Source organism: Agromyces sp. NPDC029043 (assembly GCF_055564615.1).
In genome coordinates, this window is sequence record NZ_JBVHVX010000011.1 from 32,343 (window position 1) to 142,505 (window position 110,163).

Consider the following 110,163-nt stretch of genomic DNA (forward strand, 5'->3'; position numbering starts at 1 on the left):
AGAGAGAGACAACAAAAGGGGGGGGGCTCCCCCCCCTCCCCCCCCCCCCCCCCCCCCCCCCCCACCCGCCCCCCCCCCCCCCCCCCCCCCCGGGCGCGGGTAGGCTGGACGTCCGTGAACGACGCCAGCCCCGCTTCCGCGCCCAAGGTCGGCTGGAACGACCTGCTGCGCTTCCTGCTCGAGATCTTCGCGATCGTGACGCTCGGCATCTTCGGCTTCACCGCGTTCGAGCTGCCGTGGCCGGGCGTCCTGCTCGGCATCGGGCTGCCGGTGCTCGCGATCCTGCTGTGGGCGCTCTTCCGATCGCCGAAGGCCGTGTTCCACGTCGACCCGTTCGTCAAGGCGCTGGTCGAGATCGCCGTGTTCTCGACGGCCGCGATCGCGTGGTGGATCATGGAGCAGCCCGTGGTCGCCGTCGTCTTCGCCGTGGTCGCGGCCGTGAGCGGCGTCATCAACGGGCGCCGCGAGTTCAGCGCCTGAGCGGCCGGGGCCGCGTCAGCGGAAGATGACCGTCCGCTGCCCGTCGAGCAGCACGCGGCGCTCGGCGAACCACTTGACGGCCTGCGAGAGCGTCCGGCTCTCCTCGTCCTGGCCGATCGCGACGAGCTCGGCGACCGATCGCGAGTGCTCGACGCGCACGACGTTCTGCTCGATGATCGGACCCTCGTCCAGGTCGCTCGTCACGAAGTGCGCGGTCGCGCCGATGAGCTTGACGCCGCGCGCGTGCGCCTGCCGGTAGGGGTTCGCGCCCTTGAAGCCGGGCAGGAACGAGTGGTGGATGTTGATGCAGCGACCCGCGAGGGCGTCGCACAGCTCGGGTGAGAGGATCTGCATGTAGCGGGCGAGCACCACCAGCTCGATGTCGTGCGCGTCGACCGCCTCGAGGACGCGGCGTTCGAACTCGGCCTTCGTCTCGGGCGAGGTCACGGGCTCGGATTCGAACGGAACCCCGTAGAAGTCGACGAGGTCGCGGAGGGTGCCGTGGTTCGAGAGCACGAGCGGGATCTCGACGGGCAGCTGGCCCGCGCGCTGCCGGAACAGCAGGTCGTTGACGCAGTGCCCCGCCGTGGAGGCGAGCACGAGCGTGCGGAGCGGCCGGCCGACCTCGTCGAGCTGCAGGTCCATGCCCCAGCGCTCGATGACCGGCGCGAGCGCCGCCTCGAACTCGTCGCGGCCGGCGGGCGACTCGACCTGCACGCGCATGAAGAAGCGGCCGGTGTCGTGGCTCGCGAACTGCTGGCTCTCGGTGATGTTGCCGCGCGCCGCGACGATCGCGCCGCTCACGGCGTGCACGATGCCGGGTCCGTCGGTGCAGCTCAGCGTGACGACCCAGTGGTACAGGTGCGGGCTGTGCGGCTCGGCGTCCGTGATCATCCGGCCAGCGTACCGGGCGCCCGGCGGGCGCTCAGCCGACACCGGCTACACTGGTCGCGGTCGTGCGGTCACCGCCGGCCCCGGGCGCGCACGCGAGCGCGTAGTCGACCCGCCGCAGGCCAGGCCGCGAGCGGGGAACGCCGTCGGGATGACTGCACCATGTCGATCACCGATCTTCCGCGCGCCGGCGCGTCCACCACGACCACTCCCTCCGTCACGGCCCTGCCCTGGCGGGTGCTCGTCGTGCTCGCCTCGGCCGTGTTCCTCTCCATCACCATCGAGATGCTGCCCACGGGACTGCTCCCCGAGATGAGCGCCGACCTCGGCGTCGGCGAGCCGCTCATCGGCCTGCTCGTCTCCGTCTTCGCGTTCACCGTGGTCGTCACCTCGACGCCGCTGACCGCGCTCACCCGACGGATGCCGCGGCGCACGCTCCTCACGGCCGTGCTCGTGGTGCTCGCGGCATCCACCGCGCTCAGCGCCGTCGTGCCCGAGTACTGGATGCTCGTCGGCGTCCGCGTCGTCGGCGGCGTCGCGCACGGCGTGTTCTGGGCGCTCGTCGGCGCGTACCCGGCGCGGATCGTGCCCGACGCGCAGCTCGGCCGGGCCGTGTCGGTCGTGCTCGGCGGCGGGACGATCGCGCTGATCGCCGGCGTGCCGCTCGCGACGGCGCTGGGGCAGGCGGTCGGATGGCGCGCGGCCTTCGCCGTCGTCGCGGTGCTGACGCTGCTCGGCGCACTCGTCGTGCGTGCGGTGCTGCCGTCCGACGGCGCCACCGCCGCACCGGCGCGCACGCCCGAGCCGGCTGCGGCGTCCGCTCCGGCCGACGCCGCACGCACGCGCACCGCCGATGGCGGCACGACCGCCGTGCTCGCGGTCTGCCTCGTCACCGCGGCCGTGATGATCGGCCAGTACGCCGCGCTCACCTACATCGCCCCCATCCTGACCGAGGTCGTCGGGGCGCCGTCCTCAGCCGTCGCGCCGTTGCTGTTCGCGTCGGGGATCGCGGGCGCCGCGGGACTGGCGGTCGTCGGCACGCGCTTCGCCCGCAACGGTGTGCGTGCCCTCGTGATCGCGCTCGCGGTGATCGCGTCGGCGCTCGTCGTGATGACCTCGGTGCCCGCGCTCTGGCCGGCGATCATCGCGTACCTCGTGTGGGGCTTCGCGTTCGGCGCCGTGCCGCCGCTCCTGCAGACCCGCCTGCTCCAGGCGGCTCCGCCCGAGCGGCGCGACGCGGCCAGCGCGCTGTACACGACCGCGTTCAACATCGGCATCGGCGGCGGGGCGCTCGTCGGCGGCCTGCTGTTCGACGCGTTCGGCGTCGCCTCGATCCCGCTCGCCTACGTCGTGATGGCGGTGCTCGCGGGAGCCATCGTGACGGCGTCGGCGGTGCGGGCTCAGGCGAGGCGTGCGCCGGCGCCCCACACGCCGGCGACGGCGAGCTCGTCGTCGAGCAGCACCGCGTCGGCCGCGTAGCCGGGCTCGAGTCGACCGAGGTCGTGCGCACGGCCGATCGCCGCAGCGGGCGTGACGGTCAGCGCGGTCACGGCGTCCTCGAGCGAGAGGCGCGAGTCGATCACCGCGCGGCGGAGCGCGACGTCCTGCGTGAGGGTCGAGCCCGCGATGGATCCGCCGTCGACGAGTCGGGCCACCCCGTCGGCGACGTCGACCTCGAGCGATCCGAGCACGTAGCGGCCGTCGGCCGAGCCGGTGGCGGCCATGGCGTCCGTCACCAGCGCCACCCGGCCCGGTGCCCCGGCGAAGGCGAGCCGTACCACGTCGGGATGCACGTGCACGCCGTCGGCGATCACTTCGAGCGTCACGTGGTCGGCGTGCATGGCCGCGACGACCGGACCGGGGGCGCGGTGGTGGATGCCGCGCATGCCGTTGAACGCGTGCGTGAGGATCGACGCGCCCGCGTCGAACGCCGCGAGGGCGGTGTCGAAGTCGGCGCCCGTGTGGCCCACCGCCACCGCGACGCCCGCGTCGGTGAACCGGGCGACGGCCTCGGTCGCGCCGTCGAGCTCGGGCGCGAGCGTGACCTGCCGCAGCGTGCCGGCGGATGCCGCGAGCAGCCGCTCGACGGCGTCGGCGTCGGCCCGGCGCAGGCGCGCCGGATCGTGCGCCCCGCGGAACTCCGGGTCGAGGAACGGGCCCTCGAGGTGCGAGCCCAGCACGAGCGGGTCGGATGCCGCGGCGCGCTCGATGGCGGCGAGGCGCCCCTCGAGCTCGTCGATCGTCGCGGTCACGAGCGAGAGGACCGTGCGCGTGGTGCCGTGCGCGCGGTGCGTGGCGAGCACCGTCGGGAGGGCGTCGTCGCCCTCCTCGGCCGACGCGCCGCCGCCGCCGTGGCAGTGCAGGTCGATGAAGCCTGGCGCGAGCCAGCGGCCGGCGGCATCCGTCACCTCGACGGCCCGGTCGGTGCTCGCGCGGTGCTCGCGCCATCCGTCGCCGAGGCCGCGCGCCGCGACGCGGTCGCCCTCGAACCGCACCCACGCGTCGGGCACGGTGTCGCCGCCGGAGACCAGGCGGGCGGAGTGGATCACGGTCACGGGCGCGGCGCTCACCCGCCCACGTTATCCCGCCGCCGGGCGCGTGCGACGCTCGCCCGATCGGTCACCGGGTGGGAGTGGGCCGCGACGGCGCCGCGTCACCCGGTCGTCATGCGGGGCAGCCGCACGCGGCATCCGTTGCTATGCTTGCCGGGTCGCGACTGGCGTTGAGATGGGTGACCATCGGGGAGCGACTGGCAACGGACCGACCGCACGCCTGGGCCGGTACGCGAGGCCTCGTGGCGCGAGTCGCACGAGGCGCTGAACCGCAGGTCCGCATGTCATCTTCGAAGGAGCCAGTCTTGGCCGAGTCCCTCACCACCGACGCCCCCGCCGACGCCGTCGCGGGCGCCGCATCCGTCTTCAACCAGCCCCTCGCCGAGGTCGACCCCGAGATCGCCGAGGTCCTCGAGCAGGAGCTGAACCGCCAGCGCACCACGCTCGAGATGATCGCGAGCGAGAACTTCGTGCCCGTCTCGGTGCTGCAGTCGCAGGGCTCGGTGCTCACGAACAAGTACGCCGAGGGCTATCCCGGTCGCCGCTACTACGGCGGCTGCGAGTTCGTCGACGTCGCCGAGAACCTCGCCATCCAGCGCGCGAAGAGCCTGTTCGGCGCCGAGTACGCCAACGTGCAGCCGCACTCGGGCGCGACCGCCAACGCGGCCGTGCTGAGCGCGATCGCGACTCCGGGCGACACCATCCTCGGCCTCGAGCTCGCGCACGGCGGCCACCTCACGCACGGCATGAAGCTGAACTTCTCGGGCAAGCTCTACAACGCCGTCGCGTACGGCGTCGACCCCGAGTCGTTCGTCGTCGACATGGACGTGGTGCGCGACAAGGCCCGCGAGCACAAGCCGCAGGTGATCATCGCGGGCTGGTCGGCGTACCCCCGCCAGCTCGACTTCGCCGCGTTCCGCGAGATCGCCGACGAGGTCGGCGCGAAGCTCTGGGTCGACATGGCGCACTTCGCCGGCCTCGTCGCGGCGGGCCTGCACCCGAACCCGGTGCCCCACGCCGATGTCGTGAGCTCGACGGTGCACAAGACGATCGGCGGCCCGCGCTCGGGCTTCATCCTCTCGCGCGACATGGAGCTCGCGAAGAAGCTGAACTCGAACGTGTTCCCCGGCCAGCAGGGCGGGCCGCTCATGCACGTGATCGCCGCGAAGGCGACGGCGTTCAAGATCGCGGCCTCGGCCGAGTTCAAGGACCGCCAGGAGCGCACGGTGCGCGGTGCCCGCATCCTCGCCGAGCGCCTCGTCGCCGACGACTCGCGCGCCGCGGGCGTCGACGTGCTCACCGGCGGCACCGACGTGCACCTCGTGCTCGCCGACCTCCGCACCTCCGAGCTCGACGGCCAGCAGGCCGAGGACCGACTGCACGAGGTCGGCATCACCGTGAACCGCAACGCGGTGCCGTTCGACCCGCGCCCGCCGATGGTCACGTCGGGCCTGCGCATCGGCACGCCCGCGCTCGCGACCCGCGGCTTCGGCGACGCCGAGTTCACCGAGGTGGCCGACGTCATCGCCCACGCGCTGCAGGCGAACCCCGATGTCGCGGCGCTCCGCTCGCGCGTGACGGCGCTCACCGAGGCGTTCCCGCTCTACCCCGGCCTGCAGCAGTAGACACACGGATGGCCCGGGCCGGGCCGGCCCGGCGTGGCCCGGGCCGGCCCGCCCGGACCATCGGGCATCCTGACGCAGCGGAGGAGTCGCCGCGCGACACGCCGCCCGTGGCATCCGCTCACCGGCGTGTCGGCTCGAATCTCCTTCGTCCGTTCCCGAAGACATCTCGGAAGAGGTAGCTCCATGACCGCGATCACCCTCGACGGCGTCGCGACCGCGTCGGCCGTCAAGTCCGAGCTCTCGACGCGCATCACCGAGTTGCGCGCCCACGGCGTCGTGCCGGGGCTCGGCACGCTGCTGGTCGGTGACGACCCCGCGTCGCGATCGTACGTCGCCGGCAAGCACCGCGACTGCGCCGAGGTCGGCATCGAGTCGATCCGGGTCGACCTGCCCCGGTCGGCGTCCACGGCCGACGTGCGCGCCGCGATCCGCGACCTCAACTCGGCGCGCGAGGTCACGGGCTACATCGTGCAGCTGCCGCTGCCCGCCGGGCACGATGAGAACGCGATGCTCGAGCTCATCGACCCCGACAAGGACGCCGACGGCCTGCATCCCACGAACCTCGGTCGGCTCGTGCTCGGCATCGAAGGCGAGCTGCACTCGCCGCTGCCCTGCACGCCCGCCGGCATCGTCGAGATGCTGCGCCGGTACGACGTGCCGATCCGCGGCCGGCACGTGACCGTGATCGGGCGCGGCCTCACCGTCGGTCGCCCGCTCGGCCTGCTCTTCACCCGCAAGGGCCTGGATGCCACGGTGACACTCACGCACTCGCGCACGCAGGACCTCGCGGCCGAGGTGCAGCGGGCCGACATCGTGGTGGCGGCGGTCGGCGTTCCGCACATGGTGCAGCCCGATTGGATCAAGCCGGGCGCCGCCGTGCTCGACGTGGGCATCACGCGCGTCGCCGATGAGGAGACCGGCAAGGGCAAGCTGACGGGCGACGTCGACCCCGCCGTCGCGGAGGTCGCCGGGCACCTGTCGCCGAATCCCGGCGGCGTCGGCCCCATGACCCGCGCGATGCTGCTCGCGAACGTCGTGAAGTCGGCGGAGTACAAGCTGCGCGATCGCTGACTCGGCGCCCTGCGGGTCGAGAAGCGGCGCTGCCGCGTCTCGAGGCCCGTGGGGTCAGGCGTCGCAAGCGCCCGGTACACAGGCCCACGCCACCCGCTCGGGGTCAGACCGTTCGGCAGGACCGTTTCCGGATTCTTCCTGTGAACATCCCCTCACTTGAGGCGCTGCTGTGATGAGCGGATCGGACGCCGTCTCCGAGCGGGCGATCTGCATCCGGGCGGCCGTGTCCGGCATCGGTGAGCCGCGGCATCCGCTGTCAGCCTGACGGTCGCCGGGCGTTCACTCGGCGTGCACCGCGCGGACGGATGGCGCGCATAGCTTCGCGGCATGAGCCGCAGCCAGCATGCTGACGCCACCGACTCCGTGGCGCGCGCAGCATCCGCCGGAGCGCACCGCACGGGGGAACGCGGCGCCACGGCGGGTGCCGCCCGCGTCACGAAGGGCCCCGGCGAGCCGGTCGCGCTCGCGACCGTGATCATCCCCGCGCGCGGCGGATCGCAGGGACTGCCCGGCAAGAACGTCGCGCGCGTCGGCGGGGTGCCGCTGATCGCGCGCGCCGTGCACGCGTCGCTCGGCGCCGAGCGCGTGGCGCGGGTCGTGGTCACCACCGACGACGAGGAGATCGCCGACGCCGCGCTCGCGGCCGGAGCCGAGGTCGTGGCACGGCCGACCGAGCTCGCGGGGCCGGAGGCGTCGAGCGAATCGGCACTGCTGCACGCGCTCGAGGTACTGGGTCCTGATGCGCCGCCTGCGACCGGTGCGCGGGCAGGGGCCGGCGCGGTGACCGTGTTCGTGCAGGCGACCTCGCCGTTCATCGACCCCGCAGACCTCGACGCCGCGATCGAGCGCGTCGCGACGGGCGAGCGCGATGTCGTGTTCGCGGCGACGCCGACGCACGGGTTCCTGTGGCGCGAGCGAGCGGATGACGCGGACGGCGCGAGCGCGGTCGGCGTCAACCACGACCCGACCGACCGGCCCCGCCGACAGGACCGCGAGCCCGAGTTCCTCGAGACCGGCGCGTTCTACGTGTTCCGCACCGACGGGTTCGTGCAGGCGCGGCACCGCTTCTTCGGGCGCGTGGGCATCCAGCCCGTGCACCCCGACACCGCGATCGAGATCGACGACGCCGCCGACCTCGCGCGTGCCCGCGCGCTCGCGCCGCGCATCGACCGTCGACTGGCCGCGGGCGTCGCCTCCGCGCTCGCGAGGCGGGCGGGCACCGGCACCGCTTGGGTGGCCGACCCGCGCCATCCGTTCGTGACGTCGACGCGGTCGTGACCGACTTCGACGGCGTGCACACCGACGACACCGCGGGGCTCGACGAGCTCGGCCGCGAGTCGGTGCGCGTGTCGCGCGCCGACGGCGCGGGCGTGGCGCGGCTCCGCGACGCGGGCATCCCCGTGCTCATCCTCAGCGCGGAGGCCAACCCGGTCGTCCGCCGGCGCGCCGAGAAGCTCGGCGTCGACTGCGTCCAGGGCCTCGCCGACAAGGGCGCGGCGCTCCGCGAGTGGGCCGCGGCCCGCGGCATCCGCCTCGACCGGATCGCGTACCTCGGCAACGACCGCGGCGACATCCCGGCGCTCGACATCGTGGGCTGGCCGCTGGCCGTCCCGGATGCCGCGCCCGACGCGCTCGAACGCGCGCGCCACGTGCTCGAGCGGCACGGCGGGCACGGAGCGGTGCGCGAGCTCGCCGAACTCGTGCTCGCGGCGCGCGAGGCCAAGCGCCGCGCCGCGGACGGCGGCGACGCGGCCGACGGCTCCCGTGAACCGCGCGAGCTCGACCCCGCCCATCCGACCCGGTTGCAGCGCGAGGCGATCGCCGCAGCATCCGCCAAGGCACACTGAACGAAAGCGAGACCCACATGTCCGTGCGCATCGGCCACGCCGCCATCGGCGAGTACGAACCCGTCTACGTCATCGCCGAGATCGGCCTCAACCACAACGGCGACGTGAACATCGCCAAGCGCCTGATCGAGGTCGCCGCCGACGCCGGCGCGCAGGCCGTGAAGTTCCAGAAGCGCACGCCCGACATCTCGACGCCCGAGCACATGAAGCTCATGCCGCGTGAGACGCCGTGGGGCGAGATGACCTACCTCGACTACCGCCACCGCGTCGAGTTCGGCCACGACGAGTACGCCGAGGTCGCCGATCACGCCGCGCTGCACGGGCTCGACTGGTTCGCGTCGCCGTGGGACGTCCCGGCCGTCGCCGACCTCGAGTCGTTCGGGGTCGTGGCGCACAAGATCGCCTCGGCGTCGGTCACCGACCTCGAGCTGCTCGAGGCGGTGCGAGACACCGGCAAGCCAGTGATCCTGTCGACCGGCATGTCGACTATGGAGGAGATCGATCGCGCCGTGACCGTGCTCGGCACCGAGCGGCTCGTCATCCTGCACGCCACCTCGAGCTACCCGATGCCGCCCGACGAGGCGAACCTCCTCATGATCCCCGCGCTCAAGCAGCGCTTCCCGGGCGTGCCCGTCGGGTACTCCGGCCATGAGCGCGGCCTGCAGATCTCGCTCGCCGCGGTCGCGCTCGGGGCGACCTGCGTCGAGCGGCACATCACCCTCGACCGCACGATGTGGGGCTCCGACCACTCGGCCTCGCTCGAGCCGCAGGGGCTCGACCACCTCGTGCGCGACATCCGCATCATCGGCGACGCCCTCGGCGACGGCATCAAGCGCGTGTACCCGGGCGAGGAGGCGCCGAAGGCCAAGCTCCGCCGGGTGCTGGCGTGACGGTCGGGGCGGATGGCGGCACCCGCCGCCTGCTCGTCGTCGCCGACGCCGACTCGTACGTGAAGTGGGGCGCCGCGCTCGCCTCGACCCTTCCGCCCGAGTGGGAGGCGCGGCTCGTCGTCATCGCGTCGCCCGTGCAGCCGAGCGCGAGGCAGCTCGAGCACGCGCTCGCCGGCACGCGATTCACGACGGGCGAGGCGCGGATCGTGCCGCTCGACGGTGCTGGCGGCCTCGACGACGAACTCGACGCGTTCGACCCGCACGCCGTGCTGCTGGCGCTGCGCGGCCCGTTCGTGCGCGTGGTCGCCCCGCGCCTGAACCGCCGGCCGAACCGGCCCGCGCTCCTCAGCGGCTTCCCGGGCCTGACGATCCCCGCGGTGCCGAAGGCCGTGATCTACCGCGAGCAGACCGACCTCGTCGTGCTGCACAGCCGGCGCGAGGTGCGCGAGTTCCGCGCGAACGCCGCCGACCTCGGCATCGATCGCATGTTCGGGCTCGCGACGCTGCCGTTCCTCCGGCCCGCGCGTCCCGCAGGCGCCCAGCGACCGGCAGGAGGCACCGACGTCATCTTCGCCGCCCAGGCGAAGGTCCCCGCTGAGCGCGAGGATCGGATGGCGCTGCTCGCGGCCCTCGCCGAGCTCGCGCGGGGCCGCGCGCCCCATCGCGTCGTGGTGAAGGTGCGCGCGCGTTCGGGCGAGGCGCAGACCCACGCCGAGGAGCACGACTACGCCGACCTGCTCGCCGGAATGGTCGACGTCCCGGCCAACCTCGTGGTCGAGGACGGCCCGATGACCGAGAAACTCGCTCGTGCCGGCGCGCTCGTCACGGTGAGCTCGACCGCCGCGCTCGAGGCGATCGCGCTCGACCTCCCCGCTCTCCTGGTCGACGACTACGGCGTCTCACCGGCCATGATCAACACGGTCTTCGAGGGCGCCGGGCTCTTCGGCTCCACCGAGGACCTCGTCGCCGGGCGCTTCCGCCACGCCGACTCAGGCTGGCTCGCCGACAACTACTTCCACGACGCCGCTGCCGACGACTGGGCGTCGCGGCTCGACGCGCTCGTGGAAGCTCGCGAGATCGTGCCGCTGCCGCCGCTCGAACGTCGGCACAACCTGTCGGGTGGGGCGCTCCGCACCCTGTTCGAGCGGCGCCGCATGCTCGGCCAGTACGACCGCAGCCTTGCCGGCGCGATCGCCTGGGGCATCGGCGTGCCCGCGCGCGGCGTGGTGCGCCGGGTGCGGCGCCTGCAGCGGCGATGGACGAGGGAAGCGGATGTCACGGGCTCCGTCGACGCCCGCACCGTCGTGCCGCGTGAGGACGCGGCATCCGGCAGCCCGACCCGTACCGCCGACGAATCAGTCGACCGGGGCGGTGTGCCGTTCGACGTGCGCGAGATACGCCTCGGCGTTGCGTCGGATGCCGGCCTGCTCGTCGGCGGTGAGCTCGCGGCGGACCTTGCCGGGCACACCGGCGACGAGGGACCCGGGCGGCACGACGGTGCCCTCGAGCACCACGGCGCCCGCCGCGACCAGTGACCCGCGGCCGATCACCGCGCCGTTGAGGATCGTCGCCCCCATGCCGATCAGGCAGTCGTCCTCGACGGTGCAGCCGTGCAGCACCGCGCGGTGCCCGACCGAGACGCCCGAGCCGATCGTGACGGGGTAGCCCGCGTCGACGTGGCAGACGACGCCGTCCTGCAGGTTCGAGCGCTCGCCCAGCGTGACCGTCTCGGCCTCGGCGCGCAGGACCGCGGTGTACCAGACGCTCGACTGCGCGGCGAGGCGGACCTGGCCGACGACGACGGCGCCGGGCGCGACGAATGCGCTCGGGTCGAGTTCGGGCGCCGGGGTACCGGCGATCGTGATGATGCGGGCGGAGGGGTCGGCGCTCATGGCGCCCAGCCTATTCGCCGTCGGCGGACCCCGCCTGACGGCGCCGTGCGATGGCGAGGCGGATGGCGCGCACCGCCGCGCCGACCGCGAAGACCGCGACGCCCGCCACGATCGAGACGACCGGCAGCGTGACGACCAGCACGACGCATCCGGCCGCACCGGCCCACGACAGCCAACGCGGAATCAGCCGTTCGGCCGCCGGCTGCGTGAGCGCCGACGCGTTCGCGACCAGGTAGTACAGCAGCACGCCGAACGACGAGAACCCGATCGCGCCGCGGAGGTCGGCGACGAGCACGAGCACGACGACCGCGACGCCGACCGTGAGCTCGGCGACGTGCGGCACGCCGAATCGCGGATGCACCCTGGCGAGGGGTCGCGGCAGTTCGCCGTCGCGCGCCATCGCGAGGCTGGTCCGGCCCACCCCCGCGATGAGCGCGAGCAGCGACCCCAGCGCCGCGACGCCCGCGGCGACGCGGACGATCGGCTCGGCCCAGAGCCATCCGGCGACGCCCATCACGTCGACGAGTGGCGCGGCCGAGGTCGCCAGCCGGTCGGGGCCGAGCGCGCCGAGTGCGGCGGTGCCGACCGCCGCGTACACGATGAGCACGATGCCGAAGGCGATGCCGATGGCCCGCGGGATGGTCCGCGTGGGCTCGCGCACCTCTTCGCCGAGCGTCGCGATGCGCGCGTACCCCGCGAACGCGAAGAAGATGAGTGCGGCGGCCTGCAGCACGCCGTATGCGGTCGCGATCGACCCGGCGGCGCCATCCGGCACCCCGACGGGAGCGTCCATCGACGCCGCCGGGCTCGCGTCGCCCACGCCCCAGCCCACGCCGACCACCGCCGCGAACCCGGCTGCCACCACGACGACGAGTACCGCGAGCACCGCCGACACGATGACCGACGCCACGCGCGCGGTACGCGTCACGCCCAGCACGTTCACGCCGACGAGCACGACCACCGCCACGACCGCGACCGGCTTCTGCCACGCCGGCGGCACGAGGTACGCCGCGGCCGTGATCGCCATCGCCGCGCAGCTCGCGGTCTTGCCGATCACGAACCCCCAGCCGGCGAGGAATCCCGGCCAGGCGCCCAGACGCTCGCGGCCGTAGCGGTACGCGCCGCCGGCCTCGGGGTAGCGCACTGCGAGCTGCGCCGTCGATCCCGCGTTCGCGAACGCGACGGCCGCGGCGATCGCGAGACCCGCGAGCAGCCACGATCCCGCGGCCTGCGCGGCCGGCGCCCACACCGCGAAGACCCCGGCGCCGACCATCGCCGCCAGGCCGATCGCGACCGCGTCGCGGAGTCCGAGCCGTCGGGCGAGGCGGTCGTGTGCGGGCGAGTGGGAGGAGGCGCTCACGCGTGAACCCTACGACACACCGGGGCACCGCGCGCGAACCCCAGGGCGAGCGGATGCCGCATCCGCTCGTAGGATCGAGGCATGCCTGCCGAGCAGACCTCCGCACCCTCGCACGCCGCCGTCGACCGCGTGGTCGCCGCGCTCGCCGCCGACGGGCTGGAGCCGCGCATCGTCTGGTTCGACGACGCGGTCACGACCGCGCAGCTGGCCGCCGATGCGCTCGGCGTCGAGGTGGGCCAGATCGCCAATTCGCTCGTGTTCACGCTCGACGGCGAGCCGATCCTCGTGCTGACGTCGGGCGCGCACCGGGTCGACACCGAGTGGCTGGGCGAGCGGCTCGGCGGTCGGATCGGGCGCGCCTCGAAGGAAGTCGTGAAGGCGGCGACCGGGCAGGTCATCGGCGGAGTCGCCCCGGTCGGGCATCCGGCTCCGGTCAGGACGTTCATCGACACCGACCTCGCCGCGTTCGACGAGGTGTGGGCAGCGGCAGGGCACGCCAGGACGGTGTTCCCGACGACCTACGACGACCTCGTGCGCATCACCGGCGGCACGCCGACCGCGGTCGAGCCGAGGTAGGCGCTCTCGCCCTACGCGTCGCGTCGCGCGCCCTGTGCGGCGTGCACCGTGAAGATCGCGGGTTCCCGGAACCCTCGCTGTGCGAATGCCTCGGCGACCCGGCCGGTGACGACCGGCAGCACCTCGTCGGCCACGAGCGCGATCGCCGCCCCGCCGAAGCCGCCGCCGGTCATGCGCGCGCCGATCACGCCGTTCGCCTGGGCCGTCTCGACCGCGAGGTCGAGCTCGGGAACGGAGATCTCGAAGTCGTCGCGCATCGACACATGGGATGCGTCGAGCAGCGGCCCGATCGCGCCGGGCCCCCGCTCGCGCAGGGTTCGCACGGTGTCGAGCACGCGCTGGTTCTCGGTGACGACGTGGCGCACCCGGCGGAACGTCTCGTCGTCGAGCAGCTCCTCGGCGCGTCCGAGGTCGTCGACGCGGACCTCGCGGAGGGATTCGGCGCCCAGGATGCGGGCGCCCGTCTCGCATGACGCGCGTCGGGCGGCGTAGCCGCCGGTCGCGTGCGCGTGACTGACGCGCGTGTCGATCACGAGCAGCGAGAGCCCGGCCTCGGCGAACCCGAGGGGGATCACGTCGGCGTCGAGGCTGCGGCAGTCGAGGAACACGCCCGAGTCGGCCTCGCCGAGCAGCGACGCCGACTGGTCCATGATGCCGGTGGGCGCGCCCACGACGCGGTTCTCGGCGAGCCGGCCGATCTTGGCGAGCGTGGGCCGGTCGAAGCCGAGGCCCCAGTGCTCGTCGAGCGCGAGGGCGACGGCGCACTCGATCGCCGCCGACGACGAGAGCCCTGCCCCGACCGGCACGTCGGAGTCGATGTGCAGGTCGACCCCGCGGACGTGCCCGAGGTCGGCTCCGAACTCGCCCAGCGCCCACACGACGCCGAGCGGGTAGGCCGCCCAGCCGGCGACCGCGTCGGGGGTGAGCTCGTCGAGGTGCACCTCGACCACCTCGGGCGAGAAGGTGGAGGCCACTCGCACGAGGCGGTCGTCGCGGTCGCCGAGCGCCACCGTGGTGCGCTTGTCGATCGCGAACGGGAACACGAAGCCGTCGTTGTAGTCGGTGTGCTCGCCGATGAGGTTCACCCGGCCGGGGGCCGACCAGACCCCGGCGGGCCGGCGGCCGTACTGCTCGGCGAACCCGTGCTGGGCGGATGCCACGTGGTCGGTCACAGCTCGACTCCTTCGATCGCGTGACGCAGGGCGGCGGCCTGCGTCTCGGGCGGGACGTCGCCGATCCACGCGCCCATCGCCGCCTCGGAGCCCGCGAGGTACTTCAGGCGTTCGGCGGCCCGGCGCGGACTGGTCAGCTGCATGCTCAGGCGCACGTCGTCGCGCCGCTCGTGCACCGGCGCCTGGTGCCACGCCGCGATGTACGGCGTCGGGGTGTCGTACACGCGGTCGAGGCCGCGCAGCAGGCGGAGGTAGACGGACGCGAGCTCGGACCGCTCGGCCTCGTCGGTCGCGGCGAGGTCTGGCACGTGGCGGTGCGGCACGAGGTGGATCTCGATTGGCCAGCGGGCGGCGAACGGCACGTAGGCCGTCCAGTGCTCGCCCGAGATGAGGACCCGCTCGCCCGCGCGCTCGCGCTCGAGCACGTCGGCCTGCAGCGTCGGTCCGTAGGCGTCGATGGCGGCGAGCAGCCGCTCGGTGCGCGGCGTCACGTAGGGATAGGCGTAGATCTGGCCGTGCGGGTGGGGGAGCGTGACGCCGATGTCGCGCCCGCGGTTCTCGAACGGGAACACCTGCTGCACGCCGGGCAGGGCGGAGAGCTCGGCGGTGCGGTGCGCCCACGCCTCGATCACGGTGCGCGCCCGCGAGGGGCTCTGGGTGCCGAACGACCCCTCGTGCTCGGGGCTGAAGCAGACGACCTCGCACCGCCCGTGCGAGGGCAGCCGGCGCTCGATCCCGACGCGGCGCACCGCGTCGAGCGCCGCCGAGGCGGATGCCGCGGCACCGGCCCCGCCGGCCCACTCGGGCAGCTCGGGGCCGAACGACGGCGACCGGTTCTCGAAGACGGCGACGTCGTAGAGGCTGGGGATCTCGGACGGGTTGGTCTCGGTCTGCGGCGCGAGCGGATCGGCGTCGGCCGGGGGGAGGAACACGCGGTTCTGGCGGGCCGCCGCGATGGAGATCCAGTCGCCCGTCAGCGGATCCTGCCGCATCTCGGCGGTGGCCGGGCGGGGGTCGAGCGCGCGCGCGTCGATCGCCCGGCCGGCGGGCAGCACGGTGTCGGCGTCGTCGAAGTAGATGAGCTCGCGCCCGTCGGCGAGCGTGGAACGACGCACGGCGATGCGGGGGTCGAGGATGCCTGGTTCGGTGTGGTGCACGGGCATAAACTACGACGTTTTCGTTTCGGAAACAAGCGGGTTTCGTATTGCAAAGTCGAGTTGCGCAGGTGAAGATGGGCAGGTGGACGATCTCGACCTCTCGAACGAGACGCCTGCGGTCGTCCGGGCGGCCGCGGTCATCGCGGCGATGCCGCGCGACGTGTCGCGACGCCGTTCGCTCACCGCCGACCTCGTCACCGAGCGCGGCTTCGTCCGGGTCGTCGAGCTCAGCGAGTCGTTCGGCGTCACGCCGGTCACGGCGCGGGCCGACCTCGACGCGCTCGAACGCGAGGGCCTCGTGCGCCGCGTGCACGGCGGTGCGGTCCCCGCCGGGGCGGGGCCCTCGGCGGCGCCGCGACCCGAGCGCGAGCCGAGCTTCGAGGAGGCGCTCTCGGCATCCGTCGTGCCCAAGCAGCTGATCGGCGAGCACGCGGCCTCCCTCGTGAAGAGCGGCCAGAGCGTCATCCTCGACGTGGGCACCACCACGCTGCAGGTCGCCCGAGCGCTGCGCGCCCGCGCCGACCTCGACGACGTCACGATCCTCACGAACGGCCTCTCGATCGCGCTCGAGCTCGAGCCCGAGATCCCCCGGTTCTCGGTGATCGTCACCGGCGGCACCCTCCGCCCGCGCCAGCACTCCCTCGTGCACCCGATGGCCGGTTCCATCCTCGACGAGGTGCACGTCGACCTGGCCTTCATCGGCTGCAACGGCGTCGACCCGAGGCTCGGCGTCACCAACGCCAACCTGCCCGAGGCCGCCGTCAAGTCGCTCATGCTCCAGCGGGCGGCGCGGGCGGTCGTGGTCGCCGACGCGTCGAAGCTCGGCGAGGTGCACCTCGGCCGCATCGCGCCCGTCGACGCGTTCGACACCCTGGTGACCGATGCCGCCGCGCCCGCGATCCTCGTGGGCGAGTTGCGCGACGCGGGGCTCGACGTGCTCGTCGCCCACAGACCCGACCACCCCTAAGGTGGTCTCCATGACCCACCCCACCGGCGACCAGTTCGTGCTCGAGACCTCGACCTCGACGGGCGACGTCCGGGCGACCGTCACCGCCGTCGCCGCCGGACTCCGCACGCTCTCCATCAACGACATCGACCTCGTGCCCTCCTACGGCGACGACGAGACTCCGCCGTCGGGTTCGGGCATCGTGCTCGTGCCGTGGCCGAACCGCATCCGCGACGGCGTGTGGCGTCACGAGGGCCGCGAGTACCAGCTCGCGATCACCGAGCCGGCCCGCAACAACGCGATCCACGGCCTCCTCCGCTATGCCGAGTACACGCCGGTCGAGCAGGAGCGCGACACGGTCACGCTCGCCGCGACCATCTACCCCCAGATGGGCTATCCGTTCACCGTGCGCACTGCGGTGCGCTACGAGCTCGTCGCCGACGGACTCAAGGTCACGCACTTCCTCGAGAACCTCGGCGCCGAGCCGGCGCCGGTCGCGGTGGGCACGCACCCGTTCGTGAAGATCGGCGACGTGCCGACCGAAGACCTCGTGCTCCGCCTCGACGCGTCGAGCCACATCGAGGTCGACGACCGGCTGCTCCCCACGGGCGAGGTGCCGGTCGACGGCACGGAGTGGGACTTCCGCGAGGGACGCCGCGTCGGCGACGTCCAGCTCGACGACGCGTTCGGCGGCCTCGCCGCGGTCGACGGCACGGTCGAGCACACGCTCGTCGCACCCGACGGCCGCACGGTCTCGGTCTGGGCCGACGACGAGTTCGCGTACGTGCAGGTGTACACGACCGAGAGCTATCCCGGCGAGAGCAAGGCCATCGCGGTCGAGCCGATGACGGCGCCCGCCGAGGCGTTCAACTCGGGCAAGGGCCTCCGCTGGCTCGACCCGGGCGAGCAGTGGGAGCTCAGCTGGGGCATCCGCTTCGCCGGCTTCACCGCCGAGTGAGGGCGGCCGCCGCGCTGTGCGGCCTCAGCCGACGCAGCTGCCCGAGTCGACGCGGTCGCTGAGCGAGGGCGCCTGGTCGGCGAGCGGTGCGAGCGTGCCCACCGGCACCGCGAACCCGACGTTGTCGACCGTCTGCGACTTCGCGAACACGACGCCGCCGACGAGTCCGTCGCCGGTGAGCACGGGGCCGCCCGAATTGCCGTGGTCGACGTCGGCGGCGAGCGTGACGACGTCGCGCGACGTGCTCTCGCCGTCGATCGCGATCGTGATCGGCCCGGTCGCCATGACGCGCGCCGCCCTGAGCTCGAGCGGCCCGCCGAACGGATAGCCGACCACGGCGACGTCGGTCTCGGCCGCGGGCGGGTCGGCGAGGTCGAGCGGTGGCACCCCAAGGCCGTCGGTCGCGATCACCGCGAGGTCGGCCTCGGCGTCGAACGCGACCACGCGTCCGGCGACCGGGCCGCGGCCCGGGGCCTCGACGAGGGGGTCGTCGACGCCCGCGACCACGTGCGCGTTCGTCACCACCCGGTCCTCAGCGACCACGAAGCCCGAGCCGGTGAGGTTCCCGCCGCACTCGTACGCGAGCCCGGTGATGCGCACGACGGATGCCGCCGCGGCGGACAGTTCGGGATCGTCGATGCCGCCGCTCGGCAGTTCCGGCGCGACCGTCGGGCCGTCGAGCACGCCGACGAGCCACGGGATCGCCTCGCCGACCGCCGCGCTGCGCAGCTCCGCCATGAGGGCTCGGGCCGGCGGCGGCGTGACCTGCTCGATGCCGCGCACGACCCACGAGCCGGCCACCGCGGGCGAGACCACTGGCACGCCCATCGTCGAGACGCCGGCACCGACGAGGGCGATGACGAACGCGGTCGCCATGGTGTTCACGATCGCGCCCAGGATGCGGTCGACCACGCCCAGCTTCACCGCGTCGGCGCCACGCCGCAGGGCGCGCCCGATCGAGGTCCCGAGCGTGAAGCCCCCGACCAGGAGCAGGACGGCCACGGCGATCGCGATCGGCGCCCGCCACTCCGGGGCCGCGATGAACGACACGATCCACGGCATCGCGAAGTACGCGGCGATGCCGGCGGCGATCAGGCCGAGCAGCCCGCCGAGGCTGTGCAACAGGCCCGCGCGCCATCCGTGCAGGAGCGCCCCGATGAGGACGAGGATCAGCACGATGTCGAGGATGAGGCTCCAGGGCATGCGCGGCGCTCCGTTTCTGCTGAGAGGACCAGCCTCGCGTATGCGGCTCGGAGCAGGCTGAAGGCGCTCGAGGGGGCAGGCCCCACCATCGGACCGGGTGGTGATCCCACCGACCGCACAGGCGCCGTCGAATAGCGTCGAACCCATGACGACGACGATCGCGATCCGAACCGCCGCCGCCGCTGCCGAACCCGAGCTCACCGGCCTCGCCGCGTGGGCCGTGGACGTCATGGAGACCCTCGGCGCACCCGGGGCAGGCCTGGCCATCGCCCTCGAGAACCTGTTCCCGCCGCTGCCGAGCGAGGTGATCCTGCCACTGGCCGGCTTCACCGCGAGCCAGGGCTCGTTCGGCCTCGCGGAGGTGCTGATCTGGACGACGCTCGGCTCCGTCGTCGGCGCGTTCGCGCTCTACGGCATCGGTGCGGTCCTCGGCCGCGAGCGCACCCGGGCGATCGTCAAGGCCGTGCCGCTCGTCGACGTCGCCGACGTCGACCGCACGGAGTCGTGGTTCCTGCGCCACGGCCGCAAGGCGGTGTTCTTCGGGCGGATGATCCCGCTGTTCCGCTCGCTGATCTCGGTGCCGGCGGGCGTCACGCGCATGCACGTCGGCATGTTCCTGGCGCTGACGACGATCGGCAGCGCGATCTGGAACGCCGTGTTCGTGCTCGCCGGCTACCTGCTCGGCGAGAGCTGGCACGTCGTCGAACCGTGGGCCGACGCAGCGCAGCTCGTCGTCATCGTCGCCGTGGTGCTGGCCGTGGGTGCATTCGTCGCCAAGCGGGTCGTCCGCATCCGTGAGCACCGGCGCCGCGTCGCCCGTGGCGAGGCCACGGAGGGCGGCATCTAGCCGCATCCCGAGCGCCGCGTCGCGCGCCGCGGCCGGCCGGGGACTACCGTGGAGGCGTGACCGGGCGCACTCCACGGGGTGGCCGTCGCACCGCTCCGTGCCGGCGGCGGCGCGCCGGGGTGTCGCCGTGATTCCGAACACGTCCTTCGTCCGCAGCGGCGACGCCGACATCGCGTACAAGGTCGTCGGCGACGGGCCGCGCGACCTCCTGCTCGCGTTCCCGCTCGCGTCCAACGTCGACGTCTTCTTCGAGCTGTCGGAGAACGCCGAGTTCGTCGATCGGCTCGCGAAGCTCGGCCGGGTGATCCTCTTCGACAAGCGCGGCACGGGCATGTCGGATCGGGGAGTGGCATCGGTGACGGTCGAGCAGCACAGCGACGACCTCGTCGCCGTGCTGGACGCCGTCGCGAGCACCACCGCCGTCCTGCTCGGGTGGTTCGACGGTGGTGCGACGTGCCTCGTGGCCGCGGCGCGAGATCCCGGCCGCGTGGAGTCCGTCGTCGCGAACGAGGTGCTGGCCGTCGGCCGGCCCGTCGACGGGTTCCCGTGGGGGTTCGGGCCCCGGATCGGCGAGGGCGCGTTGCGGAAGCTGATCGCTCTCGGCTGGGGGCAGACACCGATGGCGCGTGCGATCGCGCCGGAGTGGGCGGGTGATCCCCGGCTGATCGACTGGGTGACGCGCTACGAGCGCCTCTCGGTCCCGCCGAGCGGCGCCGCCAGGCTGCTCGACGATGCGCTCGGGCTCGACATCCGCAGCTACCTCCCGCGAGTGGTCGCACCGGTCCTCGTGATGCACAACGTCGACCTGCCCGGTACGCCGAGCGAGCCCTTCCGCTGGCTCGCCGACGAACTGCCGAACGGACGGCTGAGGCTTCTCCGCACGGGCCCGTCGGTCCCGTTCGTGATCCCCTCCGACGACCTGGTCGACGAGATCGAGGAGTTCCTCGTCGGCACGCGCAGCGGTGGCCGGCGGGAGCTCGCGAGCATCGTCGTCACCGATGTCGTCGCGTCGACCGTGGAGCTCGCGCACTCGGGCGACCGGCACTGGCGCGACCTGCTCGCAGCGCATCGCGAGTCGCTCCGGCGGTCGCTCGCCAGGTTCGGAGGGCGTGAGGTGAACACGGCAGGCGACGGGTTCGTCGCCTGCTTCGCCCTGCCGTCCGCCGCGATCCGGTTCGCCGAACAGGTCGTCGAGGAGGCGGCCGACATGGGCCTGGGCCTGCGTGCCGGAGTGCACTGCGGCGAGGTGCTCGTGCGCGACGACGACCTCATCGGGATCGCGGTCCACGTCGCGGCCCGGGTCGCGGCACTCGCGGGCTCCGGGGAGGTGCTCGTCACCGACACCGTGCGAGTGCTCGTCGACGGGTCGGGCATGCGGTTCGCCACGGTGGGCGAGCACGGGCTGAAGGGCGTGCCGGGCGAGTGGCACCTGTTCCGGTTGGAGGTCGGTCCATGATCCCGCCCACGCGGTACGCCGACCGGGACGGCGTGGACCTCGCGTACAAGGTGTTCGGCGAGGGGGACCGCGACTTCGTGCTCGTGTTCGCCTTCATCTCGAACGTCGACGTCTTCTGCGAACTCCCCGAGCACCTCGAGTTCATCGAGCGGCTGCGGGGCCTCGGTGCTCGCGTGATCCTCTTCGACAAGCGCGGCACGGGACTCTCCGACCGCGGCGGCCTGGACGCGACCGTCGAGGACCGCGCCGACGACCTCATCGCGATCCTGGATGCCGCGGGCAGCCGCCGGGCATCGCTGATCGGCTGGTTCGACGGCGGTGCGACCGCGCTCGTCGCCGCGGCGCGACATCCGGAACGCGTCGACGCGGTCATCGCCTACGAGGCCCTTGCGGTCGGCCATGCCGACGAGGACTTCCCGTGGGCGCTGCATCCCGGGTGGTTCGCGAGCCTGATGGCCGCGCTCGACCCGTCGGAATGGGGTCGCGGCCTGGTGGCGCGGCAGTTCTGGCAGACCGAGGGCGCGGAGCGGCTGGTCAGCTGGTGGGAGCGGTACGAGAGCATGTCGGCGACGCCGACCGCGGCGAGGCGGTTGGCCGAGGCGATCGTGCGCGTCGACATCCGAGCGCACCTCGCCGACGTCGTCGCTCCGGTGCTCGTGCTGCACGACACCGGCGTCGCCGGCATCGACGAGGCGCCGATGCGCTGGCTCGCGGACACGCTGCCGCACGGGCGGTTGCAGCTGGTGCGCCGCTCGTCAGTGCTGCCGGCCGTGCTCCCCGACAGCGGGCTGGTGGACGAGATGGAGGAGTTCCTCACCCGAACGCGGAGCGGCGGCCATCGCGACGTGCTCACCACCGTCTTCACCGACATCGTCGGCTCGACGACCTCGCTCGCGCGGATCGGCGACGAGCGCTGGCGCAGCATCCTCGCCGCGCACGACGAGGCGCTGCGCCGCTCGCTCGCCCGCTTCTCGGGCACCGAGGCGAACACGACCGGCGACGGCATCGTGGCGACCTTCCCCCTGCCCTCCTCAGCGCTCCAGTTCGCCGAGGCGGCCGTGGCGGATGCCGCGGCACTCGGCCTGACCCTCCGCGTCGGGCTGAATGCAGGCGAGGTGATCGTGCGCGCGGGCGAGCTCGTCGGCATCTCGGTCCACGCGGCGGCGCGCATCTGCGCCGCCTCGCAGCCGGGCCGCATCCTCGCGGGCGACGCCGTGCGACTGCTCGTGATCGGGTCGGCGTTCAGGTTCGAGGACGCCGGCGAGCACGACCTGAAGGGCGTGCCCGGCCGGTGGCGGCTGTGGTTCCTGGCACCGGATGTCGCGTCGACGCCGGACGCGGACGGCACCGCCTGACGCGGGCCGCCGGCGCGGCGCGGCATCCGTCCACCCGTCGGCTATGGTCTGTGTTGGCCGTCACGGCCCGACCCGACCCCCCCACGACGACGAGGAGTGACGCATGCGCGTCGGCATGTTCCTGAACTACGCCGGAGGCTTCCGCGAGGTCGCCGACGAGGTCTCCGAACTCGAGGCGGCGGGCGTCGACCTCATCGGCGTGCCCGAGGCGTACTCGTTCGACGCGGTGAGCCAGCTCGGGTTCCTCGCGGCCCGCACCTCGCGGATGACGCTCATGAGCGGCATCCTGCAGCTGTACACGCGCACGCCCACGCTCACGGCGATGACCGCGGCGGGGCTCGACTACGTGTCGGACGGCCGGTTCGAGCTCGGCATCGGCGCCTCGGGCCCGCAGGTGATCGAGGGTTTCCACGGCGTGAAGTACGACGCGCCCCTCGGTCGCACGCGCGAGATCATCGACGTGTGCCGCATGACCTGGCGCCGCGAGCCCGTCGTCCACGCCGGCCGTCACTACCGCATCCCGCTGCCCGAGGGCGAGGGCACCGGGCTCGGCAAGCCGCTGAAGCTCATCAACCACCCGGTCCGTGAGCGCATCCCGATCACGGTCGCGTCGCTGGGCGCCAAGTCGGTCGAGCAGACCGCCGAGATCGCCGACGGATGGCTGCCCATGTTCTTCCACCCCGAGCGCGCGGGCGAGGTGTGGGGCCCGTCGCTCGAGGCCGGGCTCGCGAAGCGTGCGCCCGAGCTGGGGCCCCTCGACGTGTTCGCGAGCCCGGCGCTCGCGATCACCGACCGGGCGGATGCCGCGGCCGCGGCGATCGCGGCCGTGAAGCCGAACCTCGCGCTGTACATCGGCGGCATGGGTGCGCGGGGCAAGAACTTCTACAACGACCTCATCGCGAGCTACGGCTACGCGGAGGATGCCGCGACGATCCAGGACCTCTACCTCGCCGGACGCCGCGACGAGGCGGTCGCCGCCGTGCCCGACGAGCTCGTGCGCGCGATCTCGCTGATCGGGTCGGCCGCCGAGGTCGCCGAACGCCTCGGCGCGTTCGCGGCCGCGGGAGTCACCACGTTGACCGTGACGCCCCTCGCGCGGAGCTCGGAGGAGCGCGTGGCGCTCATGGCGGGCCTTCGGCGCCTCGTCGGCTGAAGAGCGGATCGTTCCACAATCGTCGTCGTGTCCAGCCCCAGTTCGAGGGTGTAGGTCGCCGGGGCGCGGGCGCATACGCTCAGTCCACCGCACGGCAGCGGGCGGAAGGGGAACCTGGGGAGGAGCCGCCGTGGCGGGGCGATGCGGCCTCACGAGGCCTCCGCTCCGCCGGGCGGTGCCCGGGGCGCTCATCGGCTGAGGCGCCGGATGCCTCGCCCGTCGCGGTCAACCCCCTCGGCGACCATCCGCCCCATCCGTACCATCGTGCAGACGGGTGCGGACGAACGGGCCCTCCCGTGGGGAGGGCCGATGTCGCGGAACGTGCGACGGTTCCATTGTCCGCCGCAGGCGGTGTTCGACGTGCTGGCCGACGGATGGCTCTATCCCGCGTGGGTCGTCGGCGCCAGCCGCATGCGCGCGGTCGATCCGGACTGGCCCGCGGTGGGGGCGCGCCTCCACCACTCGGTCGGCGCCTGGCCGCTGGTGCTCGACGACGTCACCTCGAGCTGGGACTGGGCGCCCCCGCGGCGAGCCGCGATGCGTGCCCGCGGCTGGCCGATCGGCGAGGCCGACATCGTGATCGAGACGCGCGTGAGCGGCGACGGCTGCCTCGTGCGAATCACCGAGGAGCCGGCCGAGGGGCCCGGGCGGTACGTGCCGCGGTTCCTCCGGGAACCCATGCTCCGCATCCGCAATCGCGAGACGCTCCGACGCCTCGCGCACCTCGCCGAAGGTCGGTGGAGGGCGCAGCCGCCCGCGCCCGTGGCCGGGGAGGCGGGCGACGCCGACGTCGCCGCTGCGGGCATGGCGGAGGCTGCCGGTGAGGCCGGCGAGGCGACGTGAACCGCCGGCGCGGGAGTGACGGGCGCCGCTCGGACCCCGGAAGCCGCGGGGGCCGCGGGGGCCGCGGTTCCGTTCGCGTCGCGGTGGTGTCGGGCGGCACCGCCGGACTCGGCCTCGCCATCGCGCGCGGTCTCGCCGCCGACGGATGGCGCGTGGCCGTGCTCGCCCGCGACCCCGCGCGCCTGAGCGCGGTCGCCGACGAGCTCGACGGCCCCGACCGTCCGGCACTCGCCCTGGCGGTCGACGTCGCCGACGCCACGGCCGTCGAGGCCGCCGCCGGCACCGTCGAACGCCGGCTCGGCGAGATCGACCTGTGGGTGACGGGCCCGATGGCGGGCATCGCGGGAGACTTCCTCGACGTGGCCCCCGAGGACTTCGAACGCGTGACCGACGTGACGTACCACGGCACCGTCAACGGCATGCGGGCCGCGCTCGCCCGGATGGTGGCGCGCGATCGCGGCCACGTCGTCGTCCTCGGCTCCGCGATCGCGTACCACGCGGTTCCGCTCCTCTCGGCGTATTCGGGCGCGAAGGCGGCGACGCGCGCGTTCGCGCAGTCGGTCGCGCAGGAGCTCCGGATGCGCGGCAGCCGCGTGCGCCTCTCGGTGCTCGAGTTCCCCGCGATCGACACGCCGCAGTACCGCTGGATCGCCCGCGCGTTGCCGCGTGCGACCCGGCCGATCCCGATCGTGTTCACGCCGGAGGCGTGCGCGCGTGCCGTCCTCGCCGTGGTGCGCCGGCCGCGAGCGCGCACGTGGGTCGCCGAGCCGACGACCGTCATGGCGCTCGGAGAACGGTTCGCCCCGACCGCGCTCGACGCGTTCTTCACGCGATTCGGGCGTCGACTCCAGCAGAGCCCGAGGCATGATGGGGACATGCTCCCCGGGAACCTCTGGCACCCCACCCCCGGCGACGTCGGCACGCGCGGAGCGTACGGACGCGAGGCGCTCGGCTGGTCGCCCCAACTGTGGGCCGTCACGCATCGCCGTGCCGCGGGCGCGCTCGCCGCGGGGGCGATCGTGTGGGCCGCCGCGGCGATCGCCGACCGCGCGCGAACCCGGGGCACCGGCGCATGACCATCGACGTGGCGGTCGTCGGCTCGGGGCCCAACGGCCTCGCCGCCGCCGTCACGCTCGCGCGCGCCGGCCTCGTGGTGCGCGTCTTCGAGGCCGAGTCGTCGCCCGGCGGCGGGGCGCGCACCGCCGAGCTGACCCTGCCGGGGTTCCGGCACGACGTCTGCTCGGCCGTGCACCCCATGGCGCTCGCGTCGCCGTTCTTCCGCGCATTCGGCCTCGAGCGGCGCATCGAGCTGCGCCTCCCCGAACTCTCGTACGGACACCCGCTCGACGGCGGGCGCGCCGGCCTGGCGTGGCACGACCTCGACCGCACCGTCGAGGGGCTCGGCCGCGACGGCCCCGCCTATGCTCGCCTGATCGGCCCGCTCGTCGCGCGCGACGACGAGGTGACCGAGTTCACGGGGTCGACGCTGCTGCGCGTGCCGCGCCATCCGCTCGTCGCGGCCCGCTTCGGGCTCGCCGCGATCGAACAGGGCTCGCCGGCGTGGAACGTCCGCTTCGACGAGGAGGTCGCACCCGCGATGCTCACGGGGGTCGCCGCCCACACCATCCGTCCGCTGCCGAGCCTCGCCACCGGGGGCGCCGGTCTCGTCCTCGGCATGCACGCGCACGCGCGCGGCTGGCCCATCCCGGTCGGCGGCAGCGGCGCCATCGTCGACGCGCTCGTCGACGACCTCGTCGCGCACGGCGGCGAAGTGGTGACGGATGCCGCGATCGACGACCTCGCCGCGCTGCCCCGATCGCGCGCCGTCCTGCTCGACGTGACGCCGCGCGCACTCGCCCGCATCGCCGGCCGCCGCCTGCCCGTTCGCTACCGCCGCGCCCTCGCGTGCTTCAGGTACGGCAACGCGGCCGCGAAGGTGGACTTCGCGCTGTCCGGCCCGGTGCCGTGGGCGAATGCCGACCTCGCGCGGGCCGGCACGCTGCACCTCGGCGGCACGCGAGCCGAGATCGCGGCGGGGGAGCGCGAGGTGGCGCGCGGGCGCCATCCGGAATCGCCGTACGTGCTGGTCTCGCAGCCGTCGATCCTCGATGCCACGCGCGCGCCCGAGGGGCGCCACGTGCTGTGGACCTACACCCACGTTCCGAGGGGGTCGACCGTCGACCCGACCGAGGCGGTCGTGCGCCAGATCGAGCGCTTCGCGCCGGGCTTCCGCGACGTGATCCTCGCGTCGGCGTCGCGCACAGCCGTCGAGATGCAGGCCGAGAACGCCAACTACATCGGCGGCGACATCGCCTCGGGCGCGCCGACCATGCTCCAGCTCGTGCGACGTCCGGTGCTCTCGTCCGACCCGTGGCGCACGCCGCTCGCCGGCGTCTACCTCGCGTCGTCGTCGACGCCGCCGGGCCCGGGCGTGCACGGCCTGGCCGGATGGCACGCCGCGCGCAGCGCGCTGCGGCACACCTTCGGCCTCACGGCGCCGCCGAGCCTCGCGCCGTGACCTCGGACTGGTCGACCGAGACGCCATTCGACGGGTGCCCCCACAGGGGCTCGAACCCTGGACCCACGGATTAACCTACTGCACTGGGTCTCCCCAGCCACCGCGCTGCGGCTTGCAGTCTGGACTATATCTTCACCTTCGGCCGAGCCGGTCAGGTGCGCCGCGTGTAGTCTCTGAGGTTCCCTTGCGGTTACCTGCTGATTGCCCAATCCCTCGGATTGTCACTGCCCACGGGCGAGTACCTCGGGCTCTCAGGGTGTTCCAGCATATAGCGGCGGTCATCCAACGCATTTCGGCGCTGGCGCTCCAATGTTCTGTTGAAGTCCGTTGCTCTAACCAACTGAGCTATAGGGGCGTGACCACCATAACAGCCCGGCTCCGGCGCCTACCAGCATCCTGCTTCGGCTCTCGGCCCGACCGCAGCTCACTCCGTCCCATGTCCGCGGCACCTCATAGGCTGGCTTCGGTAGAGGGAGGAGGACCGTGAAGACGTGCTCGACATGCCGGCGCTCGCTCGACTATTCCGAGTTCAACGTTCGAGCGAGATCCGTCGACGGCCTGCAGTCCGTCTGCCGCGAGTGCAATGCCGCCAGGGCGCGACGCTACTACGCCGACAACCTCGAGAAGCATCGCAAGGCGGTCGCGGCTCAGGTCGCCAAGACCCGCGCGGCACACCTTCAGCGGATCGGCCAGTACCTGCTCGATCACCCGTGCGTCGATTGGGTGAGGGCGACGTGCGCGTGCTCGATTTCGACCATCGTGACGGTGCCGAGAAGGTCGCCGAGGTGATGAAGCTCGCGAAGGCGGCCTACTCATGGCAGCGGGTGAGCGCGGAGATCGCGGAATGCGACGTTCGCTGTCGGAACTGCCACGCGATCATCACCTACGAGCGGATGGGGCCGAACTGGCGGTCGAACATCGCGTCTCGTGTCCGGGCGGCCGACTGACCGCGGTACGTCGCGCGCCGCCCGGGTTCAGCAGTACAGCGATTCCGCCGACCGCGGAACCCGGCGCGGATGCCTGGGTTGCGGGGTATCGTGGCCCGCGATGAGCGCAGACTTCCACCGACCGACGCGGTTCCCCCCGACGATGTTCGAGGGGTACCTGGGCGCCGATGACCCGGCGCAGGTGAGCCGCGTGGCGCATGACACCGCTGCGGCCGTGCTCTCGCGCGTGCGCGCCGACCCCGATCCCGAGATCGTCGCGCGGTTGGTGTCGTACACCGACGAGCACGGGATCGACGCGATCGCCGAGCTGTGGTCGAAGGCGTCGGCGAAGAGCCTGCCGGGCGCGCTGTGGCGGTTGTACCTGCTGCGCACGATGATCCGGCACGATGCGGCGGGCGTGAGCCTCGCGTTCCAGCGCGGCAGCGAGGTGTCGCACACGATCGACCAGGTCGTCGCGGGCGCCCCCGTGCCGGCCGGACCCGCCGAGGTGCGGGAGCTCGCCGACGTGATCCTCCGCGGCGTGTTCTCGGGTGACTTCGCCGCAGCGCTCGAGCGGGCGGCCGCCTTCTGCCGGGTCGCGTCCACGGGGTTGGCAAGCCTGGCCGACGACGCGGATGCCGCGGACGCCGCGCATCCCGACCGTCCGGGGATCCTCACCCGCCGGGCGCTGCGCCTGCACTCGCTCGCCGAGGAACTGGCGGCCTGCGCCCGGCTGTGGCGGCACGAGAGCCTGGACTGATCCGGCCGAGGCCGACACGCCCGGGGCGCACGCCGACTGTGGCCCGGGAATAGGTCTCCGAAGCACCTCGTTTACACTTGTCGTGGCCGGTCGCAGTAACCCCGGGCTCCAATATTCGCCGCTTCGAGCGGCCTCGCGCCGAGAGGCGTTCTGCGACCGGCCATTCCCATGCCCGCGACCTGCGACGGCGGCACGGGCGTAGCATCGGAGCATGCCCGACACCGTGTCGTTCCTCGTCGATCCACTGCCGCTCGACGCGACGCCCGAGTTCCTCGAGGCGTCGTTCCGTGAGATCGAGCCGGGTTCCGGGGCGATCGCGGTGAACGACTTCGCACCGCACCGGGGCGACGGCGTGTTCGAGACGCTGGCCCTGATCGACGGGCACGTGCAGGAGGTCGAGCCGCACCTCGGGCGCCTGGTGAACTCCGCGCGCCTGTGCGAGCTTCCCGAGCCGAATCTCGACCAGTGGCGGCTCGTGATCGCGAGGGCTGCCGAGCGCGCCCCCTCCGCGGGCGAGTTCGCGCTCAAGCTCGCGCTGAGCCGCGGCATCGACCCCGGCCCGAAGCCGACCGGATGGGTGCACGTCACGCCCGGGGCCGATTTCACCGCGGCGCGCGAGCGCGGCATCAGCGTGGTCACCCTCGATCGCGGCGTGGCGCGTGGCGCGGGCGAGAGAGCGCCGTGGCTGCTGCTCGGCGCGAAGACCCTGAGCTACGCGGGGAACATGGCCGCGCTCCGCGAGGCGAAGCGCCGCGGCGCCGACGATGCAGTGTACGTGTCATCCGACGGGTACGTCCTCGAGGGTCCCACTTCGAGCCTGATCGTCCGCCGGGGCGACGAGGTGCTCACGCCGCCGCCGGCGGCCGGCATCCTGCACGGGACGACCCAGCGCAGCATCTTCGCCCACCTCGCGGAACGCGGGACGACGGCCGAGTACCGCGACCTCACCGTCGATGACCTCCGGTCGGCGGATGCCGCGTGGCTGGTCTCCAGCGTGCGGATGGCGGCGCCCATCGCCCAGCTCGACGGCGCGCCGATGCCCGTCGACCACCACGCGACGGCCGCGCTCAACGCGTACCTGCTGAGTCCCCGCGACTGACGGGCAGTCTCGGCGGGGACGGTGACGGCCCAGCCCCCGAGCGGGGAACCGGGCCGTGGCCGCACTCGGCGTGGACCGATCAGCCGAAGCGGCCCGAGACGTAGTCCTCGGTCGACTTCTGCGACGGGTTCGAGAAGATCGTGGTGGTGTCGTCGTACTCGATGAGCTTGCCGGGCTTGCCGGTGCCGGCGATGTTGAAGAACGCCGTCTTGTCGGACACGCGCGAGGCCTGCTGCATGTTGTGGGTCACGATCACGATCGTGTACTCCTGCTTGAGCTCCTCGATGAGGTCCTCGATCGCGAGCGTCGAGATGGGGTCGAGGGCCGAGCAGGGCTCGTCCATGAGGATGACCTCGGGCGAGACCGCGATCGCGCGGGCGATGCAGAGGCGCTGCTGCTGGCCGCCCGAGAGCCCGGAGCCCGGGCGGTCGAGGCGGTCCTTGACCTCGTTCCAGAGGTTGGCGCCCTGGAGCGACTTCTCGACGAGGTCGTCGGCGTCGGACTTCGAGATGCGCGAGTTGTTGAGCTTCACGCCCGCGAGGACGTTCTCCTTGATCGACATCGTGGGGAACGGGTTCGGACGCTGGAAGACCATGCCGACCTGCCGCCGGACGAGCACCGGGTCGACCTGCGGGTCGTAGAGGTTGTTGCCGTCGATCAGCACCTCGCCCTCGACGCGGGCGCCGGGAATGACCTCGTGCATGCGGTTGAGGGTCCGGAGGAACGTCGACTTGCCGCAGCCCGACGGGCCGATGAACGCGGTGACGGTGCGGGGCTCGATCTCGAGCGACACGCCCTCGACCGCGAGGAACTTGGAGTAGTAGACGTTGAGGTCACGGACCTCGATGCGCTTGGACACGTCGTTTTCCTTACTGGGGTGTCTGGGGGTCAGCGACCGTACTTGGGGGCGAAGAACCGCGCGACGAGGCGGGCGATCAGGTTCAGCGCCATGACGATGAGGATGAGGGTGAGGGCGGCCGCCCATGCGCGGTCGAGATACGCCTCGGGTGGCGTGCCCTGGTTCGCATACTGCGTGTAGACGAACACCGGCAGCGACTGCATGCGGCCCTCGGTCATGTCGTAGTTCATGCTGTTCGTGAATCCGGCCGCGATGAGCAGGGGGGCGGTCTCGCCGATGACGCGGGCGATCGACAGCATGATGCCCGTCGTGATGCCCGCGATCGACGTCGGGAGCACGACCTTCACGATCGTGAGCCACTTCGGCACGCCGAGTGCGTAGGCCGCCTCGCGAAGCTCGTTCGGCACGAGCCGCAGCATTTCCTCGCTCGAGCGCACGACGACCGGGATCATGAGCACCGCGAGCGCGACGGCGCCGGCGATGCCGGTGCGGGTGCCGGGACCCCAGAAGATCGCGAACAGTGCGTACGCGAACAGGCCCGCGACGATCGACGGGATTCCGGTCATCACGTCGACGAGGAACGTGATGCCCCGCGCCAGCCGGCCGCGGCCGTACTCGACCAGGTAGATCGAGGTCATCAGGCCGATCGGGATCGAGATGAGCGCGGCCGTGCCCGTCATGAGGAGCGTGCCGACGATCGCGTGCAGCGCGCCGCCGCCCTCACCGGTGACGCTGCGCATGGAGTAGGTGAAGAACTCGGCGTCGAAGCGGGCGAGGCCGAAGGTGACCACCGTGATGGACAGAGAGACCAGCGGGATCATCGCGAGGAGGAAGGCGCCGGTGACGAGCGCCGTCACGAACCGATCGGTCGCCTTGCGCGGACCCTCGACGATGCGCGAGAGCAAGGTGATCGTCACGATGTAGACGAGGGCCGCGACGACGAGCATGCCCACCCAGTTGAACTCCGCGCCCGCGAACGCGAGGACGCCGAAGAGGCCGGCCGCGACGAGCAGGCTCGCTCCGAGGACCATCCAGGGGGCGCCGTTGGGCAGCTTGCCGGCGGTGAGCGAATTGCTCAGGGGCGCGGCAGCGACGGGCGACTGCCTCTCGGGCGGGGTGATGGTCGTGGTCATCAGTTGGCTCCCGAGAACTCTGCGCGGCGGGCGACGATCCAGCGGGCGATCGCGTTCACCGCGAAGGTGACGATGAACAGGATGAGGCCGGTGGCGATCAGCACGTTCACGTTGAGGCCGTACGCCTCGGGGAAGCTCAGCGCGATGTTCGCGGCGATGGTGGACGGGTTGACCGAGGTGAGCAGCTGGAACGTCACGGCTCCGGTTGCGGAGAGCACCATGGCGACCGCCATGGTCTCACCGAGGGCGCGGCCCAGGCCCAGGACGGCGGCGGAGATGATGCCGGGGCGGCCGAACGGGAGCACCGCCATCCGGATCATCTCCCAACGCGTCGCGCCGAGGGCGAGTGCCGCCTCCTCGTGCAGGACGGGAGTCTGCAGGAAGACCTCGCGGGAGATCGCGGTGATGATCGGGATGATCATCACCGCGAGCACGATCGCCGCGGTCAGGATGGTGCGGCCGGTGCCCGAGACGGGACCGGAGAACAGCGGGAACCAGCCCAGGTTCTCGACCAGCCAGGAGTAGAGCGGCTGCACGGCCGGCGCCAGGACGCCGATGCCCCACAGGCCGAAGACCACCGAGGGCACCGCGGCGAGGAGGTCGACGATGTACCCGAGGACCGATGCGAGCCGCCGCGGCGCGTAGTGCGAGATGAACAGGGCGATCCCGATCGAGATCGGCAGGGCGATCAGCAGCGCGAGCGCCGCGGCCCAGATGGTGCCGAACACCAGCGGGCCCACGTACGGCCAGAAGCTGGTGTCGAGGATCGAGGCTTCCTCGCTCGAGGCGAAGAGTGCCGGGATGCTCTGGACGATGAGGAACGTCGCCACGGCGGCGAGCGTGACGAGGATCATCGAGCCGGCGAAGACCGCGGAGCGCGAGAAGACGCGATCGCCGGGTCGCTGTTTCGCCCGGATCGGGGCGGTTGCGGTGCTCATCTGGCGGGTTCCTCTGATCTGCTGGTGGAACAGGGCTGTGCCCGGCCCCGCATTCCGGTGGAAGCGACGGGGCCGGGCACGGTCCTTCCTACTGGATGGAATCGATCGCCGCGACGGCCTGCTCGCGCAGGGTGTCGGAGATCGGGGCGGAGCCGGCGTTCTCGGCAGCGACGTCCTGGCCCTCTTCGCTGGCGATGTACGAGAAGTACGCCTTCACGAGCTCCGCGGTCTCGGAGTCCTCGTACTGCTGGCAGGCGATCGAGTACGCCACGAGCACGACCGGGTAGGCGGCCTCGTCCGGCGTGCGGTCGAGCTCGAGCGAGAGGTCGCCGTCGGGTCGGCCCTCGACGAACGGCGAGACGTCGACGATGGCGGCGGCGGCCTCGGGCGAGTACTCGAGGAACTCGTCGCCGACCTGCACCGCGACGGTGCCGAGATCGCCGGCACGCGACGCGTCGGCGTAGCCGATCGTGCCGGTGCCGTTGGTCACGGCGTCGACGACGCCGGAGGTGCCCTGCGCGGCCTCGCCGCCCTCGAACGGCCAGACGCCGTCGGCCTCGTACGTCCACACCTCGGGGGCAGCCTGGGCGAGGTAGTCGGTGAAGTTCTCGGTGGTGCCCGAGTCGTCGGAGCGGTGGACCGGGGTGATCGCCTGGTCGGGCAGCTCGACGCCCTCGTTCGTGGCGGCGATGGCCGGGTCGTTCCAATTGGTGATCGTTCCGGCGAAGATGCCGGCGATCGTGGCCGGGTCGAGGTTCAGCGAGTCGATGCCCTCGAGGTTGAAGATCACCGCGATGGGCGAGATGTAGAGCGGAAGCTGGATGATCGTCGAGTCGGGCGCGCAGGCGGCGAAGCCGCCGGCGGCGATCTCCTCGTCGTTGAATGCGCGGTCGGAGCCCGCGTAGCCGCTCGCACCCTCGAGGAACGTGTCGCGACCGGCGCCGGAGCCCGAGGGGTCGTAGTCGATGGTCACGTCGGGGTTGGCGGTCTGGAACTCCGCGATCCAGGCCTGCTGGGCCGCGTCCATCGCCGACGAACCCGCGCCGACCAGGTTGCCGGAGAGCGTCGACTCCGTGCCGGCGTCGCCGTTCTCGGACGCGCTTCCTTCGTTCGCGGCGCAGGAGCTGAGCGCGAGCGCCGCGGTCATGGCGATGACGACGGGGGCGCCGAAACGCTTGAGGTTCACGTGATTCCCTTCCGGGGTTCGATTGCAGGGGTTCGGGCCGGTGCCGACCCGCCTGCGACGCTAATCAGCGTGCGTGACGAGCGTCCCCCACGAGGGTGAACGAGAGGTGAACTGGATGTGACCGCGTGGGATGCCGGTGCTGTGAGTCCGCCGGGAGGCGCGGCGACCGGGCCGGTGCCGGCCTGCCCTACCCGTGGATGGAGTCGATCGCCTGCATCGCCCGCTCGCGCAGCGCGTCGGAGATGGGAGCCGACCCGGCACCCTCGGCCGCGGCGCGCTGCCCCTCCTCGCTGGCGATGTAGCTCAGGTACTCGCGGACGACCTCGACGTTCTCAGGCGACGCGTACTCCTCGCACGCGATGAGGTAGCTGACGAGGACGATCGGATACACACCGGCCTGCTGGGAGGTGCGATCGATCGCGATGGCGAGGTCGCCCTCGGCGCGGCCCTCCTCGAGCGGGGAGGCGTCGACGATCGCCGCGGCCGCGTCCGGGGAGAACGAGACGAACTCCTCGCCGACGCGCACGGCCACGGTGCCGAGGTCTCCGACGCGCGAGGCGTCGGCGTAGCCGATGGTTCCCACGCCGTTGCCCACCGTGTCGACGACGCCCGAATTCCCCTGGGCCGCCTCGCCGCCCGCGAACGGCCACACTCCGTCGGCCTCCCATTGCCACACATCGGGCGCCGTGGCGTGCAGGTACTCGGTGAAGTTCTCGGTGGTCCCCGAGTCGTCGGAGCGATGCACCGCCGTGATGGGCAGGTCGGGCAGTGCCACGCCGGGATTCGTCGCGGCGATCGCCGGGTCGTCCCAGTCGATGATCTCACCGGCGAAGATGCCCGCGATGGCGGCCGCGTCGAGGTTCAGGGTGTCGATGCCGTCGAGGCGGAAGACGACGGCGATCGGCGAGATGTACAGCGGCAGCTCGATGACCGTCGAGCCGTCCGCGCATCGGCTGAACCGTCCGTCCTCGAGCTCATCGAGGGTGTACGCGCGGTCGGAGCCGGCGAAATCGCTCGCTCCCTCCATGAACGTGTCCCGGCCGGCGCCGGACCCGGACGGGTCGTAGTCGACGGTGACGCCGCCGTGCTCCGTCTGGAACCCGGCCACCCACGCCTGTTGGGCGGCGCCCTGCGCCGACGAACCCGCGCCGACCACGTAGCCCTCGAGCGTCGAACCCGAGTCGTCGAGCCCCATCTCGTTGACCGCGCAGGATGACAGGACGAGTGCGGTGGCCGCGGCGAGCACGGCGGACGCGAGCAGGCGCGTGCGATTCACGGGGACCCTTCGGGACGTGGGACATGGCGCGGGAGCCCTGAGAAGCGGACGATGCCGATCGGCCCTCGCGTGAACAGCGAAACCGAGCCGGGTGAACGGGAGGTGAACATCTCACGTCGCGGTCGTGTGGAGAACCTGCGCATCACCTGCATCCGGACTCGAAGAGGACTCAGACGCGCGGTTCGTGGGTCTCGATCGCGATGATGCCCGACGAGGGGTTGGACGCCGAGAGGTGCACGACGCTGAACCCGCCGACCTCGAGCTCCGCGGCATCCGACACGTACGAGCCGAGCGGCGTGCCCGTCGCGAGCGCGATCTCGCGCATGATCTCGGGCAGCACCGGCCCATGGCTGCAGACGACCGCCGTCTTGCCGACGCGCACCCGCTTGCCGATCACACGCCGCACCTCGTCATTGCCCGCCTCCCAGGCGTCCTGGCTGATGCCGTCATCGCGCCGGACGGGCAGGCCGGATGCCGCGGCGAGCGGCGCGACGGTCGTGAGGCACCGCACGGCGGGGCTGGAGACCAGCTTCCTGGGCGCCCAGGCCTGCAGCATGCCCACGAGCGCCGCCGCCTGTCGCACGCCGCGCTCCGTGAGCGGGCGCGTCGCATCGGTGCCCTTCCACGCGCCGCGGGGCTGCGCCTTGCCGTGCCGCAGCACGATGACGCCGAACGTGCCGGTGACGCCCTGCTCCACGAGCGCTGCGAAGTTGTCGAGGATCTCGCGATCGGGCTCGTAGCTGAGGTAGCCGCGGGCGCGCTTGAGGGTGACCCACTCGAGCGCCGCGATCTCGGCGTTGGGCCGGAACGTCGACCGGTGCACGGCCCGGTCGGTGACGTGGGCGGCCCAGTAGTGCACGATCTTCTCGCGCCCGCTCGGCATGGCGTAGCGCGAGACCCCGAGCGGCACGCCGAGCGCGACGCGCAGCCCGGTCTCCTCGGCGATCTCCCGCACGGCGGTCTCGGGCAGCGTCTCGCCGGGGTCGACCTTGCCCTTCGGGATGGTGACGTCGCCGTAGACGGTGCGGTGCACGACGAGCACGTGCACGCGGCCGTCGATGACGCGCCAGCAGACCGCGCCGGCCGCATACACGGCGGTCGCGACCTGGCTCATCGGCGCTTCGCCGTTCGCGTGCTGCGGTGGGCGGTGCGCTGGATGCGCAGTTGCTGCAGGTCGTCGAGCGGACGGCCCGCGTCGTCGGTCGAATGCCTCGTCCAGACGCCGTCGCCGTCGAGGTGCCACGAGCTCGTGTGCGCGCTCATGGCCTCGTCGAACAGCGCGCCGATCTCGGCGACGTGGTCGGGGTCGACGAGCCGCACGAGCGCCTCGACGCGGCGGTCGAGGTTGCGGTGCATCATGTCGGCCGAGCCGATGTAGACGACCGGGTCGCCGTCGTTGTGGAACGAGAACACGCGCGAGTGCTCGAGGTAGCGGCCGAGGATGGAGCGCACCGAGATGTTCTCGCTCAGCCCGGGAATGCCGGGCCGCAGGCTGCAGATGCCGCGGACCCAGACTTCCACGGGAACGCCCGCGTTCGAGGCGCGGTAGAGGCCGTCGATGATGGCCTCGTCGACCATGGAGTTGACCTTGATGCGGATGCCGCTGGGGCGCCCGGCCTCGGCGTTGCGGGTCTCCTGGGCGATGAGCTTGAGCAGGCCCTTGCGCAGGTGCAGCGGCGCGACGAGCAGGCGCTTGAACTTCTTCTCGATGGCGTAGCCCGAGAGCTCGTTGAACAGCCGGGTCAGGTCCTTGCCGACCTGGTCGTCGGCGGTGAGGAGCCCCAGGTCCTCGTAGATGCGGCTGGTCTTGGGGTTGTAGTTGCCCGTGCCGATGTGGCTGTAGTGCCGGAGCCCGGACTTCTCCTGCCGGATGACGAGCGCCAGCTTGCAGTGCGTCTTCAGCCCGACGAGGCCGTAGACGACGTGCACGCCGGCCTTCTCGAGCTTGCGCGCCCACGTGATGTTGGCGGCCTCGTCGAAGCGCGCCTTGATCTCGACGAGCGCCAGCACCTGCTTGCCGGCCTCGGCCGCGTCGATCAGGGCCTCGACGATCGGGCTGTCGCCCGAGGTGCGGTACAGGGTCTGCTTGATGGCCAGCACGTCGGGGTCGGCGGCGGCCTGCTCGAGGAAGGCCTGGACGCTCGTCGCGAACGACTCGTAGGGGTGGTGCAGCAGCACGTCCTTCCGCGAGACGGCGGCGAAGACGTCGGCCTGGCGGTTGGGCTCGGACGGCATCAGCTGCGCGTTCGTGGTGGGCACGTGCGTGGGGTAGTGCAGGTCTGGGCGATCGATCCGGGCGAGGTCGAAGAGCCCGCCGAGGTCGAGCGGCGCCGGGAGGCGGTAGACCTCCTGCTCGGTCACGTCGAGCTCGCGCACGAGCAGGCCGAGCGTGACCTCGTCCATGTCGTCGGAGATCTCGAGGCGGATGGGCGGGCCGAAGCGCCGTCGCAGCAGCTCCTTCTCGAGCGCCTTGATCAGGTTCTCGGTCTCGTCCTCCTCGATCTCGACATCCTCGTTGCGCGTGACGCGGAAGACGTGGTGGTCGAGGATCTCCATGCCCGGGAACAGGTCGCCCAGGTGGTTGGCGATCAGCTCCTCGAGCGCGATGTACCGCGCATCCTCCACCGACTCGGAGAGGTCGACCCGCACGAACCGGTGCAGCATCTGGGGCACCTTCACGCGGGCGAACTCCTGCCGGCCGGTGCGGCTGTTGCGCACGCGCACCGAGAGGTTGAGGGAGAGCCCGGAGATGTACGGGAACGGGTGGGCCGGATCGACCGCGAGCGGCATGAGCACCGGGAAGATCTGTGCGCTGAAGAACTCGTGCAGGTGCTCGCGTTCGGACTCGTCGAGGTCGTCCCACGAGATGACGTGGATGCCGGCATCGGAGAGCGCGGGCTTGACCAGCTCCTGGTAGGCGGCCGCGTGCCGCAGCTGCAGCTCGTGCGCCTTCCGCGAGATGTCGGCGAGCACCTCGTGGGGGGTCCGGCCGATGTTCGTCGGCACGGCGAGCCCGGTGTTGATGCGGCGCTTGAGGCCGGCGACGCGGACCATGAAGAACTCGTCGAGGTTCGAGGCGAAGATCGCGAGGAAGTTCGCGCGTTCGAGCACCGGCAGCCGGGGATCCTCGGCGAGCTCGAGCACGCGCTGGTTGAACGCGAGCCAGCTGAGCTCGCGATCGAGGTAGCGTTCGCTGAGCAGTTCGGGCGCGCCGTCGATGTCGAGCGGTTCGAAGTCGTCGTCGAAGTCGCTCGCGGTGCGGTCTTCGTCGAGCGTGGTCTCGGCCGTCATCCCCACATCATGCCACCGGCCCGCGACGCGGGGGTGAAGCGGATGTCACCGAGCGGTGACGTTCACGTCGCGGTCGTCCTCGTCGTGGACGTTGAAGCGGTAGCCGACGTTGCGCACGGTGCCGATGAGGCTGTCGAGGTCGCCGAGCTTGGCGCGGAGCCGACGGACGTGCACGTCGACCGTGCGCGTACCGCCGAAGTAGTCGTAGCCCCACACCTCGCTCAGCAGCTGCTCGCGCGTGAACACGCGCGACGGGTGCGCCGCGAGGAAGCGGAGCAGCTCGAACTCCTTGTAGGTGAGGTCGAGCGCCTTGCCGTGCACCTTCGCCGAGTAGCTGGCCTCGTCGATCACGACGCCGGAGGTCTGGATGCGCTCGGCGGGCTGCGTCGCCTGCGCCCGTCCGATCGCAAGCCGGATGCGCGCGTCGATCTCGGCCGGGCCCGCGTGCTCGAGCACGACGTCGTCGACGCCCCAGTCGGGGGTGACGGCGGTCAGGCCGCCCTCGGTCACCACCAGCAGCAGCGGGACCGACAGCCCGGTCGTGCGCAGGATCTGCGCGAGGGCCTTCGCCCCGGCCAGGTTCGTGCGCGCGTCGAGGAACACGAGGTCGGCCTCGGGCGCGCGCACCAGCTGGTCGGGTGACGCGGGGATCACGCGCACGCGATGCGTCAGGAGAGACAGGGCCGGGAGAACGTCATCGTTGGCTGCCGGCGTCAGGATCAGCAGCTGCGCCACGAGCACCCTCCAGTAGTAAGGTGCGGTCAATACTACGGGACGATGAACGGCGTGCTACGGCGGGCGTGTCACGGAGGAGGGGGAAGGGCGCATGCAGGCGGATGCGGAGGAGCGCGCCACGGGGTTCGGGCGCTGGGCGATCCCCGCGGTCTGGCTCATCGCCGCGGTCGGCTCGATCGTCGTCGTGGCCGCAGCCTACGGGGGTCGTCACGACTGGTTGGGCGACTCGGGCCGGTACGCCGCGCTCGCGGCGCTCGGCATGGTGTTCGCGGCATCCGTGCTCGCCGCACTGGCCCTGCAGCTGGCGTCGCGGCGTCCCCACGGCTTCGTCGGTCGCGTGAGCGCGTCGATCTCCGGGGCCGCCATCGTGATCGCCGTCGGGGCGCTCGCGCTGCTGCCGGTCGTCGCCTGAGCAGCGGGTAGACTCGCTGCATGTCCTCGCTGCTCGCGCTCGAACTGTTCTTCATCGGCCTGCTCGGTCTTGCGAGCCTCGCGATCGCCTACATCAGCGGCGTCGTCGTCTTCAAGCTCTTCAAGGGGCAGCGCTAGCCCGTGATCGAACTGCCGGTCGACCTCCCCGCGGAGCTCGTTCCGCTCTCCTGGCTCATCGGGGTCTGGGAGGGGTCCGGCGTGATCGACTACAAGGTCGGCGACGACTCGATCACGCACGAGTTCGGTCAGCGCGTGAGCTTCAGCCACGACGGGCTGCCATACCTCAACTACACGTCGTCCACGTGGCTGTTCCCGGCCGACCCCGACGACGAGCCCTCGCCGCTCGCGGCCGAGACGGGCTACTGGCGGCTCGCGCGTCCGCTCGGCGCGGGCGACCCGGGCCCCGGGCTGCTTCCGGCCGTCGGCACGACGCGCTTCCCCGACGCCGAGGCCGTCGAGACGCTGCGCAACGAGGCCGGCGGATTCGACCTCGAGGTCGGGGTGGTGCACCCCGGCGGCGTCAGCGAGCTCTACCTCGGGCAGGTGAAGGGCCCGCGGATCGACCTCGTGACCGACGCCGTCATGAGGGCGGCCGGCGCGAAGGAGTACGCCGCCGCGACCCGGCTCTACGGGCTCGTCGAGAACCACCTGCTCTGGGCGTGGGACATCGCGGCGCTCGGCCAGGACCTGCGGACGCACGCGTCCGCCCGACTCGCCAAGGTCGACTGATGACGGGGTCGCCGTTCCTCTCGCTGCCCGGCGCCGTGCCCGCCGAGGGGCTCGATGCGGGAGTCGCCGGGCACTACGGCAACCCGATGGTCGAACAGCGCAGGCTCGAGCAGGGCCGCGCCGTCGTCGACCTCTCCCATCGCGGCGTCGTCACCGTCACCGGGCCCGATCGCCTCTCCTGGCTGAACTCGATGGCCAGCCAGCGGCTCGATCAGCTCGCGCCGGGCGAGAGCGCGGAGGCGCTCTTCCTCGACGCGTCCGGACACGTCGAGCACTCGGTGCACGCCGTCGACGACGGCGAGCACACCTGGCTGGTCGTCGAGGGCGGCGAGGCGCCCGCGCTCGCGTCCTGGCTCGACCGCATGCGGTTCATGCTCCGCGTCGAGGTCGCCGACGCGACCGCCGACCACGCGGTGGTGGCCGCGATGCCCGAGGGCGACGGGTTCCCGCTCGAACTGCCGGCAGGCGCCATCCGCTGGACCGACCCGTGGCGGCTCGACCTGCCGAACGGGCACCGGTACTCCCGCGACCCGAACCACCCGGGTGCGATGTGGCGCTACGTCGAGGTCGTGGTGCCTCGCGATGCGCTCGCGGGGCTCGCCGGCGCCGTCCGCTCCGGTGCCGCGGAGGCCGCGGGCTCGCTCGCGCTCGAGGCGCTCCGGATCGCGGCCTGGCGGCCGCGTTTCGCGACCGAGGTCGACGAGAAGACGCTGCCCCACGAGCTCGACTGGCTCCGCAGCGCGGTCGACCTGCACAAGGGCTGCTATCGGGGCCAGGAGACCGTCGCGAAGGTCGTGAACCTCGGCCGCCCGCCGCGCCGCCTGGTGATGCTGCACCTCGACGGCAGCGACACGGTCCTGCCCAGGCCCGGCGACGAGGTGGTCGGGCTGAAGATCCGGCCCGAACCGGCCGAGGGCGAGGAGCCCGAGCGCCGCGTGGTCGGCCACGTGACCAGCGCGGCCATCCACCACGAACTCGGACCGATCGCGCTCGCGGTCGTCAAGCGTGCCGTGCCGACCGAGCTCGAGCTCATCGTCGAGAGCCACGGCATCGACGTCGCGGCCGCACAGGTCGAGATCGTCCCCGCCGACGCGGGGGCGGCGGTCGAGGTGCCCCGGCTGCCGAGGCTCGGCGTCCGTCCGTGACGACGGCGCCCGGGCAGCCGACGCGGATCGCCGCGGGCCTGCGCCGGGTGCGGGATTCGGTGCCCGCGATCCTGCAGATCACGGTCACCGCGGTGGCCGCGTACGCGTTCTCGCGGTACGTGCTGGGCCACGAGCAGCCGCTCATCTCGGCGATCGTCGCGATCACGGCGCTCGGCTTCGTGCGCGACGCCCGCCCCGTGCGGGTGCTCGAGACGGCGATCGCGATGACCCTCGGCATCGCGCTCGCCGAGGTGCTGCTGCTCACGGTGGGCGCGGGCCTGGCGTCGTATGCGGTCGCGCTCGCGCTCACCCTCGCCGTCGCGCGCTTCCTCTCGCCGAACGCGGCGTTCGCGATCGCGGCGGCGGTGCAGTGCTCGCTCGTGATGCTCGTGCCCGCGCCCGAGGGCGGTCCGTTCGTCCGGACCATCGACGGACTCGTGGGCGGGGCGTTCGCACTCCTCGCGACGGCGGTCATCCCGCGCGACCCGCGCCGCACCGCGCTGCGCGACGGGCGGAGGCTCCTCGCCGAGCACGTCGCGGTGCTGCTCGAACTCGCCGACGCGCTCCGATCGGGGCGAGCGGATGGCGCGGGGCGCGCCCTCTCCCGCGCGCGGTCCACCCAGCCGGCGGTCGAGGCGTGGACCGCGAGCGTCGACTCGGGGCTCGCGATCGCGCGGGTCTCGCCGCTCGTGCGCCGAGCGCGCTTCGACCTCGAGCGCCAGCACGCCATGCTCGCGGGCCTCGACCTCGCGACGCGCAACCTGCGGATCGTGGCGCGCCGCGTCGAGTGGATCCTCCGCGACGGGCGGCCGCGGCCCGAGATCGCCGACGTCGCCGCGCGCACGGCCGCCGTCGTCCAGGTGCTCGAGGACTCGCTGCGCGACGTCGCCCAGCAGCCCGTCGCACGTGCGGGATTCACCGAGATCGCCCGGCACCTCGAGCCCGCGGCCATCCTGCCCGACGGTCCGGCCGGCGACCGCCGCACGCTCGGCGCGCTCCGGCCCTACCTCGTCGACCTGCTGACGGCGACGGGCGTCGAGCTCGACGACGCGCGGGCCCTGCTGCCCGGCGACTGACCCGGCCGTCATCGCCCCGGTGCGACCGCCGTCCAGTCCACGGTGAGCTCGCCGAGCCGCCACCGCCGCACGCCGCCGCGGACCGGCCACCCCTCGTCGCGCAGCCTGCGTGCGGCCGAGATCCACCGCTGGGACGGCCCGTACACCGACAGCGGTGCGTGGAGTCGCCACGCCCGATCCACCGCGCCGAGCAGCTCGTGCACCCGCTCGCCGGGCACGTTCCGGTGGATCAGCGCCTTCGGCAGCCGCTCGGCCACGACCGAGGGGGCCTCGAGCCCGCGCAGGCGCAGGCTGATCGTGAACGTCTGCGGGGCGCCATCCGCAAGGCCGACCCACGCGGCGATGCGCCCGAGCTCGTCGCACGTGCCCTCGACGAGCAGCCCGCCCGGCGCGAGCCGCGCCGACATGCGCGACCACGCGCCGGCGACGTCGGCCTCGTCGTACTGGCGCAGCACGTTGAACGCGCGGATCACCGCGGGCGATCCGCCGCCCGGCACGGGCACCTCGAAGCCGCCGAGGCCGAACGCGACCGGCAGGTCGGCGTCGAACGGCGTGGCACCCGCGCGCACCTCGGCGAGCTGCGCCTCGGCGGTGCGCACGCGGGCCGGATCGATCTCGAGCCCGAGCACGCGCACATCGCGCCGTGCACGCCGCAGGCGGTCGGCCAGCTCGAACGCCGTCACCCCGCTCGCGCCGTAGCCGAGGTCGACGACGAGCGGGTCGGCCGCCGACCGGAACCCGGGCTGGTCGGCGATCCACCGATCGACACGACGCAGCCGGTTCGTGTTCGTCGTCCCGCGCGTGATCGATCCGACGGGCATGCCCCAAGTCTGGCAGGGGACGGGTGGGCGGATGCCGCGCCGCTAGGCTGGGGCGCATGGTCTACACCCTCGTGCTGCTGCGCCACGGCCAGAGCGACTGGAACCAGAAGAACCTGTTCACCGGCTGGGTCGACGTGCGACTCAGCGACCTCGGGCGCGCCGAGGCGAAGCGCGCGGGCGAGCTGCTCGTCGAGAAGGGCGTGCTGCCCGACGTGCTGCACACCTCGGTGCTCACGCGTGCCATCCAGACCGCCGACATCGCCCTCGAGGAGGCCGACCGGCTCTGGATCGACGTGCGGCGCTCGTGGCGCCTCAACGAGCGCCACTACGGCGCCCTCCAGGGGCTCGACAAGGCCGAGACGCTCGAGAAATACGGCCAGGAGCAGTTCATGCTCTGGCGCCGCTCGTTCGACACCCCGCCGCCGCCCATCGACGACGACAGCGAGTGGTCGCAGGTCGGCGACCCGCGCTATGCGAACCTCACCGACGGCGAGATGCCGCGTACCGAGTGCCTGAAGGATGTCATCGCGCGCATGCTGCCGTACTGGGAGACCGACATCATCCCCGACCTGAAGACCGGCAAGACCGTGCTCGTCACCGCGCACGGCAACTCGCTGCGCGCGCTCGTCAAGCACCTCGACGGCATCAGCGACGCCGACATCGCCGAGCTGAACATCCCGACCGGCATCCCGCTCGTCTACGAGCTCGGCGACGACTTCATGCCGACCAAGCCGGGCGAGTACCTCGACCCCGAGGCGGCGGCGGCCGGTGCCGCCGCGGTCGCGGCGCAGGGCAAGAAGTAGCCGCATTCCGGCACACGACGAGGGCCGAGCGGATGTCGCATCCGCTCGGCCCTCGGTCGCGTCGGCGTCGGCCGGGTTCCGAGACGGGCGCCGCGCGCCCTCCTCGACCCTCAGACCGTCTCGGGCACCCAGTCGCCGGTCGCGAGATACTGGACCTTCTTCGCGATCGAGACCGCGTGATCGGCGAAGCGCTCGTGGTAGCGGCTGGCCAGGGTCGCGTCGACCGTGTCGACGGCCTCGCCCTTCCAGGTCTCGCCGAGCACCTTGTCGAAGACCGAGAGGTGCAGCGCGTCGACCTTGTCATCCTCGTTGCGGATCTCCTCGGCGAGGTTGACATCCTCGCTGCGCAGCAGGTCGACGAGCTTGCGCGCGATCTCGACGTCGAGCTCGCCCATCTGCGCGAACGTCGGACGGAGCGACTTCGGCACGACCTTGTCGGGGAAGCGGTAGCGGGCGAGCTGCGCGACGTGGGTCGCCATGTCGCCCATGCGCTCGAGCGACGCCGAGACCCGCAGCGCGCTGACGACGATGCGGAGGTCGCGCGCGACCGGCTGCTGCCGCGCGAGGATCGTGATCGCGAGCTCGTCGAGCGCCTGGGCGCGCTGGTCGATCAGGTGGTCGTCGGCGATGACCTCCTCGGCGAGGCTCACGTTCGACTCGTTGAACGCGCGGGTCGCCTTCTCGATCGCCTCCGCGACGAGCGACGCGATCTCGACGAGCCCGTCCTGCACCTCGCGCAGTTCCTGCTGGAACACCTCACGCATGAAATCCGACCCCTTCGGTCTCCGGCCCCGCGTCGGGCACGCGGGAGCATCCGGCACGAACCGGCTCGCGACATCCTCGCCGTCGAAGGTGAACGGCAGGTGCCGTATTGCTGAACACTCCCCAACCTACCGCCCCTGGCGTCCATCCCGGGCGATCGGGCGCCAGCCGGTGGTTATGGTGGTGCCATGGACTCCACCTGGTCGGTGCTGGCCGCGCTGACCTTCGGCATCCTGCTCGGGGCCGGATTCACGATCGTGCTCCACATGGCCGAGCGTCGCGGTCAGAGCGCAGCGCGCGTCGTCGCACCCACCATCCCCGACGGGGTCGATCAGGTGCTCGACGTGCTCGAGTCGGCGGGGGTGGTCCTCGACCCGTCGAACAACGTGCTGCGCGCGTCGCCGGGTGCGCTCGCGATGGGGCTGGTCCGCAACCAGATGCTCGTGCACGCCGAGCTCGTCGAGCTCGTGGCATCCGTCCGGCGGACGGGCGAGCCGATCGCGACCGAGCTGGAGCTCGCGCGCGGGCCGTTCAGCGACGCCACCATGCGCCTCGCGGTCCGCGTGGCCCGCCTCGGGACGCGGTTCGTGCTGCTGCTCGCCGACGACCGCACCGAGGCGCACCGCCTCGACGAGGTCCGGCGCGACTTCATCGCCAACATCAGCCACGAGCTGAAGACGCCGATCGCGTCGGTGAGCCTGCTCGCCGAGGCGCTCGACCACGCCGCCGACGAGCCCGAGCAGGTGCGCCGCTTCGCCGATCGGCTGTCGGTCGAGTCGAACCGCCTGGCGCACATCACGGGCGAGGTCATCGAGCTCTCCCGGCTGCAGGCGCGCGACGCGCTCCGCCGCGACGAGCTGATCGACGTCGACCGCATCGTCGCGGCCGCGGTCGACCAGAACCGGGTGGTGGCCGCCGCGAAGGGCGTCGAGGTCGCCGTGCGCGCCAAGTCTGGCGCCGAGGTCTACGGCGACCAGGCCCTGCTCATCGTCGCGGTGCACAACCTGGTCTCCAACGCGATCGCCTACTCGAGCGAGGGCGGCCGCGTCGGCGTGGGCGTCCGCGTCGACGGCGACGCCGTCGAGATCTCGGTCGCCGACCAGGGCATCGGCATCGCGGCCGACGACCTCGATCGGGTGTTCGAGCGCTTCTACCGCGTCGACCAGGCGCGCTCGCGCAACACCGGCGGCTCCGGACTCGGCCTCAGCATCGTCAAGCACACCGTGCAGAACCACGGCGGCGACGTGCGCGTGTGGTCGCGTCCCGGTCGCGGCTCGACCTTCACGATCCGGCTGCCGCTCGCGGAGCGCCCGGTGACGCCGCCCGACGCCGGCGACGCCGAGGCCGCCTCCGTGCAGCCCGCGCCCGCGCCCGTCCGCCCCGAGACCCCAGCCCGAATCGCCGCCGCGCTGCCGTCGGCACCCGCCCGAGGAGACACCGAGTGACCCGCATCCTGCTCGTCGAGGACGAGATCGCCCTCAGCGACCCCCTGAGCTTCCTGCTCGAGCGCGAGGGGTACGAGGTGGAGGTGACGGCCGACGGGCCGTCGGCGGTCGCCGCGTTCGACCGCGACGGTGCCGACCTCGTGCTGCTCGACCTCATGCTGCCCGGCCTGCCGGGCACCGAGGTGTGCCGCGAGATCCGCCAGCGCTCCACGGTGCCGATCATCATGCTGACCGCGAAGGACTCCGAGGTCGACATCGTGGTCGGGCTCGAGCTCGGCGCCGACGACTACGTGACCAAGCCGTACTCGACGCGCGAGCTGCTCGCCCGCATCCGGGCCGTGCTGCGCCGCCGCATCGAGCCCGACGACGTCGGTGACGGCATCATCGCGGGCGGCCGCGTGCGCATGGACGTCGACCGGCACACCGTGGAGGTCGACGGACGACCGGTGGCCATGCCGCTGAAGGAATTCGAGCTGCTCGAGCTGCTCATGCGCAACGCCGGCCGTGTGCTCACCCGTGGGCAGCTCATCGACAGGGTGTGGGGGAGCGACTACTTCGGCGACACGAAGACGCTCGACGTGCACATCAAGCGGATCCGCTCCAAGATCGAGGTCACGCCCTCCGAGCCCGTGCAGCTGGTCACCGTGCGCGGCCTCGGCTACCGCTTCGAGGCGTAGGCGCCGCCGAGACGACGAGGGCGGATGTCGCGGCTCGCGCCGTGGCATCCGCCCTCGTGGGCCTGGTGCCGGCGGACCGGCCGCCGCGAACGCTGACTAGGGGACGAGGTCCTCGTACTCGGGCAGGCCGCCGTCGAGCACGGGAACCTGGACCTCGAGGCCCTCTTCGGTGCCGTGCTGGAAGTACATGGCGACGAGGCCGCCGACCTCGGCGCCGAGGTCGTCGATGAGCAGCGGCTCCTCGTCGGCGGCACCGAGCGAGACCGTCTCGCCCGCCTCGACGTCGACCTCGAACGTGGCGCCGCCGTCGACGAGCTCGATCTCGATCGTGGCGTCGTCTTCTCCGGAGTTGGTGAAGGAGGCGACGAAGTTGCCCTCTTCGCCGTCGTCGCTCACGACCAGCGCGTTGCGCATCTCGATCGAGCCGAGGTCGGCCGAGACGCCATCGCTCGGGTCGTACTTCTCGGTGGTGGCCTGGTAGGTCACCATGGCGCAGCCGCTTCCGCCGATGGCGATGCCGAGAGCCAGAGCAGCGGATGCCGCGAGACGCGCCTTCACAGGACCTCCAATGACGAGCGTGCGCGCGGGCGCATGAAGCCCGCGCGCATGGGTTCGGGTCGAGTGTAGCCTACGGCGCAGGGCCGTCCCGGGCATGGAGGCGGAACCCTAGCAGGAACTCGGTGTGATATCCTGAAAGTTGCCGAAAGGACACCGATTCATGCTTTTTGAGGTTGGCGAGACCGTCGTTTACCCCCACCACGGAGCCGCAACGATCGTTGAAGTCAAGAAACGCGTCATCAAGGGCGAAGAGAAGCTGTACCTCAAGCTGAACGTCACGCAGGGCGACCTCGTCATCGAGGTGCCCGCCGAGAACGTCGACCTCGTCGGCGTGCGCGACGTCATCGGCAAGGAGGGGCTCGACAAGGTCTTCGAGGTGCTGCGCGCACCGTTCACCGAGGAGCCGACCAACTGGTCGCGCCGGTACAAGGCGAACCTCGAGAAGCTCGCCTCCGGCGACGTCATCAAGGTCTCCGAGGTCGTCCGCGACCTCTGGCGCCGCGACCAGGACCGCGGCCTGTCGGCCGGCGAGAAGCGCATGCTCGCCAAGGCACGCCAGATCCTGATCTCCGAGCTCGCGCTCGCCGAGAAGACCGACGAGGAGCAGGCGTCGACCGTGCTCGACGAGGTCCTCGCCTCCTAGTCGCGGGCGATACGCTCGAGACGTGAACGCGAGCGCCTCGACCGTCGCCGTCATCGTCGTCGCCGCCGGAAGCGGCGCGCGCCTCGGCCACTCCGAGCCGAAGGCGTTCGTGCCGCTCGGCGGCGACACGGTCCTCGGCGTCGCGCTGGATGCCGTTCTCGGCATGCGCGAGGCGCCGCACGTCGTGGTCGTCGTTCCCGGCGATCGCGTCGACGAGGCGCGCGACCGGTACGCCGGGCGCGCGGCCGCGACATCCGCCCCCTTCGACGTGGTCGCCGGGGGACTCACGCGCCAGCAGTCCGTCGCCAACGGCCTCGCGGTGCTGCCGCACGTCGTCGAGACCGTGCTCGTGCACGACGCGGCGAGGCCGCTCACGCCGGCGGCGCTGTTCGACGAGGTCGCCGCGGCCGTCCGCGCGCGCGGACACGGCATCGTGCCCGGGCTCCAGGTCGTCGACACCATCAAGCGCGTCGACGCGCACGGGCGCGTGCTCGAAACGGTCGACCGGTCCGAGCTCGCCGCCATGCAGACGCCGCAGGGGTTCCCGCGCGAGTCGCTCGAGGTCGCGTACGCGCGGGCCGAGGGCGAAGCGACCGACGATGCCGCCCTCGTCGCGGCGACCGGCGTGGCCGTCGAGGTCGTGCCCGGTGACACGCGCGCGTTCAAGATCACCGTGCCCGCCGACCTGCACCGGGCCGAGCAGCTCGTGGCCGAGCGCGGGGGAGCCGATGGCGTGGCGCGCCCCGCACTCGAGCGACTGCCGCGCGCGGCATCCGTCGCCGTCCCCCGGGTCGGAACCGGCATCGACGTGCACGCCTACGCCGACGACTCCGGCGCGCCGCTCTGGCTGGCCGGGCTGCACTGGCCGGGGGAGCGCGGGCTCTCGGGGCACAGCGACGGCGACGCGGTCGCCCACGCGATCTGCGACGCCATCCTCGCCGCCGCCGGCCTCGGTGACATCGGCGGCATGTTCGGCACCGACGACCCGCGCCTCGCGGGCGCGCACGGCGAGGTGTTCCTCGCCGAGACCGTGCGGCGCCTCGCCGACGCCGGGTTCCGCGTGGGGAACGTGTCGGTGCAGGTCGTCGGCAACCGGCCCAAGCTCGCGCCGCGCCGCGCCGAGGCCGAGGCGCTGCTCTCGCGCGTCGTCGGCGCACCCGTGAGCGTGGCCGCGACGACGACCGACGGACTCGGCTTCACCGGCCGCGGCGAGGGCGTCGCCGCGATCGCGACGGCGACCGTCGTGCCGACCTGAGCGAGTCGTCGGACTCGAGTGCGGACGCGCCGACCTGGGTCGGCGCGTCGTCTGACGTGTCCGACGACTCGCCGCGCGATCCGTGAGAGCCCGCGAGAGGCCGCCCTCAGCGCGACATCCGTCCTCGCCCGGCCCCGGCACGGCCCCGCCGGTAGGCTTGCGGGGTGACCGTGCGACTCTACGACTCGAAGGCCCAGGCCCTGCGTGACTTCGTGCCCCTCGAGGAGGGGCACGTCGGCATGTACGTCTGCGGTCCGACGGTTCAGTCGGCCCCGCACATCGGGCACCTGCGGAGCGCGCTCGTGTACGACCTGATGCGCCGCTGGTTCGCCGCGAGCGGCTACCGGGTCACGTTCGTGCGCAACGTCACCGACATCGACGACAAGATCCTGAACGCCGCCGCCGAGGAGGGCATCGGCGAGCAGTGGTGGTCGCTGGCCTACCGGTACGAGCTGGAGTTCACGGCCGCGTACAACGCGCTCGGCATCCAGCCGCCGACCTACGAACCGCGGGCCACGGCGAGCGTCACGCAGATGCAGCGGATCATCGAGCGGCTCATCGAACTCGGGCACGCCTACCCAGCGCCCGACGGCTCGGGCGACGTCTACTTCGACACCGGCAGCTGGCCCGCCTACGGCGAGCTCACCCGCCAGTCGCGCGAGAACATGGAGGCGGCCGCCGACTCCGATCCGCGCGGCAAGCGCGACCCCCGCGATTTCGCGCTCTGGAAGGGGCACAAGCCGACCGAGCCCGCCTCGGCCGGCTGGGAGTCGCCGTGGGGTCCCGGGCGGCCCGGATGGCACATCGAGTGCTCGGCGATGGCCGCGCGCTACCTCGGCACCGAGTTCGACCTGCACGGCGGCGGACTCGACCTGCGCTTCCCGCACCACGAGAACGAGCTCGCCCAGTCGACTGCGGCGGGGCAGCCGTTCGCGCGGTACTGGGTGCACAACGGGCTCGTCAACGTCGGCGGGCAGAAGATGTCGAAGTCGCTCGGCAACTCCGTCTACGCGTCCGAGCTCACCGCGCTCGCCTCGCCGCTCGCCGTGCGGTACCTGCTCGGCAAGGCGCACTACCGGTCGACGCTCGACTACTCGCCCGACTCGCTCGCCGAGGCCGAGGCCGCGGTCGACCGCATCCGCACGTTCCTCACTCGCGTCGAGCGCCGGCTCGACGGCACGCGCTACGCGGGCGAGGGCACGGATGGCACGTGGCCCGACGCCTTCGCGACGGCGATGGACGACGACCTCGGCGTGCCCCAGGCGCTCGCCGTCCTGCACGAGACCGTGAGCGCCGGCAACCAGGCCCTCGACGGCGAAGACCTCGGCGCGGCCGCCGACCTGCGCGGTCAGGTGCTCGCCATGGTGCGCGTGCTCGGCATCGACCCGACCGACCCGCACTGGTCGACCGACGCTGGCCCCGCTGCATCCGCCCTCGACGCGCTCGTCGCCCGGCTGCTCGCCGACCGCCGCGCGGCCCGCGACGCCAAGGACTGGGCCGCCGCCGACCGCATCCGCGCCGAACTCGCCGACGCCGGCATCACCATCGAAGACAGCCAGACCGGAACGCATTGGAGCCTCACGTCATGAAGGGCAGCAGCGGAAAGCCTCGCGCCGGAGCGGTGCGCAAGAAGGGCAAGGGCCAGAAGGTCGGCACCGGCGGCCACAGCCGCAAGGCGCTCGAGGGCAAGGGCCCCACGCCGAAGGCCGAGGACCGGCCCTACCACCAGGCGTACAAGCGCAAGGCCGCGGCCGAGCGCGCCGCCGCGAAGTCCGGCGGGCGCGCGCCCGCCCGCGCCGGGGCGCCGCGCGGCGCGTCCGGCGCGTCGCGTCGCGCGAAGTCGGGCGACGAGTCCGAGATCGTGACCGGCCGCAACGCCGTCGTCGAGGCGCTGCGCACGCGCATCCCCGCGACGACGCTGTACCTCGCCGCCCGGATCGAGATGGACGACCGCGTGAAGGAGGCCGTGAAGATCGCCACCAACCGCGGCATCCCGATCCTCGAGGTGATGCGGCCCGAGCTCGACCGGCTCGCGGGTGAGGGCGGCGTGCACCAGGGTCTCGCGCTCAAGGTGCCGCCGTACGAGTACGCGCACCCGATCGACCTGCTCGACGAGGTGCTCGCCGACGACGAGACGCCGCTGTTCGTGGCGCTCGACGGCGTCACCGACCCGCGCAACCTCGGAGCGATCATCCGCTCGACCGCCGCCTTCGGCGGGCAGGGCGTGATCGTGCCGCAGCGCCGGTCGGTCGGGGTGACCGCGGCCGCATGGAAGACCTCGGCCGGCGCGGCCGCTCGCGTGCCGGTCGCGATGGCGCCCAACCTGACGCAGACGCTCAAGGCGCTGAAGGACCGCGGGGTCTTCGTGCTCGGCCTCGACGGTGGCGGCGACGTGTCGCTGCCCGGGCTCGACTTCGCCGACCGGCCCATCGTGATCGTCGTCGGGTCGGAGGGCAAGGGCCTGTCGCGCCTGGTCACCGAGACCTGCGACGCCGTCGTCTCGATCCCGATCTCCGCCGCGACCGAGTCGCTCAACGCGGGCATCGCAGCCTCGGTCACCCTCTACGAGATCGCCAAGCTCCGCGCCCAGCCGGTGGCCGAGTGAGGCGCTGAAGGGCCCGTACCGAGACCACCGGGGGTGGTCGCGGTTCAGACCTTGAGGCGCCAGTCGCCCTCGTCGTCGGGGTCGTGCACGGGGATCGCGGCCGTGTCGGGGGCGATCGATGGCAGCGACGTCGTGATGGCCTCGGTGGGCGGCCCGATCACGGTCGCCTCGTCGCGGCGGTGCCGCAGCACGTCGTTGATGTAGGCCGTCAGGGCTTCGGCGAGGGGGATGTCGCGCGCCTCCTGCTGAGCCATGTACCACCGGTGCTCGAGCAGCTCGTGGAACACCTCGGCGGGCTCGAGCTTGCCGCGCAGCTCCTGCGGCACCGCCCGGAGCACGGGCTCGAACACGCGCATGAGCCACTCGTGCGCGACCATCTCCTCGTCCTGGTCCTGCTTGTTGTAGGCCGCGCGGTACGAGTCGAGGTCGTTGAGCAGCCGCCGCGCCTGGTTCTCGCCCGCGTCGAGGCCGGTGAGCCGCAGCAGCCGTCGCTGGTGGTGCCCGGCGTCGACGACCTTCGGCTGGATGCGCAGCGTGGTGCCGCTCTCGTCGGTGCGGATCGCGAGCTCCTCGATGTCGAAGCCGAGCTCGTTCAGCCGGTTGACGCGCTCGTTGATACGCCAGCGCTCGGCGACGCCGAACGACTCGCTGCCTGTGAGCTCCTTCCAGAGGTTGCGGTACGCGTCGACGATGCCGTCGGAGATGCGCACGGGATCGAGCTCGTCGGCCACGCGACCGCCGGCCTCGAGGTCGAGCAGCTCGCCGGCGATGTTCACGCGCGCGATCTCGAGATCGTTCTCGCGCTGCCCGTTCGACAGGCCGCCCTCGTAGAGCTTGCCCGTCTCGGCGTCGACGAGGTAGGCGGCGAACGCGCCCGCATCGCGCCGGAACAGCGTGTTCGACAGCGACACGTCGCCCCAGAAGAACCCGATGATGTGCAGCCGGACGAGGAGCACGGCGAGCGCATCCACGAGGCGCGTCGCGGTGTCGGGGCGCAGCGTCTGGGAGAACAGCGCGCGGTAGGGGAGGGAGAAGCGCAGGTGACGGGTGACGAGCACCGGGGCGAGCTCGGCTCCGTCGACATCGGTCCGGTTGGTGATGACGGCGACGGGCTCGACGCACGGGATCTCGAGCCGCTGCAGCGTGCGGAGCATCTCGTACTCGCCCTTGGCCATCTCGGCCGTCGTCTCCTTGATCGCGACGACGTGGCCGCTGAGGTGCGCGAATCGCACGAGGTGCCGCGAGATGCCCTTCGGGAGCGCCGCGATGTTCTCGCTGGGCCACGCCTCGAGGGGAAGATGCCACGGGAGGTCGAGCAGTGCGGGATCGGTCATGGCCGACGTGATCGAGAGTGTGCCGCTCATCACGCCCAGCGTACCCGGGAACGACGATGCCGGCCGGGCCGAAGCCCGACCGGCATCGCGATCAGTGCGATGTGCGTCAGCTGACGACCGGCGCCTTGAGCAGGCGCGCACCCGACTCGGCGTCGAACACGTGCACGTGCTTCGGCGTGGGGAGCAGGTAGACGGTGTCGCCCGCGAACGGGTGGACGCGGCCGTCGACGCGCGCGACGATGTCGGTGCGCTTGCCCTCGATCGTCGAGTGGCCGTAGAGGTAGCCGTCGGCGCCGAGCTCCTCGACGAGGTCGACCACGACCTCGAGGCCCTCGCCCTGGGTGCTGGACACCTGGATGTCCTCGGGACGCACGCCGACCGTGACGATCGGGCCGGAGGCCGAGGCGAGTGCGTCACGCTCGACATCCACGGTCGCCGTGCCGAACTTGATGCCGCCGTCGACGACATCGGCGTGGAACAGGTTCATCGCCGGCGAGCCGATGAAGCCCGCGACGAACACGTTGTTCGGCCGCTCGTACAGTTCGCGCGGCGTGCCGACCTGCTGCAGGACGCCGTCCTTCAGCACGGCGATGCGGTCGCCCATGGTGAGCGCCTCGGTCTGGTCGTGCGTGACGTAGACCGTGGTGACGCCGAGGCGGCGCTGGAGCGAGGCGATCTGGGTACGGGTCTGCACGCGCAGCTTGGCGTCGAGGTTCGACAGCGGCTCGTCCATGAGGAACACCTGCGGCTGGCGCACGATCGCGCGGCCCATGGCGACGCGCTGGCGCTGGCCGCCGGAGAGCGCCTTCGGCTTGCGGTTGAGGTACGGCTCGAGGTCGAGCAGCTTCGCGGCCTCGAGGACGCGCGCGGCGCGCTCCTCCTTGCCGACGCCGGCGATCTTGAGCGCGAAGCCCATGTTCTCGGCGACGGTCATGTGGGGGTACAGCGCGTAGTTCTGGAAGACCATCGCGATGTCGCGGTCCTTCGGCGGCACATCGGTGACGTTGCGGTCGCCGATGAAGATGTTCCCCTCGTTGACCTCTTCGAGGCCCGCGAGCATGCGAAGCGAGGTGGACTTGCCGCAGCCCGACGGACCGACCAGGACGAGGAATTCCCCGTCTGCGATCTCGAGGTCGAGCTTGTCGACGGCGGGACGGGTGCCACCCGGGTAGAGGCGGGTGGCCTTGTCGAACGTGACTGACGCCATGGTTCTGTGCTCCTTCACCGGCAGGTACGTGCCGGACGATCCGTAGTGAATGGAAACGCCGACATCGGTGTCGACGCTCCCTCAGTATGACATGGCTCCGGAGGACCGGAGGAATCGCGACGTCGCCGCCGAGGCGGGGGCGCACGACTGCGCGGATGTGCCGTCCCGCCCGGTCGGGGCGCCGTTTGGGCGATTCCCAGCGATCCTCCCTACACTCGGCGGTGCGCGTGCCCTCGTTCGTGCGCGCCCACAGCGACCCGGAGTTGACCATCGATGACCACTGGCGGACCCACCCAGCCACGCCCCACCCGTAACGAACGTCGCGAGGCGGCCCGCGAGAAGGCCCGCGTCCTTCGCGAGGAGCAGCGCAACCGCGACCGCCGGACGAAGCTGCTGATCCAGGGCGGCGTGGTCGTGGCGATCCTCGCGGTCGTGGCGCTGGTGGTGGGACTGGTGCTGCAGAACTCGCAGCCCGAGGGTCCCGGTCCGCGCAACATGGCCAGTGACGGCATCCTGATGATCGGCGGCGAGGGCGGCATCGAGGCCGTCTCGACGCCGGCGGTGCCCGAGGGCGGCGAGCCGACTCCGACCGAGCCCGACGAGAGCGGCACGGTCGCCAACATCGTGACCTACATCGATTACCTGTGCCCCTACTGCGGCCAGTTCGAGAACACGAACAACGACACCATGCGCACCATGGTCGAGTCGGGTGCGGCGACGCTCGAGGTGCACCCGATCGCCATCCTCACCAACAAGTCGGCGGGCACGCAGTTCTCGCTTCGCGCGGCGAACGCCGCGGCGTGCGTGGCCGAGACCTCTCCCGAGGCGTTCTTCGACTTCAACGCGCTCATGTTCGAGAATCAGCCCGAGGAGCTCTCCACCGGCCTGACGAACGACGAGATCAAGGAGATCGCGTCGCAGGCCGGCGCCTCGGGCTCGGTCGACGCGTGCATCGACGAGACCCGCTTCAAGGGCTGGGTGCAGGATGCCACGGAGCGGGCGCTGACCGGCCCCATCCCCAACTCCGAGCTCGACTCGATCACGGGCACGCCCACGGTCCTGGTCAACGGCAAGCAGTACGTCGGCTCGCTCGAGGACACGGCCGAGTTCCAGGCCTTCGTGCTGCAGGCCGCCGGCGAGAGCTACTCGGAGTCGAACGGCACCCCCACCCCGACACCGACGCCGGCCGCGGGCTGAGTCGCGGGACCCGCGAGCGGCCCGGCCGTCCGGCCGGGCTGCCGTCGTGCGCCGCCCCAAGCCGTCGGTAGGATGTGGGGGAATCACCTGCCGGCTTGGCGCAATTGGTAGCGCACCGCTCTTGTAAAGCGGTGGTTACGGGTTCGAGTCCCGTAGCCGGCTCCAGACCGGGCTCGCCGCCGCCGCGTCAGCCGATCGAGCTGAGGCGCCCCTCGGCGACCGGGGCCCGGCGCCGCTCGGGCCGTCCGGTCAGCGGCTTCCCGCCGACGTAGAGCCAGCCCATGAGCCGCTCGTCGTCGGCGAGGCCGTGCATGCGCGCGACCGCCGGATGCCGCGTGTACGGGCCCGTGCGCCACATCGCGCCCCATCCGGCCTCGTCGAGGAGCATGGTCAGGACGTGCCCGACGCCGGCGGCGCAGGCCTCCTGCTCCCACTCGGGCACCTTCGGATGCGGACGGACGACGGCGACGAGCGCGAGGAGCAGCGGCGCCCGCCGCGGCTTGCCCGCGAGCTTCACCGCGGCGTCGCCGTCGACGCCGGCCGCCTCCACCAGCGCATCGCCGAGCCGGTTCCGGGCCTCGCCGCGGAGCGCGATCACGCGCCAGGGCACCAGCGCGCCGTGGTCGGACACCCGGCCCGCCGCCTCGAGGAGCTCCTCGAGCTCGGCGTCGGAGGGCGCGTCATCCGTCACCTTCGGCCAGGATCGCCGCGCCAGCGCGGCCGCGCGAACGGACGCCATGCTCAGGATTCGGGAGCGAAGTCGAGCGCGATCGAGTTCATGCAGTACCGGTCGCCGGTCGGCGTGCCGAACCCGTCGGGGAAGACGTGGCCCAGGTGGGAGCCGCAGCTCGCGCAGCGGACCTCGGTGCGCACCATCCCGAGCGAGGTGTCCTCGATCAGCTCGACGGCCTCGGGGCGCACGGACTCGTAGAAGCTCGGCCACCCGCAACCCGAGTCGAACTTGGTCCCGCTCCGGAAGAGCTCGGCACCGCACGCGGCGCAGGCGTAGACGCCCGCGCGCTCCTCGTCGAGCAGCTCGCCCGTCCACGGGCGCTCGGTCGCGGCCTCGCGCAGCACCGCATACTGATCGGCATCGAGCTGCTCACGCCACTCCTCGTCGGACTTGCTCACCTGGTACGCCATGCGGTCTGCTCCTCGTGCACGTGGGGGGACCCCTCCATCGTCGCGCATCCCGCGACGCCCGGTGCAACGTGCGAGGCCTCCGCGATGTTCCGAGGGCGTACCGACCGGGCGGTGAGGTGCGCGAGCGTGGCGTGCGGCGGCTTCGCGGCATCCGGTCTCTAGGATGGCGTCCAACGCGAGCCCGACGGAGGTGGCATGCTCGACGACCGCCAGCGCGACATCCTCGCCTTCGAGGCGCGACCGTGGCGCGATGCGGCGCGCAAGGCCGACGCGATCCGAGACGAGCTGGGGATGTCGGCGGCCCGGTACTACCGTCAGCTCGGCGCACTGGTGGACTCGCCCGACGCGCTCCGGCACGACCCGATGCTCGTCAAGCGGCTGCAGCGGCAGCGCGAGGCGCGCGCGGAGGCCCGCGCACGTCGTACGATTCCCCACGGCCATCCGCACGGCTGAGCCGACCCCGACCCCCCACGACTGGACCCATGGCGCAGAAGTTCCCCCGTGACCGATTCGACTCGATCCCGCACGGCATCGAGCGGGTCGGCGCGCACCGCGCCCCGGCGCGACGCCGCAACCGCTGGGTCGCGTTCGGCTGGGCGGCCCTGGCGACCGTCGTGCTCGCGGTCGCCGGGATCGCGGCGGTGGCCGTCTTCAACGACCGCCTCGACTTCGGCGACGCCGCGGTGCCGACGGCCTCGCCTGAGCCGGTCGTCACGGCCGAGCCGACGATCGCGCCCGACATCCCCGTCGCCGTGCTGAACGGCACGACGACCGCGGGGCTCGCGGCGCGGGCGAGCGAGACCCTCGCGGCCGGCGGCGTGCCCGTGGGCGTCGCGTCGAACGCCGACGCGAACGATGTCCAGGAGACCGTCGTCTACTACGCGACGGCCGAGCTCGAGGGGGCGGCCCGCGGGGTGGCGCAGCTGCTGCCCGGTGCCGACGTGCGGCTCTCCGCGGAGTCCGCCGAGTCGGGCATCCAGCTCGTGGTGGTGCTGGGCGCCGACTACGCCGAGCAGACCGCCGGCTGAGCCGGTGACCGAATCGTTGCCATTCTGCGACCATTCGTGACGCGCAGCCTCTTGTGCCCGGCGCGCGGCCTGTGACTATCTGGAGTCGGTCGCTCGAAACCCGTGTGAAGCACCCGGCGCCCCACCGGCGCCACGTCAGCACGTCGGACGGCCCGGTACAGGCGAGAGGCACGTGCTGACTCGGATTCACGGCAACATGGGAGCAACGCATGGCGAACGGAACCGTCAAGTGGTTCAACGCTGAAAAGGGTTACGGATTCATCACCGTCGACGGCGGGGGCCAGGACGTCTTCGTCCACTACTCCGCGATCGACATGGCCGGGTACAAGGTGCTCGAGGAGGGCCAGCAGGTCGTCTTCGAGGTCGGCTCGGGCGCGAAGGGCCCGCAGGCCGAGGCCGTCCGCCCGGCCTGAGCCCCGTCTCACGGAAGCGCCGCCGTCTCGACCGGCGGCGCTTCCGCATGTCCGCGCGTGTCTGCCGGTGCCCTCCTCGCTTGCACTCGGGACGGGTGAGTGCCAGAATCGTTTTAGCACTCGCTCGTTTCGAGTGCTAACCCACGGTTCTTAGACGTCCGGGAAGGGACGAGAGACACACATGGCAAAGATCATTGCTTTCGATGAGGAGGCCCGTCGCGGCCTCGAGCGTGGCCTCAACACGCTCGCCGACGCGGTCAAGGTGACCCTCGGCCCGCGCGGCCGCAACGTCGTGCTCGAGAAGAAGTGGGGCGCGCCCACGATCACCAACGACGGCGTGTCCATCGCCAAGGAGATCGAGCTCGACGACCCGTACGAGAAGATCGGCGCCGAGCTCGTCAAGGAGGTCGCGAAGAAGACCGACGACGTCGCCGGTGACGGCACCACCACGTCGGTCGTGCTCGCCCAGGCGCTCGTGCGCGAGGGCCTCCGCAACGTCGCCGCGGGCGCCGACCCCATCTCGCTCAAGCGCGGCATCGAGAAGGCCGTCGCGGCCGTCTCCGAGGAGCTCCTCGCCGCCGCGAAGGAGATCGAGACCAAGGACGAGATCGCCGCGACCGCGTCGATCTCGGCCGCCGACCCCCAGATCGGCGAGATCATCGCCGAGGCGATCGACAAGGTCGGCAAGGAGGGCGTCGTCACCGTCGAGGAGTCGAACACCTTCGGCACCGAGCTCGAGCTGACCGAGGGCATGCGCTTCGACAAGGGCTACCTGTCGGCGTACTTCGTCACCGACCCGGAGCGCCAGGAGGCGGTGTTCGAGGACCCGTACATCCTCATCGCCAACCAGAAGATCTCCAACATCAAGGACCTGCTCCCGATCGTCGACAAGGTGATCCAGTCGGGCAAGCAGCTCCTGATCATCGCCGAGGATGTCGACGGCGAGGCCCTGGCCACGCTCGTCGTGAACAAGATCCGCGGCATCTTCAAGTCGGTCGCCGTCAAGGCGCCGGGCTTCGGCGACCGCCGCAAGGCCCAGCTCCAGGACATCGCGATCCTCACCGGCGGCCAGGTCATCTCCGAGGAGGTCGGCCTCAAGCTCGAGAACGCCACCCTCGACCTGCTCGGCCAGGCGCGCAAGGTCGTCATCACCAAGGATGAGACGACCATCGTCGAGGGCGCCGGCGACCCCGACCAGATCGCGGGCCGCGTCGCCCAGATCCGCTCGGAGATCGACAACACCGACTCCGACTACGACCGCGAGAAGCTGCAGGAGCGCCTCGCCAAGCTCGCCGGCGGCGTCGCCGTCATCAAGGCGGGCGCGGCCACCGAGGTCGAGCTCAAGGAGCGCAAGCACCGCATCGAGGACGCCGTCCGCAACGCGAAGGCCGCCGTCGAGGAGGGCATCGTCGCCGGTGGCGGCGTCGCGCTGATCCAGGCCGGCAAGGTCGCATTCGGCAAGCTCGAGCTCGAGGGCGACGAGTCGACCGGTGCGAACATCGTCAAGGTCGCCATCGAGGCGCCGCTCAAGCAGATCGCCCTCAACGCCGGCCTCGAGCCGGGTGTCGTGGCCAACAAGGTCTCGGAGCTGCCCGCGGGTCACGGCCTCAACGCCGCGACCGGCGAGTACGGCGACCTGCTCGCGCAGGGCATCATCGACCCGGCGAAGGTCACCCGCTCGGCGCTGCAGAACGCCGCGTCCATCGCGGGCCTGTTCCTCACCACCGAGGCCGTCGTCGCCGACAAGCCCGAGAAGGCTGCCGCCCCCGCGGCCGCCGACATGGGCGGCGGCATGGACTTCTAGTCCCGCCTCGGCTCGCGCCGAACCACGCGAAGGGCGTCTCCTCCGGGAGGCGCCCTTCGTCGTGCACGGGCCGGTACTGTACTCGGACACGGGCGGTCGGGCCGCCCGGCGGTGCGAGGCGGGGTGCGGATGAGCGGGTTCCACGAGGTGCTGCAGCGCGGTGCCGGCGTCGACGACGGCATGACCTACCTCCCCGCCGAAGCGGAGACGCTGTTCTGGGGACGCCTTCCCGCCCGCGGCGACGCGCCCGTGCTCGAGGTCGACTCCGGCGACGAGGTCGTGATCGACACCGTGAGCCACGAGGGCCTCCTGGAGGACCAGGGCCGCGATCCGGCGGCCTGGTTCGCCCGGCACGGCGTGCCGCGCGAGCACGTGCTCGACGAGGCGGTCGCGCTCGCGACATCCGCCCACCCTCGCGACGCCGCGGCGGACGGGCCGCACGTGGTCACCGGGCCGATCCGCGTGCGCGGCGCCCGGCCGGGCGACCTGCTCCGCCTGACGCTCCTCGAGGCCGTGCCGCGGGTGCCGTACGGCGTGATCTCGAACCGCCACGGTCGCGGCGCGCTGCCGGGCGAGTTCCCGCGGCAGCCCGGCAACGTGAGCGTGTTCACGCCGATCGAGCAGGACGACTCGGGCGGATGGTTCGGCGCGCTGCCCCTGGAGGACGGCGGCGAACGGGCGGTGCGCTTCCCGCTCGCCCCGTTCCTCGGCGTCATGGGCGTCGCCGTCGACGCCGACGAACGGCCGCATTCGGTGCCGCCGGGCTCCCACGGCGGCAACATCGACATCAAGCTGCTCACCGCGGGCGCGAGCCTCTACCTGCCCGTGCAGGTGCCGGGCGCGCTCGCGTACGTCGGCGATCCGCACTTCGCGCAGGGCGACGGCGAGGTGGCGTTGACCGCGCTCGAGGGGTCGCTCCGAGTGCGGCTGCGTTTCGAGGTGGTGCCGGCCGAGACGGCGGTCCGCGAGTTCGGGGCGATCGCCGGACCGCTCGCGGAGACCGGCGAGTACCTCGTGCCCACCGGCATGGACCCCGACCTCGACGTCGCGATGCGGGAGTGCGTGCGCAACGCCGTCGCGCTCCTCGGCGCGCGGTACGGGATGGCGCCGCACCTCGCCTACGCGTACCTGAGCGCGGCGACCGACTTCGACATCTCGCAGGTGGTCGACCTGGTCAAGGGCGTGCATGCGCGCATCCGGACGAGCGACTTCCGGCGCGTGGGGTCGGCCGGCCGAGGCGGCGGGGTCGCGTGACCGAGCGGATGGCGCAGCCGCCGGATCCGCGGGTGTGGCGCGCCGTCGGCGACCCGCTCGTCGCGCCGACCGGGCGCGGTGCGCTCGACGGGTGCCTCGTCGCGGTCAAGGACGTGTTCGCGGTCGCGGGCTTCGCCATCGGCGCGGGGGTGCCGGCGTACCTCGACGAGGCACCGCGCGAGTCGGGGTCGGCCGCGAGCCTGCGCCGCCTGCTCGGTGCCGGCGCGGCGGTGCGCGGCATCGCCCGCACCGACCAGTTCGCGTACAGCATCGCCGGCCGGAACGCCGCGTACGGCACCCCGCCGAACCCCGCGGTGCCAGGGGCGATCCCCGGAGGCTCATCCAGCGGCCCGGCCTCGGCGGTCGCGCTCGGCCAGGCCGATCTCGGCCTCGGGACCGACACGGCCGGGTCGATCCGCGTGCCGGCCTCGTACCAGGGCCTCTGGGGCCTGCGGACCACGCACGGAGCCGTGCGCCGCGACGGCGTGCTGCCGCTCGCGCCGTCGTTCGACACCGTGGGCTGGCTGGCCCGAGACCCGGCCGTGCTCGAAGCGGCGGCGGTCGCGAGCCTCGACCCCGGCGACGGCGGCGCCGCGGTGCGACGGCCGACCGGCGGCCTCGTGAGCTCGACCGCGCTCGCCGGGTCCGCGATGCCCGGAGTGCAGGACGCCCTCCGCGCGGCACTCGCCGGCTGGGCGCGTGACGTGGTCGACCTCGCTGCTCCGGCGCTCGGTGAGGCCGCGCTCGACGAGCTGCACGAGGACTTCCGCACGGTGCAGGCCGCGGAGGCCTGGGCCGCGCACGGCGCGTGGCTGCGTGCGCATCCGGGAGTGCTCGGGGCCGACGTGGCGGCACGCTTCGCATGGGCCTCCACGGTCGCACCGGAGGCGGAGCGAGCCGCCCGGGCAGGTCTGGCCGCCGCTCGCCGGGCGATCGACGCGGTCCTGGGCGATGCCGTGCTCGTGCTCCCCTCCGCGGCATCCGTCGCCCCGGCCCTCGATGCCGACGGCGTGGAGCTCGAGGCGGTGCGCGCGGCGACGCTCCGGATGACCGCGGTCGCCGGCGTCACGGGCCGCCCGGCGCTCTCGGTGCCCCTGCTGACGGTTGACGCCGCGCCCGTCGGCGTATGCCTCGTCGGACCGCGCGGCACCGACACGGCGCTGATCGGCCTCGCTCGCGAGCTCGCCGCCGGCACGTCACCTCGCTGAAACACGCGTTCCGTAGCCTGCCCTCCTGGGACATCCGAGTCAGGGGGGCGTCATCATGGCAGCGCCGATCGACCCGCCCGCGCGACTGCTCATGGGTCCCGGTCCCGTCAACGCCCATCCCCGCGTGCTGCGGGCGATGTCGGCACCGCTCGTCGGGCAGTACGACCCGGCGATGACGGTGTACATGAACGAGACCATGGCGCTGTACCGCGGCGTGTTCCGCACGCGGAACGCCGCGACGCTCGTCGTCGACGGCACGTCGCGCGCCGGCATCGAGGCGGCCATGGTGTCGCTCGTGGCGCCGGGCGACCGGGTTCTGGTGCCGGTGTTCGGCCGGTTCGGGCTCCTGCTGGCCGAGGTCGCGCGCCGCGCGGGTGCCGAGGTGCACGTGCGCGAGGTCGAGTGGGGCGGCGTGTTCCCGGTAGCCGCGATCGAGCGGGCGATCGTGGAGGTGCGGCCGGCACTGCTCGCCATCGTGCACGGCGACACGTCGACCACCGTCGCGCAGCCGCTCGACGAGCTCGGAGAGCTCTGCCGGCGGCACGGCGTGCTCATGTACGCGGATGTCACCGCCTCGCTCGGCGGCAACCGGTTCGAGATGGACGAGTGGGGCCTCGACGCCGCCACGGCCGGCCTGCAGAAGTGCCTCGGCGGTCCGTCGGGCAGCGCGCCGATCAGCCTGTCGGAGGCGGCCGTCGAGCGGATCCGGTCGCGGACGAGCGTGGAGGCCGGCCTCCGAGCGCCGGACGACCCGGAGCGCGACGATCCCATCCGGTCGAACTACTTCGACCTCGGCATGATCCTCGAGTACTGGGGCGAGCGGCGACTCAACCACCACACCGAGGCGACCTCGATGCTCTACGCCGCGCACGAGTGCGCGCGGATCCTGCTCGAGGAGGGCGTCGATCGCGCCGTCGAGCGGCACCGACTGCACGGCATCGCGATGCTCGAGGGCGTCGAGGCGCTCGGCCTCGGCGTGTTCGGCGACCGGGCCCACCGCATGCACAACGTCGTGGGCGTGCGGATCCCCGACGGCATCGACGGCGAGCGCGTGCGCTCGGCGCTCCTCGAGGACTTCGCGATCGAGATCGGCACCTCGTTCGGGCCGTTGCACGGTCGCATCTGGCGGATCGGGACCATGGGCGTCAACGCGCGCCGCGACGCCGTGCTGACCACGCTGGCCGCGCTCGAGCAGGTGCTGCGCGCCGAGGGGCACGCGTGCGCGGCGGGGGCGGGCGTCGGTGCGGCCCGTGACGTCTACGCGGGAGCCGCCGCGTGAGCAGCGTGCCGCCCCCGACGACGCTCGCGGCCGCCGAGCGCGTGCTCGAGCGCTGCGAGCAGCTCGCGGCGGTCTCGGCCCATCCCGGGCGCATCGAGCGCCTGCACCTCTCGGCCGAGCATCGTGGCGCGAACGAGCTCGCCGGAGCCTGGTTGTCGGGCGCGGGCCTCGCGACCTGGGTCGACGCCGGCGCGAACCGGTGCGGGCGCCTCGAGGGCGCGACCGAGGGCCTTCCCGCGCTGCTGCTCGGCTCGCACCTCGACACCGTGCGCGACGCGGGCCGCTACGACGGCACGCTCGGGGTGCTCGTCGCCATCGAGGTGGCCGAGCGGATGGCACGCCGCGGCGATCCGCTGCCCTTCGCGCTCGAGGTGGTGGGCTTCGCCGACGAGGAGGGCACGCGCTTCGGCACCCCGCTGCTCGGCAGTCGCGCGCTCGCCGGCGGCTTCGACCCCGCATGGTGGCACCTGCGCGACGCCGAGGGGCGCACGCTCCGCGAGACGTTCGCCGCCTTCGGCCTCGATCCCGACCACCTGCCCGGCGCCGCCCGGCGGCCGGACTCGCTCGTCGGCTACCTCGAGGTGCACATCGAGCAGGGGCCGTACCTGGAGGAGGCCGACCGCGCCCTGGCGGTGGTCTCCTCGATCGCCGGGGCCCGGCGCTTCGAGCTCGCGATGACCGGGCACGCCGGCCACGCGGGCGGCACGCCGTACGAGCGGCGTCGGGACGCGCTCGTGGGCGCGAGCCGGCTCGTGGTCGACGTCGAGGCCATCGGACGCCGTCGCGGCGTGATCGCGACCGTCGGCCGGCTCGAGGCGTTCCCCGGGGGAATCAACGTGATCCCGGGCCGCGTGGAGTTCACCCTCGACCTGCGCGGTGAGGTCGATGCCGCGCGCGACGAGGCGCTCGCCGAGATCCTCCGGCGCGGCCGGGAGATCGCTTCGACGCGCGGACTCCGGTTCGGGGTGAACGAGCTCTCGCGTGCCGACGCGACGCCGTGCGCGCCGTGGCTTCGCGAGGCGGTGGCCGCCGGCGTCCGCCGGACGGGTGATCGTGAGCCGCTGACGCTGTGGAGCCGGGCCGGCCACGACGGCATGGCGGTGCACGCGGTCGCCGACATCGCGATGCTGTTCGTGCGGTGCGGCAACGGCGGCATCAGCCATCACCCCGACGAGACCGTGGCGCTCGCGGATGTCGCCGCCGCGATCGATGCCCTCGAGGGCGCCGTGCTCGCGGTCGCGGAGGCGATCCGCGCCGACGGCGGTCGCTACAGTGGACGCACGCCGCACCGGCTGCGGCGGGAGGGGGTGCCCATGTCAGACGTTCCCGGCGGCGACGAGCCGTTCCGCGATCGGCTGCGGGCCTGCCTGCACGTGGAGCGCTGGGTCGAGGAGGTCGCCGCCCACGCGCCGTACCCCGGCCTCGAGGCGCTGCTCGCGGCGGCGGAGGCCGCGGCCTCGCCGCTCTCGCCGGCCGAGGTCGACGAGGCCCTCGCCGCGCATCCCCGCATCGGCGAGCGCGCGGCTGGGGATGGCGCCGCGCAGCGGTTCTCCCGGTCGGAGCAGGCGTCGGCCGACGCCGAGGATCCCGAGCTCGCGGCGGCGATCGCGCGGGGCAATCGCGCGTACGAGGAACGGTTCGGACGCATCTTCCTGATCCGGGCCGCCGGTCGCTCCCGCGCGGAGATCCTCTCCGAGCTCGAGCGGAGGCTCACGCTCAGCGACGACGAGGAGCTCGCGGTCGTCGGCGGGCAGCTGCGCGAGATCGCCCTGCTGCGGCTGCGGAGGATGTTCGCCGACGCGTCGACGCCGATCGGGGCCGCGGCATGAGCGTTCGCAGCCACGTGACGACGCACGTGCTCGACGCCGTGCAGGGGCGCCCCGCCGAGGGGATCGCGGTGCGGCTCGAGGCGCTCGCCGGAGGCGCCTGGACGGCCGTCGCGTCGGGCGTGACCGATGCCGACGGTCGGATCGGGGTGCTCGGCCCCGCGCTGCTGCCCGAGGGCGTGTACCGTGCGGTCTTCGACACGGGCGCCTACTTCGGCGATCGCCCGACGTTCTACCCCGAGGTCGTCATCGTGTTCGAGGTCGCCGACGCTGCCGAGCACTACCACGTTCCGCTGCTGCTCAGCCCGTTCGCGTACTCGACCTACCGGGGAAGCTAGCATCGGGCCCGCGGGGGTTCGGATCTGACGGGCGAAGGAGCGGCGGATGGGCATCGTGCTCGGCGACAACCAGTACGGCAAGGCGGAGAACCGGATCGTGCGGCTGGTGCGCGACGCTCCGCGGCACGAGATCCGGGACGTGAACGTGTCGACCGCGCTCCGGGGCGACTTCGCCGACGCGCACCTCGTGGGCGACCAGTCGAACGTGCTGCCCACGGACACCCAGAAGCAGACGGCGTACGCCTACGCGAAGCAGGTCGGGATCGAGTCGATCGAGGCGTACGGCCTTGCGCTCGCCCGTCACTTCGTCGACGACGTCGAGCCGGTCGAGGCGGCCCGTGTCGAGGTCGAGGAGTACGCGTGGGAGCGCGTGTCGGTGGAGGGGCGGGAGCACGACCACGCCTGGGTCCGGCGGGGGCAGGAGGTGCGGACCGCCTCGGTGACGGTCGAGGGCACGGGCGGGGCGCAACGCACGTGGGTCACGGGCGGCCTGAAGGACCTCGTGATCCTGAAGTCGACGGGCTCCGAGTTCCACGGCTTCCTCCAGGACCCGTACACGGTGCTGCAGCCGACGACCGACCGCATCATGGCGACCTCGCTCACCGCCCGATGGCGGTTCGCGACCGCCGAGGGAGACTGGAACGCGATCTACGAGGGGGTGCGGCGGGCGCTGGTCGAGACGTTCGCGACCGTGCACTCGCTCGCGCTGCAGCAGACGCTCTACGAGATGGGCCGCGCGGTGCTCGAGGCGTACGACGACATCGCCGAGGTGCGGCTCTCGGCACCCAACAAGCACCACTTCCTGTACGACCTGGCGCCGTTCGGCATCGACAATCCGGGTGAGGTCTTCCACGCCGACGACCGACCCTACGGGCTCATCCAGGCCAGCGTGACCCGCGACGACGCGCCGGACGCCGGGCCGGCGTGGCAGGCGTACACCGGCCTGGTCTGAGGGCGGATGGGCCCGCGCAGGTCGGCCGGTCAGCGCACGAAGAGCCGGGCGTTGGACTGCTCGACGTCGGCGTAGTGCATCGCCGCCGCGCCGAGCGCGTGGCCCAGCCCGGCCAGGCTCTCCTCGACGTGCTGCTGCGTCGCGCGCCAGTCGGTGACCGCGGCCTGGAAGGCCGTCGCCGCCTGCCCCGACCACGACCCCTGCAGTCCGGTGAGTTGCGCCATGAGCGAGGCGACCTCGGAGCGGACCCGCTCGATGGTGGCGTGCGCGCTCTGCGTGGCCATCTGGACCTGCTCGCTGTCGACCTGGTACCTCGTCATCATGCGTCCTTCCGCTCGGTGTACGCCGCCACGCTACGGGCGCGTGCGAGGCCGTCGGCCGGCGGTCGCGCCATCCGTCGTCGTGGGCTCGTCGCGCGCGACTGGGGAGGACGGGTCGGTGCCGGGCCGGCCTGCCTCAGGACGAGGTCACGGGCTGCGGCGCCGCCGGCGAGCTCGCGAGCGGGAGCGCCACGCGGAAGGTCGCGCCGCCCCCCGGCGTCTCGACGACGTCGACGTGCCCGTTGTGTGCGGCGACGATCGACGAGACGATCGCGAGCCCGAGGCCCGAGCCGCCCGTCTCGCGGGTGCGGGAGGAGTCGGCACGCCAGAACCGCTGGAAGATCTTCTCCCGGATCTGCGGCGGCACGCCCTCACCGTGGTCGACGATCTCGAGCATCGCGCGCTCGGCCGTGTCGTCGATCGAGACGCGGATCTCGATGGGGCTGTCCTCGGGCGTGAAGCGCATCGCGTTGCCCATCAGGTTGGTGATGACCTGGCGGATCTTGTTCTCCTCGGCCAGCACGATCGCGCGCCGGACCGGCACCGTCGGCAGGTCGGCCTGGAGCGCGCCCGTCGTCGAGGCATCGGCGGGCCCGAGGTCGGTGCCGCCTGCGCGACGATCGCCGGCCGCGGTCGTGGCACGCGCCTCGGCCCGCGCCGAACGCGAACCGCCGGCCCCACCTCGGCCGCCGCCCCGCCGCGACCGGCCCGACGTCGCGGCGGCGCCCGCGACCGCCGGCGTGCGTCGTCCGCGTAGGCGCGCGAGCGTCGCGCCGGCGAGGGCGATCGGCCCTGCGCTGGCGCGGGCGGGCGTCGCGTCGAGGTCGACCTCGACATCGACCGGCACCACGCCGACCGAGTCGGTCCTCACGTCCTCCGGGGCGATCACGGTGACCGCGCGACCGGGGTTCGCGGCCATGGCGTCGAGCGCCGCGTCGCGTGCGAGCGGCACCAGGTCGACCTCGGCGAGGTCGAGCGGCTTGGCCTCGTCGAGGCGGGCGAGGGCCAGCAGGTCCTCGACGAGGCCGCCCATGCGGATGGCCTCCTTCTCGATGCGGTCCATCGCCTGCGCGACATCCTCGGGCGACTGCAACGCGCCCATCCGGTACAGCTCGGCGTAGCCCCGAACCGAGACGAGGGGCGTGCGCAGCTCGTGCGAGGCATCCCCGACGAACCGTCGCATCTGGTCGATGGTGCGGGCGCGGTCGCGGAACGCGCGGTCGATGCGGTTGAGCATCGTGTTGAGCGAGCGGTTGAGGCGTCCGACCTCGGTGTTCGGGGTGGCGCCGCCGAGGCGCTGGCTGAAGTCGCCGTCGGCGATCGCGGCCGCGGTGTGCTCGACCTCGCGCAGGGGGGCGAAGGTCGAGGTGACGAGCATGCGCGTGAGGAGCGCGCCGACGAGCACGACGCCGAGGCCGAAGCCGAGGAAGATCGTCAGGTACGCCGCGAGCAGCCGCTCCGTGTCCTGCGAGGAGATCGCGAGGATGATCGGGGCCAGGGCGCCGCGCCCGTCGGCGTCCATGAGCGCGTAGACGCCGCGGAAGGTGGGTTCGCCGTTGGCGTCGGAGAGCGAGAACACGCGGTAGCCGCCGCCCGAGTTCTGCGAGACCACGTCGGCCTGGGTGAGCCGCTCGGGCAGCATCGGATAGGTCGCCTTCTCGCGGTTCGACCAGTTGTGCCCCTTGAACTCGCCCGTGGTGGGGTCGTACACGGCCACGAAGACGTCGTCGGACGAGCTGAAGTCGAGCCCGCTGAGGTTGGCATCCTCGTCGGGCTCGTCGCCGTCCTGCGTGAAGTACTTGTAGAGGTCGCCCGAGGCGATCGCGCTGAGCTTGGACTCGAGCTGGCTCTCGACGTAGCTGCGGAGCATCGCCGCCGTGCCGATGCCGGACACGAGGAGCCCGAGCGTCAGCATGAGCACGGTGACGCCCGTGATCTTCGTGCGGAGCGAGATCCGGCTCCAGCGGTCGGCGAGGGTCTGGTGCATGGCGGGCCGAGTCTACGCAGGCACCCTGTACCGGTCCTGAACTAGGACTTCGACGACTTCAGCATGTAGCCGAAGCCGCGCTTGGTCTGGATGAGCGGCTCGGACGAGTGCTGGTCGAGCTTTCGGCGGAGGTACGAGATGTAGCTCTCGACGATGCCCGCGTCGCCGTTGAAGTCGTACTCCCACACGTGGTCGAGGATCTGCGCCTTCGAAAGCACGCGGTTGGGGTTCAGCATGAGGTAGCGCAGCAGCTTGAACTCGGTGGGGGAGAGCTCGACCGGCACGTCGCCGACGAGCACCTCGTGCGTGTCCTGGTCCATGGTCAGCTCACCGGTGCGGATGACCGCATCCTCCTCGGCGTGCATGGTGCGGCGCAGGATGGCGCGGATGCGCGCCACGATCTCGTCGAGGCTGAACGGCTTGGTCACGTAGTCGTCGCCGCCCACGGTGAGTCCCGTGATCTTGTCCTCGGTGTCGTCCTTCGCGGTGAGGAAGAGGATGGGCGCGGTGTAGCCGGCCGACCGGAGCCGCTTCGTGACGCCGAAGCCGTTCATGTCGGGCAGCATCACGTCGAGGATGATGAGGTCGGGTTCCTCCTCGAGCACGGCCGAGATGGTCTGCGCGCCGTTCGCGACGGCTCGCACCGCGAACCCGGCGAAGCGGAGGCTCGTCGTCAGCAGGTCGCGGATGTTGGGCTCGTCGTCCACGATCAGGATGCGGGGTCCGTCGCTCATACCCCCGATTCTGCTGCGCGTGGGCTGAATCCCGGCTGGGAATCCGTTGGGCCGCCCGTGCGACGCGCCTGACGAGGGACTTCTAAAAGTGATGGATCTTGACAAAAGAATCCCATGGGCCTAGCGTCGGGAGCGAGGAGGGCGCGACATGACCTCGATCGAACTCGCCGAACCCGGCACCGAACGTCCCCGCCTCCATGCCGTGATCGCCGGCGACGCCGTGGGGCCGATCGACCGGGCCCGCGCCGCCGAGGCGATCGGCGACCTGCTCGCGGCGCTCGGGCGCGACATCCGCTCGCCCCACCTGGCCGACACCCCGCGGCGCGTCGCCGACGCGTTCGCCGAGTTGCTCTCCCCGCGGCCCTTCGAAGCCACGACGTTCCCGAACGACGAGGGGTACGACGAGCTCGTCGTGGTCGCCGGGATCCCGTTCGACTCGCTGTGCGAGCACCACCTGCTGCCGTTCAGCGGCATCGCGCACGTCGGCTACGTCCCCCGCGACCGGCTGCTCGGGCTGTCGAAGTTCGCGCGCGCGGTCGAGCACTTCGCCCGCGACCTGCAGGTGCAGGAGCGGCTCACGCGCCAGGTGGCCGACTGGATCGACGCCGAGCTGCAGCCGCTCGGCGTGGGCGTCGTCCTCGACGCCGAGCACCTGTGCATGTCGCTGCGCGGCGCGCAGGTGCGCGGCACGCGCACGGTGACGAGCTCGTTCGCCGGAGTCGTGCGCGACGACGCGCAGACGCGTCGCGAGTTCCTGGCGCGGTGCGGCCTGCGCGATCCGGCCTGAGATGGGATGAGGTGGGTGCGATGCCGGGCAAGGATGGCTCGATCGTCATCGTCGGCGCCGGGCTCGCGGGAGCGCGAGCGGCCGAGGGCGCACGGAAGGCGGGATACGACGGCCCGCTCGTGATCGTGGGCGCGGAGCGCGTGCCGCCGTACATCCGCCCCCCGCTGTCGAAGGAGTTCCTCGCCGGAACGGGCGAGCGCGACGCGATCGACGTGCACCCGCGCGCCTGGTACGACGACCGCCGCATCGAGCTGCGCCTCGGCCGTCGCGCCGAGCGGCTCGACGCGGGCGCCCACGAGCTCGTGCTCGACGACGGCGAGGTGCTGCGCTACGACCGTGCGCTGCTCGCGACGGGCGCCGCGCCGCGACGCTTCGGCGGCCCGGGCGGCGAGCTCGACGGCGTGCACCTGCTTCGCACGGTCGACGACTCGATCGCCCTCCGTACGGCGCTGGCGCCCGGCGGCCGGCGCGTCGTCATCATCGGCGCCGGATGGATCGGGCTCGAGGTCGCCGCCGCCGCGCGCGGCCACGGGAACGACGTCGTGGTGCTCGGCCTGGAGTCGGTGCCGCTCAACACGGCCATCGGCGACGACGCCGGCGCCGTATTCGCGGCCCTGCACCGCGAGCACGGCGTCGACCTCCGGATGTCGACGGGCGTCGCGGGCATCGTCGGCGACGACGGGCGAGCGACGGGCGTCGAGCTCGAGGGCGGGGAGGTCGTGCCGGCCGAGGTCGTGGTCGTCGGCATCGGCGCCGTCCCGCGGACCGCCCTCGCGGAGGGCGCCGGCCTCGAGGTGGACCGAGGCGTGGTGACGGATGCCGCGTTCCGCACGAGCGATCCCGACGTGTTCGCCGTGGGCGACGTGGCGAACGTGTTCGTCCCGTTCCTCGGATCGCACCTGCGCACCGAGCACTGGGCCAACGCCGACCACGCGGGCAGGGCGGCCGGGCGTTCCCTCGCGGGAACCGCCGTCGAGTACGACGAGATCCCGTACTTCTACACCGACCAGTACGATCTGGGCATGGAGTACTCCGGCTACGCGCCGCTCGCCGCGGGCGTCGCGCCGCTGTTCCGGGGCGATCGCGAGGCGCGCGAGTTCGTCGCCCTCTGGCTGCGCGACGACCGCGTCGTGGCGGGCATGAACGTGAACGTCTGGGATGTCAACGAGACCGTGCAGCGGCTGATCCGCTCGCGCACGATCGTCGATCCCGCGCGCCTGGCCGACCCCGCGGTGCCCCTCGAGGCGCTCGCCGTTCCCGCCGGATGAGCCCCGACCGGTCCGTGATGCGCCGCAGGATCGGCACGCGCGAGTTCGACTTCACCCGTCAGGTCGCGGTCATGGCCATCGTCAACCGCACGCCCGACTCGTTCTACGACCGCGGCACGACCTTCGCGCTCGACGCCGCCGTCGAGGCCGCGCACGCCGCACTCGAGGCCGGCGCCGACTGGATCGACATCGGCGGCGCCAAGTTCGCCCCTGGTCCCGCCATCCCCGTCGACGAGGAGGCCGAACGGGTGGTGCCGGTGGTCGCGGCGCTCGCCCGCAGCGGCGCCGTCATCTCGGTCGACACCTTCCACCCCGAGGTGGCGCGTCGGGCCATCGACGCGGGCGCGAACGTGATCAACGACACCACGGGGCTCCACGACCCCGCGCTGGCCGACGTGGTCGCCGCCAGCGACGCGACGCTCGTCGTCACGCACAGCCTCGCGGCGCCTCGCACCCCGTACCCGGGTCCCCGGTACGGCGACGTGGTCGCCGAGGTGGGCGCGTTCCTGCGCGAGCGCCTCGACCTGGCCCGCGCCCGCGGCGTGCCCGATGAGCGCCTCGTGATCGACCCGGGCCACGACCTCAACAAGAACACGCTCCACTCGCTCGAGCTCACGCGCCGGCTCGACGAGATCGCGGCGATCGGCCTGCCGCTGCTCGTCGCGCTCTCGAACAAGGACTTCATCGGCGAGAGCCTCGATCGCCGCGACCGGCGCGACCGGGTCGCGGGATCGCTCGCCGCGGCCGTGTACTGCATCGGCAAGGGCGCGCGGATCGTGCGGGTGCACAACGTGCGCGAGACGGTCGACGCGGTGCGCATGGTCGAGGCGATCGAGGGATGGCGCGAGCCCGCGTTCCTCGAGCACAACATGCCGTCCGGCGGTGCGCCGTGATCGCGGCGTTCGACCCCGATCGCCTGCACGCGGCCTACGCGGCCGACGTGGTCGATGCCGGCGGGCGGGCCGATGCCGCGTTCTGCCGCGTCAACATGATCTCGAGCCTCGACGGCGCGGCGACGTTGCGGGGGCGCAGCGGCACGCTGGGCGACGACCAGGACCAGCGCCTCATGTCGGTGCTCCGCTCGCACGCCGACGTGGTGCTCGTCGGGTCGGGCACGGTCGCCGCCGAGGGGTACGGGGGTGCGGCCGTGGCCGACGCGGATGCCGCATGGCGGTCGGCGCGCGGGCGCGACCCCCAGCCGCGCTTCGCCGTGGTCTCCTCCAGCCTCGAGCTCGAGCCGCGGCATCCGTTCTTCGCCGAAGCCGTGGCGCGGCCGATCGTGGTCACGAGCGAGTCCGCCTCCCGTGCACGACGCGACGCGCTCGCCGAGGTCGCCGAGCTCGTGGTCGCGGGCGCGCAGCAGGTCGACCTGCGCCGCGCCCTCGGCGAGCTCGCGGCGCGCGGGCTGCGGTCGGTGCTCTCCGAGGGCGGGCCGGGGCTGTTCGGCGCGCTCGCCGAGGCCGACCTGGTCGACGAGGCCTGCGTCACGCTCAGCCCGGTACTCGTGGCCGGCGACGCCTCGCGCATCGCGTCGTCCGCGCACGAGGTGGCGCGCCGGATGCGCCTCGTGCACGCGATCCCCGGCGAGCGGATGCTGTTCCTGCGCTACGCGCGGGCGTGACCGCCGTCGCCGAGGCTAGGCCGCGGCGTCGAGCGCGTGCGCGTCGAGGATCGTGTACGAGTAGCCCTGCTCGGCGAGGAAGCGCTGCCGGTTCTGCGCGAAATCCTGGTCGACGGTGTCGCGCGCGACGAGCGTGTAGAAGTTCGCCGACAGGCCCGACTCCTTCGGCCGTAGCAGCCGGCCGAGGCGCTGCGCCTCCTCCTGCCGTGAGCCGAACGAGCCCGACACCTGGATCGCGACGGTCGCCTCGGGAAGGTCGACCGAGAAGTTCGCGACCTTCGACACCACCAGCACGGGTGTCCGGCCGTCGCGGAACTCCTGGAACAGCCGCTCGCGCTCGTCGACGGGCGTCGCACCGGTCAGCTGCGGTGCGCCGAGCGCCTCGGCGAGCTCGTCGATCTGGTCGAGGTACTGCCCGATGACGAGGATCCGCTCGCCCTGGTGACGCGCCACGAGCTGCCGCACCACGTCGAGCTTGGCGGGCGCGGTCGCGGCGAGCCGGTAGCGCTCGTCGTCGGCGGAGGCCGCGTAGGCGAGCCGCTCGGATTGGGGCAGGTCGATGCGCACCTCGTAGCACGCGGCGGGAGAGATGAAGCCCTGCGCCTCGATCTCCTTCCACGGCGCGTCGAACCGCTTCGGGCCGATGAGCGAGAACACGTCGCCCTCGCGCCCGTCCTCGCGCACGAGCGTGGCGGTCAGTCCCAGGCGCCGGCGCGCCTGCAGCTCGGCCGTGAGCTTGAACACCGGCGCGGGCAGCAGGTGCACCTCGTCGTAGACCACGAGCCCCCAGTCGAGCGCGTCGAGCAGGGCGAGGTGCGCGTACTCGCCCTTCCGCTTCGCGGTGAGGATCTGGTACGTCGCGATCGTGACGGGCTTGATCTCCTTGGTCTGGCCGGAGTACTCGCCGATCTCGGCGGGCGTGAGGCTCGTGCGCTTCAACAGCTCGTCGCGCCACTGCCGCGCCGACACCGTGTTCGTCACGAGGATCAGCGTGGTGGTCTTCGCGGTCGCCATCGCGCCCGCGCCGACGAGCGTCTTGCCGGCGCCGCACGGCAGCACCACGACGCCCGACCCGCCGTCGAAGAAGTTGTCGACGGCCTTCTGCTGGTAGTCGCGCAGGTGCCAGCCGTTCTCCTGCAGCGCGATCTCGTGCGGCGTGCCGGGCGTGTAGCCCGCGAGGTCCTCCGCGGGCCAGCCCAGCTTGACGAGCTCCTGCTTGAGCTGCCCGCGCGCCCACGGCTCGACGAGGAAGCTGGTGTCGTCGAGGCGTTCGGTCAGCAGCGGCGCGATGCGCTTGGCCCCGGCGACCTCGGTGAGCACGGGCATGTCGTCGCTGCGCAGGCGCAGGGCCCCGTCATCGGTGCGGTCGACCACCAGGCGGCCGTAGCGCGCGACGGTCTCGCGCATGTCGACGGCGACCGTCTGCGGCACCGGGAACTTCGCGTACCGCTCGAGCGTGCCGAGCATGTCCTCCGCGGTGTGCCCGGCGGCCCGGGCGTTCCACAGGCCCAGCCGGGTGATGCGGTACGTGTGGATGTGCTCGGGGGCGCGTTCGAGCTCGGCGAAGATCGCGAGGTCGTGCCTCGCATCCTCCGCGAGCGGGTTGGCGACCTCGAGGAGCACGGTGCGATCGCTCTGCACGATCAGGGGGCCGTCTGACATGACCGACCAGCCTACCCCGGGTTGCTCCGAGGTCGCCCCGCGTTCGCTCAGCTGCCGGCGGGGGCCGGCGCGACCGAGGCGATCGCAGAGATCGGCAGCGTGCGCTCGATGTCGGCCTTCCGGTCGCGCGCGCGGAGTCGCCCGTTCGCGACGCTCGCGGGCGCGAGCAGGTAGTCGGCCGTGTCGCCGCCCGGCATGCGCACCGTCACGGTCAGCGTCTCCTTGGCCCGGGCCGCCGCCTCGAGCTGGCGGGCCAGCCACGCCAGCTCGGTCCCGCCGTCGGCGTCGGCGTCGGCGAGCCGGTCGAGCATCGCCTCGAGCGGGTCGACGCGCGGCGTCGCGGCGGGCACGTGCGCGACGTGCTGGCGGCGCAGGCGGATGATGCGACCCTCGCCGTCCTCGGCGGCCACCGGGTAGCGGGCGTCGCTGAGGCCCCAGAACACGACCTCGGGCGGGAACCGGGAGAGGAGCCGATGCGGGCCCGCCTGCCGGAGCCCCAGGGAGGAGAGGCTCTGGTCGACCGCGAGCGTGCCGATGAGCTGCGTGTCGTCGGAGCGTACCGATGATCGGGCGGGCGCGTCCGACGGGTCGGCCGCGCTGACGCGCACCGCGCCGAACCGGGCCGCCGACTCGACGAGCAGGTACTCGAGCGGCTGCGGGATGCCCGTGAGCGAGATCGTCGCGAGGAACGAGCGGATCGACTCCTCGGACTCGCCCGCGGCGAGCGCGCGGTTCACGGATGCCGCGGTGACCCGGTAGCTCGATGCGAGGTCGCGCCCCTCGACCTCGGCGAACCCGCGCAGCCGCGCGTCGAGCGAGGGCTCGAGCGGGCCGGGGGAGACGATCGTCAGGTCGTGCTGCACGTACACGCGCTCGACCTGCTGCGGGAAGTGGCGCGCGAGGCGCTCGGCCGCGCCGCCGATGTCGCCGGCGAGCACGAGCGTCGCGGTGTCGACGGGCTCGCCGCCGACCGCGAGGCCGAGCGCCTCGGCATCCTCGAGGAGCCGGTCGAGGCCGTCGCGGAGCCAGGTGCCACCGCCGGGGTAGTACCAGGCCACGTCGTCGCGGATCGAGCTGGCGGTCATCGCATCGCTGCGGCGCACCACGAGATCGCGCAGCGCGGGCGGGATGCGCTCGCGCCACGCCTCGGCGAGCCGGACCCAGCGGGCCGCGGTGCCCTGGAGCACCCATTCGGCGCCGAGGTCGGACTCGAGCCACACCGGACCCTCGCGCACGACCAGGCCCGCCTCGACGGCGCGGCGCACGAGCCGGGGGAGCGCCGTCAGGTCGACCCCGGTGGCCTCGGCGAGCCGCTTGGCGTCGGGCAGCGCGAGGCCGCCCTTCGCGAGTTCTCGTGCGGGCTGCGCGGCGAACCCGGCGAGCAGCTCGGCGGTCGCCGCGACGGTCGCGTACGCCGTCTCGGCCGCGCGCCGCTGGAGCAGGCCGTGGTCGGCGCGTTCGGCGGCGAGGGCGATCGGCGGGGCCGGAGCGGCGAGCGACTCGGCGTCGGGCAGGTCGTCGCCGAGGCGCGCGGCCAGCCGGGCGTGCACCTCGGTCGGCACGTGCACGCGTTCGCCCTCGTGCACGACGAGGAACCGCGCGTCGAGTCGCCGGATGACGTCGGCCGCGCCGTGTACGAGGTGGTCGGCGGCGCCGAGCCGCGCCAGCTCCGCGGTGACGGCGTCGAGGTCGGTCCATCCGACCTCGTCGATGGTCGCGTCGGCCGCCGCGAGCGTGGCCAGTGCGGGACGCTCGAGCCGGTCGACGGCGTGGTCGACCGCGTCGGGAGTGGTCAGCGCCTCGGCGAGGTCGAACAGGTCGCGGACCGACGCGTGGTCGAACTCACGGTTCGCCAGCGCGGCGGCGAGCGCCTCCCGCGGAAGTGCGCGGAGCCTCGCGGCGAGCACCAGCATGGCCGTCAGGCGGAGCCCTGCCGGGACTCCCGCGCGCGCCGCACGCCGTTCACGATGAGCAGGACGATGAGGAGGACGAAGCCGATCGGCAGGCCGATGAGCGGGAGCACGAGGATGACGGGCCAGACGCCCTGGCTGAAGCCGTCGTCGGCGCCGACGCCCGCGAGCGTGCCGATCATGACGGCGAGGAATGCGAGGATCGAGAGCCCGATCGTGGCCGCCACCATGTAGGCGAGGACGCGCTCGGCGCGATGTTCGGTGACCGGCCCCTGGTTGCTCACTCGTCCAGAATAGCCAGCGCGCGGTCCGGGCGGGTGCCGGACCGTAGACTTGACGGCGACGTCGACCGCGCATCCCGGCGACGCCGACGACAGAGCGGGAGTTCCATCGATGCCCACCGGCAAGGTCAAGTTCTACGACGAGGAGAAGGGCTTCGGCTTCATCAGCAGCGATGACGGCCAGGAGGTCTTCCTCCACGCCTCAGCGCTTCCCGCCGGCACGACCGTGCGCGCGGGCACCCGGCTCGAGTTCGGCGTCGCACAGGGCAAGCGCGGCGCGCAGGCGCTCTCGGTGCGCGTGCTCGATGCGCCGCCCAGCCTGCAGCGGATGCACCGCAAGCCCGCCGACGACATGGCGGTCATCGTCGAGGACCTCGTGAAGGTCCTCGACGGCATCGGCGCCAACCTCAAGCGCGGCCGGTACCCCGACAACGCCCACAGCAGGAAGATCGCGGCGCTGCTGCGCAAGGTGGCGGACGAGCTGGATGCCTGACGTTCCCGAGGCCGTCGAGCCGGCGGAGGCCGTCGAGCCGGCGGAGACCGCCGCGCCCGGTGACGCCGTCGAGCCCGGTGAAGCCGTGGAGCCCCCTGCTCCTGCGCCGGCCGACGAGGTGCTGCTCGGCTCGGTCGCACTGGCCCAGCGAGCGCTGCTCGAGGTCACGCCCCCCGAGACCGTCGGGTCGGTGATCGGGCACGTCGTCGAGGGCGAGCACGCCCTGTCGCTGCATTTCGCATCCGACCTCTCCGGCTATCCCGGATGGCACTGGAGCGTCACGCTCGCCCGGGTCGAGGGCGAGGAGCCGACCGTGCTCGAGACCGAGCTGATGCCCGGCGAACGTGCCCTCCTCGCACCCGAGTGGGTGCCGTGGTCCGAGCGGCTGGCCGACTACCGGGCCGCGCAGGCCGCCGCGGCAGCCGAGGCCCCGGAAGCGGGCGAAGAGGACGAGGGCGAGGACGAGTTCGACGCCGACGGCGACGATGTCGAGGCCGACGACGAGGACGAGTTCGGCGACGAGGATGAGGACGAGTCGGTCGAGGAGTTCGGGTCGGACGGCGACACCGACGACGTCTTCGACGGCATCGACATCGACGCGCTCGACGACGGATCCGACGACGAGGACGACCTCGACCGCGACGACGCCGGCACCGACGACCGCGCTGCGGGGGACGACGAGGAGCAGTAGCCTCGCCGGCTCAGTCCACCGGCTCGCGCCGTCGTCGTCGCCGCAGCTGGACGACGACGAGCCCGACCACCCCCAGCACGACGCCGATCGCGGCCGCGGTCGTGAACCAGGCGAACCCGGCGTCGGCGAGCGGCTCGCGCAGCACGATCGCGACCACGAGCGCGACCAGCCATGCGGCGGTGCCCACGAGCAGCGCCTTGCGCGCATCGGTGCGGGCGGGCGCCGGATCGGGGCGCCGCTCGGACTCCGAGAGCCACAGCCGCATGGCCGTCACCCTATCGGGACTGCTCGAGCACCCAGTCGAGCGACGCGGTCAGCGCGCGGACGTCGTCGGGCTCGATGGCCGTGAACGTCGCGACCCGGAGCTGGTTGCGGCCGAGCTTGCGGTACGGCTCGGTGTCGACGATGCCGTTGGCCCGGAGCGTCTTGGCCAGCGCCGCGGCATCCGTCGACGCCTCGAAATCGATCGTGACGACCACCTGCGAGCGGTGCGCGGGGTCGGCGACGAACGGTGTCGCCACCTCGCGCGCCTCGGCCCAGTCGTAGAGCACCCCGGACGACTCACGCGTTCGCGCGTCGGCCCACGCGAGCCCGCCCGAGGCGTTCATCCACTCGAGCTGGTTCTCGAGCAGCAGGAGCGTCGCGAGCGCGGGCGTGTTCAGGGTCTGGTCGAGGCGCGAGTTGTCGACGGCGTTCTTCAGCGAGAGGAACTCGGGGATGTACCGGCCCGACGCGGCCACGCGCTCGACGCGCTCGATGGCCGCCGGCGACATGATCGCGAACCAGATGCCGCCGTCGGACGCGAAGTTCTTCTGCGGGGCGAAGTAGAGGACGTCGAACTCGGCCGGATCGACCAGCACGCCGCCGGCCGCGCTCGTGGCGTCGATGACGGTGAGCGCGCCGGCGTCGCCGTCGACGCGTCGCACGGGCGCCTGGACGCCCGTCGACGTCTCGTTCTGGGGCCAGCCGTAGACGTCGACGCCCTCGACGGGCTCGGCGTCGGCGCGCGAGCCGGGCTCGGCCGTGCGCACGTCGGGCGCCTGGAGCCACGGTGCGGCCGCCGCCTTGGCGAACTTGGAGCCGAACTCGCCGAACGAGGCCAGCTGCGCGCGTCGCTCGATGAGGCCGAACGCCGCGGCATCCCAGAACGCCGTCGAGCCGCCGTTGCCGAGCACCACCTCGTAGCCCTCGGGGAGGGAGTAGAGATCGGCGATGCCGCGGCGCACCCGGCCGACGAGCTGCTTCACGGGCGCCTGGCGGTGCGACGTGCCGAGCAGGCGCGGACCGACCTCGGCGAGGTGGGCGAGCTGCTCGGGCCGCACCTTCGACGGGCCGCAGCCGAATCGGCCGTCGGCGGGCAGGAGCGACGAGGGGATCACGAGCTCAGGCATGCACCGATCCTACGGCGCGCCCCTTCGCCGTGGCGGCGGATGACGCGGCCGCGCCTCGTCGCGGCGGCGAACCGCCCGCGTCGGCCGGCCGGGTCGGGCTCGGCGGGGGACAGTAGGCTTGACGGTTGGACCCGCCCGACGGCCCGAGGAGGAGTGAGTTGACGGATCTGATCGACACGACCGAGATGTACCTGCGCACGATCCTCGACCTCGAGGAGGAGAACATCGTGCCGCTGCGCGCGCGCATCTCGGAGCGGCTCGGGCACTCCGGCCCGACGGTGTCGCAGACCGTCGCCCGCATGGAACGCGACGGGCTCGTGGTCGTCTCCGGCGACCGCCACCTCGAGCTCACCCCCGCCGGGCGCAGCAAGGCGGTCCACGTCATGCGCAAGCACCGCCTGGCCGAACGCCTCCTCGCCGACGTGATCGGCCTCGACTGGGAGTACGTGCACGACGAGGCCTGCCGCTGGGAGCACGTGATGAGCGAGCAGGTCGAGCGGCGCCTCGTCGAGATCCTCGGCCACCCCACCCACTCGCCGTACGGCAACCCCATCCCGGGCCTCGAGGAGCTCGGCGTCGAGCCCGCCGCGCCCTTCATGCAGGGCGTGCGCAACGTGCTCGTCGCGCTCGCCGACGGGAACGGCGCGGCGAGCGGCGTGATCCGCCGCCTGGCCGAGCCCGCGCAGTTCGATCCCGACCTGCTCGCGCGATTCAAGTCGGCCGGCCTGGTGCCCGGCGCGACGGCCTCGTTCCGTCGCGATGGAGCCGCCGTCGCCGTCGAGGTCGAGGGCCGCGAGGGTGCGCTCGCACTGCCGCCCGATGTCGTCGGCCACCTCTTCATCGGCGACTGATTCCGCCGCCCCGTGATCGAAATGTGACATTCGGGGGAGCGTCGCGTATTCTCGTTCGAGTCCGCCGGCGACAAGCCCGCCGACGGAACTGGGTCGAGACGCCTCCCGCGCTCACCGCTCGGCCCCGATACCCGTGACGCGCCCGAGGGTGCAACCGGTGAGGCGGCGCTACGGCGACGCGGGGCGGAGGACACGTTTTGGCTCGATTCCCCCAACGCCGATCCGGCGCGCGCACCGCCCCCACGCCCACCACCCCCACCGCCCTCGCCCGACGCGACGCCCCCACCGCCCCCGCGGCCACGCGCGCAGCCTCGGCCGAGACGCCCGCACGGCGTCAGCCCGACTCGCTCGGCCGCCGCCTGCGCCGCGGCGGCACCAAGAACGTCATGGTCATGACGGTCGCCGCCGGCCTCGTCGGCACGCTGGCGATCCCGGCCTACGCGTTCGCGCCCGGCACCGACGGCATCCAGTTCGGCGCCACCGCCCAGACCGAGCTCACCAAGGCGCAGGCGCAGGATGTCGACGTCGCCGAGGACGTGATCGCCGCGCCGCTCTCGCAGGACGCGTACGCGGCGACCAGCGGCGAGGAGATCCGGGCCGCCGAGGAGGCCGCCCGTGCCGCCGCCGAGGCCGAGGCCGCCCGCGAGGCCGCGGCCGCCGCGATGACCTCGTACGCCGCGTCGGCCGCCCAGTACTCCGCGCCTGCCGCGGTCTACGGCTCGGCCAACCCCGCGAGCGTGTTCTCCGTCGCCCAGCAGTACCTCGGCGTCCCCTACGTGTACGGCGGCGCGACGCCGGCCGGCTTCGACTGCTCGGGCCTCGTCATGTACGTGTACGCGCAGTTCGGCATCAGCCTGCCGCACTCGTCGGCCGCGCAGGCCGCCGCGGGCACCCGCATCTCCGTCGACCAGGCCGTTCCGGGCGACCTCGTCGTGATGCCGGGGCACATCGGCTTCTACGCCGGCAACGGCCAGATCCTGCACGCGCCGTACGAGGGCACGGTCGTCCGCGTGCAGCCCATCTGGACGAGCGACTACTACATCGTGCGTATCTGACGTGTGAACAGCGCATGAAGCGTGACAGGAATGGCGCGCCGGGAGGTCCCGGTGCGCCATTCCTGTCGTAGCCTTGGAACCTGACGATCCGAATACCGGGTAGGGGAAGTCCGATGGTCGGTCCGCGCAGCAGCACCCATTCCACGGGTGCGCGCGCGCTCTACGACCAGCGGCGCAGCAGTCAGCCGAGTCGCGACTGCGCCGGGATGCCGACGGGCACTGTCTTCACGACGGTGCCCGTTTCGCGTCTCCGGGGGCATGCCGCCCGCCCCGCGGCATCCGTGTCGTCGATCCCTTCACGCGGCTGGAAGCCATCCAGCACCGATCGAAAGGCACCCCATGCGCACCCTCGTGCTGAACGCCGGATATGAACCCCTCGCCGTCGTCTCGTTCAAGCGAGCCATCCTCCTCGTCATGAACGAGAAGGCCACAGTGATCCTCCACGACGAGGACAATCCGGTGCACGGCACGAGCGGCGAGTGGGTGCGTCCCAGCGTCATCCTGCTCACGCGGTACGTCCGGACGCCCCGGGTGCACCACGTGCCCGTGAGCCGCCGGGGCGTGCTGCGCCGAGACGAGCACCGCTGCGCCTACTGCGGCAAGTCGGCCGCGACGATCGACCACGTGCTGCCCCGCTCCCGCGGCGGGCGCGACACCTGGGAGAACCTCGTCGCGTGCTGCCTGCGCTGCAACAACGCCAAGGGCGATCACACGCCGGCCGAGATGGGCTGGGCGCTCCGGATAACGCCGCGCATGCCGCACGGCCGGGGGTGGGTCGTCCGCGGATTCGAGCGCCCGCTGCCCCAGTGGAGCGACTTCCTGGAGCGAGCCGCCTGAGGCGCGACGCGCCGTCTCCCGGCCGATGACAGGGCTCCCGGCCGTGCCCTAGGGTGGTACGAGCCCGGGAGCGCCCCCGCTGCTCCACGATCGCAACCTGCGTCTCGGTTCCCCAGGCCGCGCGCAGGCCCCGGAGGTTCACATCCTTGTACGGTGACGACACGCACGGCCGCCCCCCGAGCCTGCGACCGCGACGCCCCGCCGAGCCGCCACACGAGGTCGATCGCGGCCCGAGCGCTGCCCGCCGGTCGATGGCGCCGCCGCCGGATGCCGCGTGGCCGGCGCCGCAGCGCCGCGACGTCCGGGCGTCGGCCGAGCGCCGACCCGGCGCATCGCCCCGTCGTCCGCCGTACGACCGCCACCCGGATCCGATGGCGCGGCCGGTCTACGACCGGCCCGTCGAGCGGCGCGGGCCCGACGGCCGCGCGCCATCCCGCCGCCGCTACGGCCCGCTGCGCGCCGCCGCCGCGCTCCTGCTCGTGCCCGCCCTCGTCGGCACGCTGGCGCTGCCCGCCTACGCGTTCCTCCCCGGCGGGCACGTCCCGGGCGTCCAGACCAAGTTCAGCCTCTCGGTCGCCGAGGCGCAGGGCCTCTCGGTCTCCGAGCTCGCGAGCGGCGCGGCCGTCTCGGCCGACAGCTTCTCGGTCACGACCAAGGCCGAGATCGATGCCGCGGCCGCCAGCGCGGCCGAGGCCGAGCGCGAGGCGCGAGCGGCCGAGCTCGCCTCACGCGGCACGGGCGAGTTCGCCCGGGTGACGCAGCAGGCCGAGGGCGACGACTACCCGTGGTGGTACGAGACCCCCGATGACTACGGCGGCGGGCTCTCGCCGCTGCGGTACTACTACCGGGAGTGCGTCGACTTCGTCGCCTGGCGGCTCAACCGCGATGCGGGCGTCACGGGTGCGCCGTGGAAGTGGGACTGGGGCAACCTCGCCTCGGGCAGCGCGTGGAAGTGGGCCGACTCGTGGCGGGCCAAGGGCTGGCCGACCAGCAGCGAGCCGGTCGTCGGCGCGGTGGCGTGGTTCACCTACAACCACGTGGCGTACGTGCAGTCGGTCAACGGCGACGGCACGGTCACGATCGAGGAGTACAACTGGAACTCCGACCACTCGTACCACGTACGTACCATCCCCGTCGGCGACGCCCTCTACCTCTATCCGCCCGTCTGACGCGGGCGCGGTCGACCCCGACTTGTCGACGACATGGCGAAAACCGACGTCGAACCTGTCCGGATCGGCGAATGTCAGGGTGCGACGCGATGGGATAGCGTGACGGACACCCCACCGAGAAAGCAGGTGCCGCGATGACGCAGCCATCCGACGAGGGACGCCACGAGGAACCCGCGTTCGTCGACGAGCTCGCGCCCGCGACCTCCGCCATCGTCGTCCTCGGGTACAACTGACGCCGGCGGGCTGTTCCGGCCCGTCCCTCGGTCCCGCCCTCAGTGGGCGGATGTCGGCTCGAGCAGCCGTCCACGCGGAGCGTCGTCCGTCACCGGCTCGCCGCGCACCAGCGTGAGCCGGGTGCGCCCGGCGAGCACGCGTCGGTCGTACGCCGAGATCGGGTTGCGGTGCCGAAGGGCGCGCGCGTCGACGACGAACTCCTCGTCGGGCGCGAACACCGTGAGGTTCGCGTCGGCGCCCGCCTCGATCCGGCCGGCCTCGGTGAGCCCCGCCACCGACGCAGGACCGGTCGTGAACAGCGGAACCAGTCGCTCGAGCGGCACGCCGCGCATCCGCGCCTCGGTCCAGGCGGCCGCGAAGCCGACCTGCAGGCCGGCGATGCCGCCCCACGCGAGGCCGAAGTCGCCATCGCCGGACCGCTTCAGATCGACGGTGCTCGGCGAGTGGTCGCTCACGACGGCGTCGATCGTGCCGTCGAGCACGCCCTCCCAGAGCCGGTCGCGATTCGCCGCCTCCCGGATGGGCGGGCAGCACTTGAACTCGGCCGCCCCGTCGGGGATCTCCTCGGCGGCGATCACGAGGTAGTGCGGGCAGGTCTCCACGGTGAGGGGGAGCCCCTCGTGCTTCGCCGCGCGGATGGTGGGCAGCGCGGCCGCGTCGCTGAGGTGGAGGATGTGCGCGCGTGCGCCGGTGCTCCGCACCCCCTCGATCACGGACGCGATCGCGGACTCCTCGCTCGCGGCGGGCCTCGACGCGAGGAACGGCCCGTAGCGGCGCCCCAGGGCCCCGGCGTGCCCGAGCAGGGCGGGATCCTCGGCGTGCACGATGAGCCGGGAGCCGAGCGAGGCCACCTCGGCGAGCGCGCGCAGCAGGCCGTCGTGGTCGAGATGCCCGAACTCGTCGACGCCCGAGGGGGAGAGGAAGCACTTGAAGCCGAAGACGCCGGCGGCGTGGAGGGGCGCGAGGTCGCCGAGGTTCTCGGGGACTGCTCCTCCCCAGAATCCGACGTCGACGTGGGCGGACCGCGCCGCCAGCGTTCGCTTGAGCTCGAGCGCCGCCGGCGTGGTGGTCGGCGGGATGGAGTTGAGCGGCATGTCGACGATGGTCGTCACGCCGCCTGCCGCGGCGGCGAGGGTGGCCGAACGGAATCCCTCCCATTCGGTGCGTCCCGGCTCGTTGACGTGCACGTGGGAATCGACGAGGCCGGGGAGCAGCACCGCATCGGCACCGACCCGCAACTCGGCGGCGCCGGGCACCTCGGCGTCGACGGAGAGCACCGCGGCGATGCGTCCGTCGGCGACCGCGACGGCGGCCGGTCGCATCGCATCGCCGACGACCGCCCGCTCGGCCCGGATCACGAGATCGGCTCGGCCGGCGGGAACGGGGTCCGGAGTCCGCGAGGGGAGTGCCATCCCGCCAGCATCCCAGCCCGTGGTTCCGCCCGCATCACGCCGGGACGGTGCGTCGCGTGCAGGACGCCGTTCCCCCGGCGGCGGCCCGCTAGACTCGTCCGGTCAGCCTCTGTAGCTCAATGGAAGAGCAGCTCCGTCCTAAGGAGAGGGTTGGGGGTTCGAGTCCCTCCAGGGGCACACTCGAGCGGGCACCGCTTCAGCGGGCGGTGTTTCAGGCGCTGAAGCGGATCAACCTCATGCGGCGCGAGGTCTCCCGCACGGCGTCCTCGAACGTCTCGTAGCGGTAGGTCACGCCGGGGCGGGGCCGCATCCACATCATCTCGAAGCCGTCGGCCACCTCGTGGATGTAGCCCACGATGTGCCGGCTGTCGCCGCTCTCGCAGCGCGTGTCGCACACGCGCCAGGTGGTGTCGCTGAGGGGTACCACGTCGATGAGCGTGTGCACCGTCGAGCCCTGCGTCGTCATCGTCGCCCTCCTTCGCGCGTCGGGACCCGTCTGCCGACCGGTCCCTTCCTTTCTACCCTCCGTCGAAGGCGCGGCGCAGAGGCTTGACATCCCGACATCCGATGTTCAACCGAGGCCGTCGCGCAAGCCCCTGTCCGTTCGCTCGCGCATGCGGATACGCTGTGGCTGAGTCGCTCGCAGCCCGGAGGTGCCCGTGGGAAAGCTCACCTACGACTCGACGCTCGGCGTCGACTTCGACGATCGCGTCCTGGCGCACCTCCAGCTCGTGATCGGTGCGAAGCTGCGGCGCGGCGAGTCCTTCTACTTCAGCTGGCGCGACGACCCGTCGATCGGCGACGGCCGGAGCACGTTGTGGATGCATCCGCGCATCCCGCTCGTCTTCAAGTACGCTGGCGGGCGGCAGCCGGCGATCAACCGCGCCTGGGTCGACGCGCTCATGTCGACCGCGAACTCCCCGGGAGGCCTCGTCCTGGTGCCCGAGCCCGAACCGAAGGCCGAGGGCGAGCACAACCGGGAGCACGACTGATGAAGCGCGTGAACATCCTCTACGACGGCGCGGAGTACTCGGTCGGCCTCGCCGACGTCGACGCGATCAAGGAGGCGATCGAGGAGGCGCATGCCGCCGGCTCGGCGCGCTGGGTGCGGGTGAACTTTGGCGAGGGCCGTCCGCAACCGGCCGACCTCCTGATGGGTCCCGGAATCCCGGTCAGCATCATCCCGATCCCGTCCGATGACGAGGTCGACGGCGCGCCCGCCCTCCCCTCGGGCTCCGAGGGCGACGGACTCGGCTGAGGGTCAGCGGACCGGCGGCCACTCCAGTTCGTCGGTATCGGCGTCGTCGATCTCGTCCTCGACGGCGGTCTCCTGCACCAGCGGGCGGAGCATCGAAAGCGCGGTAGTCGCCGAGCGGAGGCGCGTCACGAGCTCCTCGTCGGTCAGCTCGTCGAACTCCGACTCCACCGACTCGGTGACCAGCTGGCTCGCCGGCCCGATGAGCAGGTGCGCGCGCGAGACGCCGCCCGTCGTCGTGCGAACGGGGATGTCGACGGATGCCGCGGTACCGCGGCCCGCGAGCGCGGCGGCGTACTCGACGATCGCGTCGGCGATGTCGTTGCCGGTGAGCAGGTCGCCTCCGGCGTAGAGGATGCGCTGCATGATGCAGGTCTACCGGGCCTACCGGATCGGCTCAACCTCTTGCGCCGGACGGCCCGCTCGTGGTCTCATGCGGCGACGCGGCCGCGATGCGCGCGACGCGTGCGTCGGCCCACCGGCCGCTGAGCGGCCCGACGACGATCAGGGCGAGCCACACGAGCCGCGCGGCATCCGCCCCGACCAGGTAGGCGACCGGAATGGACGCGAGGAAGACCGCGGGAGTGGTCAGCGTGTCGAGGAGCCGGACGACGACGGCGCGCGCCGGGAGCGGATCGGCCACGACGTCGTCGCGGCGGGCGACGAGCGCCACCGCCGACTGCGCGAGGACCGCGAGGCTGATGTTGATCGAGTACACGGCGATCGCGAGGGGCTCGTCGGCGGTCTCGACGTCGCTGATGCCCTGCGTCGAGAATGGGATGAGCACCACGAACGCGAGCGCGACGAGGTTGGCGGTGAGCACGCCCGAGCTGACGCCGACGAGTCCGGCGACGATGCGATGGTTGACGCGCCAGAACACGGCGATCACCGCGAAGCTGATCGCGAAGCCGAGCAGCTGCCATCCGAGCCCGCTCGCCAGCAGGGTGGCCGGGTCGGCCCAGGCGCTCGCCTCGGGCGGGTCGATGTTGACGACCAGGAGGGTCAGCGCGAACGCGTAGACGCCGTCGAAGAGGGCGAACGCCCTGGCGAACTCGACCGTGTCGCGCTCGAAGCGCGCGCTCGGTCGCGCGCTGCGGGAATCAGGTTCGGCGGCCACCCCTTCATCGTCACGAGAGCGCGCCGAACCGCTCCGGAGGCGCGCCGACGGCGGCCGCCCGCACGAGGGCCGGCGTGCCTCAGGACCAGTCGACCGCGTGCACCCAGCCGGCGATGTACGCGCGTTCGTTGGGCCCCAGTCGCACGCCCGACCGCGGGACGGGCCGGCCCTCGAGGTCGCAGAGCTCGTAGATGCGCCGGACGACGGCGGCGCGCAGGGGCGCCGTCGGATGCTCGAGGATCTCGATCTGCAGGGGGCCCTCGAGCATCGGCCACCAGATGCCGATCGAGGGCAACGGGCCGTCGGAGGCCGCAGCCTCCTGGTCGGGTTCGTCGAGGAGCGAAGTCATTGCGCCCGCTCCTCGGTGATGCGGCCGGATGCCTCGTCGCGCACCGCGACGCGCTCATCGGGGTCGGCATCCTCCTCGGCCCGCGCCTTGCGCTCGGCCTCGTCGACGGCGGCGTCCATCTCCCGATCCGTTGCAGGATCCTTGCTCTGCGGGTCGGACATCGTCATCCCCCATCCGTTCGGGTCGCGCACTCGCACGGCGTCGTGCAGGGCGACGATCTCCACGATACGAGCGCGGCCTCCGAAGGGGCAGGGCTTGACCCCTCGGGGGGCGGATGCTACTCCCGGCCGGGGATCGATCCACCCGGGTCTCCCGGGGTGTCGGAGGTCGGGAGCATGATGGACGGATGGACCTGCCGGTGATGCCGCCCGTCTCCCCGATGCTCGCGAAATCGGTCAAGGAGATCCCCGACGTCGGCCACGTCGAGCCCAAGTGGGACGGCTTCCGCACGATCGTCTTCCGCGACGGCGACGAGGTCGAACTCGGGAGCCGGAACGAACGTCCCATGACCCGCTACTTCCCCGAGCTGGTCGAGTCGCTTCGGGCGAACCTCCCCGAGCGGTGCGTCGTCGACGGCGAGATCATCCTGGTGCGAGGCGGCCGGCTCGACTTCGACGCGCTGCAGCAGCGCATCCATCCCGCCGCGAGCCGGGTCCGGCTCCTCGCCGAGCAGACTCCCGCGTCGTTCGTCGCGTTCGACCTGCTCGCGCTGGGCGACGACGACCTCACGGGCCGGCCGTTCGCCGAGCGGCGGGCGATGCTCGAGCGAGCGCTCGCGGCGGCATCCGACCCCGTCTTCGTCACGCCCGCCACGGGCGACCCGGCCGTGGCGCGCGAGTGGTTCGAGCGCTTCGAGGGCGCGGGCCTCGACGGCGTGGTCGCCAAGCCGCTCGACGGCACCTACCAGCCCGACAAGCGCACCATGTTCAAGATCAAGCACGAGCGCACCGCCGACTGCGTGATCGCGGGCTATCGATGGCACAAGACCGGCGGCGTCGTGGGCTCGCTGCTCCTCGGCCTCTACGGCGACGACGGGCGGCTGCAGCACGTGGGGGTCGCGGCGTCCTTCCCCATGGCGCGCCGCCGGGAGCTCGTCGACGAGCTGGCGCCGTACGTCGTCACCGACCTGTCGCAGCACCCGTGGGGCGAGTGGGCCGATCAGGCGGCGCATCTCGGCGGGCGCATGCCGGGTGCCGTGAGCCGCTGGAGCGCCGGGAAGGACCTCTCGTTCGTGCCGCTGCGACCCGAGCTCGTCGTCGAGGTGGCGTACGACCACATGGAGGGCGACCGGTTCCGGCACACCGCGCAGTTCCGCCGGTGGCGGCCCGACCGCACGCCCGAGAGCTGCACATACGAGCAGCTCGAGGCGCCCGAGGGCCTCGACCTCGGCGAGATCCTGCCGGTCTCGCGCTGACCGGGGGCACCATCGGCCGGTCCGGTCGACGATCGTCAGAGCACGGTGCGCAGCCCCGCCGAGTTGGCCGTGTGGTGCTCGAACACCAGGTTGGTCTCGGTGAGGGCCACGGCGGGGTTCGCCGACAGGTTCTTCAGCACGAACTGGCGCACGTGCTCGCTGTCGCGGACGCGGACGTGGATGAGGAAGTCCTCACTGCCGCCCAGGAAGAACAGCTGCGCCACTTCGGGCTCGCCGCGCAGCTCGTCGGAGATCTGCTCCATGAGGTGCCGGGCGCCGGGCCGGATGCGCACGGAGACCAGCGCCTGCAGCGTGTAGCCGAGGGCGGCCGGATTGATCTCGGCGGTGTAGCGCGTGATGACGCCGCGCTCGCGGAGCGAGCGCACCCGGGCGAGGCAGGTCGACGGCGAGACGCCCACCTCGCGTGCGAGGTCGACGTTCGGGATGCGGGCGTTCTCGTGGAGGCGCGCGATGATCTGCCGGTCGATGTCGTCGAGCGTCACGCGGGCGGGTTCGCTGAACTGCGGCAGATCGGTCACGGCGGGGATTCCCTTCGAACATTCGAGACGGATGTCACGATTTTACCGAACAGAATGCGGCGTGTCTTCCCAACAGGCGAACGACGGGCGACCATTGAGGAACACATCCACACAGCATTCGGAGAACCCCATGCGCATCGGCGTCCCCGCTGAGGTCAAGAACAACGAATTCCGCGTCGCGATGACGCCCGCGGGAGCGCACGCGCTCGCGCAGCGCGGCCACCGCGTCGACATCCAGGCCGGTGCCGGCGAAGGCGCCGGCTACCACGACGACGAGTACCGCGCCGCCGGCGCGAACATCGTCGCGACCGCCGACGAGGCGTGGGCGGCCGAGCTCGTGCTCAAGGTCAAGGAGCCCATCGAGCAGGAGTACGGCTACCTGCGCGACGACCTCACGCTCTTCACCTACCTGCACCTCGCGGCCGACCTGCCGCTCACGCGCGCCATCCTCGACTCCGGCGTCACCGCCATCGCCTACGAGACCGTGCAGCTTCCCGACCGCTCGTTGCCGCTGCTCACGCCGATGAGCGAGGTCGCCGGTCGGCTCGCGCCGCAGGTCGGCGCGGCCGAGCTGCACGCGTCCAAGGGCGGGCGCGGGGTGCTGCTCGGCGGCGTGCCCGGCACCGCACCGGCCAAGGTGCTCGTCATCGGCGGCGGCGTCGCCGGCGAGCAGGCCGCGGCCACGGCGCTCGGCCTCGGCGCCGACGTGACCGTCATGGACATCTCGCTGCCCAAGCTCCGCGAGCTCGACGCCCGCTACGACCACCGCATCAAGACCCTCGCCGCCTCACCGTACGAGACCGCGCGGCAGGTGCGCGACGCCGACCTCGTGATCGGCGCCGTCCTCGTGCCGGGAGCCGCCGCGCCCAAGGTCGTCACCGACGAGATGGTCGCGACCATGAAGCGCGGCGCCGTGCTCGTCGACATCGCGATCGACCAGGGCGGCTGCTTCGAGGGCTCCCGCCCGACCACGCACGCCGAGCCCACGTTCCGCGTGCACGACGCGATCTTCTACTGCGTCGCCAACATGCCGGGCGCGGTGCCCGCGACGTCGACGCCCGCACTGACGAACGCGACGCTCCCGTACGTGCTCAAGGTCGCCGACCTCGGGTGGCAGGCCGCGCTCGCCGAGGACGCCGCGCTGGCCAAGGGCCTGAACGCCACCGGCGGGAAGCTCACCAACGAGGGCGTCGCCAAGGCGCACGGGCTGGAGCACGCGACGCTCGGCTGAGCAGGCCGACCACGGAACTCCCGCGCCGATCGGCGCCCACGGAGCACGCGACGGCGCCGACCGGTGATCCACCGGTCGGCGCCGTCGTGCGTCCTCGAGCCTAGGAGAGCGAGAGGAAGAGCTTCTCGAGCTCGTCGAAGTCGAGCTTGTCGCCCTCGCCGGCGCCCTCCGGGTCGGTCGCGCAGTCGCGCATCGCGGTCGAGATGACGGCGAAGCCGGCGCGATCGAGGGCGCTCGAGACGGCCGCCAGCTGCGTGACGACGGTGCGGCAGTCGGCGCCCGACTCGACGGCGTCGATGACGGCGTTGAGCTGGCCGCGGGCGCGCTTCAGCCGATTGGCGATGCGGCGCTGCGCGTCGGACCTGGTCTCGGCGACCGCGCTCATGCGAGACCCCCGATCGTGACGGGCAGGCCGGCGCGGTGCCACTCGGCGATGCCCCCGTCGATGTTGACGGCGTCGACGCCCTGCGCCTCCAGGTACTGCGTGGCACGGGCACTGCGGCCGCCGACCGCGCACATCACGTAGACCGTGCGGTCGCGGGGCACCTCGTCGAGCCGCTCGACGAGCGCGGCGAGTGGGATGTGGTGCGTGCCGTCGACGTGCGCCTGGGCGCGTTCCTCGTCCTCGCGGACGTCGAGGATGAAGGCGCCCGTCGCGGCGTGCGCCTCCGTGGGGGTGGTGGACTTCATGGGTGCTCCTCGTGGGGATGTATACCCCCATGGTATCAATACGGCCCGGGTATGCGAATCCACGCGCGCCCGGCGATGTCCCGGGAGAACCGGCCCGCGCACCGTATGGTGTCGGTGTGCAACGGCTCGATCGCGATGACGACGAGGACGACCTCCTCGATGACGAGCCCGAGACCCGTGCCCCCGCGCCATCCGGGTCGACGGGCACCCGACGCGACCCGGCGACGCCGCACGCCGTCACGGTCGGGGATCCGAACGTGGTCGCCTCCAACGTGGCCGAGCCGAGCTGGCGCCGCTGGCACGCCGAGCTGCGCGAGCTCGGCGGACGCTCGCCGCTCGTGCACTTCGAGGACACGCCGCGGACGCGTATCGAGCTCTCCACGACGCACCCAGGGGGCCTGCCGCAGTTCATCACCGGCAAGTCCACGCTCCTGTCGAGCCTGATCCGCGACGAGCTCGCGCTCCGCAACGCCCGGCTTGCAGCCGCCGAGATCACCCAGAAGGGCATCGAGCTGCGCTCCGTCCGCGGCATCGAGGCCGTCCACCTCGCGATCGGCCTCGCGTCGTGGCAGCACGGCGGCGAGGAGTTCCTCGCGCCCGTGCTGCTGCGCCCGCTCGCCATCCGCCGCTACGGCCGCGACTTCGAGCTCAAGCTGAAGGGCCAGCCCTACCTCAACCCCGCCCTCGCGCGCGAGCTGCACGAGCAGTTCCAGATCACGCTCGACGCCGAGGCGTTCGTCGCGCTCGCGATCACCAACGGCGCGTTCAAGCCGCAGCCCGTGATCGACCGGCTCCGCGGGCTCACCTCGCACCTCTCGCACTTCCACGTGGCGCCGCGACTCGTGGTCTCCTCGTTCGCCGAGGTGGGGTCGGCGATGGGGGCGGATGCCGCGCGGCTGGAGCACCCCGTGATCGATGCGATCGCCGGCAACCCCAGCGCCCGCGCGACGCTCGCCCGGCCCTTGGACCCGCCGCGGATCGTCCCGCAGGACGAGCGTCCGCCCTCGACCGATCGACTCCTGCTCGACGCCGACTCCGAGCAGGAGCAGGTCGTCGCGCGCATCGAGCAGGGCGCCTCGCTCGTCGTGAAGACGCTGCCGGGAACGGGCGGGACGCAGACCATCGTGAACGCGATCGGCGCGCTCGTCGCGAACGAGCGCCGCGTGCTCGTCGTCGGTGCGCGACGTTCGAGCCTCGACGGCATCGCCCACCGGCTCGGCCAGGTCGGCCTCGGCGGGCTCGCGGTCACGACCGCGCGGCTCCGGCGCGACCTCGTGCAGTCGATCAACCGGAACGAGAAGGCCGAGCAGCCGCGCATCGCCGACGTCGACGACGCGCTCGTACGCCTGCGGAAGGTGCTGCTCGACTACCGGCACGCGCTCACCCGCCGCGACCCCGAGCTGCAGGCGTCCGTGCTCGACGCGCTCACCGCGCTCGCGGGCCTCGCCTCGATCGCCGCGCCGCCCGACACGACCGCACGGCTCGACCGGGGTTCATTGGTCGCACTCGCGACCGGCCGCGACGCCGTCGCCGCCGACCTCGTCCGCGCGGCGACGCTCGGCGAGTTCCGGTACGGTCCCGGCGACTCCGCGTGGTACGGCGCCGCATTCGAGACCTCCGAGGAGGCCACCGCGGCGCACGAGCTCGCCAAGCGCCTCAACGGGGTCGAGGTGCCGCGACTGCTCGAGCGGGCGCGGGCCCTCATCGCGCAGACCCGGCTCCGCCAGTTCGAGTCGATCGCCGAGCTCGGCGTGTTCCTGCGCCTGCTGCACGACGTCCGCGACACGCTCGACAAGTTCCTCCCCGCCGTGTACGACCGTCCTCTCGGCGAGCTCATCGCGGCCACCGCACCGCGCCGCGAGACGGGCATGTCCGCCGCGAACCGACGCCGGCTCAAGCGCCTCGCGCTCGAGTACGTGCGGCCGGGCGTGCACGTCGGCGACCTCAACTCGGCCCTCCGCGGCATCCAGCAGCAGCGCACGCTGTGGCACCGGTACTCCGACGCGGGTGCCGTGCCCGGCGTGCCCGTCGGCCTCGACGACGTGCACGTCGCCTACCACACGGTGTCCGCCGACCTGCAGGCCCTCGACGTGCCGCTCGGCCTCGAAGGATCGCCGAGGCGGCTCGCGGCGCGGCCGCTGCGCGACCTCGAGGTCATGCTCGAGGGGCTCGCCGCCGACTCCGAGGTGCTGCACAACCTCCAGGAGCGCACCGCGCTGCTGCAGAAGCTCCGCGACCTCGGGCTCGATCCGCTGCTCGTCGACCTGGCCAGGCGTCACGTTCCGGAGCAGCAGGTCGCCGCCGAACTCGAGCTCGCCTGGTGGCAGTCGGTGCTCGAGACCATGCTCGCGGGCGATCCCGCACTGCTCGGCGCGAACACGACCGTCCTCGACCGGCTCGAGGCCGACTTCCGGCTCGTCGACGACGCGCACGCGTCGGCGGCCGGCCCGCTGCTGGCCTGGCGGCTCGCCGAGGCGTGGCGCGTCGCGCTGGTCGACCACCCCGATGAGGCCGAGCGGCTCCGGCGGATGCTGCGCGGCGATCGGGTGCGCCCGGAGCGGCTGCACCGCGAGGCGCCGCACCTGTTCCGCACGCTCGCGCCGGTCTGGCTCGCCTCGCCGTACGAGGTGCCCGCGATCGACGACGCGATCCCGTTCGACGCGGTGATCCTCGTCGACGCCGGCGCCACGACCATCGCCGAGAACCTCGGGGCGATCCGCCGCGCGTCGCAGGTGGTGGCCTTCGGCGACCCCGTCACGCAGACGCCGACGCGGTTCGAGACCGCCATCCGCCCGGAGCCCGACGAGCGCCCCGAGCCCGACCATGCCGTCGACGCGCTGCACGCCGACTCGGCGCTCGCCCGCCTGGCCGACCTGCTGCCGACCATGACCCTCACGCGCAGCTACCGCGCGGGCGGCGAGGACCTCGCCGAGCTCGTCAACCGCCGGTTCTACGGCGGGCGCATCGTCTCGATGCCCTGGGCGGGCAGCTTCCTCGGCCACGGGAGCCTCGGGTTGCACTACGTCCGCGGCAACGGGCTGCCCGACCCGGTCACCGGGACGGTCGAGAGCCTGGACGCCGAGGTCGCCAGGGTCGTCGAACTCGTCATGGAGCATGCGGTCAAGCGCCCGCGCGAGTCGCTCATGGTCATCACGGCGAGCGCCCGTCACGCCGCCCGCGTGCACCAGTCGGTGCTCGCGGCGTTCGCCAAGCGCACCGACCTCTCCGACTTCATCCTGCGCGACCGCGCCGAGCCCTTCACGGTGCTCACGCTCGAGCAGGCGGTGGCGCAGAGCCGCGACCGCGTCATCTTCTCGATCGGCTTCGGTCGAACGCCGCACGGCAGGCTGCTGTCGAACTTCGGCTCGCTGGGCGAGCCGGGCGGCGAGCGGCTGCTCGCGGTCGCGATGACCCGTGCGCGCCGCTCGATGGACATCGTCTCGGCGTTCCGGCCCGACGACATCGACGAGGACCGGCAGCGGCACGGCGTGATCGCGCTCGCGAACGTCCTGGCCGAGACCGAGCAGCAGCAGTCCGCCCCGCGCACGCCCGGCGTCGGCGACCCGATGCTCGTCGACCTCGCCCGACGGCTCGACCGCCGCGGCATCCGCACGAGTGTGGGACACCGCGGCACGCTCTCGCTCGCTGCGGCGCACGCGGGACGGGCGGTCGTCGTCGAGACCGATCCGGCGCTCGCGGGCCAGAGCCTGCGGGAGTCGCTGCGGCTGCGTCCCGACGTGCTGCGGCGACTCGGATGGCACTACCTTCGCGTGCACAGTTTCGAGCTGTTCGGCGACCCGGAGTCCGTCGCCGAGCGCGTCGCCGCGGTGCTCGGCAAGTCAGAGCCGACCGCGGAGCCCGCGGCGGGATGACCGAGCACGGCGAGCCCCGTCAGCGCGTCGAGCGGACGCGCGGCGGCCGGCGCGCCCGGCTCACGCCGGCGCCCGGCACCGATCCGGAGCCCGAGACGGCCGTGCCGGGGGCGCACGACGACGACGAGCAGCCGGCCCGGCGGCCCGGCCGCCCGGACGACGACCGCATCGCGCGCGAGCGCCCGCCGCACTGGTGAGACGACGGAGCGTCCGCCTCGCGGGGCGAGGGGACGCTCCGGTCGTGCGGCGGATCGGTCAGTCGGCTCGACGCGAGGCGGACGCGGTCGCGCGTTCCGCCGCGAGGAGGTCGCGGATCTCGGTCAGCAGCGTCAGCTCGGTCTCGGGATCCTCCGGCTTCGGCTCGCCGGCCTTCCGTCGCGTCTCGGCGTGCTGCTTGAGCACGTTCATCGGCAGGACGAACACGAAGTAGACGACCGCGGCGACGATGACGAAGGTGAGGATGGCGCCCACGACGGCGCCGAACTTCACCTCGGCGACGCTCCCGTCGGTCGTGGGGATCTCCAGGATCAGGGCGGTGTCGAGGCTGTCGGCGCGGAACAGCGCGCCGATCAGCGGGTTGAAGACGTTGTTCACGATCGAGTTGACGACCGCGGTGAACGCGGCGCCGATGACGACCGCGACCGCGAGGTCGATGACGTTCCCGCGGAGGATGAACTCCTTGAATCCCTTGAGCACGCGGCGGACCCCCTTCTGTTCCGTTCGTTCGGGTGCGTGGCTGAGGCGGCGTCGGGTCAGGCGGCGGTCGCCGAGCCGGTCGACGCCGTCGACGAACCGGCCGACGAGCCCGCCGCGGATCCGCCGGAGCCGCTCGACGATGACTCGGAGCCCGAAGACGTCGACGGCGTGGAGGATGCCGTGCGCGAGTCGGTGCGGTAGAAGCCCGACCCGTTGAAGGTCACGCCGACCGCGCTGAACAGCTTGCGGAGCCTCCCGCGGCACGCGGGGCACTCGGTGAGCGAGTCGTCGGTGAAGGACTGCTGGATGTCGAAGGCGTCGCCGCACTCCGTGCAGCGGTACGAGTAGGTGGGCATGGAAGGCTCCCGCGATCCGTCGGTGGCAGTTGGGGCGTGCGCCGGGAAGCTCAGAACGCGACGATGCGCGTGGGGGTCACGACGCCGTTCACCGGCTGGTCGTGCACCTCCCGCGGCACCTCCTCGACGAACTCGCCGTCGAAGACGATGGCGTACACCGGGGGACATTTTCCCATCGAACCCAGCGTCTTGTCGAAATAGCCGCGACCCCACCCCAGGCGCATGCCCGTGGCATCCACCGCCGCGGCCGGCACGAGGATCAGGTCGACGTCGTTGATCGCCATCGGCCCCAGCAGCTCGCCGAGCGGTTCGGGGGTGCCGTGCAGGCCCCTGACCTCGTCCTCCTCCTCGCCGACCGTCCAGTCGAGCAGGCCGTCCTCCCGGGTCACGGGGAAGAGCACGCGCACGCCGTTCGCCTCCGCCCAGCGCACGAACGGCCGAGTGTCGGGCTCGGTCGGCATCGAGAGGTAGCACGAGAGCGACGTGGCGCCGGTGGAGCCGACCAGCTCCTGGAGCCGGGACGTGAAGCCCTCGCTCGCGAGCTCGCGCTCGTGCGCGGGCATGTTCTGCCGGCGCTCGCGCAGCTCGGCGCGGAGGATCCGCTTCACCACGGTCGGATCGTCGCGCATGCGAGCCATCCTAGGACCCGCTGCCGCCGGGACCGCCACCGGGTACGGCTACGCTGAAGGCCATGACAGATCGGATCACGAAGGCCGTCATCCCTGCCGCCGGACTCGGAACCCGGTTCCTGCCGGCGACGAAGGCGATGCCGAAGGAGATGCTCCCGGTCGTCGACAAGCCCGCCATCCAGTACGTCGTCGAAGAGGCCGTGCATGCGGGCCTGACCGACGTGCTCATGATCACCGGCCGCAACAAGAACGCGCTCGAGAACCACTTCGACCGGGTGGCCGAGCTCGAGGCCACGCTCGAGGCCAAGGGCGACACCGCCAAGCTGCAGAAGGTGAACGAGGCCACCGACCTCGCCCAGATCCACTACGTGCGTCAGGGCGACCCGAAGGGCCTCGGCCACGCGGTGCTGCGCGCCGAGATGCACATCAACCACGAGCCGTTCGCGGTGCTGCTGGGCGACGACATCATCGACGCGCGCGACGTGCTGCTCACGCGCATGCTCGACGAGCAGGAGCGACGCGACGCGTCCATCGTGGCGCTCCTCGAGGTCGATCCCGACAGCATCCACCTCTACGGCGCAGCCGAGATCGAGCCCACCGACGACCCCGAGGTCGTCCGCATCACGGGCCTCGTCGAGAAGCCGTCGAAGGAGGCGGCGCCGTCGAACTACGCCGTCATCGGCCGGTACGTGCTGAAGCCCCAGGTGTTCGACGTGCTCGAGCGCACCCCGCCGGGCAAGGGCGGCGAGATCCAGCTCACCGACGCGCTCATGGAGATGGCCAACGACGTCGAGGGCACGGGCGGCGTCTACGGCGTCGTGTTCCGCGGTCGCCGCTACGACACCGGCGACAAGCTCGACTACATCAAGGCGGTCGTGCAGCTCGCGGTCGACCGCGACGACCTCGGGTCCGACCTCCGAGCCTGGCTGGCCGAGTTCTCGGCCGGACTCGAACGAGGCTGAGGTGCCCGCGGCATCCGTTCCCACCATCTCCGACGGGTCGCTGACCCTGCGGCCCATCCGTGCGCGCGATGCCAAGCCGCTGGAGCGGGTGCTGCTCGACAACCGCGGCTGGCTGCGCCGCTGGGAGGCGACCTACCCCGGCGGCGGGTCGATCATCGACACGCGCGCGAGCATCCGCAACCTCACCGCGCACGCGAGGGCCGGCAGCGCGCTGCCGTTCATCATGGAGTGGGACGGCGAGCTCGTCGGGCAGCTCAACGTGTCGTCGATCACGCACGGCTCGCTGTCGTCGGCATCCATCGGGTACTGGGTCGCCAAGGACATGGCCGGGCGCGGCATCACGCCCGCCGCGGTGGCCCTCGCCACCGACCACTGCTTCCTCTCCCTGCGCCTGCACCGCATGGAGATCTGCATCCGCCCCGAGAACCGCCCGTCGCTGCGCGTGGTCGAGAAGCTCGGCTTCCGCTACGAGGGCCTGCGGCGCCGATTCATCCACATCGACGGCGACTGGCGCGACCACTTCGCGTTCGCCCTCGTCGCCGAGGAGGTGCCCGGGGGCGTGCTGCGCCGTTGGCGCGAGGGCCGAGCGCCGGCCGGCGCCGCGACGATCCCCGCCGCCGATCGCGAGGCCGCGCTCACCCCCCTTCGGGTGGGGGATCGCTGACACGCCCCGCCCCGAGCGGTTCGGCCGACCCGCCGTGACCTAGCGTTGACCCATGGATGCGATCGGCGGGGGCGTGCTCGTGGCGGTGGCCGCGACGCTCTGGATCGCCTACCTCCTGCCGAGCTGGCTGCGCCGCCGGCAGTACCTCGCCACCGAGCGCAACGCGGTCCGGCTGCAGCAGACGCTGCGCATCCTCGCCGAGACCGCCGAGACGCCCGAGGAGGTGCGGGTCGAGATGACGACCCGCGAGGTCGCCGCGCAGGAGCGCATCCTCCACGAGCACGAGCTCGCAGCCCGGCTCGAGGCGCAGGCGGCCGAGAACCTCGCGATCGCCGAGCGGATCGCCGCCGAGGAGGCGGCAGCGGCGGCCGAGCGCGAGCTGGCCGAACGTGCCGAGCGCGCCGCCCGCGCAGCGGCGACGGCGCCCGTGCCGACCATCCAGGCGGTGCCGGATGGCGCGTCGCCGGCGCCCGACCGGGGGCTCACCCGCCGCGGCCTGCGTCGTCGTCGCGCGCTGTGCTCGCTGCTGCTGCTCGGCTCCCTCCTGTCGGTCGTCGCCGGGTTCGTCCTGCTCGCGTTCGGCGGCACGCCGTACGTCGCCCTCGGGGGCGGCGCGGGCATCGTCGTCGCGATGACGGGGCTGGTGGTGCTCGCGCGCCGCCGTCCGGCCGCGGTCGCGGCGCCCGCGGTGGCGTCCGTCGCGCCCGCCGCTGAGCCGTTCGAACCGATCGACGTCGAGGTGGAGCCCGAGGCGTCCGCCGGGTGGACGCCGCAGCCGCTGCCGAAGCCGCTGCACCTCTCCCGCGGGACGATCGCCGCGAGCGTGATGGCCTCGATCGCCGAGGCCGAGCAGCTCAAGCGCGCGGCGGCCGAGGCCGAGCTCGCCGAGCGCGCCGAGCGGTTGGAGCCGCAGGTGCCCGTGCTGCGGCGGCCCGCGGAACCCGACCCGGCCACCGTCGCCGAGACCGGCCCAATCGACGTGGCGAACCCGTACGCGCGCATGGGCATTGTCGACGCCGCCGAGCCCGGCATGAGCGACCTCGACCTCGTGCTGCGCCGTCGCCGCACCGCGGTGTGAGGCGACGGCCGGGGTGGTCAGGACCACCCTCGCGGGATGATAGAGTCGTTCACGGCTCGGGCCCATGGCGCAGTTGGTAGCGCGTCTCGTTCGCAATGAGAAGGTCGGGGGTTCGAATCCCCCTGGGTCCACCATTGTGATGTCTCACGACATCGTGAACGGCTGAACCCGCGGATGACGCGGGTTCAGCCGTTTTTCGTGCAGCGCACGGGCGTCGCGGGCCACCGCTCCGACGAGTCGGCATGAGGATGATCGGCCTCAGACCCGAAAGCCTCCGCTCGCTGCTGCGCTTGGGCGACAGAATGGAGCCATGATCGACGCGATCGACCCGGAGCGCCCCGACCGCGAGATCGAACACGCGCTGCACCGGCACACCGACTACGGTGCCGAAGAGCTCGACGAGGGCCACGTGGCATCCGACCCGCTCGTGCAGTTCGACCGGTGGCTCGCCGAGGCCGACGCGCGCGGCGTGTACGAGCCGAACGCGATGGTGCTCGGCACCGTCGACGTCGATGGCATGCCGTCGAGCCGGACGGTGCTGCTCCGCGGCGTCGACGACCGGGGGTTCGTGTTCTACACCGACCGCGAGTCGCGCAAGGGCCGGGCCCTCGCGGCCAACCCGACGGCGACGCTGCTGTTCCCGTGGTACCCGGTGCACCGGCAGGTGATCGTCACGGGCGCGGTGAGCCTCGTCGACGACGAGGAGTCCGACGCGTACTGGGCGAGCCGCCCGTTCGGAGCGCGCATCTCGGCGACCGCGAGCCGGCAGTCCCAGCCGATCGGCTCGCGCGCCGAGCTCGTGTCGCAGGTCGCGGCGCTGCACGAGCGGTACTCGGGCGTCGGCGACGTGCGCCGCCCCGACCGATGGGGCGGCTACCGCGTGCGCCCGTGGCGCGTCGAGTTCTGGCAGGGCCGCACCTCGCGGCTCCACGACCGGCTGGTGTTCACGCGCGACCCCGCGGCGGTCGCGGGCGGCTGGCGGCTCGAGCGGCTGCAGCCCTGACGTGCGCCGGCGGGGGTCGGCTCGGGCTTAGGCTGGGGCGGATGTCGCATCCGCCGAGTGCCCACGCCCCCATGGCGAACGACAAGCGCTGGCGCGCGTACTGGGTGTGCGTGGCGGTGGCCGGCATCACGATCATGGATCTCACGAAGGTCAACGTCGCGCTGCCGTCGATCGAGCGCGCGCTCGATGCGGGGTCCACCGAGCTGCAGCTGCTCGTGGCGGGCTTCGTGCTGACCTTCGGCCTGACCCTCGTGCCCGCGGGCCGGCTCGGCGACCAGGGGTCGCGCAAGGTGATGTTCCTCATCGGGCTCTCGCTGTTCGCGCTGACGAGCCTCGTGTGCGCGCTGGCGCCGACATCCGGGGTGCTGCTCGTCGGCCGCCTCCTCCAGGGCGTCGCGGCGGGCATCCAGATGCCGCAGGTGCTCGGCCTCGTGCAGCAGCTGTTCCAGGGAGCCGAGCGCGGCGCGGCGTTCGGCCTCTTCGGCGCGACGATCGGCATCGCGACCGCGTTCGGGCCGACCCTCGGCGGTCTCGCGATCGCGATCGGCGGTCCCGATGACGGATGGCGCGGCATCTTCTGGATGAACGTGCCGCTCGCGCTCGTCGCGCTGGTGTTCGCCGCGTGGCTGCTGCCGGGTCGTCCGCCGGGCGATCGCGCCCGGGTGTCGCTCGACCCGGTCGGCGTCGGCATCTTCGGCGTGGTCGTGGTGGCCCTCATGTGGCCGTTCCTGTTCACGACCGGCTCGCCCGACGACGATCCCGCCCGGTGGTGGACGCTCGTGGTGTTCGCGGTCGCGGTGGTCGCGTTCGTCTGGTGGGAACGGAGGTACGCGTCATCCGGGCGCGCGCCGCTCGTACCGCTCGACCTGTTCTCCCGGCGCTCGTACCGCAACGGCACACTGCTGGCCACGGCGTACTTCGCCGCGACGCCGGCGTCGTTCCTGCTCACGAACCTGTACCTGCAGCAGGGCCTCGGCCTCGAGCCGGTCTTCGCGGGCATGGTCACGATCGGGTTCGCGCTCGCGAGCGCGTACACGTCGTGGCTCGGGGGGCGACTCGTCAACCGCGTCGGGCGACCGCTGGTGGTCCTCGGCATCGCCCTGCTGCTCGTGGGCCTCGGCCTGCTCGTCGTGGTCGCCGTGGCCAGCCCGTCCGAGCTCACCCCGTGGCTCATGGCCGGCGTCATGCTCATCGGCGGCACGGGCGGCGGGCTCGTGATCGCGCCGAACCAGGTGCTCGCCCTCGCCGACGTGCCGGTCGTGCAGGGTGGACTCGCCGGCTCGGTCGGCCAGCTCGGCCAGCGCATCGGCACCGCGATCGGCACGGCGGTGGCGCTCTCGCTGTTCTACTCGACCCTCTACAACGAGGAGGGGCAGGAGGCGCGGATCGACGTCTTCCACACGGCCTACGCCGTGGGGATGGCGGCGGTGGGCGCGCTGCTGCTGCTCGCGTTGTTCGTCGGCCTCGTCGACCTGCGCCAGCGCCGGACGGAGTCGGTCGCCGCCTGAGTCAGGCGACGAGCACGCGCTCGGCGTCGAGCAGCGCGGCGAGCTCAGTCGCGGAGTGCTCCCTGCCGAACGCCGGATGCCCGGGCTCCAGCGCGCGGCCGTTGGCGAGCGCGCCGCCGTCGACGGCGTCGAACCCCAGGTCGTCGATCACGCCCGCGACCATCCGGCGGGCGTCGGCGTCGTCGCCGACGACGGCGAGCGCTCGGCGCAGGGGCGATCCGGCGGGCATCGCGTCATCCTCCATGTCGTGGTAGCCGAGATGGTTGAGCGACTTCACGACACGGGCGCGCGGGTTGATCGCGGCGTGGATCTCGCTCGTGGACCGCGGGTCGGCGTCGATCTCGGCGATGTGCCCGTCGACCGGCGGCCAGTAGTTCGTGGCGTCGACGACGACCTTGCCGTCGAACTCCTCCCACGGGATCGTGCCCGACTTGCCGAACGGCACCGCGACGATGATGAGGTCGGCGCGGGCGATGAGGTCGGCCGGTGCGGCGACCGTCGCGCCGGGCGCGACCACGGAGACCAGCAGGTCGAGCGCGGTCTGGCGCGGCGACCCGGTGAGGACGACCTCGTACCCGGCGTCGACGAGCAGGCGGGCGAGCGCGGTGCCCACCTTGCCGGCGCCGAAGATGCCGATGACCGGTCGGTCCGTCACGTTGCTCCTCCTCGTCAGGGCGGCCCGGATGGCGCGACCCGACGGCATCGCGGGGCGACGCCGTCATCGGTGCCAACGCCCCGCCGCACCGAGGCATTCCCCGGTGGGAGCGGGCCGGAATAGTCTCGGACCCGACGGGGTTCCGTCGGATGCATGCACGTGCATCGACCAAGCGATGGGGAGCAGCGGATGGCGCGCCAGTACGAATTCGGACTCGACACCTTCGGCGACGTCACCGTCGGCGCCGACGGCGAACCGCTCTCGCAGGCGCAGGTGCTGCGCAACGTCGTCGCGGAGGCCGAACTCGCCGACCGCCTGGGCCTCGACTTCTTCGGCGTGGGCGAGCACCACCGCAGCGAATTCGCGATCTCGGCGCCCGAGGTCGTGCTCGCGGCCATCGCCGGCCGCACCGAGCGCATCCACCTCGGCTCGGCGGTCACGGTGCTCAGCTCCGACGACCCCGTGCGCGTGTACCAGCGCTTCGCGACGCTCGACGGACTCTCCGACGGGCGGGCCGAGGTGATCCTCGGCCGCGGCTCGTTCATCGAGTCCTTCCCGTTGTTCGGATTCGAGCTCAGCCAGTACCAGGACCTGTTCGAGGAGAAGCTCAACCTGTTCTCCGCGCTGCTCCCGCAGGAGCCGGTCACCTGGGAGGGCAAGCTCCGCTCCTCGCTCACCGACCAGCTGGTCTACCCGCGCGTCGAGCACGGCAGGCTGCGGACGTGGGTCGGCGTGGGCGGCAGCCCGGAGTCGGTCGTGCGTGCCGCGCACTACGGGCTTCCGCTCGTGCTCGCGATCATCGGCGGCAGCCCCGTGCGCTTCGCGCCGCTCGCCGAGCTGTACCGCAAGGCGCTCGCGCAGTTCGGCCACGAGCCGCAGCCGCTCGCCGTGCACTCGCCCGGCATCGTCGCGGACTCCGACGAGGAGGCGCTCGATACGCTGTGGCCGCACTACGAGGTGATCATGAACCGCATCGGCCGCGAGCGCGGCTGGGGCGCGGTCACCCGCGAGCACTTCGAGGGCGAGGCGAGCCCGCACGGCGCGCTCTACGCGGGATCGCCCGAGACGGTCGCGCAGAAGATCGCCGAGACGATGCGCACGCTCGGCGCCGACCGCTTCGACCTCAAGTACTCGAACGGCACCCTGCCGCACGCGGCGATGATGCGCACCATCGAGCTCTACGCGACCGAGGTGGTGCCGCGGGTGCGAGCACTGCTCGCCGAGCCCGATGCCGGCACCGACGGGGCGGTCTCCGCGGACTGAGCCCGGCTCAGGGCCGTGCGCCGCTCAGGCCCGGCGACCCCGGGGCGGCCCGGCGCCGCCGCACCGCCGAGCGGAACCACGTGGCATCCGGCAGCCGCGACAGGAACGTGCCGGCGAGGATCGTGATGAGCACGTACGCGGTCGCGAGCGGAGCCAGCGCCGGTTCGACGCCCGCGCCCACCGCGAGCCCCGCGATGACGATCGAGAACTCGCCGCGGGGTGCGAGCACGAGCCCGGCCCGCCACTGGCCGAGCGTGCCGATGCCGGCCATGCGCGCCGCGTACGAGCCCGAGACCAGCTTCGTGAGGATCGTGACCACAGCCAGCAGGGCGGCAGGGAGCAGCATCGAGAGCAGCGCCGCGGAATCGGTGGTGAGACCGAAGAAGACGAAGAACGTGGCCGCGAACAGGTCGCGCAGCGGGGTGAGGACGGCGCTCGCGTTGGCGGCCACGCGGCCCGACAGCGCGATGCCGACGAGGAACGCGCCCACGGCCGCCGACACGCTGACCTCCTGCGCGATGCCGGCGACGAGCATGACCAGTCCGAGCACGCCGAGCAGCAGCGGCTCGGCGTGGTCGGCGGGGAAGAGCCGCGAGATCACGTGCCCGTGGCGCAGTGCGACGAAGAGGATGAGCGCCACCACGCCGACCGCGACCGCGACCCCGATCGCGCCCTGAACGAGGCTCACGCCGACCACGATCGCCGAGAGCACGGGCAGGTAGAACGCCATCGCCAGGTCTTCGATGACGAGCACGGCGAGCACCGAGGGCGTCTCGCGGTTCGAGAGGCGCCCGAGGTCGCGCAGGAGCTTCGCGATGACGCCCGAGGACGACACCCAGGTCACGCCGGCGAGCGCGACGGCGGCGACCGGGCCCCACCCGAGCAGCAGCGCGAGCGCCGCGCCGGGCAGCGCGTTGAGCACCGCGTCGACGATGCCCGCGCGGCGCGAGGTCATGAGGCTGGAGAAGAGCTCCTGGGCCGTGTACTCGAGGCCGAGGAGCGCCAGCAGCAGGATGATGCCGATCTCGGAGGCGGTCGCGAGGAACTCCTCGCTCGCCTCGAGGGGGATGAGCCCGCCCTCGCCGAACGCGAGGCCGAGGATCAGGTAGAGCGGGATGGGTGAGATGCCGAACCGGATGGCGATGCGCCCGAGCAGGCTCATGGCGAAGAGCAGCGCGCCGACCTCGACGAGGAGCAGCGTGGTCTCATGCATCCCGGTGCCCCGGCTCAGTCGGGGCCGTGTGCGAGCAGGTTGGCCACGCCGTCGAGGCCGTGCCGGGTGCCGACCGCGACGAGCACGTCGCCGGCGCGCAGCACGTCGGCGGGCGTGGGCGACGGGATGACCTGGCCGTCGCGCACGATCGCGACGACCGACGCGTGCGTGCGGGTGCGCGCCTTGGTGTCGCCGAGGGGGCGGTTCAGGTACGGCGAGTCGGTCGGCAGGGCGATCTGCTCGGTGAAGAGTCCCGCCGTCTCGTCGGAGAGGCTGGTCAGGCGGGACATCATGACGGAGGCGCCGAGCACGTCTGCGAGCGCGGCGGCCTCATCGTCGTTGAGGGGGATGGAGTCGCGGCAGGCGTCGGGGTCGTCGTCGTCGAAGACGCCGAGGTCCCGTTCGCCGTCCCGGTGCGACACGACGCTGATGCGCCGCCCGCCCTCGGTCACGAGGTCGTGGCGGAAGCCGATCCCGGGCAGGTCGACCTTCTCGATGCGAATACCCACGCCCGTCATGGTAACCCCGCGGGCGGACATCGGCGCTGAGGGACGCTCAGGCCGAATCGGGGGAGGCGGTCGTGGTCATCTCGAGCACCGGGGTGCCGCCGTCGTCGACGAGCTCGAACGACACGCGGACCGCGCCGAGCTCGCCGAGCGAGGAGGCGTGCGTGCCGCCGCACGGGATCCGTGCCGAGCCCTCGGGCAGTTCGCACACCCACGTCCGACGGTCGGTGAGGTGCTCGCCCACGCGCTCGATCCGCACGTTCGCATCGGCGGCGACCCACTCCGCGAGCGTCGCGTCGACGGTCGCGGCGAGCCCGCCGAGATCGTCGGCGAGTCCGCTCGGGTCGAACCCGGCCCGGCGCAGCGACTTGTTGAGCCGGTAGCGGTCGACCGAGCCGAACGGGTGGATGCGCGAGGTCGCGATGGCGATGCCGTCGAAGTCGGGGGAGCCGAGGGCATCCTGCCGGGCGGCCTTCGACCAGCGACCTGCGAGCGCCCGATTCAGGGCGAGGGATGCCGCGTGGCAGGCGGTGTGGCCGAACGAGAGCGCGCGGCGCGCCGCCGCCTCGGCCTCGAGCACGACCTCGTCGCCCTCGGCGACGGGCACGTCGTCGTCGACGAGGTGGGCCACCAGGAACGTCCACCCGTCGGTGCCCGGTCGCACCGGGATGTCGCCGACGTGCAGTTCGGCGCCGTCGGTCGCCGCGACCACCGCGTCGCGGATCGGGAACGCCCGGTCGGCCATGCGGAGCACGCCGGGATCGGCCGGCTGGTCGGGCCATGCGCTGTCGACGGGGTGGATGCTCGTCACGTCGGTGACGACCGCGAGCCGCTCCGCGTGCGGCGCAACGTGGAGCACCGTGCCGGTCGCGGCGAGGTCCCCGACGGGGAAGGTGACGATCGTGTCGGCGCCGGGCAGCGCCATCAGATGCCGGATTCGCGGCGCCCGAGGATGTTCACCGGGATGGCCAGGGCGAGCGAGACCGAGGCGATGCCGCCGAAGAAGACGAGGGCCTCGAATCCGGCGACGACGTCGGCGACGCTCATGAGCCACATGCCGAAGCCGAAGAGGGCCATGGCGATCAGGAACGGGAACAGGCTCACGACGAACTCCTTCGGACGTGCGGCACGCGCCGCGGCGCCAGTCTATCGGCGGGCCCCCGGCGCCGGAACGCGGCCGGCGGTGCTAGTCCTCCACGGGCCCGAGCCAGGCGTTCGCGATCGTCGAGAGCGCGGCATCCTCGCTCGAGGGATGGAACACTCCCGCGAGCACGTCGCGCTGCAGCCGGCCGAGCTCGTTGCCCGCGAAGTACGTCGCACCCCCGCCGACCCGCACGGCGCTGTCGACGACCTCGCGCGCGGTCTCGACCGTGCGCACCTTCACGCCCGAGAGCTTGGCGAACCAGAACGGTCCGTGGTCGACGCCGTCGCCGACGTCGCGTGCGAGCGAGAGCAGCTGCGGCGGGATCGCGTCGAGGGCGAGCGCCGCCTCGGCGATCCGGCGTCGCACGTCGGGATCCTCCGAGCGAGCCCGGCCGGTCTTCGCCGAGACGCGCGACTTCGCGGATTCCGCGGCGAGTTCGAGGGCCCGTCCGGCGATCCCGGCGTAGACGGAGCTCAGGAACAGCTCGAAGCAGGCGAAGATCGCGAAGACGAACGGGTCTGGGTTCGGCCCGGGGTCGAGCCGGCGCACGATCCGGTCGGGCGCGGCGACCGCGCCGTCGAGCACGGTGGTGCGGCTCTGCGTGGCGCGCATTCCGATCGTGTCCCAGTCGTCGAGCACGCGGACGTCGGGATCCTCCCGGTCGATGAAGCCGTACACGAGCTTCGGCGCGTCGTCGGACCGCGTGTCGAGGCCGTGCACGCCGAGCCGCGTCCACGCGGGGGAGAGGGACGTGAAGATCTTCCGGCCGGAGTAGCGCACGCTCCCGTCGTGCTGCGGGTCGGCGACCGTGCCCGAGCCGAACAGCATGAGGTCGTTGCCGGCCTCGCTGATGCCGAACGCGAACACCTCGCCCTCGGCGGCCTCGTCGAGCACGAAGTCGAGCGAGTCGTCGCCGCGGTCGTGCAGCACCCGCGCGACGCCGGTCCAGACGAGGTGCATGTTCACGCCGAGCGCGGTCGCGGGCGCCGCGCCGGCCAGGCGCATCTGCGCCCGGACGACGTCGGGGAGGTCCCAGCCGAGGCCGCCGAGCTCGACCGGCACGAGCGCGCGGAGGTAGCCGCGCTCGCCGAGCTCGAGGAGGTCGTCGGTGAAGAAGGCGTTGCGCCGGTCGTAGTCGGCCGCACGTTCGCGCAGGCGCGCCAGCAGCTCGTCGTCGAGCAGGGTCTCGGGGCTCTGCGCGCTCACGCGCACCAGCCTACGCCGGGAGGTCCTCCGACGGCGGGACGTCGTGCGGGTGCCGGCGACGCCGCGTCGCGAGGATCACGATGCCGACGACGATCGCGGCGAGCACGAGCAGCAGGGCGAGCCAAGGGAGCAGCATGCCGGCCAGGACGAGGACGCCGGAGAGGAAGGCCACGAGCGCCTCCCAGCCGGCCATGAGCCCGCTCCAGAAGTCGTCGGGCCCGGCGTCGGGGGCGATGCCCTCCGAGAGCAGGTCGACCGTGAGCGTCGAGTACTCGACCTGGTCGACGAGCGAGTCCCGCTGCGCGACGAGGCTGTCGAGCTCGGCCTGCCGTGTCGCGAGCTCCGACTCGATCGCGATGAGATCGGCGGTCGTGGTCGCCTCGGCGAGCAGGGCGAGCAGGCGGTCGACGGATGCCTCGAGCGCCTCGATGCGCGCATCGAGGTCCTGCCGCTGCTGCGTCACGTCGGCGGCGTCGACCTGGACCGAGTCGACTTCGCCGAGCTCGCGCAGGTCGGCCAGCGCGGCGTCGAACTCGGCGGCGGGGATGCGCACGACGAGGGTCGCCCTGGCCTGCTGGGTGTCGGTGCCGGGGGTCTCGCTGCGGCTGTCGATGCGCCCGCCGGCGCGGTCCACGACGGAGGCGACGTCGGACGCCGCGCCCACCGGGTCGTCGACGGTCATGGTGAGCCATCCGGTCGTGATGACGCTGCGGTCGTCCTCGACCGGCTGCTGCGGCACCAGCGCCTCGCCGCCCGTGTCGCCGCCCTCGGCGGGGGCCTCGACGCCCACATCGGGCTGCGGGTCCACGCCGGGCGATCCGCCGTCGGAGGACGAACCCTGGCCCATGGAGCAGCCGGTCAGGAGGAGGGCGACGGCGGCGGCGGCCGCGGCGAGACGAGCGCGTCGGCTGATCATGCCGTCACGGTACCGCCGGGCCGGAGGCGGATGTCTGGACGCCCGCTGCGAGTCGGGTCACGATCGGGTCGCGGTCCGCTGTGAGTGGCCGAGCGAGGATCCCGCCGGGGGCCGTCTCGGGAGGCCTCAGTCCGAATCGGGGTCACGGCCTGTCCGCTCGCCCGACTCGAGCGCTGCGATCGCCGCGACATCCGCCTCGTCGAGCTGGAACGAGAACACGTCGAGGTTCTGCGCGATGCGGTCGGCGCTCGACGCCTTCGGGATC

Annotated in this window: 114 protein-coding genes, 3 tRNA genes, 1 pseudogene and 1 riboswitch (1 of these 119 cut by a window edge); of the genes and pseudogenes, 68 read left to right on the forward strand and 50 right to left on the reverse strand. The window is 72.6% G+C overall.

Annotated elements, in window-relative coordinates:
• The first annotated feature begins 114 nt into the window (after positions 1-114).
• On the forward strand, positions 115-480 hold the full coding sequence (locus ACZ4TW_RS14250) for a YrdB family protein (RefSeq protein ID WP_465543466.1): 366 nt from the start codon (positions 115-117) through the stop codon (positions 478-480).
• 15 nt (positions 481-495) lie between these two features.
• Here ACZ4TW_RS14250 and purU read toward each other — a convergent pair whose 3' ends face one another.
• Complete coding sequence (gene purU / locus ACZ4TW_RS14255; RefSeq protein ID WP_465543468.1) at positions 496-1,374, reverse strand: formyltetrahydrofolate deformylase; 879 nt, start codon at positions 1,372-1,374, stop codon at positions 496-498.
• A 159-nt stretch (positions 1,375-1,533) separates the two neighbouring features.
• Here purU and ACZ4TW_RS14260 point away from each other — a divergent pair, with 159 nt between their 5' ends.
• A complete protein-coding gene (locus ACZ4TW_RS14260) occupies positions 1,534-2,850 on the forward strand; it encodes an MFS transporter (protein ID WP_465543470.1) in 1,317 nt (438 codons plus the stop codon).
• On the opposite strand, the gene ACZ4TW_RS14265 is transcribed toward ACZ4TW_RS14260, so the two are convergent.
• On the reverse strand, positions 2,772-3,941 hold the full coding sequence (locus ACZ4TW_RS14265) for an N-acetylglucosamine-6-phosphate deacetylase (RefSeq protein ID WP_465543472.1): 1,170 nt from the start codon (positions 3,939-3,941) through the stop codon (positions 2,772-2,774). The genes ACZ4TW_RS14260 and ACZ4TW_RS14265 overlap by 79 nt on opposite strands.
• 132 nt (positions 3,942-4,073) lie before the next feature.
• A riboswitch (ZMP/ZTP riboswitch) is annotated at positions 4,074-4,156 on the forward strand.
• A 72-nt stretch (positions 4,157-4,228) separates the two neighbouring features.
• Here ACZ4TW_RS14265 and glyA point away from each other — a divergent pair.
• The 6 genes and pseudogenes from glyA to ACZ4TW_RS14295 all read left to right on the forward strand — a co-directional run.
• Positions 4,229-5,548, forward strand: coding sequence for a serine hydroxymethyltransferase (gene glyA, locus ACZ4TW_RS14270; RefSeq protein ID WP_465543474.1), 1,320 nt, complete (start codon positions 4,229-4,231; stop codon positions 5,546-5,548).
• Between the two features lie 183 nt (positions 5,549-5,731).
• Complete coding sequence (locus tag ACZ4TW_RS14275) at positions 5,732-6,619, forward strand: bifunctional methylenetetrahydrofolate dehydrogenase/methenyltetrahydrofolate cyclohydrolase (protein ID WP_465543476.1); 888 nt, start codon at positions 5,732-5,734, stop codon at positions 6,617-6,619.
• 327 nt (positions 6,620-6,946) lie between these two features.
• Positions 6,947-7,897, forward strand: a complete 951-nt coding sequence (locus ACZ4TW_RS14280) for an acylneuraminate cytidylyltransferase family protein (RefSeq protein WP_465543478.1) — start codon at positions 6,947-6,949, stop codon at positions 7,895-7,897.
• The gene (locus tag ACZ4TW_RS14285; protein ID WP_465543480.1) at positions 7,894-8,466 is read left to right on the forward strand and encodes a KdsC family phosphatase; all 573 of its coding nucleotides are present in this window, start codon (positions 7,894-7,896) and stop codon (positions 8,464-8,466) included. The genes ACZ4TW_RS14280 and ACZ4TW_RS14285 overlap by 4 nt, the downstream gene beginning before the upstream one ends.
• Positions 8,467-8,483: 17 nt before the next feature.
• Positions 8,484-9,356 (forward strand): N-acetylneuraminate synthase family protein, encoded by an 873-nt coding sequence (locus tag ACZ4TW_RS14290; protein ID WP_465543482.1) that lies wholly within the window; start codon positions 8,484-8,486, stop codon positions 9,354-9,356.
• Positions 9,353-10,405: pseudogene (locus tag ACZ4TW_RS14295) on the forward strand (DUF6716 putative glycosyltransferase); the annotation flags it as partial. The gene ACZ4TW_RS14290 and the pseudogene ACZ4TW_RS14295, both read left to right, overlap by 4 nt.
• A 306-nt stretch (positions 10,406-10,711) precedes the next feature.
• Here ACZ4TW_RS14295 and ACZ4TW_RS14300 read toward each other — a convergent pair.
• Together ACZ4TW_RS14300 and ACZ4TW_RS14305 are read right to left on the reverse strand one after the other, a co-directional pair.
• Positions 10,712-11,248 carry a gamma carbonic anhydrase family protein gene (locus ACZ4TW_RS14300; protein ID WP_465543484.1) on the reverse strand — a complete coding sequence of 179 codons (537 nt, stop codon included), beginning with the start codon at positions 11,246-11,248 and terminating at the stop codon, positions 10,712-10,714.
• A 10-nt stretch (positions 11,249-11,258) separates the two neighbouring features.
• Entirely contained in the window at positions 11,259-12,608 is a 1,350-nt protein-coding gene (locus ACZ4TW_RS14305; RefSeq protein ID WP_465543486.1) for an APC family permease, read from the reverse strand.
• A gap of 81 nt (positions 12,609-12,689) precedes the next feature.
• Between ACZ4TW_RS14305 and ACZ4TW_RS14310 the strand changes: the two genes are divergently transcribed.
• Positions 12,690-13,184: a YbaK/EbsC family protein gene (locus ACZ4TW_RS14310; RefSeq protein ID WP_465543488.1), complete on the forward strand. Its 495-nt coding sequence runs from the start codon at positions 12,690-12,692 to the stop codon at positions 13,182-13,184.
• An 11-nt stretch (positions 13,185-13,195) separates the two neighbouring features.
• On the opposite strand, the gene galK is transcribed toward ACZ4TW_RS14310, so the two are convergent.
• Together galK and galT are read right to left on the reverse strand one after the other, a co-directional pair.
• Entirely contained in the window at positions 13,196-14,356 is a 1,161-nt protein-coding gene (galK, locus tag ACZ4TW_RS14315) for a galactokinase (RefSeq protein ID WP_465543490.1), read from the reverse strand.
• On the reverse strand, positions 14,353-15,513 hold the full coding sequence (galT, locus tag ACZ4TW_RS14320) for a galactose-1-phosphate uridylyltransferase (protein ID WP_465543492.1): 1,161 nt from the start codon (positions 15,511-15,513) through the stop codon (positions 14,353-14,355). Before galT ends, galK begins: the two co-directional genes overlap by 4 nt.
• An 82-nt stretch (positions 15,514-15,595) precedes the next feature.
• On the opposite strand from galT, the gene ACZ4TW_RS14325 reads away from it, so the two are divergent.
• Both ACZ4TW_RS14325 and ACZ4TW_RS14330 read left to right on the forward strand, forming a co-directional pair.
• The gene (locus tag ACZ4TW_RS14325) at positions 15,596-16,480 is read left to right on the forward strand and encodes a DeoR/GlpR family DNA-binding transcription regulator (RefSeq protein WP_465543494.1); all 885 of its coding nucleotides are present in this window, start codon (positions 15,596-15,598) and stop codon (positions 16,478-16,480) included.
• Positions 16,481-16,490: 10 nt separating this feature from the next.
• Positions 16,491-17,417: an aldose 1-epimerase family protein gene (locus ACZ4TW_RS14330; RefSeq protein ID WP_465543496.1), complete on the forward strand. Its 927-nt coding sequence runs from the start codon at positions 16,491-16,493 to the stop codon at positions 17,415-17,417.
• A gap of 24 nt (positions 17,418-17,441) precedes the next feature.
• On the opposite strand, the gene ACZ4TW_RS14335 is transcribed toward ACZ4TW_RS14330, so the two are convergent.
• Positions 17,442-18,620 carry a MarP family serine protease gene (locus ACZ4TW_RS14335; RefSeq protein WP_465543498.1) on the reverse strand — a complete coding sequence of 393 codons (1,179 nt, stop codon included), beginning with the start codon at positions 18,618-18,620 and terminating at the stop codon, positions 17,442-17,444.
• Between the two features lie 145 nt (positions 18,621-18,765).
• On the opposite strand from ACZ4TW_RS14335, the gene ACZ4TW_RS14340 reads away from it, so the two are divergent.
• From ACZ4TW_RS14340 to ACZ4TW_RS14385, 10 genes are all read left to right on the forward strand, one after another.
• Entirely contained in the window at positions 18,766-19,467 is a 702-nt protein-coding gene (locus tag ACZ4TW_RS14340; protein ID WP_465543500.1) for a DedA family protein, read from the forward strand.
• 127 nt (positions 19,468-19,594) lie between these two features.
• Positions 19,595-20,923, forward strand: coding sequence for an adenylate/guanylate cyclase domain-containing protein (locus ACZ4TW_RS14345; protein WP_465543502.1), 1,329 nt, complete (start codon positions 19,595-19,597; stop codon positions 20,921-20,923).
• On the forward strand, positions 20,920-22,278 hold the full coding sequence (locus tag ACZ4TW_RS14350) for an adenylate/guanylate cyclase domain-containing protein (RefSeq protein ID WP_465543504.1): 1,359 nt from the start codon (positions 20,920-20,922) through the stop codon (positions 22,276-22,278). The genes ACZ4TW_RS14345 and ACZ4TW_RS14350 overlap by 4 nt, the downstream gene beginning before the upstream one ends.
• 103 nt (positions 22,279-22,381) lie before the next feature.
• Positions 22,382-23,431 carry an LLM class F420-dependent oxidoreductase gene (locus ACZ4TW_RS14355; protein ID WP_465543506.1) on the forward strand — a complete coding sequence of 350 codons (1,050 nt, stop codon included), beginning with the start codon at positions 22,382-22,384 and terminating at the stop codon, positions 23,429-23,431.
• A gap of 309 nt (positions 23,432-23,740) precedes the next feature.
• Positions 23,741-24,274: an SRPBCC family protein gene (locus tag ACZ4TW_RS14360; RefSeq protein WP_465543508.1), complete on the forward strand. Its 534-nt coding sequence runs from the start codon at positions 23,741-23,743 to the stop codon at positions 24,272-24,274.
• Positions 24,275-24,357: 83 nt separating this feature from the next.
• The gene (locus tag ACZ4TW_RS14365) at positions 24,358-25,350 is read left to right on the forward strand and encodes an SDR family oxidoreductase (protein WP_465543510.1); all 993 of its coding nucleotides are present in this window, start codon (positions 24,358-24,360) and stop codon (positions 25,348-25,350) included.
• Positions 25,347-26,792 (forward strand): phytoene desaturase family protein, encoded by a 1,446-nt coding sequence (locus ACZ4TW_RS14370; RefSeq protein ID WP_465543512.1) that lies wholly within the window; start codon positions 25,347-25,349, stop codon positions 26,790-26,792. Before ACZ4TW_RS14365 ends, ACZ4TW_RS14370 begins: the two co-directional genes overlap by 4 nt.
• A gap of 734 nt (positions 26,793-27,526) precedes the next feature.
• Entirely contained in the window at positions 27,527-27,739 is a 213-nt protein-coding gene (locus ACZ4TW_RS14375; protein WP_465543514.1) for a hypothetical protein, read from the forward strand.
• A gap of 100 nt (positions 27,740-27,839) precedes the next feature.
• Positions 27,840-28,478 (forward strand): DNA-directed RNA polymerase subunit beta, encoded by a 639-nt coding sequence (locus tag ACZ4TW_RS14380; RefSeq protein WP_465543516.1) that lies wholly within the window; start codon positions 27,840-27,842, stop codon positions 28,476-28,478.
• A gap of 211 nt (positions 28,479-28,689) precedes the next feature.
• On the forward strand, positions 28,690-29,577 hold the full coding sequence (locus tag ACZ4TW_RS14385) for an aminodeoxychorismate lyase (protein ID WP_465543518.1): 888 nt from the start codon (positions 28,690-28,692) through the stop codon (positions 29,575-29,577).
• Between the two features lie 79 nt (positions 29,578-29,656).
• Here the strand turns inward: ACZ4TW_RS14385 and pstB are convergent, their stop codons facing one another.
• The 8 genes from pstB to ACZ4TW_RS14425 all read right to left on the reverse strand — a co-directional run bounded on the left by pstB (position 29,657) and on the right by ACZ4TW_RS14425 (position 38,995).
• On the reverse strand, positions 29,657-30,436 hold the full coding sequence (pstB, locus tag ACZ4TW_RS14390) for a phosphate ABC transporter ATP-binding protein PstB (RefSeq protein WP_465543520.1): 780 nt from the start codon (positions 30,434-30,436) through the stop codon (positions 29,657-29,659).
• 29 nt (positions 30,437-30,465) lie between these two features.
• Positions 30,466-31,569, reverse strand: a complete 1,104-nt coding sequence (gene pstA / locus ACZ4TW_RS14395) for a phosphate ABC transporter permease PstA (protein ID WP_465543522.1) — start codon at positions 31,567-31,569, stop codon at positions 30,466-30,468.
• Positions 31,569-32,507, reverse strand: a complete 939-nt coding sequence (pstC, locus tag ACZ4TW_RS14400) for a phosphate ABC transporter permease subunit PstC (protein WP_465543524.1) — start codon at positions 32,505-32,507, stop codon at positions 31,569-31,571. Before pstC ends, pstA begins: the two co-directional genes overlap by 1 nt.
• 88 nt (positions 32,508-32,595) lie before the next feature.
• Positions 32,596-33,693 (reverse strand): phosphate ABC transporter substrate-binding protein PstS, encoded by a 1,098-nt coding sequence (locus tag ACZ4TW_RS14405; RefSeq protein ID WP_465543526.1) that lies wholly within the window; start codon positions 33,691-33,693, stop codon positions 32,596-32,598.
• 187 nt (positions 33,694-33,880) lie between these two features.
• Positions 33,881-34,969: a phosphate ABC transporter substrate-binding protein PstS gene (locus ACZ4TW_RS14410; protein ID WP_465543528.1), complete on the reverse strand. Its 1,089-nt coding sequence runs from the start codon at positions 34,967-34,969 to the stop codon at positions 33,881-33,883.
• Between the two features lie 169 nt (positions 34,970-35,138).
• Positions 35,139-36,083, reverse strand: coding sequence for an NUDIX hydrolase (locus tag ACZ4TW_RS14415; RefSeq protein ID WP_465543530.1), 945 nt, complete (start codon positions 36,081-36,083; stop codon positions 35,139-35,141).
• A complete protein-coding gene (locus ACZ4TW_RS14420; protein WP_465543532.1) occupies positions 36,080-38,260 on the reverse strand; it encodes an RNA degradosome polyphosphate kinase in 2,181 nt (726 codons plus the stop codon). The genes ACZ4TW_RS14415 and ACZ4TW_RS14420 overlap by 4 nt, the downstream gene beginning before the upstream one ends.
• A gap of 45 nt (positions 38,261-38,305) precedes the next feature.
• Positions 38,306-38,995 carry a response regulator transcription factor gene (locus tag ACZ4TW_RS14425; RefSeq protein ID WP_465543706.1) on the reverse strand — a complete coding sequence of 230 codons (690 nt, stop codon included), beginning with the start codon at positions 38,993-38,995 and terminating at the stop codon, positions 38,306-38,308.
• A gap of 91 nt (positions 38,996-39,086) precedes the next feature.
• On the opposite strand from ACZ4TW_RS14425, the gene ACZ4TW_RS14430 reads away from it, so the two are divergent.
• From ACZ4TW_RS14430 to ACZ4TW_RS14445, 4 genes are all read left to right on the forward strand, one after another.
• Entirely contained in the window at positions 39,087-39,407 is a 321-nt protein-coding gene (locus tag ACZ4TW_RS14430) for a hypothetical protein (protein ID WP_465543534.1), read from the forward strand.
• Positions 39,408-39,547: 140 nt separating this feature from the next.
• Complete coding sequence (locus ACZ4TW_RS14435) at positions 39,548-40,156, forward strand: nitrobindin family protein (protein ID WP_465543536.1); 609 nt, start codon at positions 39,548-39,550, stop codon at positions 40,154-40,156.
• On the forward strand, positions 40,156-41,301 hold the full coding sequence (ygfZ, locus tag ACZ4TW_RS14440; protein ID WP_465543538.1) for a CAF17-like 4Fe-4S cluster assembly/insertion protein YgfZ: 1,146 nt from the start codon (positions 40,156-40,158) through the stop codon (positions 41,299-41,301). The genes ACZ4TW_RS14435 and ygfZ overlap by 1 nt, the downstream gene beginning before the upstream one ends.
• Positions 41,298-42,377 (forward strand): FUSC family protein, encoded by a 1,080-nt coding sequence (locus ACZ4TW_RS14445; RefSeq protein ID WP_465543540.1) that lies wholly within the window; start codon positions 41,298-41,300, stop codon positions 42,375-42,377. The genes ygfZ and ACZ4TW_RS14445 overlap by 4 nt, the downstream gene beginning before the upstream one ends.
• Positions 42,378-42,385: 8 nt before the next feature.
• Here the strand turns inward: ACZ4TW_RS14445 and ACZ4TW_RS14450 are convergent, their stop codons facing one another.
• Positions 42,386-43,198: a class I SAM-dependent methyltransferase gene (locus tag ACZ4TW_RS14450; protein WP_465543542.1), complete on the reverse strand. Its 813-nt coding sequence runs from the start codon at positions 43,196-43,198 to the stop codon at positions 42,386-42,388.
• A 56-nt stretch (positions 43,199-43,254) separates the two neighbouring features.
• Between ACZ4TW_RS14450 and ACZ4TW_RS14455 the strand changes: the two genes are divergently transcribed.
• Positions 43,255-44,001: a phosphoglyceromutase gene (locus ACZ4TW_RS14455; protein ID WP_465543544.1), complete on the forward strand. Its 747-nt coding sequence runs from the start codon at positions 43,255-43,257 to the stop codon at positions 43,999-44,001.
• Between the two features lie 110 nt (positions 44,002-44,111).
• Here the strand turns inward: ACZ4TW_RS14455 and phoU are convergent, their stop codons facing one another.
• Positions 44,112-44,765 carry a phosphate signaling complex protein PhoU gene (gene phoU, locus ACZ4TW_RS14460; protein WP_465543546.1) on the reverse strand — a complete coding sequence of 218 codons (654 nt, stop codon included), beginning with the start codon at positions 44,763-44,765 and terminating at the stop codon, positions 44,112-44,114.
• A 186-nt stretch (positions 44,766-44,951) separates the two neighbouring features.
• Between phoU and ACZ4TW_RS14465 the strand changes: the two genes are divergently transcribed.
• A complete protein-coding gene (locus ACZ4TW_RS14465; protein ID WP_465543548.1) occupies positions 44,952-46,208 on the forward strand; it encodes a sensor histidine kinase in 1,257 nt (418 codons plus the stop codon).
• Positions 46,205-46,885: a response regulator gene (locus ACZ4TW_RS14470; protein WP_465543550.1), complete on the forward strand. Its 681-nt coding sequence runs from the start codon at positions 46,205-46,207 to the stop codon at positions 46,883-46,885. Before ACZ4TW_RS14465 ends, ACZ4TW_RS14470 begins: the two co-directional genes overlap by 4 nt.
• 96 nt (positions 46,886-46,981) lie before the next feature.
• Here ACZ4TW_RS14470 and ACZ4TW_RS14475 read toward each other — a convergent pair whose 3' ends face one another.
• Entirely contained in the window at positions 46,982-47,443 is a 462-nt protein-coding gene (locus ACZ4TW_RS14475) for a DNA modification methylase (RefSeq protein WP_465543552.1), read from the reverse strand.
• Positions 47,444-47,603: 160 nt separating this feature from the next.
• On the opposite strand from ACZ4TW_RS14475, the gene ACZ4TW_RS14480 reads away from it, so the two are divergent.
• The 4 genes from ACZ4TW_RS14480 to rlmB all read left to right on the forward strand — a co-directional run bounded on the left by ACZ4TW_RS14480 (position 47,604) and on the right by rlmB (position 51,946).
• Entirely contained in the window at positions 47,604-48,086 is a 483-nt protein-coding gene (locus ACZ4TW_RS14480) for a CarD family transcriptional regulator (protein WP_465543554.1), read from the forward strand.
• Between the two features lie 22 nt (positions 48,087-48,108).
• Positions 48,109-49,341, forward strand: a complete 1,233-nt coding sequence (gene ispD, locus ACZ4TW_RS14485) for a 2-C-methyl-D-erythritol 4-phosphate cytidylyltransferase (RefSeq protein ID WP_465543556.1) — start codon at positions 48,109-48,111, stop codon at positions 49,339-49,341.
• A gap of 164 nt (positions 49,342-49,505) precedes the next feature.
• On the forward strand, positions 49,506-50,930 hold the full coding sequence (cysS, locus tag ACZ4TW_RS14490; protein WP_465543558.1) for a cysteine--tRNA ligase: 1,425 nt from the start codon (positions 49,506-49,508) through the stop codon (positions 50,928-50,930).
• Positions 50,927-51,946 (forward strand): 23S rRNA (guanosine(2251)-2'-O)-methyltransferase RlmB, encoded by a 1,020-nt coding sequence (gene rlmB / locus ACZ4TW_RS14495; protein WP_465543560.1) that lies wholly within the window; start codon positions 50,927-50,929, stop codon positions 51,944-51,946. Before cysS ends, rlmB begins: the two co-directional genes overlap by 4 nt.
• A 44-nt stretch (positions 51,947-51,990) precedes the next feature.
• Here the strand turns inward: rlmB and ACZ4TW_RS14500 are convergent, their stop codons facing one another.
• The gene (locus ACZ4TW_RS14500) at positions 51,991-53,310 is read right to left on the reverse strand and encodes a DUF4032 domain-containing protein (protein WP_465543562.1); all 1,320 of its coding nucleotides are present in this window, start codon (positions 53,308-53,310) and stop codon (positions 51,991-51,993) included.
• Positions 53,311-53,386: 76 nt separating this feature from the next.
• On the reverse strand, positions 53,387-54,487 hold the full coding sequence (locus ACZ4TW_RS14505; RefSeq protein WP_465543563.1) for an ABC transporter ATP-binding protein: 1,101 nt from the start codon (positions 54,485-54,487) through the stop codon (positions 53,387-53,389).
• 273 nt (positions 54,488-54,760) lie between these two features.
• Here ACZ4TW_RS14505 and ACZ4TW_RS14510 point away from each other — a divergent pair, with 273 nt between their 5' ends.
• Together ACZ4TW_RS14510 and ACZ4TW_RS14515 are read left to right on the forward strand one after the other, a co-directional pair.
• On the forward strand, positions 54,761-55,684 hold the full coding sequence (locus ACZ4TW_RS14510) for a DsbA family protein (RefSeq protein ID WP_465543565.1): 924 nt from the start codon (positions 54,761-54,763) through the stop codon (positions 55,682-55,684).
• 89 nt (positions 55,685-55,773) lie between these two features.
• A tRNA-Thr gene (locus ACZ4TW_RS14515) sits at positions 55,774-55,849 on the forward strand.
• Positions 55,850-55,871: 22 nt separating this feature from the next.
• Here the strand turns inward: ACZ4TW_RS14515 and ACZ4TW_RS14520 are convergent.
• Together ACZ4TW_RS14520 and msrB are read right to left on the reverse strand one after the other, a co-directional pair.
• The gene (locus ACZ4TW_RS14520; RefSeq protein WP_465543567.1) at positions 55,872-56,423 is read right to left on the reverse strand and encodes a nitroreductase family protein; all 552 of its coding nucleotides are present in this window, start codon (positions 56,421-56,423) and stop codon (positions 55,872-55,874) included.
• A 2-nt stretch (positions 56,424-56,425) separates the two neighbouring features.
• Positions 56,426-56,827, reverse strand: coding sequence for a peptide-methionine (R)-S-oxide reductase MsrB (gene msrB, locus ACZ4TW_RS14525; RefSeq protein ID WP_465543569.1), 402 nt, complete (start codon positions 56,825-56,827; stop codon positions 56,426-56,428).
• A gap of 195 nt (positions 56,828-57,022) precedes the next feature.
• On the opposite strand from msrB, the gene ACZ4TW_RS14530 reads away from it, so the two are divergent.
• From ACZ4TW_RS14530 to pucL, 10 genes are all read left to right on the forward strand, one after another.
• Positions 57,023-57,280, forward strand: coding sequence for a DUF3263 domain-containing protein (locus ACZ4TW_RS14530; RefSeq protein WP_465543571.1), 258 nt, complete (start codon positions 57,023-57,025; stop codon positions 57,278-57,280).
• Between the two features lie 29 nt (positions 57,281-57,309).
• On the forward strand, positions 57,310-57,855 hold the full coding sequence (locus ACZ4TW_RS14535) for a LytR C-terminal domain-containing protein (protein ID WP_465543573.1): 546 nt from the start codon (positions 57,310-57,312) through the stop codon (positions 57,853-57,855).
• Between the two features lie 209 nt (positions 57,856-58,064).
• Complete coding sequence (locus ACZ4TW_RS14540; RefSeq protein ID WP_465543575.1) at positions 58,065-58,268, forward strand: cold-shock protein; 204 nt, start codon at positions 58,065-58,067, stop codon at positions 58,266-58,268.
• A 181-nt stretch (positions 58,269-58,449) separates the two neighbouring features.
• A complete protein-coding gene (gene groL, locus ACZ4TW_RS14545) occupies positions 58,450-60,072 on the forward strand; it encodes a chaperonin GroEL (protein WP_465543577.1) in 1,623 nt (540 codons plus the stop codon).
• Positions 60,073-60,201: 129 nt separating this feature from the next.
• Positions 60,202-61,326, forward strand: a complete 1,125-nt coding sequence (locus ACZ4TW_RS14550) for an acetamidase/formamidase family protein (RefSeq protein ID WP_465543579.1) — start codon at positions 60,202-60,204, stop codon at positions 61,324-61,326.
• Complete coding sequence (locus ACZ4TW_RS14555) at positions 61,323-62,534, forward strand: amidase family protein (protein WP_465543581.1); 1,212 nt, start codon at positions 61,323-61,325, stop codon at positions 62,532-62,534. The genes ACZ4TW_RS14550 and ACZ4TW_RS14555 overlap by 4 nt, the downstream gene beginning before the upstream one ends.
• 55 nt (positions 62,535-62,589) lie before the next feature.
• Positions 62,590-63,813, forward strand: coding sequence for a pyridoxal-phosphate-dependent aminotransferase family protein (locus tag ACZ4TW_RS14560; protein ID WP_465543583.1), 1,224 nt, complete (start codon positions 62,590-62,592; stop codon positions 63,811-63,813).
• The gene (locus ACZ4TW_RS14565) at positions 63,810-65,642 is read left to right on the forward strand and encodes an allantoate amidohydrolase (RefSeq protein WP_465543585.1); all 1,833 of its coding nucleotides are present in this window, start codon (positions 63,810-63,812) and stop codon (positions 65,640-65,642) included. Before ACZ4TW_RS14560 ends, ACZ4TW_RS14565 begins: the two co-directional genes overlap by 4 nt.
• Positions 65,639-65,977: a hydroxyisourate hydrolase gene (gene uraH / locus ACZ4TW_RS14570; RefSeq protein WP_465543587.1), complete on the forward strand. Its 339-nt coding sequence runs from the start codon at positions 65,639-65,641 to the stop codon at positions 65,975-65,977. The genes ACZ4TW_RS14565 and uraH overlap by 4 nt, the downstream gene beginning before the upstream one ends.
• A gap of 46 nt (positions 65,978-66,023) precedes the next feature.
• Positions 66,024-66,929 (forward strand): factor-independent urate hydroxylase, encoded by a 906-nt coding sequence (gene pucL, locus ACZ4TW_RS14575; RefSeq protein ID WP_465543589.1) that lies wholly within the window; start codon positions 66,024-66,026, stop codon positions 66,927-66,929.
• Between the two features lie 29 nt (positions 66,930-66,958).
• Here the strand turns inward: pucL and ACZ4TW_RS14580 are convergent, their stop codons facing one another.
• The 3 genes from ACZ4TW_RS14580 to ACZ4TW_RS14590 all read right to left on the reverse strand — a co-directional run bounded on the left by ACZ4TW_RS14580 (position 66,959) and on the right by ACZ4TW_RS14590 (position 69,970).
• Entirely contained in the window at positions 66,959-67,249 is a 291-nt protein-coding gene (locus tag ACZ4TW_RS14580; protein ID WP_465543591.1) for a WXG100 family type VII secretion target, read from the reverse strand.
• Positions 67,250-67,385: 136 nt separating this feature from the next.
• Complete coding sequence (locus ACZ4TW_RS14585) at positions 67,386-69,236, reverse strand: sensor histidine kinase (RefSeq protein ID WP_465543593.1); 1,851 nt, start codon at positions 69,234-69,236, stop codon at positions 67,386-67,388.
• Positions 69,237-69,277: 41 nt separating this feature from the next.
• Complete coding sequence (locus ACZ4TW_RS14590; protein WP_092668794.1) at positions 69,278-69,970, reverse strand: response regulator transcription factor; 693 nt, start codon at positions 69,968-69,970, stop codon at positions 69,278-69,280.
• A 148-nt stretch (positions 69,971-70,118) separates the two neighbouring features.
• On the opposite strand from ACZ4TW_RS14590, the gene folE reads away from it, so the two are divergent.
• Genes folE through ACZ4TW_RS14610 form a run of 4 tightly spaced genes read left to right on the forward strand, consistent with a single transcriptional unit; the run spans position 70,119 to position 73,646 of the window.
• Entirely contained in the window at positions 70,119-70,757 is a 639-nt protein-coding gene (gene folE / locus ACZ4TW_RS14595; protein WP_465543596.1) for a GTP cyclohydrolase I, read from the forward strand.
• Positions 70,758-70,777: 20 nt separating this feature from the next.
• Positions 70,778-72,025, forward strand: coding sequence for an NAD(P)/FAD-dependent oxidoreductase (locus ACZ4TW_RS14600; protein WP_465543598.1), 1,248 nt, complete (start codon positions 70,778-70,780; stop codon positions 72,023-72,025).
• A gap of 17 nt (positions 72,026-72,042) precedes the next feature.
• On the forward strand, positions 72,043-72,918 hold the full coding sequence (gene folP / locus ACZ4TW_RS14605) for a dihydropteroate synthase (RefSeq protein WP_465543600.1): 876 nt from the start codon (positions 72,043-72,045) through the stop codon (positions 72,916-72,918).
• Entirely contained in the window at positions 72,915-73,646 is a 732-nt protein-coding gene (locus ACZ4TW_RS14610) for a pyrimidine reductase family protein (protein ID WP_465543602.1), read from the forward strand. Before folP ends, ACZ4TW_RS14610 begins: the two co-directional genes overlap by 4 nt.
• 15 nt (positions 73,647-73,661) lie before the next feature.
• On the opposite strand, the gene ACZ4TW_RS14615 is transcribed toward ACZ4TW_RS14610, so the two are convergent.
• From ACZ4TW_RS14615 to ACZ4TW_RS14625, 3 genes are read right to left on the reverse strand one after another with little or no spacing between them, the layout of a single operon-like run.
• The gene (locus ACZ4TW_RS14615; RefSeq protein ID WP_465543604.1) at positions 73,662-75,308 is read right to left on the reverse strand and encodes a DNA repair helicase XPB; all 1,647 of its coding nucleotides are present in this window, start codon (positions 75,306-75,308) and stop codon (positions 73,662-73,664) included.
• Positions 75,309-75,355: 47 nt separating this feature from the next.
• On the reverse strand, positions 75,356-77,221 hold the full coding sequence (locus ACZ4TW_RS14620; protein WP_465543606.1) for a helicase-associated domain-containing protein: 1,866 nt from the start codon (positions 77,219-77,221) through the stop codon (positions 75,356-75,358).
• Between the two features lie 5 nt (positions 77,222-77,226).
• Positions 77,227-77,502 carry a hypothetical protein gene (locus ACZ4TW_RS14625; RefSeq protein ID WP_465543608.1) on the reverse strand — a complete coding sequence of 92 codons (276 nt, stop codon included), beginning with the start codon at positions 77,500-77,502 and terminating at the stop codon, positions 77,227-77,229.
• 109 nt (positions 77,503-77,611) lie between these two features.
• Between ACZ4TW_RS14625 and ACZ4TW_RS14630 the strand changes: the two genes are divergently transcribed.
• Both ACZ4TW_RS14630 and ACZ4TW_RS14635 read left to right on the forward strand, forming a co-directional pair.
• Complete coding sequence (locus tag ACZ4TW_RS14630; RefSeq protein ID WP_465543610.1) at positions 77,612-77,992, forward strand: cold-shock protein; 381 nt, start codon at positions 77,612-77,614, stop codon at positions 77,990-77,992.
• On the forward strand, positions 77,985-78,683 hold the full coding sequence (locus ACZ4TW_RS14635) for a DUF3027 domain-containing protein (protein WP_465543612.1): 699 nt from the start codon (positions 77,985-77,987) through the stop codon (positions 78,681-78,683). The genes ACZ4TW_RS14630 and ACZ4TW_RS14635 overlap by 8 nt, the downstream gene beginning before the upstream one ends.
• A gap of 10 nt (positions 78,684-78,693) precedes the next feature.
• Here ACZ4TW_RS14635 and ACZ4TW_RS14640 read toward each other — a convergent pair whose 3' ends face one another.
• Together ACZ4TW_RS14640 and serC are read right to left on the reverse strand one after the other, a co-directional pair.
• A complete protein-coding gene (locus tag ACZ4TW_RS14640; RefSeq protein WP_465543614.1) occupies positions 78,694-78,948 on the reverse strand; it encodes a DUF2530 domain-containing protein in 255 nt (84 codons plus the stop codon).
• Positions 78,949-78,958: 10 nt separating this feature from the next.
• The gene (gene serC, locus ACZ4TW_RS14645; RefSeq protein ID WP_465543616.1) at positions 78,959-80,074 is read right to left on the reverse strand and encodes a phosphoserine transaminase; all 1,116 of its coding nucleotides are present in this window, start codon (positions 80,072-80,074) and stop codon (positions 78,959-78,961) included.
• A gap of 158 nt (positions 80,075-80,232) precedes the next feature.
• Between serC and ACZ4TW_RS14650 the strand changes: the two genes are divergently transcribed.
• From ACZ4TW_RS14650 to ACZ4TW_RS14665, 4 genes are all read left to right on the forward strand, one after another.
• Positions 80,233-80,925 (forward strand): metal-dependent transcriptional regulator, encoded by a 693-nt coding sequence (locus ACZ4TW_RS14650; protein ID WP_465543618.1) that lies wholly within the window; start codon positions 80,233-80,235, stop codon positions 80,923-80,925.
• A gap of 197 nt (positions 80,926-81,122) precedes the next feature.
• Positions 81,123-81,980 carry a C40 family peptidase gene (locus ACZ4TW_RS14655; RefSeq protein ID WP_465543620.1) on the forward strand — a complete coding sequence of 286 codons (858 nt, stop codon included), beginning with the start codon at positions 81,123-81,125 and terminating at the stop codon, positions 81,978-81,980.
• Positions 81,981-82,319: 339 nt separating this feature from the next.
• Positions 82,320-82,817, forward strand: a complete 498-nt coding sequence (locus ACZ4TW_RS14660) for an HNH endonuclease (RefSeq protein WP_465543622.1) — start codon at positions 82,320-82,322, stop codon at positions 82,815-82,817.
• 371 nt (positions 82,818-83,188) lie between these two features.
• Complete coding sequence (locus ACZ4TW_RS14665) at positions 83,189-83,986, forward strand: CHAP domain-containing protein (RefSeq protein WP_465543624.1); 798 nt, start codon at positions 83,189-83,191, stop codon at positions 83,984-83,986.
• A gap of 272 nt (positions 83,987-84,258) precedes the next feature.
• On the opposite strand, the gene allB is transcribed toward ACZ4TW_RS14665, so the two are convergent.
• A complete protein-coding gene (gene allB, locus ACZ4TW_RS14670) occupies positions 84,259-85,632 on the reverse strand; it encodes an allantoinase AllB (RefSeq protein WP_465543626.1) in 1,374 nt (457 codons plus the stop codon).
• Positions 85,633-85,737: 105 nt separating this feature from the next.
• Here allB and ACZ4TW_RS14675 point away from each other — a divergent pair.
• A tRNA-Arg gene (locus ACZ4TW_RS14675) sits at positions 85,738-85,809 on the forward strand.
• 34 nt (positions 85,810-85,843) lie between these two features.
• Here ACZ4TW_RS14675 and ACZ4TW_RS14680 read toward each other — a convergent pair.
• Positions 85,844-86,098, reverse strand: coding sequence for a hypothetical protein (locus tag ACZ4TW_RS14680; RefSeq protein ID WP_465543628.1), 255 nt, complete (start codon positions 86,096-86,098; stop codon positions 85,844-85,846).
• Between the two features lie 193 nt (positions 86,099-86,291).
• Between ACZ4TW_RS14680 and ACZ4TW_RS14685 the strand changes: the two genes are divergently transcribed.
• Positions 86,292-86,624: a DUF7882 family protein gene (locus tag ACZ4TW_RS14685; protein ID WP_465543630.1), complete on the forward strand. Its 333-nt coding sequence runs from the start codon at positions 86,292-86,294 to the stop codon at positions 86,622-86,624.
• Positions 86,624-86,890 (forward strand): hypothetical protein, encoded by a 267-nt coding sequence (locus ACZ4TW_RS14690; protein WP_465543632.1) that lies wholly within the window; start codon positions 86,624-86,626, stop codon positions 86,888-86,890. Before ACZ4TW_RS14685 ends, ACZ4TW_RS14690 begins: the two co-directional genes overlap by 1 nt.
• A 3-nt stretch (positions 86,891-86,893) precedes the next feature.
• On the opposite strand, the gene ACZ4TW_RS14695 is transcribed toward ACZ4TW_RS14690, so the two are convergent.
• The 4 genes from ACZ4TW_RS14695 to ACZ4TW_RS14710 all read right to left on the reverse strand — a co-directional run bounded on the left by ACZ4TW_RS14695 (position 86,894) and on the right by ACZ4TW_RS14710 (position 88,577).
• Positions 86,894-87,253: a hypothetical protein gene (locus ACZ4TW_RS14695; protein ID WP_465543634.1), complete on the reverse strand. Its 360-nt coding sequence runs from the start codon at positions 87,251-87,253 to the stop codon at positions 86,894-86,896.
• A 31-nt stretch (positions 87,254-87,284) separates the two neighbouring features.
• A complete protein-coding gene (locus tag ACZ4TW_RS14700) occupies positions 87,285-88,004 on the reverse strand; it encodes a TMEM175 family protein (protein ID WP_465543636.1) in 720 nt (239 codons plus the stop codon).
• Positions 88,005-88,083: 79 nt separating this feature from the next.
• Entirely contained in the window at positions 88,084-88,353 is a 270-nt protein-coding gene (locus ACZ4TW_RS14705; RefSeq protein ID WP_465543638.1) for a hypothetical protein, read from the reverse strand.
• Positions 88,350-88,577, reverse strand: a complete 228-nt coding sequence (locus tag ACZ4TW_RS14710; RefSeq protein WP_465543640.1) for a hypothetical protein — start codon at positions 88,575-88,577, stop codon at positions 88,350-88,352. The genes ACZ4TW_RS14705 and ACZ4TW_RS14710 overlap by 4 nt, the downstream gene beginning before the upstream one ends.
• A gap of 122 nt (positions 88,578-88,699) precedes the next feature.
• Between ACZ4TW_RS14710 and ACZ4TW_RS14715 the strand changes: the two genes are divergently transcribed.
• The gene (locus ACZ4TW_RS14715) at positions 88,700-89,767 is read left to right on the forward strand and encodes an ATP-dependent DNA ligase (protein ID WP_465543642.1); all 1,068 of its coding nucleotides are present in this window, start codon (positions 88,700-88,702) and stop codon (positions 89,765-89,767) included.
• 35 nt (positions 89,768-89,802) lie between these two features.
• Here ACZ4TW_RS14715 and ACZ4TW_RS14720 read toward each other — a convergent pair whose 3' ends face one another.
• Positions 89,803-90,306 (reverse strand): Lrp/AsnC family transcriptional regulator, encoded by a 504-nt coding sequence (locus ACZ4TW_RS14720; protein WP_465543644.1) that lies wholly within the window; start codon positions 90,304-90,306, stop codon positions 89,803-89,805.
• Positions 90,307-90,436: 130 nt separating this feature from the next.
• Between ACZ4TW_RS14720 and ald the strand changes: the two genes are divergently transcribed.
• A complete protein-coding gene (ald, locus tag ACZ4TW_RS14725) occupies positions 90,437-91,537 on the forward strand; it encodes an alanine dehydrogenase (RefSeq protein WP_465543646.1) in 1,101 nt (366 codons plus the stop codon).
• A 100-nt stretch (positions 91,538-91,637) separates the two neighbouring features.
• Here ald and ACZ4TW_RS14730 read toward each other — a convergent pair whose 3' ends face one another.
• Positions 91,638-91,922, reverse strand: coding sequence for a metal-sensitive transcriptional regulator (locus ACZ4TW_RS14730; protein WP_465543648.1), 285 nt, complete (start codon positions 91,920-91,922; stop codon positions 91,638-91,640).
• Positions 91,919-92,227, reverse strand: a complete 309-nt coding sequence (locus ACZ4TW_RS14735; protein ID WP_465543650.1) for a rhodanese-like domain-containing protein — start codon at positions 92,225-92,227, stop codon at positions 91,919-91,921. The genes ACZ4TW_RS14730 and ACZ4TW_RS14735 overlap by 4 nt, the downstream gene beginning before the upstream one ends.
• A 116-nt stretch (positions 92,228-92,343) precedes the next feature.
• Between ACZ4TW_RS14735 and ACZ4TW_RS14740 the strand changes: the two genes are divergently transcribed.
• Together ACZ4TW_RS14740 and ACZ4TW_RS14745 are read left to right on the forward strand one after the other, a co-directional pair.
• Entirely contained in the window at positions 92,344-96,099 is a 3,756-nt protein-coding gene (locus ACZ4TW_RS14740; RefSeq protein WP_465543652.1) for an AAA family ATPase, read from the forward strand.
• Positions 96,096-96,296: a hypothetical protein gene (locus ACZ4TW_RS14745; protein ID WP_465543654.1), complete on the forward strand. Its 201-nt coding sequence runs from the start codon at positions 96,096-96,098 to the stop codon at positions 96,294-96,296. Before ACZ4TW_RS14740 ends, ACZ4TW_RS14745 begins: the two co-directional genes overlap by 4 nt.
• A 58-nt stretch (positions 96,297-96,354) precedes the next feature.
• On the opposite strand, the gene mscL is transcribed toward ACZ4TW_RS14745, so the two are convergent.
• Genes mscL through ACZ4TW_RS14760 form a run of 3 tightly spaced genes read right to left on the reverse strand, consistent with a single transcriptional unit; the run spans position 96,355 to position 97,780 of the window.
• The gene (gene mscL / locus ACZ4TW_RS14750) at positions 96,355-96,795 is read right to left on the reverse strand and encodes a large conductance mechanosensitive channel protein MscL (RefSeq protein ID WP_465543656.1); all 441 of its coding nucleotides are present in this window, start codon (positions 96,793-96,795) and stop codon (positions 96,355-96,357) included.
• A 56-nt stretch (positions 96,796-96,851) separates the two neighbouring features.
• Positions 96,852-97,151, reverse strand: coding sequence for an FmdB family zinc ribbon protein (locus tag ACZ4TW_RS14755; protein ID WP_465543658.1), 300 nt, complete (start codon positions 97,149-97,151; stop codon positions 96,852-96,854).
• A 50-nt stretch (positions 97,152-97,201) separates the two neighbouring features.
• Positions 97,202-97,780, reverse strand: coding sequence for a 5-formyltetrahydrofolate cyclo-ligase (locus ACZ4TW_RS14760; RefSeq protein WP_465543660.1), 579 nt, complete (start codon positions 97,778-97,780; stop codon positions 97,202-97,204).
• A 62-nt stretch (positions 97,781-97,842) separates the two neighbouring features.
• Between ACZ4TW_RS14760 and galU the strand changes: the two genes are divergently transcribed.
• The 6 genes from galU (at position 97,843) to ACZ4TW_RS14790 (ending at position 102,995) form a co-directional block, all read left to right on the forward strand.
• Positions 97,843-98,742 carry a UTP--glucose-1-phosphate uridylyltransferase GalU gene (gene galU / locus ACZ4TW_RS14765; RefSeq protein ID WP_465543662.1) on the forward strand — a complete coding sequence of 300 codons (900 nt, stop codon included), beginning with the start codon at positions 97,843-97,845 and terminating at the stop codon, positions 98,740-98,742.
• 1 nt (position 98,743) lies between these two features.
• Entirely contained in the window at positions 98,744-99,406 is a 663-nt protein-coding gene (locus ACZ4TW_RS14770; RefSeq protein WP_465543664.1) for a GNAT family N-acetyltransferase, read from the forward strand.
• Positions 99,407-99,458: 52 nt separating this feature from the next.
• A complete protein-coding gene (locus ACZ4TW_RS14775; protein ID WP_465543666.1) occupies positions 99,459-100,484 on the forward strand; it encodes a hypothetical protein in 1,026 nt (341 codons plus the stop codon).
• 58 nt (positions 100,485-100,542) lie between these two features.
• A tRNA-Ala gene (locus tag ACZ4TW_RS14780) sits at positions 100,543-100,618 on the forward strand.
• Between the two features lie 176 nt (positions 100,619-100,794).
• Positions 100,795-101,487 (forward strand): pyridoxamine 5'-phosphate oxidase, encoded by a 693-nt coding sequence (gene pdxH, locus ACZ4TW_RS14785; RefSeq protein ID WP_465543668.1) that lies wholly within the window; start codon positions 100,795-100,797, stop codon positions 101,485-101,487.
• Between the two features lie 41 nt (positions 101,488-101,528).
• Positions 101,529-102,995: an MFS transporter gene (locus ACZ4TW_RS14790; RefSeq protein ID WP_465543670.1), complete on the forward strand. Its 1,467-nt coding sequence runs from the start codon at positions 101,529-101,531 to the stop codon at positions 102,993-102,995.
• 1 nt (position 102,996) lies between these two features.
• On the opposite strand, the gene ACZ4TW_RS14795 is transcribed toward ACZ4TW_RS14790, so the two are convergent.
• A complete protein-coding gene (locus ACZ4TW_RS14795; protein WP_465543672.1) occupies positions 102,997-103,650 on the reverse strand; it encodes an NADPH-dependent F420 reductase in 654 nt (217 codons plus the stop codon).
• 189 nt (positions 103,651-103,839) lie between these two features.
• Between ACZ4TW_RS14795 and ACZ4TW_RS14800 the strand changes: the two genes are divergently transcribed.
• Complete coding sequence (locus tag ACZ4TW_RS14800; RefSeq protein WP_465543674.1) at positions 103,840-104,913, forward strand: LLM class flavin-dependent oxidoreductase; 1,074 nt, start codon at positions 103,840-103,842, stop codon at positions 104,911-104,913.
• Between the two features lie 7 nt (positions 104,914-104,920).
• Here ACZ4TW_RS14800 and ACZ4TW_RS14805 read toward each other — a convergent pair whose 3' ends face one another.
• The 7 genes from ACZ4TW_RS14805 to ACZ4TW_RS14835 form a co-directional block, all read right to left on the reverse strand.
• Positions 104,921-106,126: a cation:proton antiporter gene (locus ACZ4TW_RS14805; RefSeq protein ID WP_465543676.1), complete on the reverse strand. Its 1,206-nt coding sequence runs from the start codon at positions 106,124-106,126 to the stop codon at positions 104,921-104,923.
• Positions 106,127-106,140: 14 nt separating this feature from the next.
• On the reverse strand, positions 106,141-106,635 hold the full coding sequence (locus ACZ4TW_RS14810) for a cation:proton antiporter regulatory subunit (protein WP_465543678.1): 495 nt from the start codon (positions 106,633-106,635) through the stop codon (positions 106,141-106,143).
• Between the two features lie 46 nt (positions 106,636-106,681).
• Positions 106,682-107,557 (reverse strand): metal-dependent hydrolase, encoded by an 876-nt coding sequence (locus tag ACZ4TW_RS14815; RefSeq protein ID WP_465543680.1) that lies wholly within the window; start codon positions 107,555-107,557, stop codon positions 106,682-106,684.
• Entirely contained in the window at positions 107,557-107,736 is a 180-nt protein-coding gene (locus ACZ4TW_RS14820; RefSeq protein ID WP_465543682.1) for a hypothetical protein, read from the reverse strand. Before ACZ4TW_RS14820 ends, ACZ4TW_RS14815 begins: the two co-directional genes overlap by 1 nt.
• Before the next feature lie 82 nt (positions 107,737-107,818).
• Complete coding sequence (locus tag ACZ4TW_RS14825) at positions 107,819-108,982, reverse strand: acyl-CoA dehydrogenase family protein (RefSeq protein WP_465543684.1); 1,164 nt, start codon at positions 108,980-108,982, stop codon at positions 107,819-107,821.
• Between the two features lie 10 nt (positions 108,983-108,992).
• Positions 108,993-109,898 carry a DUF4349 domain-containing protein gene (locus tag ACZ4TW_RS14830; RefSeq protein ID WP_465543686.1) on the reverse strand — a complete coding sequence of 302 codons (906 nt, stop codon included), beginning with the start codon at positions 109,896-109,898 and terminating at the stop codon, positions 108,993-108,995.
• Between the two features lie 126 nt (positions 109,899-110,024).
• Positions 110,025-110,163 carry the final stretch of an aldo/keto reductase gene (locus ACZ4TW_RS14835; protein WP_465543688.1) on the reverse strand. Its footprint extends 692 nt past the window's final position, so 139 of the gene's 831 nt are visible here — the last part of the coding sequence; its start codon lies beyond the right edge, outside the window; the stop codon is at positions 110,025-110,027.

Excerpts from the sequence above, each read along its gene's own strand:
- purU (WP_465543468.1), bottom strand. The coding sequence starts at position 1,374 with ATGATCACGGACGCCGAGCCGCACAGCCCGCACCTGTACCACTGGGTC.
- ACZ4TW_RS14260 (WP_465543470.1), top strand. The coding sequence starts at position 1,534 with ATGTCGATCACCGATCTTCCGCGCGCCGGCGCGTCCACCACGACCACT.
- ACZ4TW_RS14275 (WP_465543476.1), top strand. The coding sequence starts at position 5,732 with ATGACCGCGATCACCCTCGACGGCGTCGCGACCGCGTCGGCCGTCAAG.
- ACZ4TW_RS14280 (WP_465543478.1), top strand. The coding sequence starts at position 6,947 with ATGAGCCGCAGCCAGCATGCTGACGCCACCGACTCCGTGGCGCGCGCA.
- ACZ4TW_RS14290 (WP_465543482.1), top strand. The coding sequence starts at position 8,484 with ATGTCCGTGCGCATCGGCCACGCCGCCATCGGCGAGTACGAACCCGTC.
- ACZ4TW_RS14300 (WP_465543484.1), bottom strand. The coding sequence starts at position 11,248 with ATGAGCGCCGACCCCTCCGCCCGCATCATCACGATCGCCGGTACCCCG.
- ACZ4TW_RS14310 (WP_465543488.1), top strand. The coding sequence starts at position 12,690 with ATGCCTGCCGAGCAGACCTCCGCACCCTCGCACGCCGCCGTCGACCGC.
- ACZ4TW_RS14330 (WP_465543496.1), top strand. The coding sequence starts at position 16,491 with ATGACCCACCCCACCGGCGACCAGTTCGTGCTCGAGACCTCGACCTCG.
- ACZ4TW_RS14335 (WP_465543498.1), bottom strand. The coding sequence starts at position 18,620 with ATGCCCTGGAGCCTCATCCTCGACATCGTGCTGATCCTCGTCCTCATC.
- ACZ4TW_RS14340 (WP_465543500.1), top strand. The coding sequence starts at position 18,766 with ATGACGACGACGATCGCGATCCGAACCGCCGCCGCCGCTGCCGAACCC.
- ACZ4TW_RS14350 (WP_465543504.1), top strand. The coding sequence starts at position 20,920 with ATGATCCCGCCCACGCGGTACGCCGACCGGGACGGCGTGGACCTCGCG.
- ACZ4TW_RS14355 (WP_465543506.1), top strand. The coding sequence starts at position 22,382 with ATGCGCGTCGGCATGTTCCTGAACTACGCCGGAGGCTTCCGCGAGGTC.
- ACZ4TW_RS14360 (WP_465543508.1), top strand. The coding sequence starts at position 23,741 with ATGTCGCGGAACGTGCGACGGTTCCATTGTCCGCCGCAGGCGGTGTTC.
- ACZ4TW_RS14370 (WP_465543512.1), top strand. The coding sequence starts at position 25,347 with ATGACCATCGACGTGGCGGTCGTCGGCTCGGGGCCCAACGGCCTCGCC.
- ACZ4TW_RS14380 (WP_465543516.1), top strand. The coding sequence starts at position 27,840 with ATGAGCGCAGACTTCCACCGACCGACGCGGTTCCCCCCGACGATGTTC.
- ACZ4TW_RS14385 (WP_465543518.1), top strand. The coding sequence starts at position 28,690 with ATGCCCGACACCGTGTCGTTCCTCGTCGATCCACTGCCGCTCGACGCG.
- pstA (WP_465543522.1), bottom strand. The coding sequence starts at position 31,569 with ATGACCACGACCATCACCCCGCCCGAGAGGCAGTCGCCCGTCGCTGCC.
- pstC (WP_465543524.1), bottom strand. The coding sequence starts at position 32,507 with ATGAGCACCGCAACCGCCCCGATCCGGGCGAAACAGCGACCCGGCGAT.
- ACZ4TW_RS14415 (WP_465543530.1), bottom strand. The coding sequence starts at position 36,083 with ATGAGCCAGGTCGCGACCGCCGTGTATGCGGCCGGCGCGGTCTGCTGG.
- ACZ4TW_RS14420 (WP_465543532.1), bottom strand. The coding sequence starts at position 38,260 with ATGACGGCCGAGACCACGCTCGACGAAGACCGCACCGCGAGCGACTTC.
- ACZ4TW_RS14430 (WP_465543534.1), top strand. The coding sequence starts at position 39,087 with ATGCAGGCGGATGCGGAGGAGCGCGCCACGGGGTTCGGGCGCTGGGCG.
- ygfZ (WP_465543538.1), top strand. The coding sequence starts at position 40,156 with ATGACGGGGTCGCCGTTCCTCTCGCTGCCCGGCGCCGTGCCCGCCGAG.
- ACZ4TW_RS14450 (WP_465543542.1), bottom strand. The coding sequence starts at position 43,198 with ATGCCCGTCGGATCGATCACGCGCGGGACGACGAACACGAACCGGCTG.
- ACZ4TW_RS14455 (WP_465543544.1), top strand. The coding sequence starts at position 43,255 with ATGGTCTACACCCTCGTGCTGCTGCGCCACGGCCAGAGCGACTGGAAC.
- phoU (WP_465543546.1), bottom strand. The coding sequence starts at position 44,765 with ATGCGTGAGGTGTTCCAGCAGGAACTGCGCGAGGTGCAGGACGGGCTC.
- ACZ4TW_RS14465 (WP_465543548.1), top strand. The coding sequence starts at position 44,952 with ATGGACTCCACCTGGTCGGTGCTGGCCGCGCTGACCTTCGGCATCCTG.
- ACZ4TW_RS14480 (WP_465543554.1), top strand. The coding sequence starts at position 47,604 with ATGCTTTTTGAGGTTGGCGAGACCGTCGTTTACCCCCACCACGGAGCC.
- rlmB (WP_465543560.1), top strand. The coding sequence starts at position 50,927 with ATGAAGGGCAGCAGCGGAAAGCCTCGCGCCGGAGCGGTGCGCAAGAAG.
- ACZ4TW_RS14500 (WP_465543562.1), bottom strand. The coding sequence starts at position 53,310 with ATGAGCGGCACACTCTCGATCACGTCGGCCATGACCGATCCCGCACTG.
- ACZ4TW_RS14505 (WP_465543563.1), bottom strand. The coding sequence starts at position 54,487 with ATGGCGTCAGTCACGTTCGACAAGGCCACCCGCCTCTACCCGGGTGGC.
- ACZ4TW_RS14510 (WP_465543565.1), top strand. The coding sequence starts at position 54,761 with ATGACCACTGGCGGACCCACCCAGCCACGCCCCACCCGTAACGAACGT.
- ACZ4TW_RS14520 (WP_465543567.1), bottom strand. The coding sequence starts at position 56,423 with ATGGCGTCCGTTCGCGCGGCCGCGCTGGCGCGGCGATCCTGGCCGAAG.
- msrB (WP_465543569.1), bottom strand. The coding sequence starts at position 56,827 with ATGGCGTACCAGGTGAGCAAGTCCGACGAGGAGTGGCGTGAGCAGCTC.
- ACZ4TW_RS14530 (WP_465543571.1), top strand. The coding sequence starts at position 57,023 with ATGCTCGACGACCGCCAGCGCGACATCCTCGCCTTCGAGGCGCGACCG.
- ACZ4TW_RS14535 (WP_465543573.1), top strand. The coding sequence starts at position 57,310 with ATGGCGCAGAAGTTCCCCCGTGACCGATTCGACTCGATCCCGCACGGC.
- ACZ4TW_RS14540 (WP_465543575.1), top strand. The coding sequence starts at position 58,065 with ATGGCGAACGGAACCGTCAAGTGGTTCAACGCTGAAAAGGGTTACGGA.
- groL (WP_465543577.1), top strand. The coding sequence starts at position 58,450 with ATGGCAAAGATCATTGCTTTCGATGAGGAGGCCCGTCGCGGCCTCGAG.
- ACZ4TW_RS14550 (WP_465543579.1), top strand. The coding sequence starts at position 60,202 with ATGAGCGGGTTCCACGAGGTGCTGCAGCGCGGTGCCGGCGTCGACGAC.
- ACZ4TW_RS14560 (WP_465543583.1), top strand. The coding sequence starts at position 62,590 with ATGGCAGCGCCGATCGACCCGCCCGCGCGACTGCTCATGGGTCCCGGT.
- uraH (WP_465543587.1), top strand. The coding sequence starts at position 65,639 with ATGAGCGTTCGCAGCCACGTGACGACGCACGTGCTCGACGCCGTGCAG.
- pucL (WP_465543589.1), top strand. The coding sequence starts at position 66,024 with ATGGGCATCGTGCTCGGCGACAACCAGTACGGCAAGGCGGAGAACCGG.
- ACZ4TW_RS14580 (WP_465543591.1), bottom strand. The coding sequence starts at position 67,249 with ATGACGAGGTACCAGGTCGACAGCGAGCAGGTCCAGATGGCCACGCAG.
- ACZ4TW_RS14585 (WP_465543593.1), bottom strand. The coding sequence starts at position 69,236 with ATGCACCAGACCCTCGCCGACCGCTGGAGCCGGATCTCGCTCCGCACG.
- ACZ4TW_RS14590 (WP_092668794.1), bottom strand. The coding sequence starts at position 69,970 with ATGAGCGACGGACCCCGCATCCTGATCGTGGACGACGAGCCCAACATC.
- folE (WP_465543596.1), top strand. The coding sequence starts at position 70,119 with ATGACCTCGATCGAACTCGCCGAACCCGGCACCGAACGTCCCCGCCTC.
- ACZ4TW_RS14600 (WP_465543598.1), top strand. The coding sequence starts at position 70,778 with ATGCCGGGCAAGGATGGCTCGATCGTCATCGTCGGCGCCGGGCTCGCG.
- folP (WP_465543600.1), top strand. The coding sequence starts at position 72,043 with ATGCGCCGCAGGATCGGCACGCGCGAGTTCGACTTCACCCGTCAGGTC.
- ACZ4TW_RS14615 (WP_465543604.1), bottom strand. The coding sequence starts at position 75,308 with ATGTCAGACGGCCCCCTGATCGTGCAGAGCGATCGCACCGTGCTCCTC.
- ACZ4TW_RS14620 (WP_465543606.1), bottom strand. The coding sequence starts at position 77,221 with ATGCTGGTGCTCGCCGCGAGGCTCCGCGCACTTCCGCGGGAGGCGCTC.
- ACZ4TW_RS14630 (WP_465543610.1), top strand. The coding sequence starts at position 77,612 with ATGCCCACCGGCAAGGTCAAGTTCTACGACGAGGAGAAGGGCTTCGGC.
- ACZ4TW_RS14635 (WP_465543612.1), top strand. The coding sequence starts at position 77,985 with ATGCCTGACGTTCCCGAGGCCGTCGAGCCGGCGGAGGCCGTCGAGCCG.
- ACZ4TW_RS14640 (WP_465543614.1), bottom strand. The coding sequence starts at position 78,948 with ATGCGGCTGTGGCTCTCGGAGTCCGAGCGGCGCCCCGATCCGGCGCCC.
- serC (WP_465543616.1), bottom strand. The coding sequence starts at position 80,074 with ATGCCTGAGCTCGTGATCCCCTCGTCGCTCCTGCCCGCCGACGGCCGA.
- ACZ4TW_RS14660 (WP_465543622.1), top strand. The coding sequence starts at position 82,320 with ATGCGCACCCTCGTGCTGAACGCCGGATATGAACCCCTCGCCGTCGTC.
- ACZ4TW_RS14665 (WP_465543624.1), top strand. The coding sequence starts at position 83,189 with ATGGCGCGGCCGGTCTACGACCGGCCCGTCGAGCGGCGCGGGCCCGAC.
- allB (WP_465543626.1), bottom strand. The coding sequence starts at position 85,632 with ATGGCACTCCCCTCGCGGACTCCGGACCCCGTTCCCGCCGGCCGAGCC.
- ACZ4TW_RS14680 (WP_465543628.1), bottom strand. The coding sequence starts at position 86,098 with ATGACGACGCAGGGCTCGACGGTGCACACGCTCATCGACGTGGTACCC.
- ACZ4TW_RS14690 (WP_465543632.1), top strand. The coding sequence starts at position 86,624 with ATGAAGCGCGTGAACATCCTCTACGACGGCGCGGAGTACTCGGTCGGC.
- ACZ4TW_RS14695 (WP_465543634.1), bottom strand. The coding sequence starts at position 87,253 with ATGCAGCGCATCCTCTACGCCGGAGGCGACCTGCTCACCGGCAACGAC.
- ACZ4TW_RS14705 (WP_465543638.1), bottom strand. The coding sequence starts at position 88,353 with ATGACTTCGCTCCTCGACGAACCCGACCAGGAGGCTGCGGCCTCCGAC.
- ACZ4TW_RS14715 (WP_465543642.1), top strand. The coding sequence starts at position 88,700 with ATGGACCTGCCGGTGATGCCGCCCGTCTCCCCGATGCTCGCGAAATCG.
- ald (WP_465543646.1), top strand. The coding sequence starts at position 90,437 with ATGCGCATCGGCGTCCCCGCTGAGGTCAAGAACAACGAATTCCGCGTC.
- ACZ4TW_RS14730 (WP_465543648.1), bottom strand. The coding sequence starts at position 91,922 with ATGAGCGCGGTCGCCGAGACCAGGTCCGACGCGCAGCGCCGCATCGCC.
- ACZ4TW_RS14735 (WP_465543650.1), bottom strand. The coding sequence starts at position 92,227 with ATGAAGTCCACCACCCCCACGGAGGCGCACGCCGCGACGGGCGCCTTC.
- ACZ4TW_RS14745 (WP_465543654.1), top strand. The coding sequence starts at position 96,096 with ATGACCGAGCACGGCGAGCCCCGTCAGCGCGTCGAGCGGACGCGCGGC.
- ACZ4TW_RS14755 (WP_465543658.1), bottom strand. The coding sequence starts at position 97,151 with ATGCCCACCTACTCGTACCGCTGCACGGAGTGCGGCGACGCCTTCGAC.
- ACZ4TW_RS14760 (WP_465543660.1), bottom strand. The coding sequence starts at position 97,780 with ATGCGCGACGATCCGACCGTGGTGAAGCGGATCCTCCGCGCCGAGCTG.
- galU (WP_465543662.1), top strand. The coding sequence starts at position 97,843 with ATGACAGATCGGATCACGAAGGCCGTCATCCCTGCCGCCGGACTCGGA.
- ACZ4TW_RS14775 (WP_465543666.1), top strand. The coding sequence starts at position 99,459 with ATGGATGCGATCGGCGGGGGCGTGCTCGTGGCGGTGGCCGCGACGCTC.
- pdxH (WP_465543668.1), top strand. The coding sequence starts at position 100,795 with ATGATCGACGCGATCGACCCGGAGCGCCCCGACCGCGAGATCGAACAC.
- ACZ4TW_RS14790 (WP_465543670.1), top strand. The coding sequence starts at position 101,529 with ATGTCGCATCCGCCGAGTGCCCACGCCCCCATGGCGAACGACAAGCGC.
- ACZ4TW_RS14800 (WP_465543674.1), top strand. The coding sequence starts at position 103,840 with ATGGCGCGCCAGTACGAATTCGGACTCGACACCTTCGGCGACGTCACC.
- ACZ4TW_RS14805 (WP_465543676.1), bottom strand. The coding sequence starts at position 106,126 with ATGCATGAGACCACGCTGCTCCTCGTCGAGGTCGGCGCGCTGCTCTTC.
- ACZ4TW_RS14815 (WP_465543680.1), bottom strand. The coding sequence starts at position 107,557 with ATGGCGCTGCCCGGCGCCGACACGATCGTCACCTTCCCCGTCGGGGAC.
- ACZ4TW_RS14830 (WP_465543686.1), bottom strand. The coding sequence starts at position 109,898 with ATGATCAGCCGACGCGCTCGTCTCGCCGCGGCCGCCGCCGCCGTCGCC.